This is a genomic window from Acinetobacter sp. Tol 5 (assembly GCF_019702905.1).
Classification (GTDB): Bacteria; Pseudomonadota; Gammaproteobacteria; order Pseudomonadales; family Moraxellaceae; genus Acinetobacter; species Acinetobacter bereziniae.
On the sequence record NZ_AP024708.1, the window covers coordinates 1 to 115,343 of the forward strand.

The 115,343-nt window shown below is 39.6% G+C and carries 89 protein-coding genes, 2 tRNA genes and 3 rRNA genes (1 of these 94 running past the window's edge); 49 read left to right on the top strand and 45 right to left on the bottom strand.

Annotated features, from left to right (window positions below):
• Positions 1-100: 100 nt before the first annotated feature.
• The 4 genes from dnaA to gyrB all read left to right on the top strand — a co-directional run bounded on the left by dnaA (position 101) and on the right by gyrB (position 6,384).
• Positions 101-1,495: a chromosomal replication initiator protein DnaA gene (gene dnaA, locus TOL5_RS00005; protein WP_009584751.1), complete on the top strand. Its 1,395-nt coding sequence runs from the start codon at positions 101-103 to the stop codon at positions 1,493-1,495.
• 110 nt (positions 1,496-1,605) lie between these two features.
• Positions 1,606-2,754, top strand: coding sequence for a DNA polymerase III subunit beta (gene dnaN / locus TOL5_RS00010; RefSeq protein ID WP_004823980.1), 1,149 nt, complete (start codon positions 1,606-1,608; stop codon positions 2,752-2,754).
• A gap of 26 nt (positions 2,755-2,780) precedes the next feature.
• Positions 2,781-3,863, top strand: coding sequence for a DNA replication/repair protein RecF (gene recF, locus TOL5_RS00015; RefSeq protein ID WP_004823978.1), 1,083 nt, complete (start codon positions 2,781-2,783; stop codon positions 3,861-3,863).
• A 52-nt stretch (positions 3,864-3,915) separates the two neighbouring features.
• Positions 3,916-6,384 (top strand): DNA topoisomerase (ATP-hydrolyzing) subunit B, encoded by a 2,469-nt coding sequence (gene gyrB, locus TOL5_RS00020; RefSeq protein ID WP_121774978.1) that lies wholly within the window; start codon positions 3,916-3,918, stop codon positions 6,382-6,384.
• A gap of 162 nt (positions 6,385-6,546) precedes the next feature.
• Here the strand turns inward: gyrB and TOL5_RS00025 are convergent, their stop codons facing one another.
• Both TOL5_RS00025 and TOL5_RS00030 read right to left on the bottom strand, forming a co-directional pair.
• A complete protein-coding gene (locus tag TOL5_RS00025) occupies positions 6,547-7,554 on the bottom strand; it encodes a putative solute-binding protein (protein ID WP_004823975.1) in 1,008 nt (335 codons plus the stop codon).
• Positions 7,555-8,510: 956 nt separating this feature from the next.
• Positions 8,511-10,445, bottom strand: a complete 1,935-nt coding sequence (locus TOL5_RS00030; protein WP_199935068.1) for an ATP-binding cassette domain-containing protein — start codon at positions 10,443-10,445, stop codon at positions 8,511-8,513.
• Between the two features lie 424 nt (positions 10,446-10,869).
• On the opposite strand from TOL5_RS00030, the gene TOL5_RS00035 reads away from it, so the two are divergent.
• The gene (locus TOL5_RS00035) at positions 10,870-11,874 is read left to right on the top strand and encodes a putative solute-binding protein (RefSeq protein WP_042088920.1); all 1,005 of its coding nucleotides are present in this window, start codon (positions 10,870-10,872) and stop codon (positions 11,872-11,874) included.
• Between the two features lie 62 nt (positions 11,875-11,936).
• On the opposite strand, the gene tyrS is transcribed toward TOL5_RS00035, so the two are convergent.
• Complete coding sequence (gene tyrS, locus TOL5_RS00040; RefSeq protein ID WP_004823969.1) at positions 11,937-13,151, bottom strand: tyrosine--tRNA ligase; 1,215 nt, start codon at positions 13,149-13,151, stop codon at positions 11,937-11,939.
• An 82-nt stretch (positions 13,152-13,233) separates the two neighbouring features.
• Here tyrS and TOL5_RS00045 point away from each other — a divergent pair, with 82 nt between their 5' ends.
• Both TOL5_RS00045 and TOL5_RS00050 read left to right on the top strand, forming a co-directional pair.
• A complete protein-coding gene (locus TOL5_RS00045; protein WP_010591402.1) occupies positions 13,234-14,361 on the top strand; it encodes an anhydro-N-acetylmuramic acid kinase in 1,128 nt (375 codons plus the stop codon).
• A gap of 249 nt (positions 14,362-14,610) precedes the next feature.
• Complete coding sequence (locus TOL5_RS00050; protein ID WP_100884262.1) at positions 14,611-15,453, top strand: alpha/beta fold hydrolase; 843 nt, start codon at positions 14,611-14,613, stop codon at positions 15,451-15,453.
• Positions 15,454-15,523: 70 nt separating this feature from the next.
• Here TOL5_RS00050 and erpA read toward each other — a convergent pair whose 3' ends face one another.
• From erpA to TOL5_RS00065, 3 genes are all read right to left on the bottom strand, one after another.
• Entirely contained in the window at positions 15,524-15,859 is a 336-nt protein-coding gene (gene erpA / locus TOL5_RS00055; protein WP_004823963.1) for an iron-sulfur cluster insertion protein ErpA, read from the bottom strand.
• A 129-nt stretch (positions 15,860-15,988) separates the two neighbouring features.
• Entirely contained in the window at positions 15,989-16,993 is a 1,005-nt protein-coding gene (locus tag TOL5_RS00060) for a putative solute-binding protein (protein WP_004823961.1), read from the bottom strand.
• Positions 16,994-17,326: 333 nt separating this feature from the next.
• The gene (locus TOL5_RS00065; protein ID WP_046759645.1) at positions 17,327-17,782 is read right to left on the bottom strand and encodes a hypothetical protein; all 456 of its coding nucleotides are present in this window, start codon (positions 17,780-17,782) and stop codon (positions 17,327-17,329) included.
• 202 nt (positions 17,783-17,984) lie between these two features.
• Here TOL5_RS00065 and TOL5_RS00070 point away from each other — a divergent pair, with 202 nt between their 5' ends.
• From TOL5_RS00070 to TOL5_RS00105, 8 genes are all read left to right on the top strand, one after another.
• Complete coding sequence (locus TOL5_RS00070; RefSeq protein WP_046759646.1) at positions 17,985-19,052, top strand: alpha/beta hydrolase; 1,068 nt, start codon at positions 17,985-17,987, stop codon at positions 19,050-19,052.
• A 292-nt stretch (positions 19,053-19,344) separates the two neighbouring features.
• Complete coding sequence (locus TOL5_RS00075) at positions 19,345-19,911, top strand: peptidylprolyl isomerase (protein ID WP_004823953.1); 567 nt, start codon at positions 19,345-19,347, stop codon at positions 19,909-19,911.
• A gap of 419 nt (positions 19,912-20,330) precedes the next feature.
• A 16S ribosomal RNA gene (locus TOL5_RS00080) occupies positions 20,331-21,869 on the top strand.
• A 59-nt stretch (positions 21,870-21,928) separates the two neighbouring features.
• Positions 21,929-22,005: transfer RNA gene (locus tag TOL5_RS00085), tRNA-Ile, on the top strand.
• 44 nt (positions 22,006-22,049) lie between these two features.
• Positions 22,050-22,125 (top strand) — tRNA-Ala (locus tag TOL5_RS00090).
• Positions 22,126-22,539: 414 nt separating this feature from the next.
• A 23S ribosomal RNA gene (locus TOL5_RS00095) occupies positions 22,540-25,430 on the top strand.
• A 170-nt stretch (positions 25,431-25,600) separates the two neighbouring features.
• Positions 25,601-25,715: ribosomal RNA gene (rrf, locus tag TOL5_RS00100) — 5S ribosomal RNA — on the top strand.
• The 16S, 23S and 5S rRNA genes sit together here with 2 tRNA genes alongside, the layout of an rRNA operon.
• A gap of 215 nt (positions 25,716-25,930) precedes the next feature.
• On the top strand, positions 25,931-26,263 hold the full coding sequence (locus tag TOL5_RS00105) for a hypothetical protein (protein WP_005034910.1): 333 nt from the start codon (positions 25,931-25,933) through the stop codon (positions 26,261-26,263).
• A 110-nt stretch (positions 26,264-26,373) separates the two neighbouring features.
• Here the strand turns inward: TOL5_RS00105 and TOL5_RS00110 are convergent.
• Positions 26,374-27,449 (bottom strand): IS3-like element ISAbe6 family transposase gene (locus tag TOL5_RS00110; RefSeq protein WP_221260633.1). Its coding sequence is split into 2 segments (ribosomal slippage): positions 26,374-27,197 and positions 27,197-27,449, totalling 1,077 coding nucleotides; the frame shifts between segments, so codons are not numbered across the junction.
• Between the two features lie 188 nt (positions 27,450-27,637).
• The gene (locus TOL5_RS00115; RefSeq protein WP_042087966.1) at positions 27,638-28,336 is read right to left on the bottom strand and encodes a TIGR04219 family outer membrane beta-barrel protein; all 699 of its coding nucleotides are present in this window, start codon (positions 28,334-28,336) and stop codon (positions 27,638-27,640) included.
• Between the two features lie 138 nt (positions 28,337-28,474).
• On the opposite strand from TOL5_RS00115, the gene TOL5_RS00120 reads away from it, so the two are divergent.
• The 4 genes from TOL5_RS00120 (at position 28,475) to TOL5_RS00135 (ending at position 32,924) form a co-directional block, all read left to right on the top strand.
• Positions 28,475-29,923 (top strand): aldehyde dehydrogenase family protein, encoded by a 1,449-nt coding sequence (locus tag TOL5_RS00120; protein ID WP_121775841.1) that lies wholly within the window; start codon positions 28,475-28,477, stop codon positions 29,921-29,923.
• 57 nt (positions 29,924-29,980) lie between these two features.
• On the top strand, positions 29,981-30,571 hold the full coding sequence (locus tag TOL5_RS00125) for a DUF1287 domain-containing protein (RefSeq protein WP_042087963.1): 591 nt from the start codon (positions 29,981-29,983) through the stop codon (positions 30,569-30,571).
• Positions 30,572-31,291: 720 nt separating this feature from the next.
• Positions 31,292-32,770 (top strand): sodium-dependent transporter, encoded by a 1,479-nt coding sequence (locus TOL5_RS00130; protein ID WP_046759487.1) that lies wholly within the window; start codon positions 31,292-31,294, stop codon positions 32,768-32,770.
• 10 nt (positions 32,771-32,780) lie between these two features.
• A complete protein-coding gene (locus TOL5_RS00135; protein ID WP_004823942.1) occupies positions 32,781-32,924 on the top strand; it encodes a methionine/alanine import family NSS transporter small subunit in 144 nt (47 codons plus the stop codon).
• A 57-nt stretch (positions 32,925-32,981) separates the two neighbouring features.
• Here TOL5_RS00135 and rsmB read toward each other — a convergent pair whose 3' ends face one another.
• Both rsmB and fmt read right to left on the bottom strand, forming a co-directional pair.
• Positions 32,982-34,289 carry a 16S rRNA (cytosine(967)-C(5))-methyltransferase RsmB gene (rsmB, locus tag TOL5_RS00140; RefSeq protein ID WP_009585560.1) on the bottom strand — a complete coding sequence of 436 codons (1,308 nt, stop codon included), beginning with the start codon at positions 34,287-34,289 and terminating at the stop codon, positions 32,982-32,984.
• Positions 34,286-35,245, bottom strand: a complete 960-nt coding sequence (fmt, locus tag TOL5_RS00145) for a methionyl-tRNA formyltransferase (RefSeq protein WP_121775842.1) — start codon at positions 35,243-35,245, stop codon at positions 34,286-34,288. The genes rsmB and fmt overlap by 4 nt, the downstream gene beginning before the upstream one ends.
• A gap of 790 nt (positions 35,246-36,035) precedes the next feature.
• On the opposite strand from fmt, the gene ataA reads away from it, so the two are divergent.
• The 6 genes from ataA (at position 36,036) to TOL5_RS00200 (ending at position 52,524) form a co-directional block, all read left to right on the top strand.
• Positions 36,036-46,928: a trimeric autotransporter adhesin AtaA gene (ataA, locus tag TOL5_RS22325; protein ID WP_228740304.1), complete on the top strand. Its 10,893-nt coding sequence runs from the start codon at positions 36,036-36,038 to the stop codon at positions 46,926-46,928.
• A 64-nt stretch (positions 46,929-46,992) separates the two neighbouring features.
• Entirely contained in the window at positions 46,993-47,787 is a 795-nt protein-coding gene (gene tpgA / locus TOL5_RS00180; protein ID WP_009585404.1) for a trimeric autotransporter adhesin/peptidogylcan-associated protein TpgA, read from the top strand.
• Between the two features lie 595 nt (positions 47,788-48,382).
• Positions 48,383-50,212, top strand: coding sequence for a dihydroxy-acid dehydratase (ilvD, locus tag TOL5_RS00185; protein WP_004825762.1), 1,830 nt, complete (start codon positions 48,383-48,385; stop codon positions 50,210-50,212).
• A 254-nt stretch (positions 50,213-50,466) separates the two neighbouring features.
• Positions 50,467-51,822 (top strand): hypothetical protein, encoded by a 1,356-nt coding sequence (locus TOL5_RS00190; RefSeq protein ID WP_121774683.1) that lies wholly within the window; start codon positions 50,467-50,469, stop codon positions 51,820-51,822.
• Positions 51,800-52,090: a chorismate mutase gene (locus TOL5_RS00195; protein WP_004825764.1), complete on the top strand. Its 291-nt coding sequence runs from the start codon at positions 51,800-51,802 to the stop codon at positions 52,088-52,090. Before TOL5_RS00190 ends, TOL5_RS00195 begins: the two co-directional genes overlap by 23 nt.
• Positions 52,091-52,146: 56 nt before the next feature.
• Positions 52,147-52,524: a surface-adhesin E family protein gene (locus tag TOL5_RS00200; RefSeq protein ID WP_005034942.1), complete on the top strand. Its 378-nt coding sequence runs from the start codon at positions 52,147-52,149 to the stop codon at positions 52,522-52,524.
• Between the two features lie 137 nt (positions 52,525-52,661).
• Here TOL5_RS00200 and TOL5_RS00205 read toward each other — a convergent pair whose 3' ends face one another.
• Positions 52,662-54,041: a glutamine synthetase family protein gene (locus TOL5_RS00205; RefSeq protein ID WP_046760228.1), complete on the bottom strand. Its 1,380-nt coding sequence runs from the start codon at positions 54,039-54,041 to the stop codon at positions 52,662-52,664.
• Positions 54,042-54,248: 207 nt separating this feature from the next.
• Between TOL5_RS00205 and TOL5_RS00210 the strand changes: the two genes are divergently transcribed.
• The gene (locus tag TOL5_RS00210) at positions 54,249-54,992 is read left to right on the top strand and encodes a sulfite exporter TauE/SafE family protein (RefSeq protein ID WP_004825767.1); all 744 of its coding nucleotides are present in this window, start codon (positions 54,249-54,251) and stop codon (positions 54,990-54,992) included.
• Between the two features lie 54 nt (positions 54,993-55,046).
• Here TOL5_RS00210 and TOL5_RS00215 read toward each other — a convergent pair whose 3' ends face one another.
• Positions 55,047-55,967, bottom strand: coding sequence for a LysR family transcriptional regulator (locus TOL5_RS00215; RefSeq protein ID WP_046760230.1), 921 nt, complete (start codon positions 55,965-55,967; stop codon positions 55,047-55,049).
• A 313-nt stretch (positions 55,968-56,280) separates the two neighbouring features.
• Here TOL5_RS00215 and TOL5_RS00220 point away from each other — a divergent pair, with 313 nt between their 5' ends.
• On the top strand, positions 56,281-56,970 hold the full coding sequence (locus TOL5_RS00220; protein WP_005034947.1) for an aspartate/glutamate racemase family protein: 690 nt from the start codon (positions 56,281-56,283) through the stop codon (positions 56,968-56,970).
• Between the two features lie 72 nt (positions 56,971-57,042).
• Here TOL5_RS00220 and TOL5_RS00225 read toward each other — a convergent pair whose 3' ends face one another.
• The 4 genes from TOL5_RS00225 to ribF form a co-directional block, all read right to left on the bottom strand.
• Positions 57,043-57,528 (bottom strand): FKBP-type peptidyl-prolyl cis-trans isomerase, encoded by a 486-nt coding sequence (locus TOL5_RS00225; RefSeq protein ID WP_100886207.1) that lies wholly within the window; start codon positions 57,526-57,528, stop codon positions 57,043-57,045.
• Positions 57,521-58,060, bottom strand: coding sequence for a signal peptidase II (gene lspA, locus TOL5_RS00230; RefSeq protein ID WP_004825774.1), 540 nt, complete (start codon positions 58,058-58,060; stop codon positions 57,521-57,523). Before lspA ends, TOL5_RS00225 begins: the two co-directional genes overlap by 8 nt.
• Positions 58,053-60,893 carry an isoleucine--tRNA ligase gene (gene ileS, locus TOL5_RS00235; RefSeq protein WP_004825775.1) on the bottom strand — a complete coding sequence of 947 codons (2,841 nt, stop codon included), beginning with the start codon at positions 60,891-60,893 and terminating at the stop codon, positions 58,053-58,055. The genes lspA and ileS overlap by 8 nt, the downstream gene beginning before the upstream one ends.
• Positions 60,894-60,955: 62 nt before the next feature.
• Entirely contained in the window at positions 60,956-61,957 is a 1,002-nt protein-coding gene (gene ribF, locus TOL5_RS00240) for a riboflavin biosynthesis protein RibF (protein WP_009585409.1), read from the bottom strand.
• Positions 61,958-62,165: 208 nt separating this feature from the next.
• Between ribF and TOL5_RS00245 the strand changes: the two genes are divergently transcribed.
• Together TOL5_RS00245 and TOL5_RS00250 are read left to right on the top strand one after the other, a co-directional pair.
• On the top strand, positions 62,166-63,302 hold the full coding sequence (locus tag TOL5_RS00245) for a TDT family transporter (RefSeq protein ID WP_058967408.1): 1,137 nt from the start codon (positions 62,166-62,168) through the stop codon (positions 63,300-63,302).
• Positions 63,303-63,474: 172 nt separating this feature from the next.
• Positions 63,475-64,188, top strand: coding sequence for a nucleotidyltransferase family protein (locus tag TOL5_RS00250; RefSeq protein WP_100886204.1), 714 nt, complete (start codon positions 63,475-63,477; stop codon positions 64,186-64,188).
• A 46-nt stretch (positions 64,189-64,234) separates the two neighbouring features.
• Here the strand turns inward: TOL5_RS00250 and TOL5_RS00255 are convergent, their stop codons facing one another.
• From TOL5_RS00255 to TOL5_RS00265, 3 genes are all read right to left on the bottom strand, one after another.
• A complete protein-coding gene (locus TOL5_RS00255; RefSeq protein WP_004825782.1) occupies positions 64,235-65,539 on the bottom strand; it encodes a solute carrier family 23 protein in 1,305 nt (434 codons plus the stop codon).
• A 334-nt stretch (positions 65,540-65,873) separates the two neighbouring features.
• Positions 65,874-68,564 carry a phosphoenolpyruvate carboxylase gene (ppc, locus tag TOL5_RS00260; RefSeq protein ID WP_046760225.1) on the bottom strand — a complete coding sequence of 897 codons (2,691 nt, stop codon included), beginning with the start codon at positions 68,562-68,564 and terminating at the stop codon, positions 65,874-65,876.
• A 215-nt stretch (positions 68,565-68,779) separates the two neighbouring features.
• Positions 68,780-69,397, bottom strand: a complete 618-nt coding sequence (locus tag TOL5_RS00265) for a TetR/AcrR family transcriptional regulator (RefSeq protein WP_046760224.1) — start codon at positions 69,395-69,397, stop codon at positions 68,780-68,782.
• A gap of 336 nt (positions 69,398-69,733) precedes the next feature.
• Here TOL5_RS00265 and TOL5_RS00270 point away from each other — a divergent pair, with 336 nt between their 5' ends.
• The 4 genes from TOL5_RS00270 to dnaJ all read left to right on the top strand — a co-directional run bounded on the left by TOL5_RS00270 (position 69,734) and on the right by dnaJ (position 75,703).
• On the top strand, positions 69,734-70,834 hold the full coding sequence (locus TOL5_RS00270; protein WP_042087759.1) for an efflux RND transporter periplasmic adaptor subunit: 1,101 nt from the start codon (positions 69,734-69,736) through the stop codon (positions 70,832-70,834).
• Between the two features lie 2 nt (positions 70,835-70,836).
• Positions 70,837-73,983, top strand: coding sequence for an efflux RND transporter permease subunit (locus TOL5_RS00275; RefSeq protein WP_121774684.1), 3,147 nt, complete (start codon positions 70,837-70,839; stop codon positions 73,981-73,983).
• Positions 73,984-74,119: 136 nt separating this feature from the next.
• Positions 74,120-74,497, top strand: a complete 378-nt coding sequence (locus tag TOL5_RS00280; RefSeq protein ID WP_121774685.1) for a hypothetical protein — start codon at positions 74,120-74,122, stop codon at positions 74,495-74,497.
• A 93-nt stretch (positions 74,498-74,590) separates the two neighbouring features.
• Positions 74,591-75,703, top strand: coding sequence for a molecular chaperone DnaJ (gene dnaJ / locus TOL5_RS00285; protein ID WP_004825793.1), 1,113 nt, complete (start codon positions 74,591-74,593; stop codon positions 75,701-75,703).
• A 59-nt stretch (positions 75,704-75,762) separates the two neighbouring features.
• On the opposite strand, the gene TOL5_RS00290 is transcribed toward dnaJ, so the two are convergent.
• Entirely contained in the window at positions 75,763-75,969 is a 207-nt protein-coding gene (locus tag TOL5_RS00290) for a hypothetical protein (protein WP_121774686.1), read from the bottom strand.
• A gap of 396 nt (positions 75,970-76,365) precedes the next feature.
• A complete protein-coding gene (locus TOL5_RS00295; protein ID WP_035300961.1) occupies positions 76,366-76,557 on the bottom strand; it encodes a hypothetical protein in 192 nt (63 codons plus the stop codon).
• Positions 76,558-76,847: 290 nt separating this feature from the next.
• Here TOL5_RS00295 and dapB point away from each other — a divergent pair, with 290 nt between their 5' ends.
• Together dapB and TOL5_RS00305 are read left to right on the top strand one after the other, a co-directional pair.
• Positions 76,848-77,669, top strand: a complete 822-nt coding sequence (gene dapB, locus TOL5_RS00300; RefSeq protein WP_004825798.1) for a 4-hydroxy-tetrahydrodipicolinate reductase — start codon at positions 76,848-76,850, stop codon at positions 77,667-77,669.
• Positions 77,670-77,719: 50 nt separating this feature from the next.
• Complete coding sequence (locus TOL5_RS00305) at positions 77,720-78,370, top strand: START domain-containing protein (RefSeq protein ID WP_121774028.1); 651 nt, start codon at positions 77,720-77,722, stop codon at positions 78,368-78,370.
• A 111-nt stretch (positions 78,371-78,481) separates the two neighbouring features.
• On the opposite strand, the gene TOL5_RS00310 is transcribed toward TOL5_RS00305, so the two are convergent.
• Complete coding sequence (locus TOL5_RS00310; RefSeq protein WP_121774027.1) at positions 78,482-79,648, bottom strand: MFS transporter; 1,167 nt, start codon at positions 79,646-79,648, stop codon at positions 78,482-78,484.
• Positions 79,649-79,901: 253 nt separating this feature from the next.
• Positions 79,902-80,714: a 2,5-didehydrogluconate reductase DkgB gene (gene dkgB, locus TOL5_RS00315; protein WP_121774026.1), complete on the bottom strand. Its 813-nt coding sequence runs from the start codon at positions 80,712-80,714 to the stop codon at positions 79,902-79,904.
• 123 nt (positions 80,715-80,837) lie between these two features.
• On the opposite strand from dkgB, the gene TOL5_RS00320 reads away from it, so the two are divergent.
• Entirely contained in the window at positions 80,838-81,728 is an 891-nt protein-coding gene (locus tag TOL5_RS00320) for a LysR family transcriptional regulator (protein WP_009585422.1), read from the top strand.
• Here the strand turns inward: TOL5_RS00320 and TOL5_RS00325 are convergent.
• Positions 81,688-82,095 (bottom strand): hypothetical protein, encoded by a 408-nt coding sequence (locus TOL5_RS00325; RefSeq protein WP_042087770.1) that lies wholly within the window; start codon positions 82,093-82,095, stop codon positions 81,688-81,690. The genes TOL5_RS00320 and TOL5_RS00325 overlap by 41 nt on opposite strands.
• A 110-nt stretch (positions 82,096-82,205) precedes the next feature.
• Between TOL5_RS00325 and TOL5_RS00330 the strand changes: the two genes are divergently transcribed.
• A complete protein-coding gene (locus tag TOL5_RS00330; protein ID WP_009585411.1) occupies positions 82,206-83,642 on the top strand; it encodes a PLP-dependent aminotransferase family protein in 1,437 nt (478 codons plus the stop codon).
• Positions 83,643-83,897: 255 nt separating this feature from the next.
• On the opposite strand, the gene ahr is transcribed toward TOL5_RS00330, so the two are convergent.
• The 8 genes from ahr to TOL5_RS00370 all read right to left on the bottom strand — a co-directional run bounded on the left by ahr (position 83,898) and on the right by TOL5_RS00370 (position 89,200).
• Positions 83,898-84,920 (bottom strand): NADPH-dependent aldehyde reductase Ahr, encoded by a 1,023-nt coding sequence (gene ahr, locus TOL5_RS00335; protein WP_005034992.1) that lies wholly within the window; start codon positions 84,918-84,920, stop codon positions 83,898-83,900.
• A 29-nt stretch (positions 84,921-84,949) separates the two neighbouring features.
• A complete protein-coding gene (locus tag TOL5_RS00340; protein ID WP_004825818.1) occupies positions 84,950-85,504 on the bottom strand; it encodes a DNA-3-methyladenine glycosylase I in 555 nt (184 codons plus the stop codon).
• A 28-nt stretch (positions 85,505-85,532) separates the two neighbouring features.
• Positions 85,533-85,778, bottom strand: coding sequence for a hypothetical protein (locus tag TOL5_RS00345; protein WP_004825820.1), 246 nt, complete (start codon positions 85,776-85,778; stop codon positions 85,533-85,535).
• Positions 85,779-85,807: 29 nt separating this feature from the next.
• Positions 85,808-86,356 carry a M23 family metallopeptidase gene (locus TOL5_RS00350; protein ID WP_005034996.1) on the bottom strand — a complete coding sequence of 183 codons (549 nt, stop codon included), beginning with the start codon at positions 86,354-86,356 and terminating at the stop codon, positions 85,808-85,810.
• Positions 86,357-86,453: 97 nt separating this feature from the next.
• Positions 86,454-87,488, bottom strand: coding sequence for an A/G-specific adenine glycosylase (gene mutY / locus TOL5_RS00355; RefSeq protein WP_009585369.1), 1,035 nt, complete (start codon positions 87,486-87,488; stop codon positions 86,454-86,456).
• A gap of 202 nt (positions 87,489-87,690) precedes the next feature.
• Positions 87,691-88,059 (bottom strand): HIT family protein, encoded by a 369-nt coding sequence (locus TOL5_RS00360; RefSeq protein ID WP_004825828.1) that lies wholly within the window; start codon positions 88,057-88,059, stop codon positions 87,691-87,693.
• 46 nt (positions 88,060-88,105) lie between these two features.
• On the bottom strand, positions 88,106-88,843 hold the full coding sequence (locus TOL5_RS00365) for a dienelactone hydrolase family protein (RefSeq protein ID WP_046760213.1): 738 nt from the start codon (positions 88,841-88,843) through the stop codon (positions 88,106-88,108).
• Between the two features lie 198 nt (positions 88,844-89,041).
• Positions 89,042-89,200, bottom strand: a complete 159-nt coding sequence (locus tag TOL5_RS00370) for a DUF1328 domain-containing protein (protein WP_004825834.1) — start codon at positions 89,198-89,200, stop codon at positions 89,042-89,044.
• A gap of 190 nt (positions 89,201-89,390) precedes the next feature.
• Between TOL5_RS00370 and TOL5_RS00375 the strand changes: the two genes are divergently transcribed.
• The 4 genes from TOL5_RS00375 to TOL5_RS00390 all read left to right on the top strand — a co-directional run bounded on the left by TOL5_RS00375 (position 89,391) and on the right by TOL5_RS00390 (position 94,682).
• Entirely contained in the window at positions 89,391-89,843 is a 453-nt protein-coding gene (locus TOL5_RS00375; protein ID WP_121774025.1) for a YcgN family cysteine cluster protein, read from the top strand.
• Positions 89,844-89,925: 82 nt separating this feature from the next.
• Positions 89,926-90,855: an alpha/beta hydrolase gene (locus tag TOL5_RS00380; protein WP_004825837.1), complete on the top strand. Its 930-nt coding sequence runs from the start codon at positions 89,926-89,928 to the stop codon at positions 90,853-90,855.
• 70 nt (positions 90,856-90,925) lie between these two features.
• On the top strand, positions 90,926-92,200 hold the full coding sequence (locus TOL5_RS00385) for a replication-associated recombination protein A (protein WP_121774024.1): 1,275 nt from the start codon (positions 90,926-90,928) through the stop codon (positions 92,198-92,200).
• A gap of 130 nt (positions 92,201-92,330) precedes the next feature.
• Entirely contained in the window at positions 92,331-94,682 is a 2,352-nt protein-coding gene (locus tag TOL5_RS00390; protein WP_121774023.1) for a glycerophosphodiester phosphodiesterase family protein, read from the top strand.
• 19 nt (positions 94,683-94,701) lie between these two features.
• Here TOL5_RS00390 and TOL5_RS00395 read toward each other — a convergent pair whose 3' ends face one another.
• From TOL5_RS00395 to TOL5_RS00415, 5 genes are all read right to left on the bottom strand, one after another.
• Positions 94,702-95,184: a hypothetical protein gene (locus TOL5_RS00395; protein WP_227543958.1), complete on the bottom strand. Its 483-nt coding sequence runs from the start codon at positions 95,182-95,184 to the stop codon at positions 94,702-94,704.
• Positions 95,185-95,401: 217 nt separating this feature from the next.
• A complete protein-coding gene (locus tag TOL5_RS00400; RefSeq protein ID WP_199935004.1) occupies positions 95,402-97,804 on the bottom strand; it encodes a TonB-dependent receptor plug domain-containing protein in 2,403 nt (800 codons plus the stop codon).
• Positions 97,805-98,061: 257 nt separating this feature from the next.
• The gene (locus TOL5_RS00405) at positions 98,062-98,250 is read right to left on the bottom strand and encodes a heavy-metal-associated domain-containing protein (RefSeq protein ID WP_004825842.1); all 189 of its coding nucleotides are present in this window, start codon (positions 98,248-98,250) and stop codon (positions 98,062-98,064) included.
• Between the two features lie 83 nt (positions 98,251-98,333).
• Positions 98,334-98,672 carry an ISC system 2Fe-2S type ferredoxin gene (gene fdx / locus TOL5_RS00410; RefSeq protein WP_121774020.1) on the bottom strand — a complete coding sequence of 113 codons (339 nt, stop codon included), beginning with the start codon at positions 98,670-98,672 and terminating at the stop codon, positions 98,334-98,336.
• A gap of 113 nt (positions 98,673-98,785) precedes the next feature.
• Positions 98,786-99,376 (bottom strand): DUF305 domain-containing protein, encoded by a 591-nt coding sequence (locus tag TOL5_RS00415; protein ID WP_046760206.1) that lies wholly within the window; start codon positions 99,374-99,376, stop codon positions 98,786-98,788.
• A 557-nt stretch (positions 99,377-99,933) separates the two neighbouring features.
• Between TOL5_RS00415 and TOL5_RS00420 the strand changes: the two genes are divergently transcribed.
• Positions 99,934-100,488: a DUF4303 domain-containing protein gene (locus TOL5_RS00420; RefSeq protein ID WP_121774019.1), complete on the top strand. Its 555-nt coding sequence runs from the start codon at positions 99,934-99,936 to the stop codon at positions 100,486-100,488.
• Positions 100,489-100,556: 68 nt separating this feature from the next.
• Here the strand turns inward: TOL5_RS00420 and purC are convergent, their stop codons facing one another.
• Genes purC through dapA form a run of 3 tightly spaced genes read right to left on the bottom strand, consistent with a single transcriptional unit; the run spans position 100,557 to position 102,834 of the window.
• Positions 100,557-101,276: a phosphoribosylaminoimidazolesuccinocarboxamide synthase gene (gene purC / locus TOL5_RS00425; RefSeq protein ID WP_004825848.1), complete on the bottom strand. Its 720-nt coding sequence runs from the start codon at positions 101,274-101,276 to the stop codon at positions 100,557-100,559.
• Positions 101,277-101,313: 37 nt separating this feature from the next.
• A complete protein-coding gene (locus tag TOL5_RS00430; RefSeq protein ID WP_009585430.1) occupies positions 101,314-101,922 on the bottom strand; it encodes a hypothetical protein in 609 nt (202 codons plus the stop codon).
• Between the two features lie 15 nt (positions 101,923-101,937).
• Positions 101,938-102,834, bottom strand: a complete 897-nt coding sequence (gene dapA / locus TOL5_RS00435; RefSeq protein WP_004825854.1) for a 4-hydroxy-tetrahydrodipicolinate synthase — start codon at positions 102,832-102,834, stop codon at positions 101,938-101,940.
• A gap of 627 nt (positions 102,835-103,461) precedes the next feature.
• Here dapA and pncA point away from each other — a divergent pair.
• Both pncA and TOL5_RS00445 read left to right on the top strand, forming a co-directional pair.
• Positions 103,462-104,103 carry a bifunctional nicotinamidase/pyrazinamidase gene (gene pncA / locus TOL5_RS00440; RefSeq protein ID WP_042087787.1) on the top strand — a complete coding sequence of 214 codons (642 nt, stop codon included), beginning with the start codon at positions 103,462-103,464 and terminating at the stop codon, positions 104,101-104,103.
• Positions 104,104-104,200: 97 nt separating this feature from the next.
• Complete coding sequence (locus TOL5_RS00445) at positions 104,201-105,154, top strand: bile acid:sodium symporter family protein (protein ID WP_005035029.1); 954 nt, start codon at positions 104,201-104,203, stop codon at positions 105,152-105,154.
• Positions 105,155-105,214: 60 nt separating this feature from the next.
• Here the strand turns inward: TOL5_RS00445 and TOL5_RS00450 are convergent, their stop codons facing one another.
• Complete coding sequence (locus TOL5_RS00450; protein WP_046760202.1) at positions 105,215-105,688, bottom strand: DUF523 domain-containing protein; 474 nt, start codon at positions 105,686-105,688, stop codon at positions 105,215-105,217.
• Complete coding sequence (locus TOL5_RS00455; RefSeq protein ID WP_046760201.1) at positions 105,685-106,203, bottom strand: GNAT family N-acetyltransferase; 519 nt, start codon at positions 106,201-106,203, stop codon at positions 105,685-105,687. Before TOL5_RS00455 ends, TOL5_RS00450 begins: the two co-directional genes overlap by 4 nt.
• A 105-nt stretch (positions 106,204-106,308) precedes the next feature.
• On the opposite strand from TOL5_RS00455, the gene TOL5_RS00460 reads away from it, so the two are divergent.
• The gene (locus TOL5_RS00460) at positions 106,309-106,575 is read left to right on the top strand and encodes a DUF4031 domain-containing protein (RefSeq protein WP_162987662.1); all 267 of its coding nucleotides are present in this window, start codon (positions 106,309-106,311) and stop codon (positions 106,573-106,575) included.
• Positions 106,576-106,624: 49 nt separating this feature from the next.
• Here TOL5_RS00460 and TOL5_RS00465 read toward each other — a convergent pair whose 3' ends face one another.
• Positions 106,625-108,067, bottom strand: coding sequence for a PucR family transcriptional regulator (locus TOL5_RS00465; protein ID WP_009585376.1), 1,443 nt, complete (start codon positions 108,065-108,067; stop codon positions 106,625-106,627).
• Between the two features lie 131 nt (positions 108,068-108,198).
• Between TOL5_RS00465 and TOL5_RS00470 the strand changes: the two genes are divergently transcribed.
• Genes TOL5_RS00470 through TOL5_RS00480 form a run of 3 tightly spaced genes read left to right on the top strand, consistent with a single transcriptional unit; the run spans position 108,199 to position 111,499 of the window.
• A complete protein-coding gene (locus TOL5_RS00470; RefSeq protein ID WP_009585380.1) occupies positions 108,199-109,587 on the top strand; it encodes an NAD(P)/FAD-dependent oxidoreductase in 1,389 nt (462 codons plus the stop codon).
• Between the two features lie 18 nt (positions 109,588-109,605).
• Entirely contained in the window at positions 109,606-109,956 is a 351-nt protein-coding gene (locus TOL5_RS00475; protein ID WP_009585363.1) for a cupin domain-containing protein, read from the top strand.
• A 46-nt stretch (positions 109,957-110,002) separates the two neighbouring features.
• Positions 110,003-111,499, top strand: a complete 1,497-nt coding sequence (locus TOL5_RS00480; RefSeq protein WP_009585367.1) for a CoA-acylating methylmalonate-semialdehyde dehydrogenase — start codon at positions 110,003-110,005, stop codon at positions 111,497-111,499.
• A gap of 608 nt (positions 111,500-112,107) precedes the next feature.
• On the opposite strand, the gene TOL5_RS00485 is transcribed toward TOL5_RS00480, so the two are convergent.
• Positions 112,108-113,511 (bottom strand): amino acid permease, encoded by a 1,404-nt coding sequence (locus TOL5_RS00485; protein WP_058967416.1) that lies wholly within the window; start codon positions 113,509-113,511, stop codon positions 112,108-112,110.
• Positions 113,512-113,801: 290 nt separating this feature from the next.
• On the opposite strand from TOL5_RS00485, the gene TOL5_RS00490 reads away from it, so the two are divergent.
• Positions 113,802-114,122, top strand: a complete 321-nt coding sequence (locus tag TOL5_RS00490) for an ArsR/SmtB family transcription factor (protein WP_004825867.1) — start codon at positions 113,802-113,804, stop codon at positions 114,120-114,122.
• Between the two features lie 568 nt (positions 114,123-114,690).
• Here the strand turns inward: TOL5_RS00490 and TOL5_RS00495 are convergent.
• Positions 114,691-115,343, bottom strand: partial view of a cation diffusion facilitator family transporter gene (locus tag TOL5_RS00495; protein WP_121774016.1) — the 3' portion only. It continues 313 nt past the right edge of the window; 653 of the gene's 966 nt are visible here — the last part of the coding sequence; its start codon lies off the right edge, out of view — the gene reads right to left on this strand; the stop codon is at positions 114,691-114,693.

Consider the following 115,343-nt stretch of genomic DNA (forward strand, 5'->3'; position numbering starts at 1 on the left):
GACAGATGTGGATAACTTGGTTAGAATGGCGACCCCTTTATCTATAGGGTAGGGGGAATGTTGTGTTTTTTGAATTTAAAATGGAATAGAGGGGTTTCACATGCTTTGGACGGACTGCTTAACTCGCTTGCGACAAGAGCTCTCTGATAATGTCTTTGCCATGTGGATTCGTCCGTTGGTTGCAGAAGAAGTCGAAGATACTTTAAAACTGTATGCACCTAATCCATATTGGACACGCTACATTCAAGAACATCATTTAGAATTGATTTCAATCTTGGCAGAGCAATTATCTGAAGGTCGTGTACGTAAAGTTGAAATTTTGGTTGATTCACGTCCAGGTGCAATCCTTTCTGCTGCTGAACAACCAGCAACCACTACTGCTGCTTTAGAACAACATGCCAGCCCAGCTATAGCATCGCCAAAAGTAAAAAAAGACAAAGAGCAAGACGTTGTTTCTGCAAAAAATGTGAAAAAGAGACAACTTAACCCATTGTTTAATTTTGCTTTATTTGTAGAGGGGCGTTCCAACCAAATGGCGGCAGAAACTTGTCGTAAAGTTTTGACTCAATTGGGTGAATCTCAGCATAATCCGCTGTTTCTTTATGGTCCAACAGGTCTCGGTAAAACACATTTAATGCAAGCGGTTGGAAATGCTTTATTACAGGCAAAACCAAATGCGCGCGTGATGTATATGACTGCTGAAAGTTTTGTCCAAGATTTTGTCAGCTCTTTGCAAAAAGGCAAGGTTGAGGAATTTAAAAAGAATTGTCGTTCTTTAGATTTATTATTGGTCGATGATATTCATCTATTGGCGGGTAAAGAAGCCAGTTTGGTTGAATTTTTCTATACATTCAATGCCTTATTAGATGAGTCTAAACAAATTATCTTAACTTCGGATCGCTATCCAAAAGAGTTAACAGAACTTGATCCACGTTTAGTCTCACGCTTTTCTTGGGGTTTGTCTGTTGGTGTAGAACCGCCTGATATCGAAACTCGAATCGAAATTTTACTGAAAAAAGCTGAAAGTAGTGGGATTGATCTTCCCCGAAATTGCGCATTGTTTATTGCTCAACAAGTGGTTGCCAATGTTCGTGAGCTTGAAGGCGCATTGAATAAAGTCGTCGCAATATCCCGTTTTAAAGGTGCTGCGATTGATTTGGAAGTGGTGCGTGAATCACTGAAAGACGTTTTGGCCATTCGTGCGCGGACGATCAGTACAGAAAATATTCAACGCGTGGTGAGTGAGTATTTCCGCATTCCATTGAAAGAATTAGTGGGTCCAAAAAGAACCCGTATTTATGCTCGACCACGCCAATTGGCTATGGGCTTGGCTCGTGAATTAACTGGGGATAGCTTCCCAGAAATTGGTATGGCATTTGGTGGTCGCGATCATAGTACGGTCATGCATGCTTGTGAAAAAGTGCAGAGCTTACGTGATGAAGACCCAATTTTTAATGAGGATTATAAAAACCTCATGCGTCTGTTACAAAGCTAAAATTTGTACAAATTATACGCTTGCAATGCGGCATAAACTGCCGCATAGTACGTCATTAAAAAAATTTATTATCTGTCTTTTCTGTCAAATTTAGTTAGAGGATTTCCACCGTGCGTTTGAAAATCGCGAAAGAGAGCTTACTCAATGTTTTATCCCATGTGGTTGGAGCTGTTGAACGTCGCCATACTTTGAATATTCTTTCAAACGTGAAAATTCAAGCTACAAATCAAGCGCTTACCATTACTGGTTCAGACTTGGAAGTCGAGTTGGTTGCCAGCACAACCTTAGCGGATGGTGCATGTTTACAAGCTGGGGAAACCACTGTTCCTGCGCGTAAATTGGTGGATATCTGCAAATCCTTACCATCAGCAGCATTGATTGATTTACAGATTACTGAAGACCAGCGTTGTATTTTAAAATCAGGAAATAGCCGCTTTGTTTTGGGAACTTTGCCAGCAGAAGATTATCCATTATTGACCAATGAGCATAGTCAAGGTACACAAGTTCAAGTGACTGAACGTGAATTAAAGCGTTTATTTGAAAAAACCTCTTTTGCCATGGCTGTGCAAGATGTGCGTTTTTATCTGACTGGAACTTTATTGGAAATTGATGAAAATCAATTGCGTGCTGTGACGACTGATGGACACCGTTTGGCACTGTGCGAAACCTTAGCATCATCAACTGCAACCCAGTTGGTACAAGCGATTGTTCCACGTAAAGCGGTAGGGGAATTACAACGCCTTCTCAGCATCGAAGATGAACAATTGACCTTATTGATCGGTCGCGAACTGTTGAATGTGACCATTCAAACACCAAGCCGTGATAAAGAGCAAGGTGACATTACTGTACGTTTCACGACAAAATTAATCGATGGTAAGTTCCCAGACTATCGTCGTGTGATTCCGCGTGGTGGCGATAAAGTGGTTCATATCCCGCATGATGTGTTCAAGCAATCATTACAACGTGTTGCGATTTTAAGTAATGAGAAATTACGTGGTGTGTTTTTGAATTTTAATGCAGATTCTTTGCAATTGCGTGCAAACAACCCTGAACAGGATGAGGCGATTGAGGATCTAGCCATTCAATACGCCAATGCACCTATGGAAATGTCATTTAATGCGCAATATATTTTAGATGTATTGAGTGTTTTAGATGGTGATGATGTTGCGATGACCATGTCTGAAGCAAATCAGTCGGTATTGGTTCAAGATCCAACCCAATCCAATCAAACCTATGTTGTCATGCCAATGCGTGTTTAATTGATTTATTTTTTAAATCATTTGTTATGCATATTACGCGTTTAAATATACAACGTGTTCGAAATCTTAAGACGGTTGCTCTCCAAGAGTTGCAACCGTTTAATGTTTTTTATGGACAAAATGGATCTGGAAAAACCTCGATTTTAGAAGCCATTCATCTATTGGCAACAGGACGTTCCTTTCGAACCCATATTCCTAAAAATTACATTCAAAACAATCAAGCTGATGCGATTGTCTTTGCGCAATCTATGACTGAAAAAATCGGTATGCAGAAACTACAGAGTGGTGAGCAACTGATTAAAGTCAATGGCGATACTGTGGCAACACAAGGGCAGCTTGCCAAAATTCTACCTTTGCAACTGATTGATCCTTTAAGTACCGATATTATTGACCATGGCGCAAAGCCACGGCGACAATTGCTTGATTGGTTGATGTTTCACGTGGAACCAGATTTTTATCATGCATGGCAATATTATTCGCGAGCTTTGAAACAACGCAATACGTTGCTGAAATCGCAACGCAACCTGTCTTTGCAAGATTTGGAACCGTGGAACAAAATGCTCAGTGATTATGGTGAAATGTTGCATTCTCAGCGCGTCGAAATAGTCGATCGCTGGAAACAATATTTACAAGAAGATTTGGCGCAATTACTCCCAGATTTAAGTATTGATATGGAGTATAACGCAGGGTTCCATGTGGAACATGGCTTAGCCAATGACCTCATTCAATATCATCAAAAAGATGTTGATCGTCGCTATACTGAATACGGTCCGCACCGTGCTGACATCCGACTAAAAACCTCAATGGGGGATGCTGATGTGGTACTGTCCAGAGGGCAAAAAAAGTTACTCATAATGGCGTTAAAACTCTCACAAATTGCCATGTTACATGCCTGTAATAAGGAAACTGTGGTATTATTAGATGATGTAACAGCAGAATTAGATTTAAGTGCACAACAACGTTTAATTGAGCGATTGAGCCAACTTGGTAGTCAAGTTTTTATTACCACACTAGACCATGAATCAGTAAAAAAACATTTGCATGATTTGTCTATTTCCTACCAGTTATTTCAGGTGGATCAAGGTCAGGTAAGTGTTGTTGCAACATGATTTTAGATTTTAACCAATTTTGGAAAGACCTATTTTTCACTAGGGAGAAACCATGAGTTCAGAAGATCAAATCGCTTCTCAGACAGAACAAACCAATGAAAAGGCTTATGATTCCTCTAGTATCAAAGTATTACGTGGTCTAGATGCAGTTCGTAAACGTCCAGGTATGTATATTGGTGATACTGATGATGGTTCAGGTTTACACCATATGGTTTTCGAAGTCGTCGATAATGCGATTGATGAAGCCTTAGCAGGTCACTGTGATGAAATTTTAGTGACGATTCATGAAGATGAATCTGTCAGTGTTGCAGATAATGGACGTGGTATTCCTACTGATATTCATCCAGAGGAAGGTGTCTCTGCGGCAGAAGTAATTCTGACCATTCTACACGCTGGCGGTAAGTTTGATGATAACAGCTATAAAGTATCAGGTGGTTTGCATGGTGTAGGTGTTTCGGTCGTAAATGCACTATCGAGCAAACTTGAATTAACGATCCACCGTGCTGGGCATATTCACCAACAAGAATACAAACATGGTGATCCTGTATATCCCTTGAAAGTGGTCGGTGATATTGAAACAACAGGAACCACTGTGCGTTTCTGGCCAAGTGCAGAAACCTTCAGTCAAACGATTTTTAATGTGGATATTTTGGCACGTCGTTTACGTGAGCTGTCATTCTTAAATGCTGGTGTACGTATTGTTCTTCGTGACGAACGTGTCGCTTTAGAGCATATCTTCGATTTTGAAGGTGGTTTATCTGAATTTGTAAAATACATCAATCAAGGTAAAACGCATCTGAATGAAATCTTCCATTTTACTACGCAAGCTGAAAATGGAATTGGTGTTGAAGTCGCATTACAGTGGAACGATACTTATCAGGAAAATGTGCGTTGTTTCACCAATAACATTCCACAAAAAGATGGTGGAACGCATTTGGCTGGTTTCCGTGCAGCATTAACACGTGGCTTAAACAGCTACATGGAAAATGAAAACTTACTCAAAAAAGAGAAAGTTGCCGTAACTGGTGATGATGCGCGTGAGGGCTTAACAGCAATCGTTTCAGTGAAAGTGCCTGACCCTAAGTTTTCATCACAAACCAAGGAAAAATTGGTATCAAGTGAAGTAAAACCTGCGGTAGAACAGGCAATGAACAAGGCTTTCTCTGAATACTTGTTGGAGAATCCTCAAGCAGCCAAATCGATTGCAGGAAAAATTATTGATGCTGCACGTGCGCGTGATGCGGCGCGTAAAGCACGTGAAATGACGCGTCGTAAAAGTGCGCTTGATATTGCGGGTTTACCAGGTAAATTGGCAGATTGCCAAGAAAAAGATCCAGCACTTTCTGAATTATACTTGGTCGAGGGTGACTCTGCGGGCGGTTCTGCAAAGCAGGGACGTAATCGTAAGATGCAAGCCATTCTTCCATTAAAGGGTAAAATTCTCAATGTCGAGCGTGCTCGATTCGACAAGATGATTTCATCTCAAGAAGTGGGAACGCTGATTACTGCACTGGGATGTGGTATTGGGCGTGAAGAATATAATCCAGACAAATTACGCTATCATAAAATCATTATCATGACCGATGCGGACGTGGATGGTTCACATATTCGTACCTTGCTGCTGACTTTCTTCTTCCGTCAAATGCCTGAGCTTGTAGAACGTGGTTATATCTACATTGCGCAGCCTCCATTGTATAAGTTGAAGAAAGGTAAACAAGAGCAATACATCAAAGATGATGAAGCGCTTGAAACTTATCTGATTTCCAATGCAATTGATGAGTTAGAGTTGCACGTGAGTGCAGATGCACCTGCTATTCGTGGTGTGGCACTGGAAAAAGTGATCTCAGATTATCAAACTTCACAAAAAAGCTTGAATCGTTTAACGCTACGTTATCCAGCAACTTTGCTGGATGGTTTGTTAAGTTTAGATGCTTATAAACTTGATCAAAATCATGATCAAAATTATGTACAGCAATGGGCGGAAAAGCTTCAATCTGCTATTGGTACAGCTCAACCAAGCCTTCGTCCTGAGTTGAGTTTAGAGGCATTCGATAAAGACAATGCTGACGGAACTAAAACGACAGTTTATTTCCCACGTATTACCGTATATGTACATAACTTACCGCATAGCTATTTATTAGATGCAGGTTTATTGGCATCGAGTGAATATAAACGTTTATTGCAAAATTCTAAGAGCTGGTTCAGTTTGTTGGAAGATGGCGCTTATTTGCAAAAAGGTGAGCGTAAAATCAACGTTTCAACCTTCCACCAAGTGTGGCAACACATCTTAAGTGACTCTCGTCGCGGCATGATGATCCAACGCTATAAAGGTTTGGGTGAAATGAATGCGGAGCAGCTTTGGGAAACCACAATGGATCCTGAAAACCGTAATATGCTTCAAGTGACGATTGATGATGCAATTGAAGCAGATCGTATGTTTGCGTGTTTGATGGGTGATGACGTAGAACCACGTCGTGCTTTCATTGAAGAAAATGCACTCAATGCTGATATTGATGCTTAATTGAAGAAATGCAGTGCAAAAAAAAGGGAATAAACTTTGGTTTGTTCCCTTTTTTTGTGATTAATAATTTAAATATATGATTCTAAATTTAAAAAGAGAGCAATAAAAAACCAGTTTATGAAAACTGGTTTTTTATTGCAAATGTTGAAATACTCAATTGTATTATTCACCGCCAAGGGTACATTCAAAGTTGGCTTTATCTACTGAACAGCGTGCTTTTTTCAGTACTGACATCATACCTGCATCATAAATGCCTTGCTTAGTCAGTTCTAAACGACCGTCACGCATTAACTTTTGATATTTAAGTTTATCTTCAGCCGTTAAATTCATCTTGTATTTTGCAGGAATGGTTGCTTCTAAACGGTTGATCATTGCAAAGCTTTTTGGCAAGTTTTTCACAAAATAATCACGAGATTTTTGACCAAAGCCAGCTGGGAATTTCTCTGGGCGAATGACAAAGTCAGCAGTTACTTGTAGAACTGGGAAGTTAAACATCGCCCCATTTGCACCTAAACCTTTTTGAATTTCAAGTGGTTTATAAGCATATGCAGGCGCACCAACCATATCAACTTGACCATTGTTGAATTTAGCAACAAAGTTAGTGATATCTGATGGCACTGCTTGTGCACCTACGCGCTGTACCAAGATTTTTTGTGCATTATCATAGCTCAATACAGCAAACTTTTTACCAGCAGCTTTTTCGATTGAGTTGATGTTTTTATCACGTACGAAAATAAATGCTGAACCTAATGGTGCGATCCCTGCAACTTCGTATTTTTTACCACCTAGGGTTGTGGTCATTTTTGCTGCATTACGTGCATCTAAAGCAAAAGTAATGGCTTTTTGTGCAATCGCATTACTTGGTACACCACCAATTGAATCGATTGAACCTACAAATTTATTATATTGACGTGCGCGCATTGCGGTCATAAACACGCCATCACATTTACCCGCTTTAAAATCGTTATCAGCAACAGCTTCATCTTGTTTAGGGATAAGATTAATATCTGCACCCCAACTTTTTGCTGTCAATGCCCATTCTTGAGCCATCTGGAACGATTCACCAGATTTACCCAATAAGTCGAATACACAAACATCAATAGCAGCTTGAGATGCTGAGCTCACTCCAAGTAAAGAAGTAGCGGCAATAGCGAATGCAATTTTTTTCATATTTTCGTCCTGATCTATTTGTTCATCTTGAGGAACTTTCCTTAAGCGCAATATTAATCAGCTTTGTTTGAAAAAAATAGAGTATTTACTCCATTTATTTTTATTTTTTTGATAATTATTGTGAACTAGTTGGTTCATTTTATTACATATCATTCATTTTCATAACTAAATCAAATTTTTAAGTAAGTGGTACTGCTTTTATTACAAATTGTTTGTATGTAACAAGATTGTGTAATTTTCATTATTTTTTACTCAATTTAACTTTTTTAAAAATCAGATACACATTAAAAAAGCGACGAATGGACAAATTTTATACTTGAATTGTGACTGATTCTTGATCAAAATGTTGTTGATAAGTCTGTGGGTAATTTTGGATTTCGAACGAATTTTGACTACAGAAAGTAAAAACTTTAATGCTCAAATACCATAAAAATCTTAAAAAATGGACTGTGAAAATTTTTCAACAAACAGTAATTAAATCTTAGTTATCCACAATTGTTTGATCAGAAACGCTTAAATTTGAACAAGATTATCAGGAAAACACTCTATTTCTCAATTTTGTAGTAATTCTAATATGTTCCACGCTTATTTTTTAAATTATAAATAAAAGTTATGTATCTTTTTGAGAGATTGTAGAGGCTTTGACTTAAAAAATTATTCCAAAATGGACTGGGTATTTTCCATATTAAAAATTGATCAGATCTGATCAGAAGCATCAGTTATGTTAAATGTGCATCAAGAACATATTAAAAATGGCTTTGATCGTTGAAAATCAAAAAAAGAATTGTCGTGGGAATAAAAAGGAATGAGATTGGGCGATGTTGCAGTGAACCATGAAGGATTTCATCAAAGGTTTATTGCATGATTAAAATTCTATTTTAAATTATTGATTTACTTGTGTTTTTATAAATAAAACTAGAGGTGGATGCCTCCACCTCTAGCTGATTCAAAAAGCATTATTCGAAAGAACTTTCTAATGTTTCAAGCTCCATCATTAACTCTAGCATTTGCTCTTCAGCTTGTTCTAGCTTTGTTTTGAGTTCAGTTTGTTCATTCATTAATTTGAGCAAATCATCTTTACGATTTGCTTCATAAAGTGCTGAATCTGCTAAAAATTCCTCAATTTCAACAAGTCTAGGCTGAATTTTGCCAATTTGGCTTTCAATTTTCTCTATATTCTTGCGAATCGGGCGGCTCAGTTCACGTTGGCGTGCGGCTTCTTTCCGTTGAGCTTCCTTGTCGACTTTAGAGATGCTGGTTTTTTTAACGACTTGAGACTGAATAGGGGCACTTGGTTTTTGACCATTTTTCATCATATCAATACGTGCTTGGCGTAACCATGCTGCGTAATCTTGTAAATCACCGTCAAATTCTTTGCTTTGACCTGCATGAACCAAGATCAGTTCATCACATACTGACGCAATTAATTGACGTTCGTGTGAAACCAGAACCACAGCACCTTCAAAATCTTGTAGCGCCATAGTTAAAGCATGACGCATATCTAAATCTAAATGGTTGGTTGGTTCATCAAGGATGAGCACATTGGGACGTAACCAAACAATGAGTGCTAACGCCAGACGAGCACGTTCACCACCTGAGAAACTTTCACTAGGAGTGTCCATACGTTCGCCACTGAATCCAAAGCTGCCTAAAAATGAGCGTAAGGTGGCTTCGCTAATTTTCGGGTCTGCGATTCGTGCAAGTTGCAGCATTGGACTTGCATTGCCATCTAAAGCATCCATTTGATGCTGTGCAAAATATCCAATATTTAATAATTCAGAATCTTTGCGGACGCCTTGTATTAGCGCTAAATCACCTACCAGAGATTTAATCAGCGTCGATTTACCCGCACCGTTCATACCTAATAAACCGATACGGCTGGTAGGCGTGATCTGTAAATTAACATTGGTCACAATTAGTTTATCACCATAACCAATATCTGCATGTTCTAATGTAAGTAGCGGAGAACTCATTTTGCTGGGTTCACGGAAACTAAACGTAAATGGATTATCGACATGCGCAGGCGCGAGTTCCTGCATTCGTTCCAGTTGTTTAATCCGGCTTTGAGCTTGTCGCGCTTTGGTGGCTTTGGCTTTAAAACGATCAATAAATTTTTGTAGATGTGCTTTGGCTTCTTGTTGCTTTTCGAAAGCTTGCTGCTGTTGTGCTAAGCGTTCCGCACGCGTAGTTTCAAAAGTAGAGTAATTGCCTGTATATAAGGTCAAGATCTGATTTTCAATATGTAAAATATGATCCGTAATAGCATCTAAGAAATCTCGGTCATGTGAAATTAAAATCAGTGTGCCTTCATATGCTTTTAACCAATCTTCTAACCAAAGAATTGCATCTAAATCTAAATGGTTGGTTGGTTCATCGAGTAAAAGTAAATCTGAACGACTCATCAATGTACGCGCTAAATTTAAGCGCATACGCCATCCACCTGAAAAGCTCGACACTAAAAGTTCAGATTGATGCTCAAAAAAGCCTAGTCCAGCCATCAATTGTGATGCTTTAGAAGATGCTGTATAACCGTGAATTTCTTCAAAACGGCTATATAGGTGTGCGAGCTCATCATTACTTAGGTTTTCTGGATGATTTAATTGATCTTGAATTTGCCAATATTCTTCATCGCCAGACAACACAAAATCGATGGCTTTCATATCGAGCGCTTTGATCTCTTGAGCCATATGGGCAACAGTCCAAATATTTGGGCGAGTCAGACTGCCACTATCAGATTCAATACCACCGAGTAATGCTGAGAAAAGGGTGGATTTACCTGCACCATTGACACCCGTTAAACCAATTTTCCAACCAGGATGAAGTTGCATTGACGCTTTTTGAAATAAAATGCGTCCACCGCGACGAATTGAAAGTTGATCTAACTGAATCATAAGAAGCTGACTGTTGCCTATTGGATGCGATATATTAAAGGATAAATCCCAGAGTTCAAAAAATGTATTGAATAAAACCGAAAACAAATTGGTTTTAGGGTGACAAATCACAAAAAGAGAAGTGAATCTGACAGCATACTTCTTCATGTTGCTTGGATTACAACAGCGGAATGTTAATTTTTTAGTATATTTTAACAATATTAAAATTTTATATATTTGATATTAATAATTGAATTTTAATTCGTTTTATTTTGAAGCTAATGCTATTGCTAACTTTCCGATCAAAAAATGATAAAAATGCTTAAATTTTGTGTAGTATGTATCACATTATTATTTATTAAATGTGTATTAAAGCAATTTATTGTGGGCTGAATTGTTTACATAAATTGCAATTTATCTGTAAATAAATATGGAAGTTTAGATGATGAATAAGGCTAGATATTTACTTCTTATTGTTTCTATTTTTCTGTCACCTTGGGCACAAGCCAAGCAAAATGTTTGTGTCTTCGATTTGTTGGGAAAGGCTGGTGAGTCTTATAAATTGATGGAAGAATGGGCTTTGGCAGCAAAAGCATGGGGTGCAGACGTCAATTTAACGGTATATCAGTCAGAAGAAATGGTGGATAAAAACTTTAAGACCAATAAGTGTGATGCTGCTGCCATGACCACTATGCGCTCACGTGAGTACAATAAATTTGGGGGTTCAATTGATGCTTTAGGTGGAATTCCCAACAATGAAATTGCCAAAAAAGCGATTAATTATGCTTTGGACAAACGCAATGCCAAGCGATTGATATCTGAAAAAAATGGCATTAAATATGAATTGGTCGCGATCACACCTATTGGGATCGCCTATATTTTTGTTCGTGATCGTTCAATCAATACCCTAGAAAAGGGTAAAGGGAAAAAATTTGCTTATCTGCATTACGATATTGCACAAAAGATTGCTGTTGAACGGGTTGGAGCGATTGGTGTGCCTTCTGATATTTTTAATTTTGTTAAAAGATTTAATGATGGTGAAGTAGATGCCATTGCTTCACCAGCTTATGCTTTCAAGCCGTTAGAAATTTATAAGGGTATAGGGGCGAATGGGGCAATGTTTACTTATCCCGTAGTCAATGTGACGGCTGACTTAATTATTAAGTCCGATCAATTTCCTGATGGTTTCGGCATGAAGTCTCGAGAATGGTCAGTTAAACAATTGAACAGTTCTTTTAAAAAAATAGAAAAAATGGAAGCTGAAATTCCTGCAAAATATAAATTAAATGTGAGCAAAGACGATGCACTTCGTTATCAGAAATTGTTACGTGATGGACGTATAGAGCTGACCAAAAGAGGGATTTACGATCCTGTAATGATGTCCGTATTAAAAAGGGCACGTTGTACTGTGGATCGTACCAATTTTGAGTGTTCGCTAGCAGGAGAATAAAAGTTGCTGGAGACAAAAAAGCCATCAATATTGATGGCTTTTCAAAGCAATTTTAACTTTAATTAGTCAATGAAAGTCACTTTGGCAATGGCTTTCTTACTGGCTTGAATCACTAGAGTCACATTTTCTTTCACTGTAAAACTAGCATCGACAACTTGCCAATCTACTTTAACTGCTCCACGTGAAACAGCATCTTTAGATTGAGCTGAATTTTTAGTTAAACCCGCCGCGCGTAAAATGGAAACAATCGAAATTTCTCCACCGTACTCGCCACGTGAAATGGTTACCTCTGGTGTACCTTCAGGTAATTCCCCTTCAGTAATTAAGTTACCTGCACCTTTGTGGGCATGTTCAGCAGCTTCTGCACCATGGAATCGTTCAACCAATTCAAGTGCAAGAATTTTCTTGATTTCTTGAGGATTGCGCCCATCTGCCATTTCTTTGAGAAGAACTTCAATCTCATCCATAGACTTAAAGCTAAGTAACTCAAAATAGCGTTCAATCAAGCTATCAGGCATAGACAGTACTTTTTGGTACATTGCACCTGGCGCATCAAAGACACCAATATAGTTGCCCAAGGATTTAGACATCTTGTTGACGCCATCTAAACCTTCAAGAATAGGCACAGTGATACACACTTGAGCCTCTTGATCATAACGCCCTTGTAAGGTACGACCCATAAGGAGGTTAAATGTTTGGTCTGTTCCACCCAGCTCTACATCAGCTTCAAGTGCGATCGAATCATACCCTTGTACCAATGGGTACAAGAATTCATGAATGGCGATCGGTTGGTGACTGTTATAGCGTTTTGTAAAGTCATCACGCTCTAACATACGTGCAACGGTCTGCTGTGAAGCCAATTGAATCAAATCAGCAGCAGTTTTTGTTGCAAACCATTCAGAGTTAAAACGAACTTTGGTTTTATTTGGATCAAGAATTTTAAATACTTGTTCTTGGTAAGTTTTTGCATTCTCTAAAACTTGCTCACGTGAAAGTGGTGGGCGAGTTGCACTTTTACCTGTTGGATCACCAATCATCGCAGTATAGTCACCAATCAAGAACGTGACATCATGTCCAAGATCTTGAAAAGCTTTTAACTTATTAATTAAAACTGTATGACCCAAATGTAAATCTGGTGCAGTTGGATCAAATCCTGCTTTAATTTTTAAAGGACGATTTTCTTTCAGTTTCTTCAGAAGATCTTCTTCAGAAATAATTTCATGAGTGCCTCGGCGAATGAGGGCAAGTTGTTCTTCAGCCGGCAGGAAATTTGACATTACAAAAACCCAAATACTTCAGTTAGACTATTTGTGCGATATACTAACATTTTTTCAGCATAATGCAGGCGAAGAATATCTCATGACAACAATCTATATTGGCGTAATGACTGGAACCAGCATGGACGGCGTCGATTTTGTTGCAGCTTCATTTGATCCTTTACATGTTCATGCCACACTTACCGTCGCTTTTGATCCTGATTTAAGGGATGAATTGATGGCTTTGACTTTACCCGATGATAATGAAATTGATCGAATGGGTAAGGCAGATGTGGCGCTTGCAACCATGATTGGAAATGGTATTAATCAACTAATACAAGAAAATAACTTAGATAGAAGCCAGATCAAAGCTATTGGCTCACATGGGCAGACAATTCGACATCGTCCAGAACATGGCTTTACCTTACAAATTGGCGATCCGAATATCATCACAGAGATTACCCAGATTCCTGTAATTTCAGATTTTAGACGTCGCGATATGGCAGCAGGTGGGCAAGGTGCACCATTGGTTCCTGCATTTCATCAGGCATTGTTCCAACATGCAACGATTCATCGTGTGATTCTCAACCTAGGTGGAATCGCCAATGTCAGTATGTTGCCTGCGGGGAATGAACAAGGTGTTTATGGGTTCGATACAGGACCTGCCAATATTCTCATGGATGCATGGTGTCATCGTTATACTGGGCAACCTTATGATGAAAATGGCAATTGGGCAGCTTATGGTCAACCGATTCGTTCCTTGTTGGATCGTTTGCAGTCACATGAATATTTTTCCAAAGAACCCCCTAAAAGTACAGGTCGTGAAGACTTCAATTTAGAGTGGTTGGATGAGCAAATTTCCGATTGGCGTAATGATTTAGAATATGATGAATTAGAAGATACGCCTGAAAATGTCCAAGCGACATTAATGAAACTGACCACGCGTGCAATCAAAAAAGCCATCTATCGTTCACCTTTAGATACTGGTGAAGTCTATGTTTGTGGTGGTGGTGCATATAACTCCCATTTGTTAGAACAACTTCGTTGGCGTCTGCGTAAACATAATTGGTCTGTGCAATCGACTTCTGCCTTGGGCTTAGCACCAACATGGGTGGAAGCAACGGCTTTTGCGTGGTTAGCAATGCGTTTTGATCAGCAGTTGAGTGGAAATTTACCTGCAGTGACGGGTGCAAAAGGTTATCGTGTTTTGGGAACGATTACTGCTGTTTAAGGTTTATCATCAGTAAGGTGCGCGTTTCACCTTACTGATATGAGATTTAGATGAAAAAATATAGGTCTGTGACAATGTTTTCAAAAACTAGCCGATAAATTTAAGCATCATTTATCTGTAGTAAAACCCTAAGAACAGAATTTTTGTCGAACAATCATCGACCTGTTTAGCGTCAAGAATGTCCTGTACTGCTGTTAAAAAATCGTGAGTAAACTTTCAAGATCAGTAAAAATAAAATTTGAGATGCGCATGAGCTTAGCAATAGAAAAACAACGTATTGAGTCTTTTCAAAGAGAAGGTTTAACCTTTGATGTGATTGATTCAGGTCCTTTAGATGGACAGATTTTTGTGTTATTACATGGTTTTCCTGAAACCAATAAAAGTTGGACAGAAACCGCTGAGATCTTAAATGAACAAGGCTATCGAACTTTTGCTATTAATCAGCGTGGATATAGTCTTGGGGCGCAACCAGAAAATCGTCGGGACTATCGAAGTGCAGAGTTGGTAGCAGATGTAAATGCTTTATTAGAAATGATCCAGCAACCTGTATATTTGGTCGGACATGACTGGGGTGCTGTCGTGGCTTGGGAGGTTGCCCAGCATTATCCTGAAAAAATTAAACATCTCATTACGGTTTCAGTTCCACATAAAGCCGCATTTATGCGAGCAATGCTGAGCAGTAATCAACTATTAAAATCATATTATATTGGATTATTTCAACTGCCGAAGATTCCCGAGCTGTTGTTTGAAAAAGTCCCAAAATTAGGCTTAGGTCTATTAAAAGATTCAGGAATGACTACGAAACAACTTGAAGATTTTCAACAGGACATGGTGGCTGAACAACGTTTAAGCTATGCATTAAATTGGTATCGAGGACTTCCATTTAGTTCAAACCGCCATCTTACTCAACCGATTCGCGTTCCAACTTTGTTTATTTGGGGCAAACATGATTCAGCAGTAAGTGCAAAAAGTGTCGAATTGAATCATCGTTATATTGCTGCACCTTATAGAGAAATTATTATGGATGCAACACATTGGATCCCTGTTCAAAATGCCAAAGCATTGAGTCAGTATATTTTAGAAACGATTTAATATTGATGTTCTAACCATAAAAATGCCCTCACAAGAAGAGGGCATGATTTGATTCAAAATATGCTTTGAATTAAATGGAGAATGATGAACCACAGCCACATGTGGTTGTTGCATTTGGATTTTCAACAATAAAGCGAGAGCCTTCTAGACCTTCAACATAATCTACTTTTGAGCCAACAAGATATTGGTAACTCAACGAGTCAACTAACATTTTTACATCGCCGTTGATAAATTCTGCGTCATCTTCGTTCATGCTTTCAGCAAAATTAAATCCATAAGAAAAACCAGAACAGCCGCCACCCGTTACATAGACACGTAACATCAAATCTTGATTACCTTCGCTATCACGAAGTTGGCGAACTTTATTTGCAGCATTGTCGGTCAGCTCAAGTGCTTGGGCGGTCATGATATTGTTCCTCATATTTCGAATGGCTTAAACAAAAAGACCATATATTCAGTATAACATACTCAATATATGGTCAGTGAGTGAACTTTAAAGTAAATTCAGACTAAATTTATCGGATTTAATCTAGATTTATTTATAGTTCTCATCTTGTAGGGCACACTCAAAGTTTTTAGGGTCATTTTTACAACGGAATTGCCAAAGAATTTTCATCATTTGCTTATTGTAAACACCTTGCTTGGTTAAGCTGATACGCGACTCACGCATTAACTTTTGATACCCTGGTTTATCGCCTTCAGGCACCTGCATCCAGTATTTAGCAGGAATATCTGCCTTCATCTTACCAATAATACTGTTGGCACGAGGAAGCTGAGTTTTAATCCAATCACGAGACTTTTGGCCATAACCAGCTGGGAATTTATCAGGGCGAATAATAATATTTCCAGTCACTTGTAAAAGTGGATAATTAACAATCGCACCTTTACTGCCTAGACCTTTATGTAACTCTAGTGGTTTAAATACAGCGGCAGGTGCACCAATAATATCAACCTGCCCATTGTTAAACTTACTCCCAAAATTGGTTACATCGGCGCTTACAGCTTGAGCACCAATTTGTTGAACCATAATCTTTTGGGCTTGGTCATAGTCAAGAACTGCAATTTTTTTCCCTGCTGCTTTGGCAACAGTATTGATGTTACGGTCATTGACCATGAGGAAAGCATCACCAACAGGAATTACCCCGACCACTTCATACTTTCCATTGGTCATGTATTTGGCAAAATTTGGACTAGCAAGTCCTTGCATGATTTTTACCGCAAGATTAAGGTCAGGAATCGCACCTATGGCATCTAAAGAGCCTGTAAAGCTATTAAATTGACGACCACGCATTCCCGTAATACTGACAGCATCACATTTACCAGCTTTAAAATCTTCAGCAATGACGGCTTCATTAGAATTTACTTTTAATTCAAGATCTGCACCCCAGTTTTTCGCTGCAAGTTGATAATCTTTCATTAATGTAAAAACGTCGCCATTTTTACCAACCAAATCAAACACACACATGACTTGTTTTGCTTGAGTAGTAGAGACAGCAGCCAAAAGACCTGTAGCAACAATGAGGGCATGAGACCATTTCATTATTTTTTTCCTTTCCATGATCAATATTATTCATGTCCAACCAAACTGGACTTTTTATCAAGAATTTAATTCAGGATATGATTTATTACACAATCAAATATTCCACTCAATTCATCCATTTCCATGGTCATAATTTGAGTGAAAGTATCATTTGACATTAGCCAAATCATTGCCTGAAATGAATGAAATCACAATGACTTAAATGACAAAATTTCAAATCAGAATATAAACCTGATCATTTGGCAAATGGTCTTGTAAAACCTTGATTTTTGTTTTTCAAAGCTTCATTGCATTTGCTAAATTGACAATAGCATTGAGGTGTAGTTTGAACCCTTAGTCTTTATTGTTGTCACGCCCTCGACGATCATCACGTTTTTTATCACGTTGATTTTGGCGGTCATGCTGTTGCCATTGTTTTGGGTCAGCTCTATTGTCCCAGCGACGATCATGATTAGATTTGTTATTCCACTCTTGTCGACGTTGTTCCCAATGCTGTTTTCTCATTTGATCACGTTTTGCTTGTTCATATTGCCAACGTTGTCGATCATGCTGAGCTTGGCGCCGTTCTTGTTCAATCCGCATTTGCTGTATACGATAGGCACGCTCACGTTCCCAACGCTGACGGTCATTATTGCGGTCATATCTTGAATCATAGCGTGGAGCATAGCCATAATCACGATAAACCGGTTGTCCATAACCGCGTGTGTCATAACCTTCATCGGGAAATGCAACACAACCCACAGCAATAATAGATGTTATGAGCGAAACAAATAATGCTTTGATAGCCATAAGTTGTCTCCGTGTAACAATCAAAATAGCAAAAAAAAACTGAGATATAGCAAAATAGTCAATGACAAGTCATTTTAGTCAGATTAGCGTATTTAAAATTTATATTTGTATATCGATGACGAGACTTGTATAAGATTATAGTCAGTCAATTCCTGATCATGTAGAAAATATGAAGAATTTGGACATTTAAGGAAGAAACATAATGGTTGCTTTTCAACGTAATATTCATGAGTTAGTCGAAAAGGGGCAAGGTTCAGCGGGGCGTGCTGTAGATCGTTTACCGACATTTGCACAAGAGTCTTTAAGCAAGTTATTGGGATATCCTTACCAATTCCCTCAATTGGACAGCTTTACCAAATGTTTAATGGCTGCTCAACTCAAGCAAGGTAAAGTAGGCTTTATTGGTGCAAATGTAGAACGCTCTAGAAAGCAGTTTGAATCACAAATGCAATCTATTATCAATAAACCTACCCATGTTCAGTTTGTAGAAGATATTCGTTTACCATTACAAAGTGGTAGTGTTTATGCGCGCCATTATCATCCCGCACCAAATAAAAAATTACCAATGCTTGTTTTTTACCATGGCGGTGGTTTTGTCGTGGGGAGTGTTGATACCCATGATGAAGTGTGTCGATTAATTGCAGCACATGCAAAAGTTCAAGTTTTAAGTATTGAATATCCACTCGCTCCAGAAGTTGGACCTCGCGAATTGATCCAGTCATGTGAAGATGCTCTGGCTTGGGTATATCAAAATCGCCGTCAATTTAAAATCCTAAAAAGTCGAATTGCGGTTGGTGGAGATAGTGCAGGTGGCAATATTAGTGCAGTCGTGGCACAACGAACAGTAAATTCAGTATATGCACCACAAGCTCAATTTTTAATTTATCCTGCAGTTGATTTTAAGAGTCGACATCCGTCCTTCTTTGCTTATAAAGATGGTTTGGTTTTAACAGGTTCTGATATTGATTATGTGACAGACTATTACGTCACACGTTTTAATGTTGCCTTGGATGATCCAATCATTTCACCAACCAATGGTCCTCTCAAGAAACTTGCACCAGCCTTTGTGATCACAGCAGGGCATGATGTATTGCATGATGAAGGTAAAATTTACGCCTACAAACTCAGACAAAATGGTGTCAAAGTTCATTACCATGATTATGAAGATCAAACTCACGGTTTTATCAACCTAACGCCAGTATCACGAAAAGCAAAAAAATACGTCATTGAAATGAGTAAAGAGTTTCGTAAATTTTGGGATAAACAATAAAGTCGATCGCATATTGAGTATCAACAACTATTGTTTCACGTGAAACAATAGTTGTTGATCAAAAAACAATCAAGCTAAGTAGAAAGCAAAATACATAAGATAGCTAAGCTAACTATATATAAAGATACACAATATAAAGATACTGAGACCATTTAAACAATTCGAACTTCAACTTTATCTCAACAGATAAATGTAGGGTATTGGTAAAGGTGGTGAAATGTCATTTTTCAATCATATAAAAGCACACTAATATAAGCGCAAACGTATCAAATCAATTTAAGGAAAAAAGACAATGATTAAGAAAATCGGTATGGGTGTTGCTTTGGGCATTCTCATGCAACCTGTATTTGCCAATACAGATATGCAAATCAAAACCAACTTGGGCAACATCAATATTGAACTATATGATGATCAAGCTCCAATTTCCGTTAAGAATTTTAAGAGCTATGTAAATAGTCAATTCTATAATGGCACCATTTTCCATCGCGTTATTCCTGGCTTTATGATCCAAGGCGGTGGCTTCGATAGTAATATGAAAGAGAAAGTAACGCAGGCGCCGATTCAAAACGAATCGAGTAATGGTTTAAAGAACCTTCGTGGCACTTTAGCAATGGCGAGAACCAATGCACCAAATTCAGCAACCAGCCAATTCTTTATTAACGTTGCAAATAACGACTTTTTAAATAAGTCTGCGGGTAACCCAGGTTACGCCGTGTTTGGTAAAGTTACTCAAGGGCTCGATATCGTAGATAAAATAGTGCAAACCCCTACAGCAACAGTCGGGATGTATCAAGATGTACCTAAACAAGCTGTAAAAATCATCAGTATTCAAACCATAAAGAGCAATGTCAAAAAATAATTAAAAAATAAAGCAGAAATATTCTGGTCATATTTCTGCTTTATTATTAAAAGCTTACGCCATAATAAGTCTAAAAACGAACCAAAATAGTGCGTAAAAATACAACACTCAATAAAACAATCAGTTAAAAGCACTTGCGTGTGTAAGAAATTGCCCTATAATGAGCTCATCCCGACGCGATACAGCAAACGAACTTAGCTTAGAGGGTTAAGTTGTTGAATGTTTATTGCGTCTTATTTATCACTGACGAGGTGGTAAATTGATCATTAAGAGAATATGAAGAACAACTTGTGTGGATTTTTACTGATTGATCGAAATATTATCATTGATTGATTGGTTTAAATTACTCGAAGTTTATTTGAGAGAATTTGTCAGTACATTGATGAGCCAGAATTGTGACCTTAAGTCACTAATGATTTTAACTGAAGAGTTTGATCATGGCTCAGATTGAACGCTGGCGGCAGGCTTAACACATGCAAGTCGAGCGGGGGATGTTGCTTCGGTAACTGACCTAGCGGCGGACGGGTGAGTAATACTTAGGAATCTGCCTATTAATGGGGGGCAACATCTCGAAAGGGATGCTAATACCGCATACGCCCTACGGGGGAAAGCAGGGGATCACTTGTGACCTTGCGTTAATAGATGAGCCTAAGTCGGATTAGCTAGTTGGTGGGGTAAAGGCCTACCAAGGCGACGATCTGTAGCGGGTCTGAGAGGATGATCCGCCACACTGGGACTGAGACACGGCCCAGACTCCTACGGGAGGCAGCAGTGGGGAATATTGGACAATGGGGGGAACCCTGATCCAGCCATGCCGCGTGTGTGAAGAAGGCCTTATGGTTGTAAAGCACTTTAAGCGAGGAGGAGGCTCTTTTGGTTAATACCCAAGATGAGTGGACGTTACTCGCAGAATAAGCACCGGCTAACTCTGTGCCAGCAGCCGCGGTAATACAGAGGGTGCGAGCGTTAATCGGATTTACTGGGCGTAAAGCGTGCGTAGGCGGCTTTTTAAGTCGGATGTGAAATCCCCGAGCTTAACTTGGGAATTGCATTCGATACTGGGAAGCTAGAGTATGGGAGAGGATGGTAGAATTCCAGGTGTAGCGGTGAAATGCGTAGAGATCTGGAGGAATACCGATGGCGAAGGCAGCCATCTGGCCTAATACTGACGCTGAGGTACGAAAGCATGGGGAGCAAACAGGATTAGATACCCTGGTAGTCCATGCCGTAAACGATGTCTACTAGCCGTTGGGGTCTTTGAGACTTTAGTGGCGCAGCTAACGCGATAAGTAGACCGCCTGGGGAGTACGGTCGCAAGACTAAAACTCAAATGAATTGACGGGGGCCCGCACAAGCGGTGGAGCATGTGGTTTAATTCGATGCAACGCGAAGAACCTTACCTGGTCTTGACATAGTAAGAACTTTCCAGAGATGGATTGGTGCCTTCGGGAACTTACATACAGGTGCTGCATGGCTGTCGTCAGCTCGTGTCGTGAGATGTTGGGTTAAGTCCCGCAACGAGCGCAACCCTTTTCCTTACTTGCCAGCATTTCGGATGGGAACTTTAAGGATACTGCCAGTGACAAACTGGAGGAAGGCGGGGACGACGTCAAGTCATCATGGCCCTTACGACCAGGGCTACACACGTGCTACAATGGTCGGTACAAAGGGTTGCTACCTAGCGATAGGATGCTAATCTCAAAAAGCCGATCGTAGTCCGGATTGGAGTCTGCAACTCGACTCCATGAAGTCGGAATCGCTAGTAATCGCGGATCAGAATGCCGCGGTGAATACGTTCCCGGGCCTTGTACACACCGCCCGTCACACCATGGGAGTTTGTTGCACCAGAAGTAGGTAGTCTAACCGTAAGGAGGACGCTTACCACGGTGTGGCCGATGACTGGGGTGAAGTCGTAACAAGGTAGCCGTAGGGGAACCTGCGGCTGGATCACCTCCTTAACGAAAGATTGACGATTGGTAAGAATCCACAACAAGTTGTTCTTCATTGATGTATCTGAGGGTCTGTAGCTCAGTTGGTTAGAGCACACGCTTGATAAGCGTGGGGTCACAAGTTCAAGTCTTGTCAGACCCACCAAGTCTACTGAACACAGAAGAGCAGATATATTAAGATCTTAAGCTGGGGACTTAGCTTAGTTGGTAGAGCGCCTGCTTTGCACGCAGGAGGTCAGGAGTTCGACTCTCCTAGTCTCCACCAAATTTGAGGGAAAACAAAGCAACGCTTTGTCCGAAAATTTAAGCAAGAAGCTGTGCTTCGCGCAGGCATCCATTTGAAAGATGAAATTGATTATAGAAATTAATGAACTGAAGTTTATAGAGTTTATTAACTTCTGTGATTTATCACAGTGAACTACTTGCTGACGAGGCGGTAGAGAATCATTAACAGAATATATTTGAGTTGAAATAATTGTTTAACTCGTTTTATGAAGCTTAACAAGCAATTGTTAATGTGGAGTGAAATGAGAACTAGCGATAAAACTGAATCAAGCGTTTTGGTATATGAATTAAATTGAAGCTGTACAGTGATTAAGTTCACAAGCAACAAATAGAAGTGGTTAAATCCACATTGTTGATCCTCCTTGTAGGGATTAACGACTGTTTGGGGTTGTATAGTCAAGTAATTAAGTGCATGTGGTGGATGCCTTGGCAGTCAGAGGCGAAGAAAGACGTAATAGCCTGCGATAAGCTTCGGGGAGGCGGCAAATATCCTGTGATCCGGAGATTTCTGAATGGGGAAACCCACTTACCATAAGGTAGGTATCGCATGATGAATACATAGTCATGCGAGGCGAACGAGGGGAAGTGAAACATCTCAGTACCCTTAGGAAAAGAAATCAATTGAGATTCCCTCAGTAGCGGCGAGCGAACGGGGATCAGCCCATTAAGTTATATGTGTATTAGCGGAAAGCTCTGGGAAGTGCTACCGTAGAGGGTGATAGTCCCGTACACGAAAGTGCACATATAATGATGACGAGTAGGGCGAGGCACGTGAAACCTTGTCTGAATATGGGGGGACCATCCTCCAAGGCTAAATACTCCTGACTGACCGATAGTGAACCAGTACCGTGAGGGAAAGGCGAAAAGAACCCCTGTGAGGGGAGTGAAATAGATCCTGAAACCGCATGCATACAAGCAGTGGGAGCCAACTTGTTTGGTGACTGCGTACCTTTTGTATAATGGGTCAGCGACTTATATTCAGTAGCAAGGTTAACCGTATAGGGGAGCCGTAGAGAAATCGAGTCTTAATAGGGCGTTTAGTTGCTGGGTATAGACCCGAAACCGGGTGATCTATCCATGAGCAGGTTGAAGGTTGGGTAACACTAACTGGAGGACCGAACCCACTGTCGTTGAAAAGCCAGGGGATGACTTGTGGATAGGGGTGAAAGGCTAATCAAACTCGGTGATAGCTGGTTCTCCCCGAAAGCTATTTAGGTAGCGCCTCGGACGAATACCATAGGGGGTAGAGCACTGTTTCGGCTAGGGGGTCATCCCGACTTACCAAACCGATGCAAACTCCGAATACCTATGAGTACTATCCGGGAGACAGACTGCGGGTGCTAACGTCCGTAGTCAAGAGGAAAACAATCCAGACCGCCAGCTAAGGCCCCAAAATTATAGTTAAGTGGGAAACGATGTGGGAAGGCATAGACAGCTAGGAGGTTGGCTTAGAAGCAGCCACCCTTTAAAGAAAGCGTAATAGCTCACTAGTCGAGTCGGCCTGCGCGGAAGATGTAACGGGGCTAAAACTATATGCCGAAGCTGCGGATGTATACATTGTATACGTGGTAGGGGAGCGTTCTGTAAGCCGATGAAGGTGTGTTGAGAAGCATGCTGGAGGTATCAGAAGTGCGAATGCTGACGTGAGTAACGACAAAACGGGTGAAAAACCCGTTCGCTGAAAGACCAAGGGTTCCAGTCCAACGTTAATCGGGGCTGGGTGAGTCGACCCCTAAGGCGAGGCCGAGAGGCGTAGTCGATGGGAAATTGGTTAATATTCCAATACTTCTGTGTAATGCGATGAGAGGACGGAGAAAGTTAAGTCAGCCTGGCGTTGGTTGTCCAGGTGAAAGGTTGTAGGCATGCATCTTAGGCAAATCCGGGGTGCTCTATGCTGAGAACTGATAGCAAGCGAGTTTACTCGTGAAGTGGCTGATACTATGCTTCCAGGAAAAGTCTCTAAGCTTCAGTTACACAGGAATCGTACCCGAAACCGACACAGGTGGTCAGGTCGAGTAGACCAAAGCGCTTGAGAGAACTCTGCTGAAGGAACTAGGCAAAATGGTACCGTAACTTCGGGAGAAGGTACGCTGCTGACGGTGATAGGACTTGCTCCTTGAGCTATTGGCAGCCACAGAAACCAGGCCCCTGCAACTGTTTATTAAAAACATAGCACTCTGCAAACACGAAAGTGGACGTATAGGGTGTGATGCCTGCCCGGTGCTGGAAGGTTAATTGATGGGGTTAGCGTAAGCGAAGCTCTTGATCGAAGCCCCAGTAAACGGCGGCCGTAACTATAACGGTCCTAAGGTAGCGAAATTCCTTGTCGGGTAAGTTCCGACCTGCACGAATGGCATAATGATGGGGGCGCTGTCTCCAGCAGAGGCTCAGTGAAATCGAAATCGCCGTGAAGATGCGGTGTACCCGCGGCTAGACGGAAAGACCCCGTGAACCTTTACTGCAGCTTGACATTGAACTTTGATCTTACTTGTGTAGGATAGGTGGGAGGCTTAGAAGTAGCGACGCCAGTTGCTATGGAGCCATCCTTGAAATACCACCCTGGTAATATTGAGGTTCTAACTCTGTCCCGTTATCCGGGACGAGGACCATGTCTGGTGGGTAGTTTGACTGGGGCGGTCTCCTCCTAAAGAGTAACGGAGGAGTACGAAGGTGCGCTCAGCGTGGTCGGAAATCACGCGTAGAGTATAAAGGCAAAAGCGCGCTTAACTGCGAGACCCACAAGTCGAGCAGGTACGAAAGTAGGTCTTAGTGATCCGGTGGTTCTGTATGGAAGGGCCATCGCTCAACGGATAAAAGGTACTCTGGGGATAACAGGCTGATACCGCCCAAGAGTTCATATCGACGGCGGTGTTTGGCACCTCGATGTCGGCTCATCTCATCCTGGGGCTGAAGCAGGTCCCAAGGGTATGGCTGTTCGCCATTTAAAGAGGTACGCGAGCTGGGTTTAGAACGTCGTGAGACAGTTCGGTCCCTATCTACCGTGGGCGTTGGAAATTTGAGAGGATCTGCTCCTAGTACGAGAGGACCAGAGTGGACGAACCTCTGGTGTACCGGTTGTGACGCCAGTCGCATCGCCGGGTAGCTATGTTCGGAAGGGATAACCGCTGAAAGCATCTAAGCGGGAAGCCTACCTCAAGATAAGATTTCCCTAGGACTTTATGTCCTCTAAAGAGCCGTTGAAGACTACGACGTTGATAGGTTGGATGTGGAAGTGCGGTGACGCATGAAGCTGACCAATACTAATTGCTCGTGAGGCTTGACTATACAACACCCAAGCAGTTGTATATGAAGCATCATTTGATTCATAAAAGATCAAAGATACTTGATTTAGTTGTAAAGCTAGTTACAATAACCAACTCAAATGTTCTTCTGTTAAACTCATTTGGAACAAAGTAAGGCATACCCATAAGACCCGAAAAAGTCCATAACAGTTTGCTGGCGACAATAGCAAGAGTGAACCACCTGATCCCTTCCCGAACTCAGAAGTGAAACCTCTTAGCGCTGATGGTAGTGTGGGGTTACCCATGTGAGAGTAAGTCATCGCCAGCTTTTAATTCTTAAAACACCCTCAACTAACTGTTGAGGGTGTTTTTTTATGTGTAAAGAAAAGATAGAAACGATGGAAAAGGAAGAAAAAAGCTATATGGCATAATTATTTTAGGATCGCATTTATTGAAATGGATGTAATACATGCATTTTACGCCATTGAGGCACGCTGTACATTGTGTTAAAAAAGAATCACTAATGATGAGAAAATAATCAATATGCTCATTTTCCAATTTTTCTTCACCGATTATGATGGTGATGAAGTTTTACCCGCTCAAACTCAATATGCATCTATAGATGAAATCATAGAACTTATGCAATCGGTTTTAATTCGACCAGAAAATTTTTTAGGAATTGTTGATAAAAATGATCGAACCTTACAGTTTATTGTGAACTCTGATCATTCATTAGATGCAGATATACCTATACCTGATCAAAAAGGCTCTTATACAAAAAGGTTAAGCTTAGAAGAAGCGATTAAGATTGTACAGAAACAGACAGAGTACATTCAACTTGATGAAATTGAAGGCATGACTTTCATGAAGTGGTAGATTTTTAACGGGTAATTCGATTTCGTTCAATTGTTTTAACTAGAAAAATAAAAACCCTGGTAATACTCCCATTTTTAATTGATTTTATAAGTAGAAAGGCAAAGTCCTTATCATTGTTTAAATTTAGGTGGTTTACCATTAACTGACATATGTGGTCGTTCATGATTATAAAAGTGTTGCCATATCGTTGTATAGTCTTCAACTTCTTCAAGCTCTCGAAATAAATATTGATTCAAACATTCATATCTAACCGTCCTGTTGAAGCGTTCAACATAAGCATTCTGTTGTGGATGACCTGGTTGAGTAAACACATGCTCAATTCCATGTTGAGTACACCACGCTTGCATTAAATCACTCACATACTCGGGTCCATTATCACTACGGATCCGCTTTGGCTTACCTCGCCATGCAATTAATTGATCCAATCCCCTCAGCACTCGTTGAGCTGGCAAAGAAAAATCAATCAATATATCCAGTGACTCACGGTTATAATCATCAATAACATTGTGAATTCGGTAACTGCGACCATCACTCAGTTGGTCATGCATAAAGTCCATTGACCACGATTCATTTGGTGTTGATGGTACTGTAAGCGGTTTAGGCTTTATTCGCTGAATGCGTTTGTTTGGTTTAATTCGTAGGTTAAGCTCAAGCTCCTTATAAATTCGATAAACACGTTTGTGGTTCCATGAGTAGCCTTTGACATTACGTAGGTACAAGAAGCAAAGCTGAAAGCCCCAAGTCTTATTCTCATTGGTAAGCTTCAGTAGCCAGTCTGCAATCATCTTATTTTGCTCATCTAATTGAGCTTTATAACGATAACAGGTTTGACTAAGTTGAAAGATGAAGCAAGCTTTACTCACTGAAATCTTGAATTGTTCAACGGCTCGCTGAGCAAGAGATTTACGTTGTACAGGCTTTATAACTTCTTTGACAGTGCATCCTGAAGAATATCTGCTTTAAGACGTTCGTCAGCATACATACGTTTCAGACGAGCATTTTCAGCTTCTAATTCTTTAAGTCGTGTCATCATTGAAATATCCATACCTCCATATTTCGCTTTCCATTTATAAAATGTAGCGGAACTCATACCATGTTCACGGCATAAGTTAGGCACAGGTGTTCCTGATTCAGCTTGTTTTAAAATACTCATGATTAAGCTGTCTGAATATTTAGATGTTTTCATAAAAAATCTCCTTTACAGGATTATTCGATTTTCTACTTTTGAGTTCAATTATTTTGAGGGGGGATTACCCCCTCAGATATCCTTGCCTGAGGGTTATATATTGGTAATATACTAGATATCTAAAAAAATCCTCAGCGTATCTAAGAAAATGCTGAGATCATCGACATTCAAGATAACGGTTTTAATGATTAAAAGTGTGCATTTAAGCCAATATATGGACCTTTAAAATCTAATTTGTACTTTAGATCATCTTTATCAGCATCAATATTCAGATAGCGATAGCCTACTTTAGCGCCAACATCTAACAGTAGACTTTGTACAAAATTATATTGAAGCTCTGCTTGTACATCGGTCATTGTTGTATCTCCGTCACTTCCAACAACAATTTCTCCTTTAGTACTCAAACCTGTAAAAGGTAATTTTCCACCTATAGATGCATAGGCGATAGGTACATTGCCAGAAATAGTGTTATTAACGTACTGAAGTGCATCATATTGCTTAATATCACTATCAACATTTGCGAGACCAAAACCTATATCGGCGCTCACGATATTATCAAGTATTTCATAATACAAAATATAATCTGTATTGGTGAATTTAACTTTATCGGAGTTAGGTGAACTCGTATTGTTCTCCGTTGTACTATCTATATTGGTGTATTTAATTTTGACATTAGGTAAAAGAGGAATAGGGTGTTCAAAAGCTATAGAAGCTTGAATACCATTATCTCGATCAATATCATTCTCACTATTTAAGGGCTTGGTATTTTTAATTTTCCCATCGTAAGACCAGTAACTTACATCACCAGTTAAACCAATAAAATCAGCTTGGGCAAATGAGCTTAAACCTAGTGCTGCAATAAATAATGGCAATTGAATAGCTTTCATATTTCCTTCTTGATGAAATAATTTTTCATCTGATATTTTTGTTACTTAAATAGGATTCAATACAGCAGAAACTGTGGGCATGATATAGAGGTTTATCAAATTTTGCATTATTAAAAAAGATGAAATCGAGGATATAACATGAGTGAGACTATTGACGATACAGTGTTTGAACTACCACTTTATGTCGCAAATAAGGCAGTAAAAACAGGGAAATGGCTCGAGGTCTATGACAAGTTTTCTGGTCAGCTATATGCAAAAGTCGCTTTAGCTGATGCAAAAACCTTAGAAAAATCGATCAGTGCAGCAGTAAACGCTGAAAAGGAAATGGCAGCACTGAAACCCTTTCAAAAGCAAAAAATACTTTTACACTGTGTTGGTCGTTTTAAAGAATTGCGTGAAGAATTAACTCAGCTTTTGATTGTGGAAGGTGGAAAGCCAAAACTTGCTGCCGCAGCAGAAGTTGAGAGATTGATTAATACTTTTCAAATTGCCGCAGATGCCGTATCCACGATGAGTAATGGTCATTTGATGCCTTTAGCAGTGACAGCTGCTGCATCTGCGTACCGAGGAATGGTGCAGCATGTACCAATTGGCGCAATTTCCTTAATTAGTCCTTTTAATTTTCCGCTGAATTTAACTGCACATAAAATAGCACCTGCGATAGCAGCAGGTTGTCCATTTGTACTTAAACCAGCCAGTTTGACACCCATTTCTGCATTAAAAATCGCAGAAATTTTAGCGGAAACAGATTTGCCTAAAGGTGCATTTTCAGTTTTACCCTGTCCGCGTGAACATGCGGATGTGTTGGTGACTGATGATCGTTTTAAATTATTAAGTTTTACTGGCTCGGATCAAGTTGGTTGGGATATGAAAGCGCGAGCAGGACGTAAAAAAGTTACCTTAGAGTTAGGGGGTAATGCTGCTGTGTTGATTGAGCCAGATACAGAGCTCAATGATGCACTGTTTGATCGAGTGATAAGTGGTGCATATAGTCATGCTGGTCAAGTCTGTATCAGTGTGCAACGAATTCTTGTTCATGCCGATAATTATACAGAGTTTAAGAAGAAGTTGGTAGCGAAACTGAAAAAGATACGTGCAGCAGATCCAAGTTTAGAAACCACAATTGTTGGTCCAATGATTAAAGCATCTGAAGCACTCCGATTAAAAAAATGGCTCGATAAAGCAGAGAAAAAAGGCACTAAAATTTTATTGGGTGGTGCTTTATCAGGTGTTTTATTTGAGCCAACGTTGCTAGAAAATGTAGACGAGTCACTTGAGATTTATCAAAATGAAGCGTTTGGTCCGGTGGCAATTTTAGAAAAGTATAAAAACTTTGAAAAAGGGATTGAGATTATTAACACAAGTCGTTTTGGTCTACAGGCAGGGATCTATACACAAAATCTCAATAAAATGCTCTATGCATGGGATCATTTAGAAGTGGGTGGGGTAATTATCAATGATATACCGACTTTTAGAGTGGATAATATGCCTTATGGAGGTGTCAAAGATTCAGGGCTGGGACGTGAAGGTATTCAATTCGCTATTCGTGATATGCAGGAAGAGCGCTTGCTTGTGATTAAACAATAAGCCATATTAAAGGAGCCTCGGCTCCTTGTTTTGTTAATTTTTTGAATAGAGTGAAAAATGATAATAAAAACTTTACCTCAGTGGATTTCATTGGTTTTCCTGTCCTTAGTTAGTGTGCAAATTTGGGCATTTCAGGCTGAAAAACTAGTCAATGACGCGCGATCACAAATCTGGAAAACACTTTATTATGATCCGAGCTATACCCAACTCAAGTATCCAATGGGCGATGTACCTTTGGTCAAAGGTGTATGTACTGATGTGGTGATTCGTGCTTTACGTCATCAACACATTGATTTACAAAAGTTGATTCATGAGGATATGCAACGAAATTTTAAAAAATATCCGCAAAAGTGGGGTTTAAAATCGACTGATAAAAATATTGATCATCGACGGGTACCCAACATCATGACTTATTTTCAACGACAAGGTTATCAAGTCAATGATCAGAAATATCAAGCGGGTGATATTGTCACTTGGGATTTAGGCAAAGGACTTACCCACATTGGCATTATTTCAGATAAGACAACACTTTTATCCAAAACCCCTTTGGTGATTCATAACATTGGTTATGGAACACGTGAAAACGATATTTTATTGAGCTATAAAATTATAGGGCATTATCGTTTACCTAAAAACTCAAGTCCCTAATAGACCATTGATCATAAAAAGATTTTGGACAACTTTTAAATCAAGCAAAGCGATTCATCTTGAAATTCTTAGGATGCTTTAGAAAAAAATCTATGCTTTTAAGTTTGTTAAAGCAGACAACTTTTATGGTTTAAATAGACTCTTTTTTGTAATGCCTTAACTTATTTCTTTTTGTTGTAGGGCATGCAAAATAGTTTTTTTTACTCAAATAAAAAGTTGTTAAAAATATTCTCCCTAGGGAATATGAGGTGTATTTTTCCAAGTGTTGATAAGCAATTGGTGATCGTCTCAGCTCATGATTAAAAGTTGATTTATGGTCGATCAATCAAAAAATAAAAGCATAGAGATCCGTATATATTGCTTATCTTTTTAATTAACACGTCTAAAAAGCTGAAATTAACAGTAAATCAGATCATTATTTCGACAGGGTGAGATAAAAAATAGCCATAAGAGATAAATGGTATAAAAAAACCAAGAAAATTTTCACAATTTACAGATAAATCGATATAAAACAGGTATTGTTAGTCCATTAAACAGTCGTTTTCTATTGAAGCGCTTTAACCAAGCAATCAACACAATGACTGGTTTGGAATAACAACAAAGTGCTCAAAAGGTGCTGTTTTATTCGAACAACAAAATTTTAAAATTGGTACTTCTTTTGCTCGCAGATGACAATGACAAAAAGCGGCATTGGAGGACATCTACAGAATTAGGTGTTTTATGACAGAATCTCGTGAAAACTGGACATCACGATCGGGTTTTATTATTGCAGCTGTTGGATCGGCTGTGGGTTTAGGTAATATTTGGCGTTTTCCTTATGTTGCTTATGAAAATGGTGGTGGTGCATTTTTAATTCCTTATTTAATAGCATTAATTACTGCTGGTTTACCTCTATTATTTTTGGATTATGCAACAGGGCATAAAAGCAATAACTCTCCACCTAAAGCGTATCGTGCTTTATTCAAAGGAGGTGAAACTTTAGGTTGGTGGCAAGTCTGTGTCTGTATCATTATTGGTTTATATTATGCCAGTGTGCTGACTTGGGCAGGCAGTTATGTGTACTTCTCTATTGGTCAGTTATGGGGAAATGATCCTGAAAATTTCTTCTTTAATACCTATCTACAAACATCTAAAGCAACTGGTTTTGATTTCCAATTTGTAGGTCATTTATTTTGGCCTATCGTTGGAATTTGGGCACTTACTCTGATCATTTTATTTGGTGGTGTCAAGAAAGGTGTTGAATTATCGAACAAAATTTTCATGCCATTGTTGTTTATTCTATTCACTATTCTTGTGATTCAGGCATTACGCTTACCAGGTGCAGTGCAAGGTTTGAATGCATTCTTTACCCCAAACTGGGCAGCGATGTGGGACTATAAAGTTTGGCTCGCGGCATTTGGTCATACTTTCTTTTCTCTTTCAGTTGGTTTCGGGATCATGGTGACCTATGCATCTTATCTTAAACCGAAAACCAACTTGACTGGTTCTGGTCTGATTGTTGGTTTTGCCAATGCTTCAACTGAAATCTTGGCAGGTATTGGTATTTTTGCTGCGCTTGGTTTTATGGCATTTGCAGCAGGGAAGCCTGTTGATCAAGTCGTGAGTGGTGGTATCGGTTTGGCATTCATTGCGTTCCCTAAAATCATTTCGAGTTTAGGAGCTGGTGCTGATTTATTTGGTTTATTGTTCTTCTCTTCTTTATTTGTGGCTGGTATTTCTTCAATGGTGAGTATCCTTGAAGTACCCATTGCGGCAATGCAAGACAAGTTAAAGTGGGGACGTAAAAAAGCCGTGACGATCATTGGTGGTGGTAGTGCGATTGTTTCGATCTTCTTATTTTCAAGTGTGAATGCAATTAAACTGGTTGATATTGTCGATCATTTTATCAACAATATTGGTATTATTGGTGGTGCATTATTGTCAATTATTGCAGTGGCATGGTTTAAACGTTCTGCATTGATCGAGTTGCGTGATCATGTGAACCGTATTTCAACTGTTCAATTAGGTAAAGGTTGGGATTTCACATTAACCGTCATCACTTCTTTGATTTTGCTGGTAACTTTATGTATGACCATTTTTAGTTTGATTAAAAATGGATACGATACATATAGTGCAAGTATGTTGATGTTCTTTGGTTGGGGCAGTGTGATTTTCTGTGCTGTGGTGGCTTTAGTACTCAGCAAAATGAAAGATCGATAGGAGCAGCAAAATGAATACATCAGCTATTATTATGATGATTATTTCAATGGTGTTTTTATGGGGAGGATTAATTCTCTCGATCTTACACCTCATGAAAAATCCTGAAGAATTAGACGAGGTTCTTGAAGAAGTTAAAGATCAACATACACTTTGATTTAACTATTCATCTAAAGTCAAAAAAGCAGGCTATATTGCCTGCTTTTTTAGTCTGTTAAGCGAGTTTTTTGATTCGACAATAATAAAAACCATCACCATGATCAGTTTGCGGAAGTAATTGACGACCATGAATTTGTTCAATTCCCCAATCAGCATCAATTTTTATTTCTTCGGCATCTGTATGTTCTGCAAAGAATTCCACCATTTGTTGTTCATTTTCAGCTTTAAGAATTGAACAGGTGATATAAAGCAGGGTTCCACCGACTTTAAGTTGTTGCCACATATGATTCAAAATTTGCTTTTGCAAATCGACCACTTGTTGAATGTCTGTAGACTGTCTGAGTAAGCGAATATCTGGGTGACGACGCATTACACCGATTGCAGAACAAGGTGCATCTAGAATAATGCAATCTACAGGTTGCGTATAAGTCCATGTTGTAGCATCAGCTGTGATGATTTCTACGTCAGCATAGGCATTTAATTCAAGACGTTCCAAATTTTCAGAAACACGTAAGAGGCGTTTAGCATCATGATCAAGCGCAATTAATTTTTGTGGATTAAAGCGCTCTAAAATATGTGCTGTCTTTCCACCAGGCGCTGCACATGCATCGATAATAATTTTATCATCTAAATTTGGTAACAAGGTGGCACAGAGTTGAGCGTGTTCATCTTGAACGGAAAATCCGCCTTCTTCAAAGCCCGGCAAATGGGTAATATTTCCAGTTTGCTCAAGTACAATACCAACATCAGAAAGCATACAAGGTCGAGCATCGATTTGTTCTTCCTCTAAGATATCTAGATATTCATCACGACTAATCTGACGTTCATTGATACGCAAAGTCAGTGGTGCAACTTGTTTTAAGTTTTGACAGATTTCATCAACTTGGTTTGTCCAATCTTTTTTTAGTCGTTTGAACAGCCAACTTGGTAAGCCATGCGTTTGACTCAGCGCAGTTTCAAATTCTGATGTTTCACGTGAAACACGACGAAGGATAGCATTGACCAAGCCGCTCATTGGCTCAAATCCTAGTTGTTTAGCTGCGTTGACTGTTTCTGAAATCGCTGCATGTGCAGGAATACGCGTACATAAGAGTTGGTATAACCCAAGATATAAGCAACTTTCAAGCGCTTCATTGTCCAATGGTTTTGTTAATAGCGGAAGCGTAACGGCTTTTAAGGAATACCATTGACGTAGGCAGCCCAATGTTAGTTCATGGTATAAACCACGATCACGTTCAGAAACAGTGTTGATATGTTGGTTCAACACAGATGCTAAAGATTGACCATTTTGAACAGCAACAAGGGTTTTAATCACTTGGGCACGCAAATTCAAATTTTTTGCAGAGGATTGAATTTGACTCATGCGAATTGATGTCCTACAGATAGTTTATGACCTTGGATGATTTGAACGGGATTAACGGCTTTGCCTCCAGGCCACTGTAAACTGGTGAGACAAACTACGCCTTCACCACAGACCACATGTACGCCTTGCTTGTCCATTTCAATAATCGTTCCGACGTCTTCACCTTTTGCAATTACATCAGAAATTGTTGCATTCCAGATTCGTAGATTATTGCTTTCATCAATTGGAGTAAAGGCAACAGGCCAAGGGTTAAATGCTCGGATAGTGCGGTCAATTTCAATAGCAGATTTGCGCCAATCAATCTGGGCTTCTGCCTTAGTCAGTTTGTGGGCGTAAACGGTGAATTGTTCGTCTTGAACTTCACGTGCTTCTAAGTATTGTTGTAATTTTTGCTCTGATTCAAGCACTGTGCAGATTGCTTGTGCACCTTGAGTTGCAAGTTTTTCATACAAGCTTGCGGAAGTATCCATTGTTGTAATTGGGCAAAGGGTCTTATACAACATGTCCCCTGTATCTAATCCAGCTGCCATTTTCATAATTGTCACCCCAGTTTCAGTATCACCTGTGGCAATTGCACGCTGAATGGGCGCAGCACCACGCCAACGAGGTAATAATGAACCATGAATATTTAAACAACCGTATTTAGGTGTGTCTAAAATACTTTGGGGCAAGATTAAACCATAAGCAGCAACCACCATCACATCAGCACCTAAAGCTGCAAGCTCCTGTTGAGCCGCTAAGCCTTCTTCAGTGGATGCCTTGAAATGCAGGGGTTGATAAACAGGTAAATCATGCGTTAACGCAAGTTGTTTTACTGCTGAAGCTGTCAATTTTTGTCCACGACCTGACTTACGGTCCGGTTGAGTATACACAGCGACGATTTCGTGGTCAGTTTGAATCAGTGCTGCTAATGCTGAAGCTGCAAATTCGGGTGTGCCTGCAAAAATGATCTTCAAAGGTTGTGCTCAGATTAAATTTTAAAGTCAATTATAGCAAACATGGTTCTATGGTGGGATTTTCAAATGAAAATTTGATTTTCTCCAAATGTGAAAATTAATTATATTATTTTGACACAAAGCTATTTATTTATGATTTTGACGTATCTATAGATCTGATATGTTTCTTTTGATTAATGAATTTGATGATATTTTGATCGCAGTATGGGTGATATTAAAAAATAATGTGATTTAAATCACATTTAATAGACTATGTTTTATAAAAATTAGAATCATTTTTCAGAGTATGGTTTCTTACATATTGAAATAATGATCTGTTTTTTTGTGTTTTGTAAAGTTTTTCTAAACAAAATTAATAAATATTACTCAGAAAAACACAAAGTAGTGAAAGATAAAAATAAAAAGCTATTAAGAAAAATTGTAAACACAAAGAATGTAAACTTAATAAAATATAATTTTGAGGAATGAGTCACACTTATTTTTAACAAATGTGACAAAATTTGTCACATAATTAATTAGAAATAATGTGATTTTAGTAAAACTTTACAATACTGAGGATAAATATAACTCTATGTTTTTTAAATGTAAAATATTAAAAATGTAAAATAATATAGCTTAATTTCAAAAAAATTAAACCAATTGGTTTAAAAGTTAAAAAAAGTGAAATATATCTCATTTTTTTGATTGCTTTAATTGTATGTAAATTGTTAAATAAAAAAAATTGTACATTTTATATGCATTGCTAAAGCAGAACCTACTGCCCAAAATGCATCTCCTAAGGAAAAGCGATATGAATAAAATCTACAAAGTGATTTGGAATGCGACTTTGTTGGCATGGGTTGCAGTATCTGAATTGGCAAAAGGGAAAACCAAATCTACGACATCAAAATCCAAAGCTAAATCATTATCTTCATCTGTAATAGTTGGTGGGATAATATTAACAACACCTTTATCTTTAATAGCAGCTACTGTTCAAGTTGGAGGGGGAACTAATTCTGGAACAACTGCTACAGCTTCTACGAATTGTGCAGACTTATATAATTATCAAAATCCTGAGAACTCAGGCTCTGGAGCGGCTGGGAATTATAATGCAGGAAATCCAAGTGTGTGTTCGATCGCTATAGGTGAAAACGCACAAGGTGGTACTTCTGGAACTGGAGGGTCGCCAGGGATAGCGATAGGTGGAAATTCTAAAGCTACGGGTGGTTTATCTGTTGCTATAGGCGGATATGCTCAAGCGACAAATGTTGGAAGTATTGCTTTAGGCACAGCAGCTTTATCAAGTGGTTTTAACAGTTTAGCAATATCCAGACAAGCTGCTGCAACGAATAACTATTCAATAGCTATAGGTACAACTTCAGTTTCGAAAGGAGTTGGATCGATTGCTATGGGGCATTCAACGAATGCTTCTGGAGATCAATCGATAGCAATTGGTAGCTCGGATGCTGTTAATTCAGCAACAGCAACAACAACATACGATGGTACAACAAATACTCAAGCATCAGGTAGTAAATCGATTGCTATAGGTGCAAGCGCAAAGGCATCAACCAATAACAGCATTGCACTAGGTGCAGGATCGGTAACTTCTGCACAATCTGGTAATTCTTATCTTACTGGTGTAGGTGCATCAGCTACAAATGGTGTTGTATCTGTTGGAACTTCAACTGCAACACGTCGTATCCAAAATGTAGCAGATGGTTCAGCCGCTTCAGATGCTGTGACAGTTGCTCAGTTGGATAAAGCTTATGATGATACAAATGGTCGTTTAGCTGCTGCTTTAGGTACAGGTAGTGGTGCTGCCTATAATGCAGCAAACAATACATATACCGCTCCAACGAATATTGGGGGAACAGGTAAAAATACGATTGATGATGCAATTAAAGCAACTCAACGAAGTGTAGTCGCTGGATCAAATATTGTCGTTACCCCGACGACAGCTTCTGATGGTTCAATATCGTATTCGGTTGCTACAAGCGCAACACCGACGTTTACAAGTATAACTGTAAACAATGCACCAACGGCAGGTACAGATGCGACCAACAAGACTTATGTAGACTCAAAAGCAGCAGCATCGAGAACAGAAGTAGCAGCTGGAAGCAATGTATCTGGTGTAGTAAAAACGACAGGCGCAAACGGTCAAGACGTTTATACAGTAAATGCCAATGGTACGACTGCATCAGCAGGTTCTTCAGCAGTTACCGTAACACCAGGCACGAAAGATGCAAATAATGTCACTGACTATAAAGTAGACTTATCAGCGACTACAAAAACCGATATCCAAAAAGGTGTAGATGCAAAAAATGCTGTAGATACCGCAGGTCTAAAATTTAAAGGTGATACAGCAACCACAAGCAATACCAAGAAATTAGGTGACACCGTTTCGATTACGGGTGATACGAACATTAGTACAGTTGCGACAACAGATGGTGTACAGGTTAAGTTAAATCCAAACTTGGATTTAGGAGCAACTGGTAGCGTTAAAACGGGTAATACCACGATTAACAATGCAGGTGTAACAGCTGATCAAGTTACGGTTGGTGGTGTTGTTATTAACAACACATCAGGTATTAATGCTGGTGGTAAAGCGATTACTAATGTAGCAGCACCAACAAATAACACAGATGCTGCTAACAAGAAGTATGTAGATGATGCAGGTACAGCATTAACCAATTTGGGCTTTGGATTAAAAGCACAAGATGGTACGACTGTGAACAAGAAATTAGGTGAAGCAGTTGATATTGTTGGTTCAAACAGCAACATCAGTACAAAAGTAAATGCAGGCAAAGTAGAAGTTGCACTATCCAATACATTGGACTTAGGTACTACAGGTAGCGTTACTACGGGTTCAACTGTAATTAACAATGCTGGTGTTACGGCAACTCAAGTTACCGCAAACAAAGTCACAATAAACAATGCACCAACAGCAGGTACAGATGCGACCAACAAGACTTATGTAGACTCAAAAGCAGCAGCATCAAGAACAGAAGTCGCAGCTGGAAGCAATGTATCTGGTGTAGTAAAAACGACAGGCGCAAACGGTCAAGATATTTATGCAGTAAATGCCAATGGTACGACTGCATCAGCAGGTTCTTCAGCAGTTACCGTAACACCAGGCACGAAAGATGCAAATAATGTCACTGACTATAAAGTAGACTTGTCAGCGACTACAAAAACCGATATTCAAAAAGGTGTAGATGCAAAAAATGCTGTAGATACTGCAGGTCTAAAATTTAAAGGTGATACAGCAACCACAAGCAATACCAAGAAATTAGGTGACACCGTTTCGATTACGGGTGATACGAACATTAGTACAGTTGCAACAACTGATGGTGTACAGGTTAAGTTAAATCCAAACTTAGATTTAGGAGCAACTGGTAGCGTTAAAACGGGTAATACCACGATTAACAATGCAGGTGTAACAGCTGACCAAGTTACGGTTGGTGGTGTTGTTATTAACAACACATCAGGTATTAATGCTGGTGGTAAAGCGATTACCAATGTAGCAGCACCAACAAATAACACAGATGCTGCTAACAAGAAGTATGTAGATGACGCAGGTACAGCATTAACCAATTTGGGCTTTGGATTAAAAGCGCAAGATGGTACGACTGTGAACAAGAAATTAGGTGAAGCAGTTGATATTGTTGGTTCAAACAGCAACATCAGTACAAAAGTAAATGCAGGCAAAGTAGAAGTTGCACTATCCAATACATTGGACTTAGGTACTACAGGTAGCGTTACTACGGGTTCAACTGTAATTAACAATGCTGGTGTTACGGCAACTCAAGTTACCGCAAACAAAGTCACAGTTAATAATGCACCAACAGCAGGTACAGATGCGACCAATAAAACTTATGTAGACTCAAAAGCAGCGGCATCAAGAACAGAAGTCGCAGCTGGAAGCAATGTATCTGGCGTAGTAAAAACGACAGGTGCAAACGGTCAAGACGTTTATACAGTAAATGCCAATGGTACGACTGCATCAGCAGGTTCTTCAGCAGTTACCGTAACACCAGGCACGAAAGATGCAAATAATGTCACTGACTATAAAGTAGACTTGTCAGCGACTACAAAAACCGATATTCAAAAAGGTGTAGATGCAAAAAATGCTGTAGATACCGCAGGTCTAAAATTTAAAGGTGATACAGCAACCACAAGCAATACCAAGAAATTAGGTGACACCGTTTCGATTACGGGTGATACGAACATTAGTACAGTTGCGACAACTGATGGTGTACAGGTTAAGCTAAATCCAAACTTGGATTTAGGAGCAACTGGTAGCGTTAAAACGGGTAATACCACGATTAACAATGCAGGTGTAACAGCTGATCAAGTTACAGTTGGTGGTGTTGTTATTAACAACACATCAGGTATTAATGCTGGTGGTAAAGCGATTACCAATGTAGCAGCACCAACAAATAACACAGATGCTGCTAACAAGAAGTATGTAGATGATGCAGGTACAGCATTAACCAATTTGGGCTTTGGATTAAAAGCGCAAGATGGTACGACTGTGAACAAGAAATTAGGCGAAGCAGTTGAAGTTGTTGGTGCGGACAGTAACATCACCACGAAAGTTGCAGGCGGTCAGGTTGCAATTGAGTTAAATAAAAACCTCAACAACTTAACTGGCATTACCGTGAACGATGGAACCAATGGCACCAATGGTTCAACTGTGATTGGTAAAGATGGTATTTCGGTTAAAGATGGTTCAGGCAATACCATTGCAGGTGTAGATAACACAGCGTTGACAGTTAAAGATGGCAGTGGCAACACAGAAACCAGCATTAACCAAGCGATCAACACGTTAAATGCAGCGCAAGGTGAAACTGATAAGTTTGCAGTGAAGTACGACAAAAATGCTGATGGCAGTGTGAACTACAACAACATCACATTGGCAGGTACGACTGCAAGCAGTACACAAGATGCAACTACAGGCAAGATCACCACAACAGGTGGAACAAGCTTGAACAATGTTGCAAGTGCGGGTGACTACAAAGATGTTGCCAATGCAAGCAAAGGTGTAAACGCAGGTGACTTAAACAATGCAGTTGTTGATGCAACCAATGCAGCAACCAGCAAAGGCTTTGCATTACAAGCAGCAGATGGCGCTAAAGTTCAGAAGAACCTAGGCGAAGCAGTTGAAGTTGTCGGTGCCGACAGCAACATCACCACAAAAGTTGCAGGCGGTCAGGTTGCAATTGAGTTAAATAAAAACCTCAACAACTTAACTGGCATTACCGTGAACGATGGAACCAATGGCACCAATGGTTCAACTGTGATTGGTAAAGATGGTATTTCAGTTAAAGACGGTTCAGGCAATACCATTGCAGGTGTAGATAACACAGCGTTGACAGTTAAAGATGGCAGTGGCAACACAGAAACCAGCATTAACCAAGCGATCAACACGTTAAATGCAGCGCAAGGTGAAACTGATAAGTTTGCAGTGAAGTACGACAAAAATACGGATGGTAGTACCAACTACAACAGTATTACTGCAGGCAATGGTAACGGTACTGCAGCAACGATCGGAACTGACACAGCAGGTAATAGTGTTGTGACCAGTGGCGGAACTAAAATTAGTAATGTTGCGAATGGTGTCAATGCAAGTGATGCAGTAAACAAAGGTCAATTGGATAGCTTAAGTACAGGTCTTACCAATACAGGCTTTGGTTTAAAAGCAGCAGATGGCAACACCGTTAACAAAAAATTAGGCGAAGCAGTAGACGTTGTCGGTGCTGACAGCAACATCACCACGAAAGTTGCAGGCGGTCAGGTTGCGATTGAGTTAAATAAAAACCTCAACAACTTAACTGGCATTACCGTGAACGATGGAACCAATGGCACCAATGGTTCAACTGTGATTGGTAAAGATGGTATTTCGATTAAAGATGGTTCAGGCAATACCATTGCAGGTGTAGATAACACAGCGTTGACAGTTAAAGATGGCAGTGGCAACACAGAAACCAGCATTAACCAAGCGATCAACACGTTAAATGCAGCGCAAGGTGAAACTGACAAGTTTGCAGTGAAGTACGACAAGAATGCTGATGGCAGTGCAAACTACAACAACATCACATTGGCAGGTACGACTGCAAGTAGCACGCAAGATGCAACAACAGGCAAGATCACCACAACAGGTGGAACAAGCTTGAACAACGTTGCAAGTGCAGGTGACTACAAAGATGTTGCCAATGCAAGCAAAGGTGTAAACGCAGGTGACTTGAACAATGCAGTTGTTGATGCAACCAATGCAGCAACCAGCAAAGGCTTTGCATTACAAGCAGCAGATGGCGCTAAAGTTCAGAAGAACCTAGGCGAAGCAGTTGAAGTTGTCGGTGCGGACAGCAACATCACCACAAAAGTAGTGGGTGGACAAGTTGCGATTGAGTTAAATAAAAACCTCAACAACTTAACTGGCATTACCGTGAACGATGGAACCAATGGCACAAATGGTTCAACTGTGATTGGTAAAGATGGTATTTCGGTTAAAGATGGTTCAGGTAATACCATTGCAGGTGTAGATAACACAGCGTTGACAGTTAAAGATGGCAGTGGCAACACAGAAACCAGCATTAACCAAGCGATCAACACGTTAAATGCAGCGCAAGGTGAAACTGATAAGTTTGCAGTGAAGTACGACAAAAATGCTGATGGCAGTGTGAACTACAACAACATCACATTGGCAGGTACGACTGCAAGCAGTACACAAGATGCAACTACAGGCAAGATCACCACAACAGGTGGAACAAGCTTGAACAATGTTGCAAGTGCGGGTGACTACAAAGATGTTGCCAATGCAAGCAAAGGTGTAAACGCAGGTGACTTAAACAATGCAGTTGTTGATGCAACCAATGCAGCAACCAGCAAAGGCTTTGCATTACAAGCAGCAGATGGCGCTAAAGTTCAGAAGAACCTAGGCGAAGCAGTTGAAGTTGTCGGTGCCGACAGCAACATCACCACAAAAGTTGCAGGCGGTCAGGTTGCAATTGAGTTAAATAAAAACCTCAACAACTTAACTGGCATTACCGTGAACGATGGAACCAATGGCACCAATGGTTCAACTGTGATTGGTAAAGATGGTATTTCAGTTAAAGACGGTTCAGGCAATACCATTGCAGGTGTAGATAACACAGCGTTGACAGTTAAAGATGGCAGTGGCAACACAGAAACCAGCATTAACCAAGCGATCAACACGTTAAATGCAGCGCAAGGTGAAACTGATAAGTTTGCAGTGAAGTACGACAAAAATGCTGATGGCAGTGTGAACTACAACAACATCACATTGGCAGGTACGACTGCAAGCAGTACACAAGATGCAACTACAGGCAAGATCACCACAACAGGTGGTACAAGCTTGAACAATGTTGCAAGTGCGGGTGACTACAAAGATGTTGCCAATGCAAGCAAAGGTGTAAACGCAGGTGACTTGAACAATGCAGTTGTTGATGCAACCAATGCAGCGACCAGCAAAGGCTTTGCATTACAAGCAGCAGATGGCGCTAAAGTTCAGAAGAACCTAGGCGAAGCAGTTGAAGTTGTTGGTGCGGACAGTAACATCACCACGAAAGTTGCAGGCGGTCAGGTTGCAATTGAGTTAAATAAAAACCTCAACAACTTAACTGGCATTACCGTGAACGATGGAACCAATGGCACCAATGGTTCAACTGTGATTGGTAAAGATGGTATTTCGGTTAAAGATGGTTCAGGCAATACCATTGCAGGTGTAGATAACACAGCGTTGACAGTTAAAGATGGCAGTGGCAACACAGAAACCAGCATTAACCAAGCGATCAACACGTTAAATGCAGCGCAAGGTGAAACTGATAAGTTTGCAGTGAAGTACGACAAAAATGCTGATGGCAGTGCAAACTATAACAATGTCACTTTAGCTGGTACAAATGGCACAATAATCAGCAATGTTAAAGCGGGTGCTGTGACCTCAACATCTACTGATGCGATCAATGGTAGCCAATTATATGGTGTTGCAAACAGCGTGAAGAATGCAATTGGTGGTTCAACCACAATTGATGCAACGACTGGTGCAATCACGACGACCAATATTGGTGGTACAGGTTCAAATACGATTGATGGTGCAATCAGCAGTATTAAAGATTCAGCGACTAAAGCGAAAACCACGGTAAGTGCTGGGGATAATGTTGTCGTTACATCGGGTACCAATGCAGATGGCTCAACAAACTATGAAGTTGCGACAGCGAAAGACGTTAACTTTGACAAAGTGACTGTAGGTAGTGTTGTTGTAGATAAATCAAGCAATACAATCAAAGGATTAAGTAATACCACTTGGAACGGAACAGCAGTATCAGGTCAAGCGGCGACAGAAGACCAGTTAAAAACGGTCAGCGATGCGCAAGGTGAAACTGATAAGTTTGCAGTGAAGTACGACAAAAATGCTGATGGCAGTGCGAACTACAACAGTATTACTGCAGGCAATGGTAACGGTACTGCAGCAACGATCGGAACTGACACAGCAGGTAATAGTGTTGTGACCAGTGGCGGAACTAAAATTAGTAATGTTGCGAATGGTGTCAATGCAAGTGATGCAGTAAACAAAGGTCAATTGGATAGCTTAAGTACAGGTCTTACCAATACAGGCTTTGGTTTAAAAGCAGCAGATGGCAACACCGTTAACAAAAAATTAGGCGAAGCAGTAGACGTTGTCGGTGCTGACAGCAACATCACCACGAAAGTTGCAGGCGGTCAGGTTGCGATTGAGTTAAATAAAAACCTCAACAACTTAACTGGCATTACCGTGAACGATGGAACCAATGGCACCAATGGTTCAACTGTGATTGGTAAAGATGGTATTTCGATTAAAGATGGTTCAGGCAATACCATTGCAGGTGTAGATAACACAGCGTTGACGGTTAAAGATAGCAGTGGCAACACAGAAACCAGCATTAACCAAGCGATCAACACGTTAAATGCAGCGCAAGGTGAAACTGATAAGTTTGCAGTGAAGTACGATAAGAATGCTGATGGCAGTGTGAACTATAACAATGTCACTTTAGCAGGTACAAATGGCACAATAATCAGAAATGTTAAAGCGGGTGCTGTGACCTCAACATCTACTGATGCGATCAATGGTAGCCAATTATACGATATTGCAAACAGCGTGAAGAATGCAATTGGTGGTTCAACCACAAGAGATGTAACGACTGGTGCAATCACAACGACCAATATTGGTGGTACAGGTTCAAACACGATTGATGGTGCAATCAGCAGTATTAAAGATTCAGCGACTAAAGCGAAAACCACGATAAGTGCTGGGGATAATGTTGTCGTTACATCGGGTACCAATGCAGATGGCTCAACAAACTATGAAGTTGCGACAGCGAAAGACGTTAACTTTGACAAAGTAACTGTAGGTAATGTTGTTGTTGATAAGGCAAATGACACGATCCAAGGTTTGAGCAATAAAGATCTAAATTCAACTGATTTTGCGACCAAAGGTAGAGCTGCGACTGAAGAACAGTTAAAAGCAGTGATTACCAGTAATATCACGGAAGTTGTGGATGGTAATGGCAACAAGGTGAATATTATTGACCAAGTTGTAAATACCAAACCTGACAATAAGAACCAAGATTCATTGTTCTTAACGTATGACAAACAAGGTCAAGAAACCACAGATCGCCTAACGATTGGTCAAACGGTACAGAAGATGAATACTGATGGTATTAAATTCTTCCATACCAATGCCGATACATCAAAAGGTGATTTGGGTACAACAAATGACTCAAGTGCAGGTGGTTTAAACTCTACAGCAATTGGTGTAAATGCGATTGTTGCGAATGGTGCAGATAGTTCAGTTGCTTTAGGTCATAACACCAAAGTCAATGGTAAACAATCAATTGCAATTGGTTCTGGTGCAGAAGCTTTAGGCAATCAATCGATCAGTATTGGTACAGGCAATAAAGTCACTGGTGATCATTCGGGTGCGATTGGTGATCCAACTATTGTAAATGGTGCAAACAGCTACTCTGTGGGTAATAACAACCAAGTACTTACAGATGACACTTTCGTACTTGGAAACAATGTCACCAAAACTATTGCTGGTTCAGTAGTATTGGGTAACGGTTCAGCTGCAACGACAGGTGCTGGTGAGGCAGGCTATGCCTTATCTGTAGCAACAAATGCAGATAAAGCCGCGATCACTAAAACTACGTCAAGCACTGGTGCTGTTGCAGTTGGTGATGCGTCGAGCGGTATTTATCGTCAAATTACCGGTGTTGCTGCGGGTAGCGTAGATTCAGATGCTGTGAACGTTGCACAGTTAAAAGCGGTGGGTAACCAAGTTGTAACGACTCAAACTACATTGGTGAACAGTTTGGGTGGTAACGCTAAAGTAAATGCAGACGGTACGATTACAGGACCAACTTATAATGTTGCTCAAGGTAATCAGACCAATGTTGGTGATGCATTAACTGCGCTTGATAACGCAATTAATACTGCGGCAACAACATCTAAATCGACTGTTTCTAATGGTCAGAATATTGTTGTCAGCAAGAGCAAAAATGCAGATGGTTCAGACAACTATGAAGTATCAACAGCAAAAGACTTGACAGTTGATTCTGTCAAAGCGGGTGATACGGTTCTGAATAATGCAGGTATTACAATTGGCAATAACGCAGTTGTATTGAACAACACTGGATTAACCATTAGTGGTGGACCAAGTGTTACCTTGGCAGGCATCGATGCAGGCAATAAAACCATTCAAAATGTTGCGAATGCAGTAAATGCAACAGATGCAGTCAACAAAGGGCAATTGGACAGCGCAATTAACAATGTGAATAACAATGTAAATGAGCTTGCCAACAACGCTGTTAAATATGACGATGCATCAAAAGATAAGATCACACTTGGTGGTGGGGCAACTGGTACAACAATCACCAATGTGAAAGATGGTACTGTTGCGCAAGGTTCTAAAGATGCTGTGAATGGCGGTCAATTGTGGAATGTTCAACAACAAGTTGATCAGAACACAACTGATATTAGCAATATCAAAAATGATATTAACAACGGTACTGTTGGTTTGGTTCAACAAGCAGGTAAAGATGCACCAGTGACGGTTGCAAAAGATACTGGCGGTACAACGGTGAATGTCGCTGGAACAGATGGCAACCGAGTAGTGACAGGTGTTAAGGAAGGTGCAGTGAATGCAACATCTAAAGATGCTGTCAATGGTAGTCAATTGAATACAACCAACCAAGCGGTAGTCAATTATCTTGGTGGTGGGGCAGGTTATGACAACATTACAGGTAGCTTCACAGCGCCAAGTTATACGGTAGGTGACTCGAAATACAACAATGTTGGTGGCGCAATTGATGCATTGAATCAAGCAGATCAAGCATTGAATAGCAAAATTGACAATGTCAGTAACAAGTTGGATAACGCATTCCGTATTACCAACAACCGTATTGATGATGTAGAGAAAAAAGCCAATGCTGGTATTGCCGCTGCGATGGCTCTGGAATCAGCACCATATGTCCCAGGTAAATATACCTATGCAGCAGGCGCAGCTTACCACGGTGGTGAAAATGCGGTAGGTGTGACTTTACGTAAAACTGCAGACAATGGTCGTTGGTCGATTACAGGCGGTGTAGCTGCAGCGTCTCAAGGCGATGCAAGTGTTCGTATCGGTATCAGCGGTGTGATTGACTAATTCACTCGACAGGGAAGATCTTCGGGTCTTCCTTTTTCTTCGAAAATTTTTTAAGAGAGAAAAAATGAAAGCATTTAACAAAAAAATTATGTTTGGTGTATTCAGCGGTCTTGTGATGTCATTGAGCCATGCTGCTGAAGTCGAAAGTGCAAATACGCAAGAAATCCATTTTCCTGAAATCAAAGACAGCTATTTAAAACAAGTGAACCGTTATGAATATGACGATGTCGCACGTTTAGACAAGGGATTAACCAAAGATCAGATTCGCCATATTTTGGGAAATCCTCAATTCTCTGAAGGTCTTTTTGCGGTTAAGACATGGAATTATGTATTGGATATTCGTGAGCCTAACTCAAACCAATATAAGCGTTGCCAATTACGCATAGATTTTGATAAGCAATACCGTTCAGACAATCTATATTGGAAAGGTGAACAATGCCAAGGCTTAATGGCTTGGGGGATTAATAATCAGTCTGAGACTGAGCAAACGACTCTAGCACCTGGTGGGCAGTCTGCAAGTGTTTTGTTTTATTTTGATCATGCGGATAAAAATGGTGTAAAGAACGCTGAAGTGATTCGTAAAATCGCAGATCAGATTAAACAATCTGATGCGAATAGCCCTGTTTTTGTGGCTGGATATACTGATCGTTTAGGATCATTTCAGTATAACCAACGTTTATCTGCCCAAAGAGCGAATACAGTCGTTGAACTCTTGAAGCAACAAGGCATTCGTGGCGAGCAAATTCAGTACAGTGCTGAAAATAAAACAGATGTGTACCAAAAGTGCGCAGGGATCAATAAAAAGATCCAACTGGTTGAATGTCTAGCACCTAACCGTCGTGTGAATATCACGTGGTAAGTCTTATTTATTCAATCTAATTTTGGATAATCCAAACAAAAAACGATATGTGTTCCACATTATCGTTTTTTGTTTTTTGAGCAGGTGTTGATTAAAAAATCAAGGAGCTGATGAGATTGCAAAAATTTCCAATTAATTTAAAACAATAAAGTACGCAAATGATGAAAAAACAGTTGTGTTAATGATTGGCTTGGGGTTTACCTTTCTGGCACAAGCATTTGATAAAAAAGTAATGATATTTCGATTATCAATATTTGAGCTTCTATGAATAGAGATCTTTTATAAAATTAAATTTAGTGATTATTGTTAAATGATAAATATTATTTATTAAAAAATAAAAAATTATTCATAGAAGTTTTGTGTCTAATCTGGCGTGTTAGCGTTATATTAAATATCAATATTCATTTATCTCTAAACCCTGTTGAAATATAAGTAAACACGTCTTGTTTAAAAAAAGATCATACTCAAGGTCATTGGTTCTACGTTAACTTATAGTATGATGTGTACATATTTCGACTGATTTATTGCTATATCAGTTTTATTTAGCCAGAGTGAATCTGATTCATTTCAAGCTCAAACAATGTTGGAAATACAAATGCCTGACTATCGTTCAAAAACATCGACACATGGAAGAAATATGGCTGGTGCACGTGGCTTATGGCGTGCAACAGGAATGAAAGATGAAGATTTCGGTAAGCCGATTATTGCGGTAGTCAACTCATTTACCCAGTTTGTGCCTGGTCATGTCCACCTTAAAGATTTAGGTCAACTGGTTGCGGAACAAATCCAAGCAGCTGGTGGTGTGGCAAAAGAATTTAATACCATTGCCGTGGATGATGGTATCGCAATGGGGCATGATGGCATGCTGTATTCATTGCCTTCACGTGATTTGATTGCAGACTCTGTCGAATATATGGTCAATGCACACTGCGCAGATGCCATGGTGTGTATTTCAAACTGTGACAAAATTACCCCAGGGATGTTAATGGCAGCGATGCGCTTAAACATTCCAGTGGTGTTTGTGTCGGGTGGACCAATGGAAGCGGGTAAAGTTAAAATCCGTGGTACAGAACGTGCAATTGACTTAGTTGATGCGATGGTGGTTGCAGCCGATGATAATTTTACAGATGAAGAAGTAAAAGAATACGAGCGTTCAGCATGCCCAACATGTGGTTCATGTTCAGGTATGTTCACAGCAAATTCGATGAACTGTTTGACAGAAGCATTGGGGTTGTCGTTACCAGGAAATGGTTCAACATTAGCAACGCATGCTAACCGTAAGAAACTATTCGAAAAAGCAGGTCAATTGGTTGTTGAATTGGCAAAACGCCATTATGAACAAGATGATTACACGGTATTACCACGTTCGATCGCAACCAAAGCATCTTATGAAAATGCCATGACGCTCGATATTGCGATGGGTGGTTCAACCAATACCGTATTGCATTTATTGGCTGCTGCCAGTGAAGCAGGTGTTGACTTTACCATGGATGACATTGATCGTTTATCGCGTAAAGTGCCTGTATTATGTAAAGTTGCTCCTGCAAAGCAGGATGTGCATATGGAAGATGTGCATCGTGCCGGTGGCATCATGTCCATTCTCGGTGAATTGGATCGTGCAGGTTTATTAGATACATCGGTACACACTGTGCATGAGCACACCTTAAAAGATGCATTGGATAAATGGGATATTATTCGTACAGAAGACCCAGTGGTATATGAGTTCTTCCGCTCAGCGCCAGGTGGTGTTCCAACTCAAACAGCATTCTCACAAAATCGCTATTACCAGACTTTGGATGGCAATCGTGAAACAGGTGTGATTCGTAATGCTGAACATGCTTTCTCTAAAGATGGTGGCTTGGCAGTATTGTATGGCAACATTGCTGTAGATGGGTGTATTGTTAAAACAGCAGGTGTTGATGATTCAATTTTAAAATTTAATGGAACTGCACGAGTATTTGAAAGCCAAGATGCTGCAGTAGATTCAATTTTAGGACATGAAATTAAGGCTGGTGATGTGGTTGTGATCCGTTATGAAGGACCACGTGGTGGACCGGGTATGCAGGAAATGCTTTATCCGACCAGTTATTTAAAATCAAAAGGCTTAGGTAAAGAATGTGCTTTACTGACAGATGGACGTTTCTCTGGAGGTTCTTCTGGCCTTTCAATTGGTCATGTATCACCTGAAGCTGCTGAAGGTGGTGTGATTGGATTGGTTGAAGATGGTGATTTGATTGAAATTGATATTCCAAATCGTACCATCAATCTTGCTGTGGATGAGGCGACCTTAGCTGCTCGACGTAAGCTTCAAGATGAAAAAGGGTGGCAGCCTGCTGAGCAACGTCCGCGCAAGATTTCAAAAGCCTTGAAAGCTTATGCTATGCATACCACCAGCGCTTCAAAAGGTGCAGTGCGTGAAATCTAAGCGCTAAAATAAAATAGATCATTAGTTTGAGCTAAAAAGCATCCATAAATGGGTGCTTTTTTATTGGATTGACCTAATGGTTTAAATTTTATCAGGTTTTGGGATATTGATCATTCAGAACCGAATTGTTATAAATTTGCTTATGACTGATCAGCATCAATTTTTTCAGCATCTTCATTGAATGAATGGTATGCTTGAGCGAGTTTCAGTCAGTTTTCTCTCATTTATTTAGTGCTTATTTTGAGGCTCTTCCCATGTCACTGCTACGCCGTTGGTTTGATCCAATCCGATCGAGTTGGTTTTACCAAAAACCGGTTCGCCAAGAGGTGTTATCTACGGAACAAGGGCTGAGTATCTATCTGCGTTTAGATGATGTGTATAGTTATCTTGCGGTACAACAATTAACGCAATTGGATGATATTTTAGCTGATGATTTAAAACCCTTGAAGGTGATTATTTCCAATACATCGGCAGAACCCCCCAATGGGATGACGGTAGAAGAATGGCGCAATTATTGTTTAGAAGATGCCAAAATCTTAGCCAACCAACACCGTTTTAGTTATGATGATGAAAAACCAGAACAACCCTCTCCAGAAGCATTAAAACAAGCAGAAATCATTCTGAGAAATACACCGCTTACAGGTCAGAACTTTCTTTATTTACTCGAAGACGTCTTTCATATGCTGTGGCAACAACAGTATGGAAAATTACGAACGTTGTTTGTTATGGCGAGTCAGCACCAAAAACCACAAAATTTCCCTGAACGCATTTTTAGTCATACCCCTATTTTAGAAAGCTATTTTGAATTTGGTGGGCGAAAGTATCATGCGGTGGATGATTTATTGCGTTTGACTCGCCGTCTAAAACAACAAAAATTATTGACGGGTAATCCGATTTTCTTAATCAATCACATCGAATGGCGTGAGCATTTGATGAGTGATGCAGAAGAGCTTGCTGAAATCCAGTCCATGCACCCAGAACTCGATTTATATATTGCTTTAGAAGACCCAATCAGCTGGTTATTGCTGGCTTATATTAAAGAAGAACTTGCTAATTATTATAATATTCAATTGAATTTGTATCCGTTGAGCTATCACGGTCGAGATGCTTTTGACTGGAGTTTGGCAACACGTCTTTCCAAGCGTTCTGAAGTGAAATTTACACCATTTTGTCGTCCAACGGCTGAAAGCACTTTAAATATGGCACGGCTATATTACAGTGTGCCCGAAGAACAGCGCGTAGATGTCATGTATGACATATTGCAAGCTGTGTGGACCAAAGGGCGTGATTTGTCCTTTAAACCTCACTTGCAGCAAATCCAGCAAGACTTAGCAATCGAAAAATTAACAGAGATTGACGTTGAAGCTTTATTAAAAGTGAATGATCAGCAATGCGCTGAAAAGCATCAGCCCGATTTTCCAGTTTTAGAATTGCGTATTGAAGGAAAGCGTTACGTATTTAATAGTCTATATCGCGTTTGGATGATTGAAAGTATTTTTAGTAATGTGTTAGAACATAAATATAAAACTGAAAATGCGTTAGAACGAGCTCAACACATGAGCGAAGCACAGGATGTAGAAAAAACCAATGATCAAAAAAGAGAAGTGTGAATCTTTAGAACAAGTCCGTGATCGAATTGATCACTTGGATCAAGAATTGATTGAATTAATTGCAGCACGCCAATATTATGTGGATCAAGCGGTTCGATTTAAACGTACAGCGGAAGATGTACAGTCACCAGAACGTGTACAGCAGGTGATTAATAAAGTACGTCAAAAAGCCATTGATGTTGGAACGAATCCTGATTTGATCGAAATGCTTTATCGGGAAATGATTCAGCATTTTATTCAGCGAGAATTAAAAGAAATTCGCCCATAATTGTGCAAGAATTTTAAGTTTTATATTTCATCATTTATTTTACTTTAGAGAACGGTATGAAAAAAATTATTTTAATCTGCATAACAACAATGTTGAGTCAGTATGCACTTGCGGAAAATTGGAAATTAATTATTAAAGATCCAGATGGAAGCTTTTATTTAGATACGGATCGCCTCGTGAAAAAAGGCAAAACAGTCGATTATTGGGCAAAGTTTGTTGCTGATGCCGATAATGAAGAGCTCGAAATGAAAAAAGGTGACTATACTTTATCGCATAATTTAGACCATTGTGTAGAGCGCACGACCAGCATTAGTTTAGTCGAAGATTACTTAAAAAATGGTGAATTGATTAACCGAGATGATCAAGCTTCTGATCCTAGCACGGTGGATGATGATGAAATCAATTTGGCTTTCTTTCAATCAGTCTGTAAATAATCATAGAAAATCTGGATTCATTTTAACTTTTCAGTATATTTGAAAAAAATCCCTTTTTTAAAAAGGGATTTTTTTATGAATCAATATCCAAAAAAATTAATGGATCTAAGCAAGGCAATATTCTTTAGAGTGTGTAATTAAATTCCCCAATCTAGCTCTGTTTGGGTAATTTTATTGATCACGGTTTGATATTCAAATCTTTTACATGCACACCACAACTGCATGAACTCTGTACCAAAATATTGTTTAAAAACAGCATTTTTTTCGAACAACTGCAATGCTTCAAGCTGATGGGTCGGTAAGAAATGTGGTGTATCGATGCCCTGCAATTGTGGGCTAGGTTTGGGTAAGTCGAGTGGGGTATGTAGCCCATGGAGTATACCGACCAATAGGGTTGCGACACAAAGATATGGATTGACATCTGCCCCTGCAACACGATATTCAAGCCGTTGATTGTCTTGATCTGCACAGGGGATGCGAATGGCAACATTACGATTATTCAATCCCCAATTTGCTTGTAGCGGTACATGATGCCCAAATTGGAATCTTCGAAAGGAATTGACATTGGGTGCCAAAATCGCCATGGATGCAGGCATCAAATCAATTAAACCTGCAATGACTTTTTGCATGATCAGGTTCGGTTTTTTAGCTGCATCTAATTGAAAGATATTTTCTTGCCATTGGTTGAGTAGACTCATATGAAAGTGCATACCACTGCCTGCTTTGGACATATTCGGTTTTGCCATAAAACTGGCTTGCAAATGGTGCTCTACAGCAATTTGTCGAATCATGCGTTTAATTGCCATGATCTCATCACAGAGTTTTAAAATATTGTGGCTATGCTGAATATTCAGTTCAAATTGTCCAGAAGCACTTTCAGCCACAATTGCGGTGAGCTCGATATTTTGGCGCTTTGCTTCAAGCTCAATGTGTTGAAGAATACGATGAAAATCATGTGGTGTATCTACATCGAAACATTGGGTTTGATGGGCTTGATTATCTTGTTGTTGATTTGATAAATAAAACTCGATTTCACCTGCCATGACAGGAAAGTAATGCATTTGGTGCAGTGTAGTTAAGATTTTTTTGAGTAGATTACGCGGTTCTAACATACAGTCTGAGCCATCATCCGACTGCATACTTAATAACAGTTGAGCATGTTGGGTGGGCTGATCTGCACAAGGTTTTAAACTGCCTAAAACGGGTATACATAAGCGGTCAGGCTCTCCGATATATTTGCCTAAACCGCTTTCTTCCACCACCTGACCATTTAAATTCATTGCATAAATCGACAGTGGGAAATAACAACCTTTGTACAGTGAGTGGAGTGCATTCACCTCAATACGTTTCCCACGAATATGCCCATTCAAATCATGTAAGCAAATATCAATAAAACGTGTTTCTGGATAACTTTCTAAGTATCGTTGCGTTTCGAGATAAAAATCATTGTTGTCCTGATGCTCACATAATAATGCTGTGGGGAAAATTTTTGTAGAACTGGCAATCGGCATATTCATGGTCAATACATCCAAAATGGGATGGAAAAAGTATAGAAAGCTTGGGTTGAGCAGTAACGTAAAATGATCGTAAATTCTTTGTCTGAGAAAAAGTCTGTCCGTGAGGATAGAGCCTCAATATTTAATTGAGGCTCTATCCTAAAAACAGTGATATTTCAAATCTACAGATTGGCGTAGCATGACCTCAGCATAGAGAGGTATAGCGACATGATGGGATTTGTCATAGGTGTGTTTGCAATTGCAGGGATGATTAAGGGAACGATTGGGCTAGGTTTACCTGCGGTATCGATGGGTTTATTGAGTTTAGTCATCAGCCCATTCCAAGCTGCGACACTGCTGATTATTCCTTCAATGGTCACCAATTTTTGGCAATTATTTGCTGAGGGCAATGTGTGGCGATTGGTGTGTCGTTTTTATCCTTTGTTATTGGGGATTATTGTTGGCTCGATCTGGAGCATTTTCCCGACCTTAGGGCATTCTCATGGTAGCTTTCATAGTGAGGCACTGTTAGGCGCAATGTTGGCTTTGTATGGGCTTTACGGCTTATTTGCCAAGCGAATGCCAAATCTTGCTCCACATGAAAAATGGCTTTCTCCAATCATTGGATATTTAGGCGGTGCTTTGACTGTTGCAACAGGTGTTGTAGTGATTCCAGTTGTACCTTATTTGCAATCTTTGCATTTAAAGCGTGATGATTTGGTACAGTCTTTAGGTTTAGCTTTTACTGTTTCAACAATATGCCTTGCCGTTTTCCTACATCAGAATCCTGTTGAAGATACCCCGATTGACTATAAATTATCACTGATTGCGTTGATTCCATCATTACTCGGCATGTGGGTGGGGACAAAAATTCGTCATCGAATTCCAGAGCAAAAATTCCGTAAAGTTTTCTTTTGTGGTTTGGTGATTTTTGGATTGTATTCTGTATTACATCAATTTGGCGTGCTGTAAGTGTCTTTTCCAATGACTTTTTGAGCTGCCGAGCTCAACATGCACTCGTTCAATTTAAGGCTGAGGCATCTCATCCAAAATCAGTTTAGTTTTTTGTGAAATTAAAAATTGCACAAAATGTTGGTAGGCTGTAGGAAGCTCATCAAAATTTTGTGCAGCCAATTGTAATTGGCGCTTTGCCCATTCGCCCACCAATTCGATTTGATGAAATGGATAATGCTGATTTAACCGGATTGCAGCACGCTTTGGCATAATTGCAATCCCGACGCCGTTAGCGACCACCTGAGCAATTGCGGCAAAATTTGGTAATCTCAAACGATACTGAATGGCACAATTAAGTAATTTTGCTTGATTTTCAATAGATTGTTGGAGTGAGTGATATTGCATTAAACCCACAAATGGATAATTCATCGCATCAATCAACTTGAGTTGTTGCTGTTGCCCAAGCTCATGATTGGCTGGACAAATCAGCACCAATGGATCATCTGAAAACTCGAGTGTTTGCAACTGATGGTGATTAAAAAAGCTTGAAATTAAGCCTAATTTCGCATTACCTTTTTCAATTGTTTGAATAATTTCATTGCTTTCTGCTTCTCGTAGATCAATCTGGATCTGTGGATTTTCAACTAAATATTGAGGTAAAAGTAGCGGTAAATATTCACTTTGCGCAGACGAATTACACCATAAGGTCATATGGTTACTGAGTCCCTGTGTATAGGGTGACATGGCTTGTTCAAGCTGTTTAGCTTGTTGGATCAACCTTAAAGCTTGTTCTGCAAAAGTTTGCCCTGCGATGGTCAGTTTGACACCTGAGGCGTGGCGAGTAAAAAGGCGAGTTGTATAGTGTTGTTCAAGTTTTTTAATGCGTTCACTTGCTGCTTGCAATGAAATAGACGAACGTTCAGCACCTTTGGTCAGGCTTCCTGTGTCCACGATATTGATAAAGAGTTGCAAATCGAAGAAGTCTAGGCGCATGCGAATCATGAAAGGCTGAAATAAGATGAAAGTATAGCTGAATCATCATACAAATATACGCTATCGTAGCGATTGTTTCTGGAATCAATCAGGCGAGATTTTAATTGAAACAATGATAGCGTGATCACGATCGTATTGGATGAGAGTGTCGAGATATTTTAAATGATTGTCATGGTGAATACAGGTGCTTTAAGACCTCCATTGAATTATATTGATCATTATTTTATTTGCTCTGTCCTCGCCCAAAACGCAATCCATTGATGAAATATCAACAGACCTTAGAATAGATAAAAAATCTTAGAGAGCAAAAACAGTGAAAACGATTGGTTTATTGGGTGGGATGAGTTGGGAGTCTACAGATTTATACTACCAACAGTTGAATAAAAGCGTGCAACAAAAATTAGGAAAATTACACTCTGCGAAAGTCGTTTTAATCAGTGTTGATTTTGCTGAAATCGAAATATTACAGCGCCAAGGCTTATGGGAGGATGCAGGAATATATTTAAAAGAGAAGGCCGTTCAGTTGGAGCAAGCAGGGGCAGAGGGCATTTTACTGTGTACCAATACCATGCATAAAGTTGCGTCCTATATTGAGCACTCGATTTCTATTCCTTTCATTCACATTGCGGATGCGACAGCGAAAGAAATTTTAAATCAGAACATTCGCAAAGTCGGTTTGTTAGGTACTCGATTTACCATGGAACAAGATTTCTATAAGCAGCGGTTGGAACAGCAAGGCATCAATGTACTCATACCTCACCAAGCGCATCGAAAGATTGTTCACGATATTATTTATGATGAATTGTGTTTAGGCGTGATTAATGAACTATCTCGTCAGAAATATATCCAAATTGTTGAGCAACTCATATTAGAGGGTGCAGAAGGAATTATTTTGGGGTGTACAGAAATTTGTATGCTGATTGGAGACACTCCGTTTTCTGTTCCACTATTTGATACAACATCGATCCATACACAAGCTGCTGTGGATTTTGCTTTGTCGTGAGCTTTTAAAACGCAGTATGGGTATCAATAAAAAAGCTCCAGATGGAGCTTTAATATTGCTATCAGCAAAGGCTTACATGATTTTCACACCTTGCTGACCCGCAGGGGTAACTTTGAAGATTTCAACTTCAAAGGTAATATTTTTACCTGCAAGTGGATGGTTAAAATCGACTTCGGTGATGTCTTCACCTACAGTTTTAACCACACCAAATAGGCTTTGTTTGGCTTTATCTTCAAACTCAATCATATGTCCTTCTACAGGACGCTGTTCGAATTTTACCGTATCAAACTTTTGTACGTTTTCAGGATTCCACGGACCGAAAGCATCTTCAGGAGGTAAGCTGACAGTACGACGGTCACCAGCACGCAGACCAAATAAGGCTTTTTCAAACCCCGGTAATAAGCTGCCATCACCTATAACTAAACTGACAGGTTCTTCACGGCTACGGGTATTATCAATTTCAACACCACTTTCAATCGCAACAGAAAAGTGCAGTTCTACTTTTGATCCATCCGCAATACGTGTTTCGTCATTGGGATTAATAATTTGTTCAGTCATTTTGCGCTTCCGCACGTTGAATACGATGCTTTTCTAAAAAGAAGGTATCAATTAACAATAAAATGGTACCGAGGGTAATCGCACTGTCTGCAATATTGAATGCAGGAAAACTACTTCCTTGATAATGCAAATGAATAAAATCAACCACATAACCCAGTGTCATACGATCAATCAAATTGCCTAATGCACCACCAAGAATCAATGCGATTGCAGCAGGTAAAATCAGTGTTGTTTTTGGCATACGCATCAGCCAAAAAATAAAGACGATAGAGACGATACCCGCCAGTCCCGTAAATAAATAATGTTGCCATCCACCTGCATCGGACAAGAAGCTAAATGCTGCGCCGTAATTATGCAGTAATGTCCAGTTCAAAAAAGGCAGTACAGGTACAGGCTGAGCATAAGTCAAATGTGTACTTGCAATGTTTTTTGTCCATTGGTCAATGATAATGGCAAGGACAGACAGTCCAAGCCACATCAAATTATGAGGATAAAACTGGAATAAGCCCTTTTTATTTTGCGGATTAGGCATATTTTCTCTCTTCGCCTTGACCTGTAGGAAGGTTGATAATACAACGAGAACATAGACCTGGATGTTCAAGATGTGTATTTACATCTGGAAGTACATGCCAGCAACGTGCACATTTCTCACCTTCAGCCGCCGAAACCTTAACTCGTAAGCCTTCAATATCCGTTGCTTCACCTTGTTCAGCATAATCATAAACAATGGCTTGTGAGGTAATTAAGACAAAACGAAGTTCATCACCCAATTGGTTCAATACTTTTTGTAGATCCGCATTTGCCCAAAGTTCAACCTTAGCTGACAGGTTACTACCAATCAGTTTCACATTACGCGCAGCTTCAATCTGTTTATTGACCGCAGATTTAACTTCAATCAAAGTCTGCCAATCCGCTTCAGAGATCAAGTTGCTATTGGATGCAACTGGAATATCATACCAATTTGCAGTAAATACATATTTTTCAGTTTGTTCTGGAATCAACGGCCAAGCTTCTTGTGCAGTAAAGCTCAAGATAGGGCTCATCCAACGAACAAAGGCTTGAACCAAATGATACAACGCAGTTTGTGCTGAATGGCGAGCTGCTGAATCAGCCTTGGTGGTGTATTGACGGTCTTTGATGATGTCTAAATAGAATCCACCCAAGTCATTGATACAGAAATTCGTCAAAGCATTGGTCACGACATGGAAATTCATATCTTCATAAGCTTGTTGAATGGTTTTCTGTACATCAGCTGCACGTTGTAAGATGTATTGATCAAGGGCAATCAATTGATCAACTGGCAAGGCATCTGTTGATGGTTTAAACCCATTTAAGTTTGCCAACAAGAAACGCAAAGTATTACGAATACGACGATAGCTATCACTTACACGGCTAAAGATTTCATTACTTGCCGCAATTTCATAACGATAGTCACTTGAAGCAACATATAGACGTAAGCCATCTGCACCTAACTGTTTGATGATGTCTTCAAGCGGGATAAAGTTACCCAATGATTTTGATAATTTACGACCTTTTTCGTCTACTGTGAAACCATGGGTCAACAACGCTTTATAAGGCGCACGTTTATGAATCGCAATCGACGTTAACAATGAAGACTGGAACCAACCACGATGTTGATCTGAGCCTTCAAGGTATAGATCTGCTGGGTCTTCAAGTTCTGCACGTTCACGTAACACAGCATAATGGGTTGTGCCTGAGTCGAACCAGACATCCAAAGTATCACGGACTGCATTGTACTGTTCAGCATCATCACCGATAAATTCTTTGGCTTCACGGTTATACCAACCATCAATCCCTTCTTTTTCAATCAGTTTTGCAACTTCTTCAATTAATTCAGGAGTACGAGGGTGTAATTCATTGGTATCTTTGTGTACAAAGAATGGGATTGGCACACCCCAAGTACGCTGACGAGAAATACACCAGTCTGGGCGACCTTCGATCATAGATTTGATCCGGTTTTTACCCCAATCAGGGACAAAACCGATGTCATTTTCGATGGCATTTAAAGCATCTTGACGTAGACCATTTGCATCCATGCTGATAAACCATTGAGGCGTTGCACGGAAGATAATCGGTGTTTTATGACGCCAGCAATGTGGGTAGCTGTGCTTAATTGGCAGATGCGCCCATAATTTACCGATACTTGATAAAGTCTCGATGATTTTTGGATTTGCCTTATAGATGTGTTCACCAGCAAAAAGCGGTGAGGTTGGTAAGTAGACACCATTTCCACCTACAGGGTTTTCTACTTTTAAGTTATAGCTTAGACCTACTTTATAGTCGTCTACACCATGTCCAGGCGCTGTATGTACAGCACCAGTACCACTGGTCGCAATAACATGCTCGCCTAAGATGACAGGCACTTGGCGATCAGTAATCAATGGATGTTGTAGTTGTAAATTCTCAAGTTTTGCACCAACAAAATCAGCCAATACTTTTGGATTTTCAAGCTTGTAACGTTCACATGCAGACTCAACCAAATCTTTGGCTAAGATGAGGTTTTGAGTACCACGTTCAGATTGTACTTCAACCAATTGATAGTCGATTTCAGCATGCAGTGCCACCGCCTGGTTGGCAGGCAATGTCCAAGGTGTTGTGGTCCAGATCACGATATCGGTTGGATGAGTAACAGTCAGTCCAATTTTTTCAGATAAGTCAGTCAGGCTGACCACACCAAAGCCGACATCAATTGCATCCGATTTTTTATCTTCGTATTCAACTTCTGCTTCAGCCAGTGAAGAACCACAGTCCATACACCAGTTCACAGGTTTTAAACCCGGTTCAATATGACCTGCTTTGGCGATTTCACCCAAGGCACGGACAATGTCGGCTTCTTGCTTAAAATTCATGGTGAGGTATGGATTATCCCAGTCACCAAACACACCCATACGGATGAAGTCTTTTTTCTGTAATTCGACTTGAGTATAAGCGTATTCACGACAAGCTTTACGGAAGGTTGAAGCATCAACTTTCACGCCCACTTTGCCGACTTTTTCTTCAACTTTTAATTCGATTGGCAAACCATGACAGTCCCAGCCCGGAACATAGGGTGCATCCATACCATCTAAAGTACGGCTTTTTACAATAATATCTTTTAAGACTTTATTGACCACATGACCTAAATGCAATGAACCATTTGCATACGGAGGACCATCATGCAAAATATATTTTTTCTTACCAATACGCGAAGCACGAATCTGCTGATAAATGTTGTCGGCATACCACTCTTCTAACCATTTTGCTTCACGTACTGCGAGATTTGCTTTCATTGCAAATTCAGTACCTGGTAGGTTTAGCGTGGCTTTATAATCCACTGCATTTTCAGAAGTTTGCTTATCGCTCATGCAAGTTGTCATCCAATATTATCAGCACCATTGCTGACGCGTTTTACAATAAAAAATTAAGTTTAAAAAGGAAATTTGGGGGTGTTTTTACGAAACTCAAGCAATCGTTCGACATCATCATCAATCCCCGCCTGAAGCGCTTCAAGAGATGGGTAATTTAATTCACCATGTAAATAGTCGAGGAAAGTGACTCGCATCAACAGACCATACAGATTAGCAGAAACATCAGGAAAATGTACTTCTAATCGCCATTCTGGGTGCTCTTGCTTAATTGCAGGGCGTGTGCCTACATGACCCGCACCATATAAAGCATCGGTGTGATAGCCAAGGATGCCTTTTTTATCTGGGGATTCCGCTTTAACCTTTTCTGTTAAAGAGGTCGTTTCACAAATCACTTCTACGCCATAGATACCACTTAAACAAGGTCTATGACGCCCAACACGGACATTAATGGTGGGGAAGTTTAAGGTGCGACCAATTTGATCACCGTATTGCACACGGCCAATCATGCTATAGGGACGACCCAATAATTTTGCAGCAAGTGAGAGATCACCTGCATGAAGCACTTGGCGAATACGAGTTGAACTCACGCGTTCACCATTAAACTCAACCGTTTTTAAATTCGTGACATCAAAACCGTATTGTTTTAAAAATTCGCTATTTCCTTGACGGTCTTTACCAAAATGAAAGTCGTCACCCAAGATCAAGCTTTGAGCATTGAGTTTGTTTTTTAATAAATCAGCGAAGTTTTCGGCACTTAAACTGCGAAATTGATTATCAAATTTGGCAATCGCAATATAGTCGACACCCAACTCAGTGAGATATTCGACTTTTTCTCTCAGTGAAGAGATGCGAGAGGGCGCTTCATAACCTTTGAAAAACTCTAAAGGTTGAGGCTCAAAGATCATCACCAAGGTTTTTAAGTTGTGTGTTTTTGCAACGTCTTTCAGTTGCGAAACCATGGCTTGATGTCCCAAATGGACACCATCAAAATTGCCAATCGTCACTGCGGTTTGGGGCAATTGGAAATTTGGTGCTAAGGCATTTAGACGTAACAGCTGCATGGTTTCAAAATAAGCTTAAAATTTGAAAGGACTATATATTGCCATAATCTCACAGTTTCGTCTTGTTGTTGTGTTTTTATCCAGAAAAAAAATATTGAGAATAATTTTTTATATCAGTTAAATTGATTCATTTTATGAAAATAAATCAATTTTATTTATTAAAAAGTGCTTTTATAATCAATTTATCTGCTGAAATGAGGATGAAGCGATGAAAAAGCCATTTTACCAACTCGAACAAACCCGAGATGTGATCCGACAGTTTACGCCAAATTGGTTCACCATGACCATGGGGACAGGCGTTGTGGCACTCATTTTACCTGAATTTCCATTTGCTCAAGATTTTTTGTGGCAATTGGCAACCTTGCTGTGGCAATTTAACATACTGGTATTTATCACATTTATGACGCTCTATGTTCTGCGCTGGCTGATTTATCCTCAAGAAGCGAAGCAGATCTTTTCCCATCCTGCGATGGCACTTTTTTTAGGTGCAATTCCAATGGGTTTGGCAACGATTTTAAATGGCTTTTTAAAATATGGCATTGCAATATACGGTGATGCTGCAATCCAAATCGCACAACTGTTATGGTTTGTTGATGTCATTTTGGCGGTAGGGATTGGGATTCTTGTACCATTTTGTATGTTCCATAAACAAGAGCATCAATTGCACACAATGACTGCAATGTGGTTGTTGCCGATTGTCGCCTGTGAGGTTGCAGCAACCTCAGGTGGTTTGTTGTTAGCGCATATGGAAGCGAGTCAGCAGGCTATCGGTATTTTATTCGCCAGTTATATGCTGTGGGGGATGTCTGTATTGCCAGCGTTTGGGATCCTGACGATTTTGATGTTGCGTCTGGCATTACATAAATTACCAAGCAAAGAATTGGCAATCACAGGTTGGTTGGCTTTAGGACCAATTGGTACTGGCGCATTGGCACTCTTGGTTTTAGGTGCTCAAGCACCTCAAGTTTTGACTTTGATCCACTTAGAAAGCCTCGGTGTGTTCTTTCAAAACGCAGGTATTGTCGCAAGTTTTATGTTACTGGGTTTTGGTGTGTGGTGGTTTGCAATAGCTGTTTTAACCACATTGAAGCACGCTGCGACAGAATTACCTTTTAACTTAGGTTGGTGGGGATTAACCTTTCCATTGGGCGTCTTTACTTTAGCGATATTGAATGTAGGGCATCAGTTACAGGTTAATTTTATTGTCGATACAGGTTTAGCATTTGCTGCAATTCTCATGATGCTTTGGCTAATGGTTATGGTCAAAACCTTACAAGGTATTTATCAAGGCAATTTGTTTTTTTCACCTTGTTTAAAAGCATGGTTGGAGCGAGAGCAAGCTTAAAAATGATGAGTTGACATAGACATAGCAATAGATAAAAAAATTAGATTTTTTTAGCAAAACCAAGCCGTACAGGATATAAAAAAACAGTACGGCTTTTTTAATGCTAAGCCGTTTGATATAAATCAGATCTTATGATTTTCTATTCAATCACTCCGTTATATCGACATCTCTCATGATTCAATCTGAATTTGAACCTGTTTTAATGCAAGTGATAAACGTCTTTTGCACCGAATTTCCGACTGAACTGCATAGTGTGTATGTCTATGGAAGTGTGGCAAAGGGCACAGCTGTTATTGGACAGTCTGATCTCGATTTATGTGTGGTCTTTGTTCAGCCAGTCGATGATGTAGAACGAAAAATTTCGCAGATTAAGTCGGATATTATGGCTTTAACCAGCTTTTTTTCTAAAGTTGATGTTGATATTGGCGTATTACAAGATGTTTTAAACGAAAACAATCGAAAAAGTTGGGGAGCATGGATCAAATTCTTTTGCCATCCTCTTTATGGAGAGAATTTATCCAGACAGTTTGAAAATGTTGAAATTGATCGAAGTGTGATTCTCGCGATCAATCAGGGATATGATCAAGAGATACAACATTATTTCGAGATGTTGGCGACTACGCGGCTCGACTTACAAGACAGCGTCAATTTAAAAAAATCTGTATTGAAAAGAATCATTCGCTTATTGCCACTGACATGGCTTGAGATCGAACAATGGCCTGTAAATTTAGAAAATACTGTACTGCAAGCTCTCCAGAAATATCCAGAACAAAAGCCAATGTTTGAATATCTGTTAAAAGAACTGGAAAATCCTGATGTACTCAGTCGTGATTGTTTGGATCAAGTGCAAGAAATTTATTTTTGGGTCTGTCGTCATATAAAATAGAAATAAAAAAAGCAGCCTTTCGACTGCTTTAAATATCTTCAATTAATTATTCTGATTTATCGTTTAAACTAAAGAACCAGTTGAGAATCAGTGCCGCAAAGGTTGCAGTACCAATACCACCGAGATTGAAATCACCAAATTGAAGGGCAAAGTCACCTGTACCCAAAATAATGGTCACAGCAGCCACCATCAGATTTTTATTTTTGGAAAAATCGACTTTGTTTTCAATCCAGATTTTTGCGCCCGCAATGGTAATTAAACCAAACACCACAATCGAAGCACCGGTTAAAATCGCAGTTGGGATAGTATGGATAATTGCACCAAACTTTGGTGAAAAGCCTAAGAAAATGGCAAAAACACCCGCAATGACAAAAATAATGGTCGAATAAACACGGGTGACCGCCATCACACCAATATTTTCGCCGTAAGTGGTCATGCCCGGAGCACCCACACCACCTGAAAGTGTGGTTGCAATACCATCAGCAACAAACGCTTTACCAATTTGAGGGTCTAAATTTTCTCCAGTCATGGCACTAACAGCTTTGATATGACCTAAGTTTTCTGCAACAAGAATTAAAGCGATCGGAGCAATGATCAACATGGCATTGATATCAAAAACAGGCGAGTGGAATGTGGGAGTACCAAACCAAGCTGCTTGTTGAATTGGGGTAAAATTGATTGGTGTACCATTCCCCATCACATTGGCAACAATGAAATAGATCAAATAAGCCAACAATAAACCAACCAATAGCAGTAAACGTTGTAATAAACCTTTTGTGAATACAGCAATTGAGCCCATACAAAGTACAGTCACCAACGCCATCCACATATTAAAGTCATTGCCTGCAACCCCTTTTACTGTAACTGGTGCAAGGTTTAAACCGATAATCATGACAACAGCACCTGTAACCACAGGAGGCATCAGCTTTTCTATCCATTTGGTCCCTGTTGCCATCACAATCAAACCAAAGATTGCATACAACACGCCACACGCCATAATACCGCCTGCTGCATGAGCAATATTTAAATTTGGTGTACCCGTGCCAGAAGCAGCATAACCTGTTGCAGCGATGACGACACCAATAAAGGCGAAGCTTGAACCCAAGTAACTTGGGACACGACCACCCGTTACAATAAAAAATAGGATCGTACAGATCCCTGACATCAAAATAGCCAGGTTCGGGTCAAAGCCCATTAAGAAAGGTGCAAGTACAGTTGCACCAAACATTGCAAAAGCATGTTGAATCCCTAAAACAATGCTTTGTGCAGGAGGTAAATACTCATTGGTACCGACAGGTCTTGCATCAATGCTGCCAGAATACGGACGCCATTTGGGGAACCAGTTGGACATAAATTGAGCACTCGAAAGACAAATTGGACACATCATACGCTTTCTTTTCGAGAGTTTTAATCATTTTAGTCAAACTAAACGCTTGCATTTATTAGGGAAAAAGATTGTTTTGTACCATTTGGTCAAATAATTAAGCGATGTTACTGCGTAAAATCAAAGTATTAAAAAAATTTAGTATTAAAAAAAATAAAAAATTAGATGCTTTTTGATTGATTAAAAAAAGTGATTGGTCACTTAAAATATTTGAATCAGTTGGCATTTTTATAAAACTTAGGAGAATGACAAATGTCATTCTCCTAAGCGGGATGTAACAAGCAATGAGATGTTCAGTAAATTAACCTGTGTTTCGTAAACCCGCCGCAATTCCAGCAATACTCACCATGAGTGCATGATCTACAGGGGTATGTTCAGCTTGAAATTCAGCCAAATAAGCACGACGACGTTTCATGAGTTCAGCTTGCAATAAGTGTAAAGGCAACAGATATGGTTTGCGTACTTTCATTGCTTGATCAAGCACTTCATTGGAACTGAGAAGCGCTGACTCGCCTTTCATGGCTAAAAGTGTTTGAACAGCATCATGGAGACGTTGACGTAATTCAGCACCGAGCACTTTTAAATCTTCATCATCTGTTAAATGAGATTCGTAATACAGGGCAATATTTGAGTCCGCTTTAGACAGCACCATTTCCAGCATATCAATTAAGGTTTGGAAATAAGGCCATTCAGACAGCATTTCATCCAAAACAGCTTTCTGACCTTGATCAATCACTTGATTGATGGCTGCCCCTGTACCCAACCAAGCCGGAAGCATCAAACGAATTTGTGTCCAAGCGAAAACCCAAGGAATAGCACGTAAGGATTCAATTCCTCCACTGACTTTACGCTTCGCAGGGCGTGAGCCAAGCGGCAACATTTGTAACTCAAGTTCTGGGGTAACGGTACGTAAATATTTTACAAAATGAGGATTTTCACGCACGGTCTGACGATACACTTGAACAGACAAGTCGGTCATGTTGTGCATCAAATCTCGCCATGCTTGTTTGGGTACAGGTGGCGGTAATAAGGTTGCCTCTAATGTCGCAGCAGCATAAATTTCTAAATTTTGTAAGGCGATTTCTTCCAAACCAAATTTAAAGCGAATCATTTCACCTTGTTCAGTTACTCGGATTGCACCAGAAATTGAGCCAGGTGGTTGAGAAAATAGTGCCTGTTGAGTAGGCGCACCACCACGACTGATGGAGCCGCCACGACCATGGAACAAGGTCAATTGTACGCCGTGTTGTTTTGCAATCGCAGTTAACTCTTCTTGGGCACGATACTGAGCCCAATTTGCCGACATAAAGCCTGCATCTTTGGCAGAGTCAGAGTAACCAATCATCACCTCATGTTTGCCTTGAATATGCTGTTTATACCAATGCATATTGAATAAGGTTGTCATGGTACTTGCAGCACCATCTAAATCCTTCAAGGTTTCAAATAATGGCACTACACGTAAGGGATGTTCAATTCCCGCTTCTTTTTGAAGTAACAGTACCGCCAATACATCACTCGGATATTCAGCCATCGAAATGATATAAGCACCTAAACTTTCTTTAGGCTGCTCTGCCAAAGTACGCATCGTAGCAAAGACTTCTTGAACATCAGGATGTTCAATCAGGCTATTGGCTGGCTCGTTTAAGTGTTTTGGTAATAATGGGCGCTTACTTTGTAATTCTTGCAATAAGAAGTTTTGGCGAGCTTGTTCAGTCCATGTCTCAAAATTACCCAAACCAAGATATTCGGTAATTGCGGAGATGGCTTGACGGTGACGACCTGATTCTTGACGAATGTCCAGCTTTAATAATTCAATTCCAAAACAATTGACACGATAGATAAAGTCGAGCAATTTCCCATTGGCAATTTCTGGCAAATTACATGCCATGAGCGAACGATAGCAAAGCAATAGTGGCTGTAATAATTCATCTTTATGACGAATGATTAAACTGCGGTCAACGTCCGAGTGCTGTCCACGTAATTTATCTGCCAACCACTGACGGGTAGCTTTCAAGCGCTCACGTGTTGCACGTAAATATTCACGATATGGCTCTGGATGGCTATAGCCTAAAGCTTGATGTAATTCATTGGAATACGCCTCAATTGAAAGCTCCCAACGCAAATCTTCTATATCACGAAGATATAAATCAGCGGCTTTCCAGCGAGATAACCATAAAACTTCTTGTGTAATATTATGTGTGACATTCGGGTTTCCATCACGGTCGCCTCCCATCCACGATGCAAAGCGAATTGGTGAAATGTCCAAAGGTAAGGCTTGAGCACAGTTGCCTTGAACAAGGTCATCCAACTCACGGATAAATTTGGGTACTGCATTCCACAGCGTTTGCTCAATGGTGGTGAAGCCCCACTTTGCTTCATCAATCGGCGTAGGACGATGTTGACGAATCTCATCCGTTTGCCATGCTGAACAAATCAGTTGTTTTAAATCAGTCAACACCTCAGCACGTTGTTTAGGCGTGAGTTTTTGCTGATCAAATGTTGAAAGACAGTGATTAATCCCATCATATTTTTGAATTAAAGTACGACGACTGACCTCAGTTGGATGTGCGGTGAGTACCAATTCGATTTTCAATTCACAGATTTGCTGATAAAGCGTTTCAGCCGAAATTTGCTGATCTTTAAACTTGCTAAATAAATGATCGAGAACATTGGGTGATGGGGCATGTTCATCACATTCACTTTGGCGACGACTACGCACCACATGATATTGTTCTGCGATATTGGCAAAATTTAGAAAGTGTGAGAATGCACGGGTCAGAGGCAGAATTTCATCATCTTTTAAATTTAAAAATAATTGTTCAAGTTGTTTTTCTGCTTCAATTTGACCATCACGGGCGCCTTTGCCTAAAGCGCGAATCTGTTCAATTTGATTAAACAAATCTTGTCCTGCATGTTCTTTTAAGGTTTCACCTAAAAGATTTCCGAGTAAGCGTACATCTTCACGCAGTGGAGCATCAATTTGTTGAACCATTTGTCACTCTCCAGTTCTTGTTATCTTGAATATAACGTGATTCCATCACAATCCAAGGGACTCCCTACAAAAGTATGTAAGTGACTGTGCAAGAAGTCGACTTTGATTTGTTTTTCGTTCGGTTGTATTGACACTTTTTGGGTCAATTTGCCTATGACACCTTCGAGTATGCCTGAAACAGCAATTGCACATTATTTAGTTTTTTAATAACACCATCACGGTTTATATTTCAGCATAAATAAATCAATGCTTTCTTTGATGATTTGCTGCTTTTCTTGGTCTGTTGGCGTTGGGCGAATTCCCAACAAGACCTCATGATGACGAACACCAAGCAATAATGACAAAATTAAATTGGTCTGTTTTTCGATCTGGTCTGCTTGAATGAATTGTAGGTTCGTGGCTTGTTGAAAAAAGTCTTGCCATACCGAACACATTCTCTGATGAGACGAATTATAGAATTGTAGCGCTAAAGGGTTCTTTTCTGCGGCAAGTTCCAATAGTAAATGATCTAATTTAATAGCTTCAGGCAAATTAATCACATTCATAGCCAATTCACAGGCTTGAAAAAAATGTGCATAAAAATCACTTTCAGCATTGAGACGCAATGGTCGGGCATTAATTGACTGTTCGCAAGTTTCTTCAATGGCACAGCTAAATAAAGTTTCTTTATCTTGAAAATGGTTATATACGGTCAGTTTTGTCACACCTGCTTCTTTGGCAATCTGGTTCATACTGGAACCGTGATAGCCAAGCTTTAGAAACAGTTTTTTTGCTGCTTCTACAATGTGTTTACGTTTTTCTAAGTCCTTTGGACGGCCAACTGTTGTTTGCACAATAATTCCCAAAAAAACAAAATTAGGTCAATTACTCAAAACATGATTCACAATTATTGTACCATGCAGTATATTAATTAAAAAATGAGCAACAAACGGGCTTTTGACATTTCATCAATGACTTGTGTCGTTCAGTAAAACTAAGCGGGCAAAGCGTGAAACCTAGAAAATTACTTTTTCAGTTTCGGCATGCTGGCTAAGATTATTTTAACGCCAACCTGCGCAAGAACAAAGTATGGTTTTGTTTGTTTTGCAAGGTGCTAGATGAATCGTCACATGGTCTCAATATCTCATTCTCATTTACCTGAAAAGAGCATTTAAATAAGAGCCTTGCCTATGCGTAGTATAAAGTTAGTGATCACGAGCCTATTGGTATCGTGTAGTGTCATTCTGGTGGGATGTAGTAAGCCAGCGCCTGAAGTGGAACAGATTCCCTTGGTGATGGTTGCCCAACCGCTGACTTCCCAAGAAGATCAGAAAAGCTATGCAGGCGATGTACAGGCACGGCAGCAAACTGCGTTAGCCTTTCGAGTTGCTGGACAGATCACTGCACGTTATGTCGAGGTTGGCGACCGCGTTAAAGTTGGGCAGGTTTTGGCCAAGCTAGATGTCAAAGATGCCGAATTACAATTGAACTCTGCAAAAGCACAACTTGAAAGTGCTCAATCCGCTGCGAAAGTTGCAGCAGATGAGTTTAAACGTTTTCAACAATTATTACCCATCAATGCCGTCAGTCGTTCCCAATACGATAGTGTTAAAAATCAATATGACGCAGCACAGGCAAGCCTTAAACAAGCACAATCCAACTATGATGTCAGTGCCAATCAGACAGGTTATAACCAACTGATTGCCAATAAAAATGGGGTCATTACCCAACGTAATATTGAAATTGGACAAGTGGTTTCGGCTGGGCAAGCGATTTATCAATTGGCGATTGATGGTGATCGTGAGGTGGTTATCGGGGTTCCTGAACAGGCGATTTCTGAAATTAAAGTTGGACAAAGCGCATGGATTACCTTGTGGTCAAAGCCTGAAGATAAATTTGCAGCCTATGTCCGTGAGATTTCTCCTGCCGCAGATCAATCGCGGACATTTACAGTGAAAGTGGCTTTAAAAGAAGCACAGTCGGTCATTCAACTGGGGCAAAGCGCACGTGTGTTTTTCAATCAAAATGTTCAAAATATTTTGAGTGTACCGCTGAGCAGTGTCTCAGCCAATAATAATCAAGCATATATTTGGGTGGTTAATCCTGATCAGACTATTCGTAAAGTCTCTGTGACTTTAGGACCTTACGGGCGTGACAATGTCACGGTATTGAGTGGTTTAAATGCGGGGCAATGGGTGGTGGTCGGCGGTGTTCACTTACTCCGTGACAAGCAAAAAATTAAACCAATAGATCGTGAAAATCGTGCTGTAACTATCCAAAAAGGGGCATGATCATGAGTCTATTTAACTCCTTTAATTTGTCAGAATGGGCGCTCAAAAATAAAGGCTTAGTGCTTTATTTTATGATTTTGCTGGGGATTGTCGGGTTATTTTCTTATTCCAAACTGTCTCAAAGTGAAGATCCTCCTTTTTCCTTTAAAGTGATGGTGGTGCAAACCTACTGGCCGGGTGCAACAGCACAGGAAGTCTCTTTGCAAATCACCGATAAAGTTGAAAAGGAGCTCATGAGTACAGGGCTCTATGACAAGATTATGGCGTACTCTCGTCCTGGAGAGTCCATGGTCATGTTTATGGCAAAAGATTCGTTAGTATCCAATGAACTTCCAAATGTTTGGTACCAAGTACGTAAAAAAGTCGGTGACATCAAAACACAGTTGCCTTCTGGTGTTCAGGGTCCATTCTTTAATGATGAGTTTGGCGATACATTCGGGAATATTTATGTTTTAACAGGCAAAGACTTCAATTATGCCACACTCAAAGAATATGCCGATCGACTACAACTTCGCTTACAGCGAGTAAAAGATGTCAGCAAAGTCAATTTGGTTGGATTACAAGATCAAAAGATTTGGATTGAGATTTCCAATACTAAAGCAGTGCAGATGGGTGTGCCTGTTACAGCAATCCAAGAAGCTTTGGCAAAACAAAATAGTGTGACCAGTGCAGGTTTCTTTGAAACAGGTACAGACCGTATTCAAGTCCGTGTCAGTGGCGCATTAAAAAGCGTAGACGATCTGAAAAAAATGCCGCTGCTGGTGGGAAATAAAACTATTCAACTGAGCGATGTGGCTGAGGTTTATCGTGGTTTTAGTGAGCCTGCTCAACCGCGTATGCGCTTTATGGGAGAAAATGGTATTGGTCTTGCTGTATCCATGCGTAAAGGTGGGGACATCATTGCATTGGGTAAAAATCTAGAGACTGAATTTCAAACCCTACAAAAGACTTTACCTTTGGGCATGGAACTGAAAAAAGTTTCAGATCAGCCAGTTGCAGTACAACGTAGTATTCATGAATTCGTCAAAGTATTGGCTGAGGCTGTGATCATTGTTTTACTGGTCAGTTTCTTCTCATTGGGGTTCCGAACAGGATTAGTGGTTGCCTTCTCGATTCCGTTGGTGCTTGCCATGACCTTTGCAGGGATGAATCTGTTTGATGTTGGCTTGCATAAGATTTCTTTAGGCGCATTGATCCTCGCATTAGGACTTTTGGTCGATGATGCCATTATCGCGGTCGAAATGATGGCGATCAAAATGGAGCAAGGCTATAGTCGAATGAAAGCCGCAGGATTTGCTTGGACCAGTACCGCATTTCCAATGCTAACAGGTACATTAATTACCGCTGCGGGATTTTTACCGATTGCGACCGCTGCATCAAGTACAGGTGAATATACCCGTTCAATTTTCCAAGTGGTTACCATTGCTTTAGTTGTGTCATGGTTTGCCGCGGTGATTTTTGTACCTTATTTGGGTGATAAATTACTGCCTGATTTTAGTAAAGAAGCGCAAAAAGCGCCGTGGTATCAGCGTCTTTATGCAAGATTGCGTAAACAACCAGAACCGCAACCTGTGATTCATCATGCTGGTGAGCATTTTGATCCCTACCAATCGAAATTTTATCAAAGCTTTAGAAAGTTGGTGAATTGGTGTGTGACCTATCGAAAAACGGTGATTTCAATCACTGTGGGGATATTTGTACTGTCGGTGGTGATGTTTAAGTTTGTACCACAACAGTTTTTTCCACCGTCAAACCGTGCCGAAATTCTGGTCGATTTAAAATTGGAAGAAGGCGCTTCACTCACCGCAACTGAAAATGCTGTGAAAAAAGTGGAAGCATTCTTATCCAAACAAGACGGTATTGATAATTATGTCGCTTATGTTGGCACAGGCTCGCCACGTTTTTACTTGCCACTTGATCAACAAATGCCACAAGCCAGTTTTGCACAGTTTGTGGTGTTGGCGTCATCACTTGACGATCGCGATGAAATTCGTAAATCCTTAGATACTCAAATTCGCCAATTATTGCCACAAGTTCGAACCCGTGTCTCATTGTTGGAAAATGGTCCTCCTGTGGGCTATCCGTTGCAGTATCGTGTATCTGGTGAAGACGTTGCTGTAGTCCGTCAGGAAGCCCAGAAAGTTGCTCAACTGCTGAGTGAAAATCCCAATACTGGCAATGTGCATTTGGATTGGGGTGAGCAAAGTAAAATCATTTCTTTGCTGATCGACCAAGATCGTGCGCGTCAAATGGGCGTGAGTTCGGAAGATTTGGCGAATTTCTTAAACAGTTCGATTTCAGGTGCAATCATCAATCAGTATCGTGAAAAGCGTGAATTGATCGATGTGCGTATCCGTGGAGATCAGGCTGAACGGATAAATGTTGAAGCATTATCAAGTTTGGCTGTACCGACCAGCAATGGCACTACAGTACCATTGGCACAAATCGCGAAACTACAGTATAAGTTTGAAGACGGTCTAATCTGGCACCGCAATCGTTTACCAACCATTACAGTACGTGCAGATATTCGGAGCAAGTTACAACCCGCAACTGTTGTAAATCAAATGGCAGAGAAAATGGATCAGCTTCGCGCAACATTACCAAGTGGTTATTTGGTTGAAGTGGGCGGAACAGTAGAGGAGTCTGCCAAAGGACAAAGCTCTGTGAATGCAGGTATGCCTCTATTCCTAGCAGTGGTATTTACGCTCCTGATGATTCAGCTGAAAAGTATTTCACGTTCTTTCATTGTGTTTTTGACTGCGCCATTGGGTTTAATCGGTGTGGTTTTATTCCTGTTGTTATTTAATAAACCGTTTGGCTTTGTGGCAATGCTCGGTACGATTGCATTATCTGGTATGATTATGCGAAATTCTTTAATTCTGATCGATCAGATTGAGCAGGATATTCGAGCTGGGCATAATCAATGGGATGCAATTTTGGACGCAACAGTACGCCGTTTCCGTCCAATTATTCTTACTGCATTGGCTGCTGTTTTGGCGATGATACCGCTGTCACGTAGTATTTTCTTTGGTCCGATGGCTGTTGCGATTATGGGTGGATTAATTATCGCTACACTTTTGACCCTATTTTTCTTACCTGCGCTATATGCGACTTGGTTTAAGATTAAAAAAACTACAGAAAATACATAATTTGTTGTGAATATTAGGTGCGAAAAATTGAAAACTTCAATATAGTAGCACTTAATCTTTAACAGAAAATAACATAGGAAATTTCATTGCATAATAAGTCAATCAGTATGCAATGAATTTGAGGTCAAAAACACCCATGGGGCAAACAAATCCGGAACAGCATCGTAAGTTCATTACGAGCTCTTATTTGTTTATGTTTCTTGCATTATTTACGGTAATTACAGCAGTGCTCGCATATTGGTTAGCGCGCAAGGTAGCAGTAGCAAATGATGCAGAGGTATGGATACATGCACAAGCATTGTGGATTATGCGCAATGCTGTCATTTTTTTGATTTTAGCGGCTTTTGCTGCATTGTGGTTTATTCCTTTAATGTTTTTCTATTGGGACAGTTTCATCTGGGTAAAAGCATGTACGGTGGCAGGTGTCGTATTTAGTGCGATTGCATGGCTATATTTACTCAATGTTTGGCTTAAAGGTTTTACAAAATATTTACAGAAAAAAGCAGTTTTTTAAAAAAAACTAGATTTCAAACTTGTAAAAAATAACATCGCCCCCAATTTACTCTGCATAGAAGTATTATCAAATTTTTGTGGAGCATCGCCAATCATGGCTAAACGTGATTATTATGAGGTTTTAGGTATCGCTAAAACCGCTAGTGATGATGAAATTAAAAAAGCCTACCGTAAGTTGGCGATGAAGTATCATCCAGATCGCAACCCTGACAACGCAGAAGCTGAAGAAAAGTTCAAAGAATGTGCAGAAGCCTACGAAGTGCTTTCTGACAGTGAAAAACGCAGCATGTATGACCGTATGGGGCACAATGCCTTTGAAGGTGGTATGGGCGGTGGCGGCTTCGGCGGTGGGTTCAGTGCCGAAGATATTTTCAGCCAGTTTGGTGATATTTTCGGTGGTGCTTTTGGCGGCGGTGGTCGTGGTCAACAACGTGCACGTCGTGGCTCAGATCTCCGTTATGTCATGGAATTAACGCTTGAAGAAGCTGTGAAAGGGGTGAAAAAAACCATTACTTTCACTGCACCAGCACCTTGCGATGCCTGTGATGGAAAAGGTTCAAAAAATCCGAATGATGTTGAAACGTGTAAGACTTGTCATGGTGCAGGTCAGGTGCGTATGCAACAAGGGTTTTTCTCAGTCCAACAGACTTGTAGCACTTGTCGCGGACAGGGCAAAATCATTAAAAACCCATGTAATAAGTGTCATGGTTCTGGGGTTTCAGATCGTCAACAAACGCTTGAAGTGACCATTCCAGCAGGTGTGGACAATGGTGATCGCGTACGCTTAACCGGTAAAGGTGAAGCAATTCGTGATGGTCAGTCTGGTGACCTATACGTTGAAGTGGTTGTACGTGAACATGACATCTTCCAACGTGATGGTGCAGACCTATACATGGATGTGCCTGTGAGCATTGCTGATGCTGCCTTAGGTAAGGAACTTGAAATTCCGACTTTAGATGGTCGTGTCAGTTTGAAAGTGCCTGAAGGTACACAAACGGGTAAAATGTTCCGTTTACGTGGTAAAGGGGTAAAACCTGTGCGTAGTAGCATGCAAGGTGATTTACTTTGCCGTATCGTAGTAGAAACACCAGTGAATTTGACAAGTCGCCAACGTGAGCTGTTGAAAGAACTTCAAGCGACCATGGAAAGCGATGACAATAAATCTTCGCCGAAGAAAAAATCTTTCTTTGATCGTTTATTCGACTAATTAATCTGAACGATTAAAGCAATAAAAATGGAGCAACAGTGAGCTGTTGCTCCATTTTTTTATTTTGTCGGTTGATCCGATGGTGATAGATCAAATTCATGATCATCTGATGCAGCATCGATTGAATTGTCATCTTGTGGAAGAATCACTGCCGGAGTGGATGAGGATGCTGTCTGCGGTTCAGCGGGGACGGCAGATTCTTGTGCCCAACTGAGCGAAACAGTTGTGATCATCATTAGTCCTAAAATCATGGTTTTGACTTGCATTATATTTCCTTGAATCTCTCTATTATTTGTATGACTTCCACGCTTTAGAATATTCATTTATTAAGCTTAAATTTTATTTAAAATTGTTTCGTTATTTTAGGGTTTGTGGGCAATTCGTCTATGTTTGCGACTAGGTGTGTTTTTTAGGCGATTCTAGGCGCGAAATACGAAATTTAGTCATTCTAAATGAGTCCTAATTGCAGCTTCAAAATATAATTTCTTTTGATCAATTAATTTGATGTTATGAAAATATTGTTGAATGAGATAAAACTTTCATTGCCACAGTTTACATCTAAAGTTTCAATAGATTAGCGTAGATCATATTGTGAATCTGTGCAGTGATTTCAAGATTAGAGGATATAACCCCATATCCTCTAATACAAAAACAAACCAAAATTATTCAAGAATCGGAGCGTCAATATCTTCGACACGAACTTCAGTTTGTGTTTCTGAAGGCGTAGTTGCGTTGCCTTGAGAGACCGTTTTTTCTTCAGTAAGTGTAGCGGCTGGAGTTGGTGTAGATTCAGCCCAAGCACTGGTCATCATTGTTGCTAATACAAATGCAAAAACCATTTTATTCGAATGCATATTGATCTGCTTATAATCCATATTGTTTTCATTCGTGGCAGTAGTCTGCTGTGTGATTCTTGCACTTTGATGAAATAGATTGAGCAATATTTTAAATTTTTTCAAAGTTTTACCGATATATTTTTTAGTCTTAATCTATTTTTTCGTTGAGTCTACTTTTTTGACCTTAATTGCCGAAGACTTAAAAGAAATCAGAAAGTTCGCAGTATTTTTTAAATGGAATCGTGGTCTTGGAACTGAGTTTTGTTATAGTAGAGCCAAATTTTCAAATTCAGATTTAGGAAGATCGTATGTCAGCAGCTCCACGTATTGGTATTTTAGGTGCAGGCGGTCGTATGGGCCGTACATTGATTCAAGCGGTACAACAAGCAGGTTATCAGCTTGCGGCAGCGGTAGAGCGTCCAGAAAGTACGTTGATTGGAGCAGATGCAGGGGAACTTGCTGGAATTGGTGCTGTAGGTATCAAAGTCGTGGGCAGTTTGGAAGACATTTTAAAAGATGTTGATGTGGTGATTGATTTCACTGCCCCAGTTGCAACAGAAAGCCATCTAAAATTATGCCGTGATGCTGGTGTTGCCATGGTGATTGGAACAACAGGTTTTTCAGATGAGCAAAAAACCTTGTTAAATCAATCTGCGACACAAACCCCCATTGTTTATGCCGCAAACTACTCAGTGGGTGTCAATGTTTCAATTAAATTGCTCGAGCTGGCTGCCAAAGTTTTTGGTGATACAGTGGATATTGAGATTATCGAGGCACACCATCGTCACAAAGTAGATGCACCATCTGGAACTGCTTTGATGATGGGGGAAGCGGTTGCGGAAACTTTAGGGCGTGATTTGAAGAAAGTGGCGGTTTATGGTCGTGAAGGTCATACAGGTCCACGTGAACGTGAAACGATCGGTTTTGAAACGATTCGTGGTGGTGATATCGTCGGTGAGCATACTGTGATGTTCATAGGCGAGGGTGAGCGTGTCGAAGTGACACATAAAGCGACCAATCGTATGAACTTTGCAGCAGGCGCTGTACGTGCAGCAGCTTGGGTTGTCGGAAAAGATGCAAAAAAATACGATATGAAGGACGTTTTAGGCTTAAATGATATTCAAGCTTGAAACATGTTGCGCTAAAATTATAACAATGAGTCAAATTTTGAACATAAAAAATGAAAAAAATAGTGATATTACTTACTTGTGTAGTCAGTGCTTTTAGCCTGACTGCACAAGCAGCTTTACCGAGCAATGCCAAATTGAGTCTGAACAAAAACAACATTAAGGTTTGGACTTATAAAGATACCAATAACCCTGTTCTGTCCTATAAAGCAGAAACAACAATAGACGTACCGATCGAACGGGCTGTTGCTCTAGTTCTGGATGTCAATAATTCACCTAAATGGGTACCTAATGTTGCTAAAGCAGAAGTGCTGTCTCGAGATGATAAAAAGGGTGAATTCAGTATTTATATGGTTTTAGACTTTCCATTTCCTCTAAAAGATCGTGACATGGTGGTGAAAGGAACGATGTCTAAAGACGCGAGTGGCACGATTTATATTAAAAACTCTGCGGTACAACAAGGCAAAGCACTGAACTCAGATTATATTCGTTTAAAAGATTATGCGGGAGATTGGACATTTCAAAAACTTGGTCCCAATAAAGTGAAAGTGATCACTTCTGGACATGCCAATCCTGAAGGTTCAATCCCAGCAAGTGTGACCAATATGCTGGTTGAACAGCAACCTTATCAAATGCTGCAAAAGATGAAATCTGAATTGGCAAAGAATACCAAGCTTGCTGCCTTACCTGAAATTTTAAAATAATCATGGATTCAGGATGCGTTATTTATTGCTATTTTGAACCTGCACCCTATGAAGGTGCAGGGAAATAAACAATATAATCAATTCAGACGCAGATGATTGGGTAAGTTAACATTAGCTGAATTGATGCACGGGTTCTTTGCTCATTTTCATTTGGATAAATACCAAGAGCAATCCAAATGCGGTAAGTACTGCGCCTGCAATTGAAACGGCTGAATAACTCATATCCATACTGAGAACTACACCACCTACGGTTGCGCCTAAAGCATTACCTAAATTAAATGCACCAATATTCACTGAAGAGGCTAGTCCTGGTGCTTCATGCGCAACAGACATCACCCGCATTTGGAGTGGAGGCACAACGGCAAAGGCTGCAGCTCCCCAAACAACAAGTGCCAAAGCTGCACCAAGCGGTGTTTGTGCCAAGATCGGGAACAGTAACATGGACAGCATTAATAACACTAAAAAGCCTGTCAATGTCTTATTCAGTGATCGATCTGCGAATTTCCCACCGAGATGATTCCCAATTGAAAAACCGATTCCGATTAAGACCAACATCAGTGTGATAAAGATTGGGCTGGCATGGGTGATATTTTGCAAGCTCGGTGCAATATAGGTGTAGAGCGTAAACATTGCTCCTGCACTCATCACAGTCGTCAATAAAGCAAAAACCACAGGCAAGCGAGTCAAAACTTTCAGTTCAGCTTTTACATTTGGACGCGGACCTGCCGCATCTACAGGCAAGGCTTTCCATAATGCCAACATGGTGATGACACCTAAGATCGCGATTGCGGCAAAGGACATACGCCAACCAATATTTTGTCCAACCCATGTTGCTAGAGGTACACCCCCAATATTGGCAATTGTGAGTCCCATAAACATCATGGCAACAGCACTCGCCTGTTTGTCTTTAGGCACAACACTGGTGGCAACAATTGAGCCAATCCCGAAAAATACACCATGATTAAGACTGGTAATTATTCGAGCTCCCATCAGCCCCCAATAGTTCGGTGCAATGGCTGCAAGAATATTGCCCACAGTGAAAATACTCATGGCAAATATCAGTGCTTTACGTCGTGAAAAATGTCCAAACCACAATGTCATAATCGGAGCACCGATCATTACACCTAGTGCATAAGCCGTAATGAGCATCCCCGCAGTGGGAATCGAAATGTTGAGGTTTTCTGCAATTTGAGGTAGAAAACCCATTGGAGAAAATTCAGTTGTTCCTATTGCAAAAGCGCCTATGGCTAGTGCAAGTAAGGGAAAATTTAATTTCATGAGAGATCTCAAATATACAGAAGATTGAAAAAAGACCGAGTACAGTGGTGCAATCATCAGACCAATATCACAAGCACAATTTTTTGATGTTGATTTCAACAAAAGCTTTTAGATCGCATTTTGTTTGAGTCAAACACACATCAAAGCTTCGCAACAAAAGATATTGCGAAGCAATTGATGCCTTTCAATCGATCAGAAATGAACAGTGAAAATCTGAGAATAGATTTAGCTGTGATTAAACTGAGCAGCTAAATTAAATATCCCATTTCGGTGCTAAATTTTCTGGATCAACTTCACGACCATTGCGCTCCAGTTTTGCAATCATGTGCATTTCTTCAGTAGAGAGTTGAATCTCTTGGGCTTTTAAGTTCGCCATTAAGTTTTCACGTTTGGTTGATGATGGAATAACCGCAAAACCTTTTTGCAATGCCCATGCCAACGCAATTTGTGCTGTTGAAGCTTGATGGTGTTGAGCGATTTCAGCCAATACAGGGTCATTTAAAACCTTGCCATAAGCTAAAGTCATGTATGACGTCACATCAATATGTTGTGATTGTAAGAAATCTACTAACTTTGAGTTTTGTAAATAAGGGCTGAGCTCAATTTGGTTTGTCGCAATATTTTCAAGTCCAACAGCATCAATCGCTTGTTGTGACAAATCAATATTGAAGTTTGAAATACCAATATGTTCAGTTAAGCCAAGTTTTTTAGCTTCTAAAAGGTTATGCATCATTTCAGCAACAGAAATACCTAAACTTGGTGCAGGCCAATGGATCAAAGTCAGATTGACAGCATCAGTGCGCAGTTTTTGCAGGCTTTCTTTCAAACTTGGAATGAGTTTGTCTGCTTGATAATTGTCTGTCCATATCTTTGTCGTGATAAACAATTCATCAGGATGAATATGACTTTCAGCAATCGCCTGACCGACTTCGGCTTCATTGCCATAGATTTGTGCTGTATCTACAGCACGATAACCCACATCTAGCGCATTTTTAACTGAATCTATTACGGTTTGACCTGATAAACGGAAAGTACCAACGCCAAATTGAGGAACGATATTTGTCATGATGAGTTTCACTTTGTTTTCTGAGATTAGGGCTATTTTGCTATTTTAATTGTTGCGGAAAAATAGAGGAATATGCAAAATATTATTGACTATTAATCAATAATAAATCGTGATATTGCAGAGATGAAATCGACCTTAGAAGAGTTACAGGCATTTATCAATATTGTGGACAGTGGTTCGATTGTTGCTGCTGCAACACATCTTGAACAAACGACTTCGGGCGTGAGCCGAGCTTTGCAACGGCTTGAGTCTAAATTGAATGTGACTTTACTGGAGCGAACTACGCGGAAGCTTAAGTTAACTCAAGAGGGGCAATTATTTTTAGAAAAAGCCCGTAAAATTGTACATGATCTGAATGAAGCTGAAGATGCTTTATTGAAGTCGGACAGCGATACTTCTGGGTTGATTCGTGTCGATTCGGCGACGCCTTTTGTGTTACATGTGATTGCACCCTTAATGCAAGAGTTTTCTCAGCTTTATCCAGACATTGAAATTGAATTAAACAGTAATGATCAAATCATTGATTTATTGGAACATAAAACGGATGTCGCAATACGTTTTGGAGAATTAAATGACTCCAGCCTACATGCGAGATTGCTGTGTAAAAGTCGTTTATACATTGTTGCCAGCCCTGAGTATTTAGCACGAAATGGTTATCCTGCAACCCCACTCGATATCCTCAATCATGTTCAAATCGGATTTAGTAAGGTCAGTCATCTCAATACTTGGCCCATCCGTGTGAATGGTGAAAAATTGACTGTACAGCCTAAAATCAAAGCATCTAGCGGTGAAACAGTACGTCAACTTTGTCTACGTGGGCATGGTATTGCCAGACTTTCAGCATTTGAGGTGCTTAAAGATCTCAGAGCGGGAAGGTTGATCGCGCTATTTGAAGATCAAATAGAAATTTACGAGCAACACATCCATGCAGTTTATTATCAACAAGAACATTTACCTAAACGTGTACGTCTATTTATTGAGTTTTTAGCGCAAAAGCTGTCAAGGTTTCGATAGTCTTTTGTGGTGGTAGATCTAGACTCAATAATGGGGCAGTGTTGGGCTGTTGCGGTGTCACCAAATGAATTTCAAAATGCTCGGCGGAGGTTTGTTGGCATTGGAATTCCAAATTTTTTTGAACAGGCATATTTATTTTAACAGCCTGATCTCCACTGGCACGATAGTGATAATGTCTGACCGCGACAGCCTGATGCAAGGTTGGCTGTAGATGATCAAGCTGATAATTACCCAAACGTTGTGTCTTCAAAAAACCTTCAATCAAAGATTTGCATACAAAATGTTGTTGCTGAGCTGCTTTATTGACTTGTTGAGGCTGGCAGGCGCTGAGTACCAAAGCAAGGCTGATTAGGGCGATGATTCTCATTATTTTCTCCTTTCAAATCAATTATGTTTTAAAAACTGGCTGTAAAAGAAGCATAAATCTGTTAGATTTACAGATACAGATACAACAAATATTAAAATTTGGGTACAGATATGGCTTTCCAATATCAGATCTTGGCACAGCAGATCGCGCAAAAAATTTATTGTGGAGAGCTCGCAGTCGGGCAACGACTGAGTTCTTTGCGTCAATTTGCTGAACTACAAAAAGTGAGTTTGAATACGGCAAAGAGTTGTTATGAATTGCTTGAAGCTCAAGGCTTGATTTTTGTCAAAGAAAAGTCAGGTTATTTTGTACAAGCTTTGCCAAATTCCCCGCAGATTGCTGTACCTGACCATCCAGATTTTCAGTCTAGACCACGGGAAGTTTCTAATCTGGAATTGCAAATTCAAATTCATGAGGCTGCGATCAATAATAAATTGATTCATCTCGGTTCGATTCAATTGTCACCTAATCTGGTTCCTATCGAAGCCTTACGTCGTTCAATCCAACGTGCTTTAAAGCACAGTAAACCGGAAGATTTTTTATATAACGATCGTCAAGGACATCTGCAATTGAGGGAGGCTTTGTCAGCACACTGGGCTGAAGATGGTTTTTATATTGCAAAAGAAGATATTTATATCAGTAATGGCTGTATGCCTGCACTGTCGATCATGATTCAGAGCCTTACACAAGTTGGTGATAGCGTGATTGTGCCGACACCAAACTATAATGGGCAGTTGCAGTTATTGGCTTTGTTGAAGCGAAAAATTATCGAAATCCCAGCCAATACAGAAGGTTTTGATCTAGATCGTTTAGAGCAAGAAATGCAAAGTCCAGGGGTAAAAATCTGCTTATTGACGGCTAATTTTCAAAATCCTCTGGGTTTTTGCCTCAGCAATGCTGAGAAAGAACGTATTGCACAACTTGCGGCGAAATATCAATGCTATGTGATTGAAGATGATATTTATGCAGAATGTAGTTTTAATGCCAAACGTCCTTTACCTATTAAATATTGGGATCAACAGGGTTATGTGGTGTATTGCAGCTCAGTCTCAAAATCTCTATCGACCTCTTATCGTGTAGGCTGGTTTTGCTTACCGCAGCGCTTACAACATTTACATGCAAGAATCATTTTACAGAATGTTTCGGTGAATACGCCTTTGCAATTGGGGCTTGCTGATATGATTTATAGCAGAGCCTATCGTCAACATCTGAGTGAATTACGTCCTAAACTGATGGCACAGGTTGAGCAGTATCGACAATTTATTCAACAGGCTTTTCATGGCGTGAGTATCCGTTTGAATCAACCGCAGGGGAGTTATGCGCTTTGGCTGCAATTCCCTGAACAAGTAGATAGTTTGGCGTTGTATTACTATGCGCAGCAATACAGTATCAATATTGTTCCGGGTATTATTTTTGGTGAAGATCATCGTTATAACAATTGTATTCGTTTAAATGCAGGACATGAATTGTCTCAGGAGGTTCAGGATGCCATCATGTTATTGGCAGATTGGGTCAGAGGCGAATTGTCAACCAAGAGTGTGGCATAAGCTCACTCAACATGATGACATTCATATCGCCTCACGTTAGAAAAAAACAGTGATGATCCAAAAAATTAAAAATAAATGAATGCCCAAGATCTTCTAACAAATTCTATAAAAACATAAATTTAATCAGATATGCGTGATTGAAATCAAAGCACTAGTCCGAAGAATCCGGCAGTTTGACTAAGGTTTACAAACGGCATGATCCATTGCCCCATTGACGATGATGAATGTCAACGTAAATGGGGTATATTGCATAGATTAAAAATCAGCTTTTAACACAATACGATAACGTGCTTTTCCTGAATGGAGGCGTTCCAAAGCATCATTAATTTTTGACATTGGATACACTTCAATTTGAGGAGCAATATTTTTACGCGCTGCGAATTGCAATAATTGACGTAATGCAAAAGGGGAGCCTGTTGGAGAGCCAGTTACTGATTTTGCACCACTGATCAATGTACCTGCAGGAATGGGCATAGGTTCAAGCACCATGCCTAACATATGAATAGTGCCATTGGGTGCAAGTGTATTCAGATAAGCTTTCCAGTCTAAGCTCACATTCACCGTACAGAGTAACAAATCAAATTTACCACGTTGTGCTTTTAAATCATTTGCATCACGGCTATTGACGATATGGTCTGCGCCCATCGCTCGCAGCTCATCTGACTTATCTAAATTAGAGGTGAATGCGGTAATTTCACAGCCCCACGCTTTGAGTAATTTAATTGCCATATGACCTAAACCACCAATCCCAATGACACCTACATGATGAACAGCTTGAATTTGGTGTTTTAAAATCGGATCAAAAACAGTGATTCCCCCACATAATAGTGGACCTGCACTTTCAGGGTCTAAGTTTTCAGGAAGTGGAATAATCCATTGCCAACCAGCACGAACCTTATCTGCAAAACCGCCAGCATGACCAACGATGGTGGCTTTTTTTTCGCCAGTGCAAAGCACTTGTTGTCCACTGACACATGGGTCACAGTGCTGACAACTTTCTGCTGTCCAACCGATACCAACACGTTGTCCAACTTTTAAACCTTTTGCTTCTGAACCCAACTGAGTGATTGTTCCAATAATTTCATGACCACCCACTACAGGGAAAACTGCATTTCCCCATTCATTGTTAATCACGGAAACATCAGAGTGGCATAAACCGCAATATTCAACTTTAACTTCAACTTGATGTGGCGCTAAATCGCCAGCATCAAATTGATAGGGTACAAGTTCAGCGCCTGCTTCTAGGGCTGCATAGGATTGAATGATATTGGCTGACATATGAATCCTTCCTGTTTTTTGAGCGAAATTTAGCGCGACATACAATCATTTTCATGGTCATTGACCATTCCAACCGCCTGCATGAATGCGTAGCATGTTGTTGGACCGACAAACTTAAAGCCGTTTTTCTTCAAAGTTTTAGACAACTTTAGGCTGGCTTCAGTTTGCGCAGGTGCTTGTCGATAATCAGGAACATCATTCAGCTGTACCTGTTGATCAACAAAATCCCAAAGCCAATCTACCATATCAATATTTTTCGCTTTCATGTTTTGCCATGCAATGGCATTGTCACGAATAGCGGTAAGTTTACCAATATGACGAATGAGCCCAGTATCTTGGCATTTCAATGCCAAATCTTGTTCAGTCAAGTCAGCAATGGTTTGAATTGAATGATTAAAAAAATGTGTGCGATAAGATTCACGCTTTTTTAAAACAGTAATCCAAGATAATCCTGCTTGTTGCCCTTCGAGACACAACATTTCAAATAAATGTTGCTCATTGCGATTTGGTTTACCCCATTCATGATCATGGTATTCGATATAAATTGGATCATCCGAACACCAGCCACAGCGTTTATTGGTCATGAAAGATGCTCCATTTTTTTTGATGTAATTAGAGTTTAAATTCGACCCATTGATCTTGTTTGTTATCCCAATATGAAAGTTGGGCAGTTTCTAGGTCAGTAAAATTTATCCAAATATCTTTACCCGCTTTATCTGCAAAGCCAGTACTGATCATGAGGGACTCATTGGTGATTTCCATAATCCAGCCTTGATGGCTTTGCCCTTTGAGGACAATTTTTTGTTGATTGCCTGATTCTGCAAATTCAACTAAACGCTCAAGCAATGCTTCTGACATGGAATATTCCTAAATATCTAATTTAAAATTTAACGTAAATACGGATAAGGATTCACTGCACCTTGTCCCTTACCTCTTAAGTATAGTCCATAGTGTAAATGAGGTGCAGTATGTCGTGCATTTCCTGTATTGCCGACATAACCAATTAATTCACCTTTTTTAACGTAGTCTCCTTCTTTTAAACCACGTCGGTGATCATTCAAATGTGCGTAATAATGATAAGCACCACCAGGTCCCATTAACCAAATTACATTACCGCCTAAGTTGTTACTTTTTAAACTGGTAATCACTCCTTCAGTATTACTGTACACTTTGGTTCCACGTGAAGCCATGATGTCAATGCCCTCATGCGCACGTCCAGCACTTCGGGACGCCCCCCACGTATCGGTGAGATTTTGTGGTTTGACACCATCGACAGGGATCGCCAACCGTGTTGGAAGCGGCATTGCTTTTAATCGGTTAATTTGAGCTTGCGGAAGATGCGGTCTTGTACCACTGGGCTTTTTGGGTGCGGTGGTACATGCGCTCAATATGATTGTAAACAGGGCAATCACACAATATTGGATACGATGCGGCACGAGACATCCTTTTTTCTAGTTTCAAATTTCAGCTTTGAGGTTTAAAAAGGGTAAATTAAAATTGAAAAAATGATCAGAATACCCGTGCCTGACTATGTCATATTTTGATTGCTGAGATCAATTTTTTCATGGCTGTTGGTATACCCATTTGTGTAGCTTTTTGTGGCGTGAGCCATTCACCGCCCAGTTCAGCTTGGAGATATTCAGCTTGGTCTTTTTCAACATGAATGATGTGTGCGGTCAATATCCAAGTAAAATGAGTGAAACTATGCGAAATTTGCACAGATTCAACGTTTGAAACCAGCTTTAAACGTTCACAGATCTGTTGCAGTTCAGCCTCACTTTCAAAAATTGGTAAACTCCATAGTCCACCCCATAAACCACTATTAGGACGTTGCTCCCACAACCATTGCCCTTGAGACTCAATGAGCAAGACTTTGCCAGTTTTCACTGGAACAGGTTTTTTTGGCTTTTTATAAGGGAGTTCCGTTTCTAACCCTTGCTGATGGGCTTGGCAATGTTGCTGCATTGGGCAATATAAACATAATGGTTTTTTTGGGGTGCAGACGGTTGCACCTAAATCCATAATCGCCTGAGTATAGTCATGATTGCGTTCAGTGGGGCACAAACTTTCAGCCAATTTCCACATTTCCCGTTCATGTACAGGTTTACTGAGATCATCTTCAATGGCAAAAAATCGCGATAAAACACGTTTTACATTGCCATCCATAATGACACCATATTGGCGTAATCCAAGTGACATAAGTGCACCTGCAGTAGAACGTCCAATACCTGAGAGCTCCATCCATTGCTCCAGAGTGTTTGGAAAATGTCCTTGTTGACTGACAACCGTCGCAGCTTTATGTAAGTTTCTGGCGCGTGCGTAATAGCCCAAGCCTGCCCAATAAGGTGCAACATCATCCCATGACGCTTGACCCAAATCATCAACGGTAGGGAAGCGTTGAATAAATTTGTCAAAATATTGCAGTACTGTTTTGACTTGAGTTTGTTGCAACATAATTTCAGAGACCCAAACTTTATAGGGATCATCTGCCACTTGCCAAGGCAGATCATGGCGTCCGTGTTGATCAAACCAAGTCAATAATGCGTCTGAAAATGAAAATTGCGACATATCAATCTAGGGCAAAAATAGGTGGCTCAGTATAACCAAATTCGAATCGATTACAGAAAATTATCTGAATACTGTGCATGAGATTTGTGTGAGTTAAGCTATTTCGAATAGTCAGAATTTAATTTTAAAGTCACGTTGAATGAAGCAACATAGTGAACTAAAAAAGACGCACTAGCGTCTTTTTTAGTTCACTGGCAAAGGATTAATTTTCGTTGATGATACCCCAACGCTGATCCAGTTTAAGCGGTTCATTTTTATAGCGTGGAATGATATGAATATGAAAGTGTTTATTCTGTTCTTGACCAAAAACATCACCATCATTAAAGGCAATGTGAAAGCCTTCTGGTTGATGACGGAGCTTGAGTTCATTACGTGCCAACTCTAACAACGAAGAAAGACTTTTACGCTCTTTTTCTGAAACCTCAAAAAAGGAATCGATATGGCGCAATGGGATAATGACTGAATGCCCTTTAGACAAAGGATTTTGTTCAGGCAAAATTGCACCAAATTCATTTTTATCAATGATGTCAAATTCTTCAAATTCACAATAAGGGCATTTTATCTCAGTCATTTTAAACTCCTTGTTTACTGGTTGAGTTCATACATCAGGTTTAAAATCAAACCAATGTACGATTTAACAACTGATACATAGCAGTTAATCCTGCGCTTTCAGCTTCTGCGTTATAACCTAGATCTACACCATTGGCTTTGGCACGTTCATCTGCTTGTGGGTTACTAAAGCCATGTTTGGCATCTTTAAGGATGATCACTTCAGATTTTACTTGGGCATGATTCATTTCTTGTTTGAAGGATTCAACATCTGCCAAAGACACCATTGAGTCTTTTTCACCATGTAAAACTAAAACCTCAGCTTTAAATTTTCCTGATTGTGCTGGGTTTTGTGCGGACAGGTTGGCGTGGAAAGTAACGACTGCTTTTAAGTCAGCACCAGAACGAGCTAAATCGAGCATGACTTTTCCGCCATAGCAAAAGCCAATAGCAGCTAAACGATCTCCATCCACCTCAGGTTGAGCAGCAAGTGTAGCAAGTGCAGCAGAGGTACGATCTACAATGGTATCGGTATCTTGAAAAGTTTGCATCATCCATTCATTGGCTTGTGTCGCAACGGTTGTCACTTTTTTATCGCCATACATGTCGATTGCTAAAGCAGCAAAGCCATGTTCTGCAAGCTCTCTAGCGCGTTGCTCAGTATATTCATTGCGTCCCCACCATTCAGGACCCACGATGACACCTGCAACAGGTTGTGTAGATTCAGGGGCAGCAAAATAACCGATTAAAGTTGTTCCATCTTTTGCTTGGTATTGAATTTCACGAGTTTTAATTGCAACAGCCATCTGTTCAATCCTTTTATATTTTTGAGAGCGACATTGATTAAAGCATAAATATAAAGGATTCAAATGGCTAATTTAGGAATATTGAGTATAGAAATGTGAGAAATTATGAATGATGGAATGGGTGCAGAAATGAAAAAAGAAGGACCTAGGACCTTCTTGATCATAAACAGAGACTGTCATAAAAATGTTGAGAAAAGCTTAAACTTTCCCTCTGGAAATAAATCCGACAATTGCAAGAATAACGGCAACAACAAGAAGAATTACTGCAAAGTCTTTAGACATTCCTGCGACACCGCCAAAACCAAATAAACTTGCAACTAACGCGATCACAGCGAAAATTATTGCCCAACGGAACATGATATCCACCTCCATATTGTTTTTATGCAGTTTCAGTATAAGGAGAAAAACGGCGCGGTCTTGTGAAGTTATGTTTGAAAAGTGTGATAAATAAAGCATCATGTAACTGATTTGTGATGTTTTTTTATTCTCTAGTTCATGTTCTTATGCTGATATAATAACAACATCTCATATGACTTCACTTTATATCATGAGCCTCGAAATACGCCCCCAATTTTGGAAAAACTATCATTTGTCCGAACTCAATCAGGCGGAATGGGAGGCCTTATGTGATGGTTGTGGTTTGTGCTGCTTGGTTAAACTCGAAGATGATGAAACACATGAAATCGCTTATACCAAGGTGTCTTGTAAACTACTGGACTGTCAAACAGCACAATGTTCAGACTATGCTAATCGCTTGAACTATGTCCCAGATTGTATTCAATTGCGTCCTGAAAAATTAGCGCAAATAAATTGGTTGCCTTCAAGTTGTGCCTATCGGCGTGTCAATGAAGGTAAAAACCTTCCGTCTTGGCACTATTTAATTACAGGCTCCAGACAAAATGTGATTAAAGCCAGAAAATCTGCAGCAGGGCGCTGCATCTCAGAGACAGAAGTTGATGAGGAAGAAATTGACGAATATATTGTGCGTTGGGTACGTTAGAAAATGACCATAATTTTGAATTGATAATCATTATCAAATAGTAATATGATAAAGATGCTTTCATGATGTGATCTCATTTAAAATGTCTGGTTTATTTACACGATTGAAAAAAATTACAATGTGCCTATGTGCGATCAGTCTAAGCTTTGCTGCGTATTCCCTTGCTTATGCCAAGCCTGATCTAGAGCCCTTAGGACCGAATATTGCAGATCATGGTTCAAGTTATTATCAGTTTCAAGTTCACAGCTTTCAGTCATCCGATCAGCAACGACATTATAAAGTTTGGTTAGGTATACCTAAACAGATCAATAAAAATCAGCCCCGTCCCGCTATTTTTATGCTGGATGGTAATTCAGTCATGGCGCGTTTAGATGAAGCATTATTAAAGCAATTATCAGAACAAGATAGCCCCGTTTTAGTGGCGATTGGCTATCAAACTCAGTTGCCGTTTGAATCTGCTTCACGTTCCGTGGACTATACGCCAGCAGATGAGTCTGGAAAAATATCAGCTGATCCCCGAAATCCTGAGCGCATGTCAGGAGGAAGTCCGCAATTTAGACAAATGATTTTTGAAAAAATCATGCCTTGGGTTTACTCGCAGGTGAAATTGGATGCTCAGCGCACTGCATTGTGGGGACATTCTTATGGGGGCTTATTTGTATTAGATACATTATTGAATCGCCAGCAACATGAGCAGAAATTTTCGCATTATTTTGCTGCAAGCCCATCTTTAACTTGGGCAGATTCCCGGTTATTGAAAGCAGTTGAGCAGGTAAAACCTGAATCAGTTAAAGATCAAAAGCTATTGGTGATGGAAGGTGATCTTGTTCCATCTAGCACAGCGAAAATCAGCCCGAATGCTGATCGGGACATGAACCAAAACAATCGAAAATTGGTTCTAGACTTAGCCAGTAAAGGCGCAAATACCAAGCTTTTATTGTATCCACATCTCAGTCATGGTGAAGTGTTTCAGGCTTCACTGATGGATATTTTACAGAATCGATTATTTTAAAATTGAAAGTACAATATTGAATGCTTTCCATAGTAGACTAAGCTCAGCATTCATCAATTAAAAAAGCAGTATGTCAGACACTCAAACTCCACTTCCAGAACGTTTACGTCCACGTGATTTGTCTGAAATTATTGGACAAGATCATTTGCTTGGCGCTGACGCCCCATTACGTCAAATGATTGATCAAGGGCATTTGCCTTCGATTATTTTCTGGGGACCACCTGGTGTTGGAAAAACCACAATTGCATTATTATTGGCACAGGCTGTGGATCGTCCATTTGTCAGTTTATCTGCATTAAACACAGGTGTGAAAGAACTGCGCGAAGTGATTGCTGAAAGTGGTGATTTACTAACACCAGTGGTATTTATTGATGAAATTCATCGTTTCAATAAGTCACAACAAGACGCACTTTTGAATGCTGTTGAAAAAGGTAAAATTACCTTGATTGGGGCAACAACAGAGAATCCCTCTTTTGAAGTCAACAGTGCATTACTATCACGTTGTCAGGTATATACGCTGAATGCGCTCAGTAATGAAGCAATTCAAGAACTGATTCTTCGGGCGATTCAACAGGATAAGTTTTTACAAGAGCGTCATATTCAGATTGAAGAATTTGATGCCTTAATTCAATTCGCCGCAGGTGATGCACGTAAAGCATTGAATTTAATTGATCTCATTGCCAGCACTTTTGATTCAGATATTGAAAATATTGTGACCAATGCGATCGTCGTTAAAGTTGCCCAACAAAATATCGCACGCTATGACAAGTCAGGTGAACAACATTATGATCTTGTGTCTGCGTTTATTAAGTCGATTCGTGGGAGTGATCCAGATGCAGCGTTATATTGGATGGCACGAATGCTAAAAGGTGGAGAAGATCCAGTTTTTATCGCTCGACGTATGCTGATTGCTGCCTCAGAAGATATTGGCAATTCAAATCCTAATGCATTGTTGTTGGCAGGAGAGTGTTTCCGCTCGGTTCAAGCCATTGGGATGCCTGAATGCAGAATTATTTTAGGGCAATGTGCCGTTTATTTGGCAACCAGTGCCAAAAGTAACAGTACCTACTTAGCCATCAATAAGGCATTAGAGTTGGCTGAGAAAACCTCGAATCTACCTGTACCTCTACATTTACGTAATGCACCAACCAAATTGATGAAACAACAGGGCTACGGGGTAGATTATCTCTATCCACACAATTATCCAGAACATTTTGTGTTGCAAGACTATTTGCCACCTGAGTTAAAAGGGACAAAATTGTATGAGTCTGCGAGAAATAAACGTGAGGTAGAGGGCGAACGTTTACAACAACGCCGTTGGCAACAGGAACAGCAGCAACAATAATGTGAATGCTTGCTTTAAAGTAGCTGATCTATGACAGATAAAGGTTTAAAATATCGGCAAAATTTAAATCAGGCTGATGCCTTTAAAATGTAGCTTACTCAAAATACGTTTTAAATGCGCTAGAAATTTTATGAAACTTTCTGTTTTGTCTTATGCAATTTTAATTGCTTTACCTGTGACCAGTTATGCTGAACTGGCAACAAAGATTTCGACACAAACTCAGCCTAAAACGGCAATACAACAATTTAAAAAGCTTTATCAGCAAAATTTTGTTCAACAAAACAACATTCCCCAAGGATGGCGTATTCCCGGAAACAATCCAGGTCATATTTTTGTTGAACACGGTGTACTAAATATTGATGGGCGGGCAAATGCAATGAGCCCTACATCGATTTTATTGCCACAAAATCTTGAAAAGTATAAAAACTATAGGATTGATCTCGAATTTACTTTAGATCAGCCAATCAATGCCTCTCGCTGGGGAAGTGTGATTTATGATGTCACTGAGGCACAGGGCGTAATTCCAAGCAGTTATTATCAATTTACCATCAGAGCGGATGCGAAAGCGAAGAATGGTACTGAATTTGGGCGCCATAAAACCAATGCACAGTGGGAAGTGAGTGAGACCAAAGACTTTTCTGAAAATATCAAAGCAAATCAATGGTACAAAGCCAGTGTGGTGGTCTCAGGACAACGGGTTCAACACTATTTAAACCATCAGTTAATGCAGGATGTAGAACTTGACCAAGAATCTACAAAAGGCGGCATTGGCTTTTCTGCCTCAGGTGCTATTTTAAAAATTAAAAATATCCAAGTCTCTGAGCAGCTCACTGCCTTACCTGATCTCACCCATAATAAAGTTATACAGGTACAAGAAATTCAAACTCATGTAGCTTTAGCCCCAACCATTATTCAAAAAATAAAACATCCAAATATTGCATTAAATTCAAGTAATCAACAATATTATCAATTGGATGCAAATTTAAATTTGCTTGATCAAACTGGTCAGGTAGTCGAAACCTTAGGACACTATCTTTCCAATCCGCATCGTAACAGCATTCCTGTGTTAGAGATCAAAGATCCAAAAAGTATAGAAGCATTAAAATTGCTGTCTAAATCTCAGGATATTAGTGATATTACTGTGTTGTCGAAAAGTGATGACCTGCTTAAATCTGCACATCAAATTATACCGATGGTTCGAACAGCATTGGATTTAAGTCGAGAAAATCTTCAAGATCGTCATCAAGATCTGGTTGAAATTATCCGCCGTAGCAATCAAGCTTATGCACGAATTGTCGTGGTTCCTCAAAGCCTGAGAGAGAAAGCATCGATCAGTTTTATTCAACGTCATCTGATGACAGTTTGGGTGGATACATCTGCTGTTGAAGCTCAGGATGTAGCGCGCGTGTTGACCACAGGTGTAAATGGGGTGATCACCACGCAAAGTACGATTTTTTCCAGTATATTAAAACAATTTCCAAAAAATACTTTATTGCGTAAACCTTTTATTATTGGGCATCGGGGTGTACCCAGCTTAGAGGATGAAAATACTTTAGAAAGTGCCAAACATGCAGTCGCTTTGGGTGCAGACATTGTTGAAAATGATATTTATTTGACTAAAGATCAGCATCTTGTGGTGATGCATGATGCAACCGTTGATCGTACAACGCGTTCAACTGGAAAAATTGAAGAGATGAATCTTGCGCAGGTTCAACAATTACAATCTAAGCATAAAGCTTATAAAATACCGACCCTTGCAGAGTATTTTAACTTTTTAAAACAGCATCCAAATGTTGTACTGATGATTGAAATGAAAAGTGCCAATCCAGCGTTGGTGGCAAAAATGCAGGATGAGATTAAAAAGTATCAAATGGAAAGCCAAGTGGTCACGACATCATTTAATACCGATCAAATTGTACGTGCACAAACTCAAATGACTGAGATTCCTCGAGGTTTGTTGGTAGGGAATATGCCAAACAGTCGTAACAATTTGGTCAATACTAAACAAATCAATAGCGATGTCCAAAAGTATAACTCTAGTTATAACCCTGCTTATCGGTCTGATTTGATCAATATTTTAGAAGCCTCAAAACATCGTGGCATCAGTTTCTGGCCTTGGGCTTTGAGTGATGATACATTTAACAAGTTGTATGTGGCAGGAACCAATGGGATCACCACCAATTCAGCACAGCTTTATTCTAAATATATCGTGGATATACAAGCACCGAAAAATATCAAAGCCAAAGTAGGACAGGCTGTTTTAATTGATGCTCAAACGACTCAACAAGACGGAGAAAAAGCCAAATTGCAAGTCAACAATTTTGTGGTTTTAGCTGGTTCTCCAAAGCATGAGCTAAAAAATGGGCAGTTGCGTTTTGTTGAACAAGGAACAGCTTATGTTTTGGCGGGCTACAAATATCAGATTGACCCGCAAAATGACTATCAAATCTTTTCAGCACCTATCAAGGTGGTGGTGAAATAACTTATCGGGTTGTATGGGGTTAAAAAGGTACTTTGACATTTTTAGGGAAATTGGGAAAAAGAATAAAAAGCATTTTAGGATTTTTCTGTAGTCCTGAACCGTCTAAGTAAGTCCATTGATGTGAATGCTGTGAGCGGATCGCGACCATAAAAGAAGGCGGTGCTTTGACTGTTTTGCCTGCCACTTTCATCGTGATGGTTTTTGGCACAAAACAAATTTCTTCTTGGTCGACGATATAGCTGTAGAGAGGTGGATTGGACTCAACCTTTTGAATTTCTAGTTTGGATTCTGCAAACATATTTTGGGCATATTTGAGCAACTTTTGGTAGTTTTCAGGACCACCGACATAATTGATCAGTGAAGGATGGGTTTTTTGTTGCATAAAACTATAATCATTATTCTTTAAATCTTGCCCTAAGCGCTGTAGGTCAGGTGCAATGATTTTAGGGTAGTCCTGTTGGCAACTTAATTGTTGTGCGTGGGCAGGGGCTAAAATGGTCAAGAATAGAATGCACGCATAAATTATTTTTATCATGTTGGATTAAATCCGCATATGTGTTGTTTTGAGTATATAAGTTTGTTAAAAAAAGTTCATCAATCATCCAGACTTAATGATACTTACCTATAGCATATCTAGATTTTGATGGTTATCACTAAGACAATAAACATCAAACCGAGTTGTTTAACTCGGTTTGATGCGCTTTAACAGGCTTTAGAGCTTACCACTTATAATTAATTTTGCCGTAATAGAATGCGCCATTAAAGCCAAAAGGTGAGAACTGACTGTACTGTAGGCTTCCACCCGTTGGTTTGTTGATGTCATAAACATCTTTATCTGGATAAACATTGGTAATGTTGTCACCGCCAAGGGTAAATTTCCAAGCTTTCAATTGATAGCTGAGGGCTAAGTCCAAAAGCCATTTTGCCGAGAATTTCTGATCGCTGGTTGAACCAGCGTTACTAAAAGTTTTGAAGCTGCCATAACGCGTGATATTGGTGTTAATACCAAAATTTCCAATTTTATAATCATTGGATAAACTGAATTTATGTTCAGGTGTACTGCCTGCCAGTAAACCATATTGTTCACGACGGTCTAAGCGTGTCAAATTGACACCCAATGCATTTAAAATGTCAGGATTTTTATCCACATTGGTGACTTCATTGCGATTAAAGTTATAAGCTAAAGATGTGGTTAACTCTCCATAAGGTAGATTCTGCCATTGGTAGTTTGCAACCAAATCCACGCCACGTGTACGTGTATCACTGGCATTATTGAAGAAACGTACACTGCTAAAGTTGGTATTGGTGATGCCTTTTGAGATCAGATAATCACGTACAGCAGGGCTGCTGGCATTGATATTTGAAGACAAGCTAATACGATCATCAATATCGATTTGATAGGCATCTAAAGTCACATACAGATTTGAAGTTGGGGTAAACACAAAGCCAAGACTGTAGTTTTTGGATTTTTCAGCTTTTAAATCCTCAGCACCGAGTAATTGCGCAACTTGAGATGAGCTTGGGAATGTACCTGCTTCAACGAATTGCCCATTGACCAGTTGAGAGGAAGTTTGGGTAAAATACTGTTGTGCTAGACTTGGCGCTCGAAACCCTGTAGAAACTGAACCACGTACAGCAACTTGCGGTAAAAGTTTATAACGTAAGGACAGTGAAGCATTATTGGTATCCCCAAAATCATCATATTTCTCATAACGATATGCGCTAGAAGCAGAAAGCTTTTGGGTAATATCCGTTTCTAAATCTAGATATCCTGCATAACTGTCTCGCGTCCATTTGCCTGTATCAGCTTGACGAAAACCAGATAAACCCGAAGATCCGCTTTTATAATAAGAATCTGGATCTCCTGCTTTAATTTGATATTGTTGGTTTAAATACTGGGCACCAAATGCAATATTCAAAGGGCTTGCAAATGCAGATATGTCATATTCTTTAGAAAGATCAATATTAAAAACAGACTGGCTATTTTTCAGCTTGCCATTATGAAATGAATTGGGTGTTGCCCCTGTGTCTTTGTACAGATCAACATTAATGGTTCGGGTATTTACATCATATTGGTTCAAACCATAATTTGCAGAAACATCATAACGCCAATCCGCGGCTTCTCCTCGTAGACCTGCAACAGCACTAAAGTCATCTAATTGACCTCGGATCAGAGGTAAGTAGCCATTCGGAAACAATGCTGGAACATTGTTTGAGGCATTGCTTAAACGATAAAATCCAGCAGTTTCAGCATTTCGATGGCTATAGGTAGAGAAACCATATAATTCGACGGTATCACTAAGGTCAAAGCCAGCATTGAAAGCAGCTTTTACTTCGTCTGATTTTGGGTCACCGAATCGAAATGTCCTTTGCCCATATGTGGTTGCATTTGGGTCACGTAAGTCTAAGCCAGCACGATTAGTTGCTTGATTGTCCTGCCATTCACCTGAAAAAATGGCATAACCATAATCGCCAAGTCGAGTTCCGCCTGAAACATAGGACTGCTTTTGCTCACCATCACCTTTATCATAAATACCGTAGCGTATACCCGCTTCACCCGTCCTAGGGTCAGACTTTAAGATGATATTGACGACACCTGCAATTGCATCTGAACCATAACGTGCAGAAGCACCTTCTCTGAGGACTTCAATACGGCTAATTGCGGAAACAGGTATTGCATTTAAGTCGGTGGGTGCTGAACCACGACCAATTGTTCCGCCCAAGTTAATAAAAGCACCAGTATGGCGACGTTTACCATTCACCAAAACCAAGACTTGATCTGGGGAGAGTCCTTTCAGTTGTACAGGACGAACCAGTTCCGTCCCATCAACGACAGTCGGGCGGGGAAAATTAATGGAAGGAATAATTTTACTCAGTGCTGTGCCTAGCTCACTGGAACCTGTTCGTTCAGTAAGTTCCTGTGCACTAATCACGTCAATCGGTTGTAGAGAATCAGTCTTAGAACGCTTTAATGAGCGTGTCCCAGTCACCACAATCGTATCTAATGTTTTAATTTCGGGAGATGTATTCAGTTGTTCTTCAGCATGTGCTTGTGGGTACAGTAAGGCTAAGATCAAACTTGCTGTGAGACTGAATGAATATTGTTTTGATAATTTACGCATAACTCTATTTTGAAGCTCTTTTTGTAACTATTTGTAGTGATCATAGTGAGCTTGAGCGGATTTAGAAAACAACTTATAAAAATATCAATAGAACAAAATCTGCAAAGTGTCTTGTTATTTAAAGCTTTCTATTGATGACTAAAGCCAATTTTATCAGTCGTGTAGATTGATCACTGGGGCTTGTTTTAGCGTGGGACTGTAGAGGTGTAAAAAAGGCTGTCATCATGACAGCCTCCAGCAAAAGAATTTTGCACCCTTTAACGTGGTGGAAACCCTGCTTCGGTTAAGGCATCTGCAACTTGTTGCTGTGTTGCTGATGTTTCAACTTGGACACTGCGATTTGGTGGATCAGCAATGACTTTTGCATTTGCATCTACAGATTGGACTGCTTTGGTGACACCACGTGCACACCCGCCACAGGTCATATTTTCAATATAAAATTCCATATCTCACCTGTTTGAAGAAGATTTAAAACCAATATAAACCTTACCACAATTGTAAGGTCAAGCTTTAATAGTTGAACTTTCTCTTAATGCTTTTCAGAAACATAGTTTATGGTGTACTTGGGTATTTCTATTTCTAATGATTCTTCTGGAACCTTTACCTGACAAGAGAGTCTGGATTCGGGGGTAAGCCCCCATGCGCGATCTAATAAATCTGCTTCAATATCATCCATTTCATTTAATTGATCAAAGCCTTGCTTTATCACTACATGACAGGTTGTGCATGCGCCAGATAAATCACATGCATGTTCGATGGGTATGCCGTGATCTAATAAGCTTTGGCATAAATTACTCCCACTTTCCACTTCTAAGGTTGCACCATCTGGGCAAATTTTTTCATGGGGAAGTACTTTAATTTTTGGCATACATAACATCCTGAAATAAACCAATAGCTTGAAAATAAGGTGTTTAGCCACCTTATTTTCACTATTGTGAGCAGAAAAATGATAAGTGGAAACGCAATATTTTTACTGAATTTTTACTGATGATGACTGAGCCAGTTGAGCATCATATTAATTTCAGCCTCTTGTGCAAGAACTACATTCTCAGCAAGTTTGCGCACTTCAGGATAATGACCGTATTGCAATTCTATTTTCGCCATATCAATTGCACCTTGGTGGTGGGGAATCATACCGCGCATAAAATCAATATCTGCATCTCCCGAAAATGAAATCATCATATCCGCATGCATCTTGTCATTTGTTTGACGAAAAGCATCTATAGCAGCTTGAACATGGTTAAGTTCAGAAAGCTGAGCATTGTTTTCTAACCATCTTTGCATGACTTCGATTTCTACCTCTTGGTCGGCAACAATATTTTCAGCTAAGCGCCGTAATTTGGCATCAGCGCCATATTGTAGAACAACTTTTGCCATATCAATGGCACCCTGATGATGCGGAATCATCCCTTTCATGAAATCCATATCTACATTTCCAGTGAAATCAATTTGCATTTGTGTATGCATACGGTGGTTCACGACCATATAGGCATTGATAGAAGCTTGATTCGGCAGATTTGATCCATTCATATCCTGGCGTTGAGAATGGTTTGTGTGGTTATTATTACTCATTGAAGTTCCCTTTAAGTTTTAGATAAAATTTTGCATATTAAAAATCACTGTATCTATCACACTTTTTAGAACAGAAATTTTATGGAGATCAATACTTACCGCAATGATGGAAGTTACTGCTTATTCCATGAACGGTCTATGGACTCTAAATAATTTAGAGTTCCTTAATATTTAATCATTCTAATCTTTACAATCATGTGAAGGTCAAGCACAAAATAATTTGTTTTAAATGTCGCAACAGCGTTTTTTATAAAGTGATGCTTTTAGATAATTGGCAAAGCACTTTATACCGAATAAATCATGAAACTTATCCAATACCTGAGCAATGAATTGACCTGTTTTTAAAAGATTGCAATAGCACACTTTATTTTGAATATTGCAAGTTTGGTCTAAGCTTAGCTTGATTGTATAGAGATAAAACCTCATACAATTGATCAATACTTAATTTTTGGAGCAACTTTATTAAAGTCAGTCTTGATTCAACCAAAGCAGATATACAAAATTTGAGCATTGATAGTAAACTCTGATCTTAAACTTTAGCGCATAAGAACAGGACCATGAGAGAAGATCATTTATATTCAGTTATTTATCAAGATATTCAAGAGGCTTTGGCTGAAATTCAACAATTAACACAAGATCAGCATCTATGCGCCCTTGGTTTGGGAATGGTTGAAGATTTATGTGGTTTCTTTTATGTGGGATGCACCATAGAAAACCTTAAATCTTTTGAAGATGTGTACGAAGCATGGTGGATTTCAGAATGGCAATATTCTAGTACTGCCAATAATCATACACATGATGCGATCATGGCACTCTATGAAGCATTGGGTAAACAATGTACTGATGAACAATATGTTGCTTTGAGAGAGCATTATCAAAATACCATCATCCAAGCATTACAAGATTTAAGAGATGCAGGAAAATTAAAAAATAAGCAGGGCGAAGAAATCATGGTGATTATTCAGTATGCTGATTCATTTGATGAGGACTTTGAGGAGAGTAGCTTCGCTCAGATCAATCCTGAGTTTTTGGTACCACTCTTTAAAAATCGCTTTAAACAAAAATCAGGTGAAAATCTATATGATTATCTGTTGCAAAAAATAGCAGTTTAAACACATTTAAAGCGCAATAAAAAAGCTGAGTTCAACAACTCAGCTTTTTTATTGCGACATGATTGATCTTAAAGATCTGAAAGATCAACACCAATACGTGCAGCAACTTCTTCATAAGCTTCAACCACACCACCTAAGCCTTGGCGGAAACGGTCTTTATCGAGTTTTTTCTTAGTGTCTTTATCCCATAGACGGCAACCGTCTGGAGAGAACTCATCACCTAAAACAATACGGTCATGGAACACACCAAATTCAAGTTTGAAATCAACAAGAAGCATGTTGCCTTGAGCAAATAAGTCTTTAAGTACCACATTCACTTTTTGAGTCAATTCTTTCATTTGAGCAAGCTGTTCCGCATTTGCCCAACCTAAAGCAATTGCTTGAGACTCATTCACCATAGGATCGCCTAAAGCGTCATCCTTAAAGAACAATTCAAAAGTTGGTGGAACAAGTTCTAAACCTTCTTCAACACCTAGACGACGGCATAATGAACCTGCTGCATAGTTACGCATGACGCACTCTACAGGAATCATTTGCAATTTTTTAACCAAAACTTCAGTTGGAGAAAGAAGTTTTTCAAAATGAGTTTCGATACCCGCCGCTGCCAATTTTTCCATGATAAAGGCATTAAAACGGTTGTTCACCTTACCTTTACGATCTAGTTGCTCTATTTTTTCGCCATTGAATGCAGATGCATCATCACGGAAAACTAGAATTAGATGATCCGCGCTATCTGTTTCATAAACAGATTTCGCTTTACCAGTATAGAGCAAGGTTTGTTTTAACATGGGGGAACCTTTTGCAAAAAAAAATTGCCTAGAACGACTAGGCTGGCCAGTTTTGGTAAATCTGGGTCAATAATCCTGCAGCTTTTTCTTTATCTGCAAAACTATTGTCTGCGTTAAACACAGCAAGTGTGTTGCTTGAACCTACTGAGCTAAGTCTGAGTATATAAGTTGAATTATCGATTTTCACAGTTGCCTCATTGGCATTTTTGCTTTGACCGATTAGCTTATAATTTAGACTACTGAGGGTTGCAAGTGTGTACTGCCAAATTGTAGCAGAATTTCCATCAATTTTGATCAATGGATTGCCATTTCCGTCAGTTAAAATTTGAGGTCTGCCCACAGTTTCAGTGCTTGTTGCACTTTCATCTGTTGATGTGTTGACTTGAGCAACTTCTGGGCGAGGCACGTCATAACGATTGCCTTTTTTATTTTCAAATTTAGGTGCATGCTGAAGCGCCAGCGGGTCAACAATAGGAGCTGGATACATAGGCGTTGCAGGTCTAACTGTTGAACCTTCAGGGTACTTAAGCGGCTCTACTGTGGTCGTATTTTTATAATCTAAAGAACCATTATTGATTCCAAGGGAACTACAACCCGCCAAACTTAAAGCTGAAATGGCAAGAGTTAAACCTAAACGTAATTGCATAATACTAAGCTCTTATTAAATGAGACCTACTGCTTTGAGTTCTTCACGCAGAGGCGCACGGTATTTTTCTGCAAGTGGAGTTAACGGTAAGCGAATACCTGTACCAATCAATTCCATTTCATGAAGTGCCCATTTCACTGGAATTGGGTTCGATTCGCAAAATAGAATATTGTTTAATTTTGCAACTTGGTCATCTTTAACCTTTGCAGTACTTGCATCACCAGCAAGTGCAGCTGCACAAAGTTCACTCATGATTTTAGGAGCAATATTGGCAGTCACAGAGATATTGCCTTTTGCGCCTAACTGCATCAGTTCATTTGCTGTAGCATCATCACCAGAATACACCAACATGTTTTTGCCTTGTAAACCATCAATCAATTGTTTACCACGTGGTACATCGCCTGTTGCATCTTTAATTCCAACGATTTGAGGAATATCTGCTAAACGAATGGCGGTATCATTGTGTAAATCAACGCCTGTGCGACCTGGAACATTGTAAAGAATGATAGGTAAATCAACAGCTTCTGCAACTGCTTTATAATGTTGGAATAAGCCTTCTTGTGTTGGCTTGTTATAATAAGGGGTCACTAAAAGTGCGGCATCTGCGCCGAGCTGTTTAGCTTCTTTGGTGAGTTCGATCGCTTCGTGTGTCGAGTTTGCACCAGTACCGGCAATAATTGGAATACGTTTATTGGCTACACGGATAATTTCTTTAATTACTTCTGTGTGTTCTGCCATGCTAAGAGTAGATGCTTCACCAGTTGTACCGACAGCAACAATACTATTAGTGCCTTGTTCTATGTGCCACTCAACGAGCTTCTCGAGACCCTTCCAATCTACGCTGCCATCTTCAAACATAGGGGTGACGATTGCGACAATTGAGCCTTGAATGGTCTGTGCTTGCTGAGTCATTTTAAAAAAATATCCTATTTTTCCATCCGCATGCGTTTGAGTAAACAAGGATTGGGATGGTTGCAGTATTTTGATTTGAGCGAAAAGCAATCATTCGAAAGATTGCATAATGCTTACCCAAATTATGACTGATTCAGCGAGACAGAACAATATGCTTTAGTCAAAGCTTGGAAATTCTTTAAAAAAAGCAACAATTCACTCACATTTCAGTTGAATAAATTTTATTTTTAGATTTTTTATGCTGAAAATACAGGTGATTTTTTGCATATATACTTGCATGAAATTTATACCAGCCTAAGTTTCAAAAATAAAACCCTAAGACATTCTATAGACTGTTTTGTATTCGGTTGTTGGGTTATTGAGAGTTTATTATCGAGTATTGAAATTGTCTTATCAGATTATTAACACACTGGGCATACTTTGAAGCTGAGTTTGCTGTGGTGATAGATGCAATGATGGTGTAAATACTTCACCATTTTGAGATCATTTGATCAAGCTGCAAAACTGAATCCTTGATTTTGATAAGAAGCTCGCAAAAGTGAGCTTTTTTATTGTATGTTAGGTCATCAACGCGTGTCATATTGATCATTAGAATAGCTGAGATTTAGCCAGTATAAGGATAGGGAAATGTTGCAAACTGAGCGTAGCGCCTTAATTGTTGTCGATGTGCAAAATGGTTTTACTTCAGGGGGAAACCTAGCGGTTGCCCAAGCAGAAAGAATCATACCGACCATCAATCAATTGGCAGATCATTTTGACAATATTGTACTGACACAAGACTGGCATCCTGCAAACCATATTTCTTTTGTTGAACAACATCCTCAACATAAAGCTTATGATGTCATTCAACTGGACTATGGTCCACAAGTGCTGTGGCCCTCTCATTGTGTGCAAGACACAGAGGATGCTGAATTCCATCCTGATTTAAATATTCCTACTGCGCAATTGATTATTCGTAAAGGTTTTCATTCGCACATTGACAGTTACTCAGCCTTTATGGAAGCAGATCATAAAACCACAACAGGTTTGGCAGGGTATTTGCGAGAACGTCAGATCGACACTGTATATATTGTTGGCATTGCGACAGACTTTTGCGTCGCGTGGACTGCAATGGACGCGGCTAGATTAGGTTTTAAGACCTTTGTGATTTCTGATGCGACCAAAGCAATTGATCTGCACGGCTCATTACAACATGCATGGCAAGAAATGCTGGCTGCTGGCGTAAAGCGTATGGTTTCAAAAGATATTCTTGATTACCCTCAATCATAAATGACTGCATAAATTTGAGCATTTGAGAAAAGTGATACTGATTTAAACGACATGCTTTAAGATAAGCCTTGATTTTAAACCTATTTGGGTAGGGACAATGTCAGCAATTTTACGCTTTAGTCAGTTTGTGCAAAAAACTTTTGCACTTTGGGTCGTTGTATTTGCATTCATCGCATTATGCTTTCCCGATGCATTTGTATGGATGAAAGCTTATATTCCATGGGTTCTTGGCATCATTATGCTAGGGATGGGAATGACCATGACAGTCGATGAGTTTAAAAATGTATTGTCCAATCCAAAAGCAGTGGTGATCGGTGTGGTGGCTCATTTTGTGGTGATGCCAAGCGTAGCATTTTTTCTCTGTAAGATTTTTAATTTACCGCCGGAAATCGCTGTAGGGGTGATCCTCGTTGGATGTTGCCCAGGAGGGACTGCTTCCAATGTGATTACTTATATGGCAAAGGGCAATACCGCTTTATCTGTCACATGTACTTCTGTTTCAACATTTTTAGCGCCTATTTTAACACCTGCTATTTTCTATGTTTTGGCAAGCCAATGGATTCCGATTGATGCAGGTTCAATGTTTATAGATATTCTTAAAGTGGTGATCTTCCCGATCATCTTGGGTGTGATCTTAAGAAGTGTGTTCAAACAAAAGACTGAGCAGTATATCCAAGTGATGCCATTGGTCTCTGTAATTGCGATTGTCGTCATCGTCGCAGCAATTATTGCTGCCAGTAAGGCATCTATTTTGCAATCAGGTTTGCTGATTCTTGGTGTGGTTATTCTACATAACGGACTAGGTTTTTTACTGGGCTATTGGGCAAGTCGTTTATTCAATTTATCTTACCCAGATTCCAAAGCTGTAGCGATTGAGGTGGGTATGCAAAACTCAGGCTTAGGGGTAACCTTGGCTGCGCTTCATTTTGCTGCGTCTCCTGTGACTGCTGTTCCCAGCGCAATTTTCAGTTTATGGCATAATATTTCGGGTCCAATCTTAGCCACATACTGGGCAGCGAAAGCGGATAAAATGTCGGAAAATAAACCCTAGTACCGTACAACTTTAGCGCTCATTTAGAGCGCTGAATTTTAGTTTTTTATTTACAGTGATTTATTCACTATCAAGTTGTTTTAAAAACTCATCTTCAGTCAGTACAACAAATCCATGTTGTTCCAAGAGGGCAGTCGTGACACCTTTGCCTTGCACTTTTTGCCCAGAGAATGAACCATCATAAATCATATTTGAACCGCAAGAAGGGCTATTGGCTTTTAAAATAATGTGTGTAACCTGATGTTGTTGTGCAAGTTTAAGTGTTTTTTCTGCACCCTGAATAAATGCTGAAGAAACATCGTCACCATTGGCATCTTGTACTCTAGCTTGTCCCAATAAAACAGAATAACCATCACCACCCACAATTTCAGCAGATGGTCGAGGTGTACTTAAACCACCTGAAACTTCAGGGCAAATCACAACAGCTTGTTGATTGTCGAGCAACTGTTTAAGTTTATCGTGTAAACAGTTTTGAGCATCATAACGGACATTTTCACCAACAAGACATGCGCTGATCAGGTATTTTGGGATCATCTTGAGTTTAATTCGAGCTGCATTAAATCCATGCCAATATCATATAAATCAGTTTTAAAGTCGAGACTTAATTGTTCTGTAAAGGCAAATTTTTGATAGAATTTTTTTGCACGCGCATTGGTTTTTAACACTTCTAAGAAGATATAGGCTTGATGATGTTGATTTGCAATCTCAATCATATATTGCATTAAATGTGCGGCTATATGTTTTCCAATGACATCTTTGAGTAAATAAATTTTCTGTAATTCAGCACCCATACGCGCTAAATTGGGCTGGTATTGATTAAGGTTGAGTTTGGCGTAGCCGATCAGTTGAGCATGCTCATTTTCAGCCAATATCCAAATTTGTTGCGGGTCCGCTAGAGATTTCGATAAGTTTTCAAGACTAAAATCTTGGTTGAGAAAATTTTGTAATCCTTGTTCTGTCCAAATATCACTAAAATGTTGGCGATATGTTGTGTTGCCTAGTGCATAAAGTTGATTTGCATGGAGAATCGTGGCTTGGTAAATTTTCATGATGTTTTATCTTAAAATGATGGCTTATTATGATTTGATGCGATGTTCAATCATTGATGATTTTCATGTGATAATCAATCTGAAATATGGGAAATGAATGTTGCTATGAGCGTTTATGTGGATCGTGCAAAAGTACCGTTTAAAGGCAAAGAATGGTGTCATCTCATGGCAGATACACTAGAGGAATTACACCATTTTGCAAACACGTTAGGCATAGATTCGCGTTTATTTCATCGTTCTGCATCTTATCCTCATTATGATATTACTCTGCAAATGCGGGTCATCGCCATTGCGCATGGGGCAATTGATGCTGATCGGAAAACCATTATTGCTTGTGGAAAGCAGCTTAAACTTCAATTAAATCAATCTTGATAAATGTTGTGTGAATAGTCATAAAATAATTTATATCAAATGGTTAATATTAATAATCTTTTAAAATGCCAATAATTTTTGCTGCTTCTAAAGCTATCCAAAAACGAGTAATACCTAAGCTTGTTGTGGGCTTTATGCCTGTTAATTCTTCTATAACTTTCAATCTATAGACTAGTGTTTGCCGATGAATATCTAATTTAGAAGCGGTTACCTTCCAATTGCCATCATATTTTAAAAATACGGCTAAGGTTTTGAGCAATGGTAGGGAGTTAGTTTGTTCATATTCTAAAATACGACCAAAATAATGACCAACAACAGCTCTTGCTTCTGCAACAGTCTTAGGACCTAAGGCTAGTTCTAAATCTAGATGGTTGTAGTGAATTAAATCGGTTTGGCTTTCTTTGATTCTTCCTAAAGCTAAACATGACTGGAAAATACTTTCTTTGAAACCAAGCATTGCTGTAATTGGGCTACTTATGCCTATTTTTGTCCCCTTTCCAAAACAATTAATAAGCGCATTTAATAAATTACTATCGTCAGGAAGTACTGCAAATATTCTATTTTCATCACGAGAAAATAATGGATAAATTTTATAAAATTCAGGTATATGATGGATATTTGTGTATTGGCGAGATCCTTTATTTGAGGGAATAATTGCAATAGTAACTAATTTACCTAGTAAGCCACGTCTTTCTAACATAATTTTTGCAGCACCAAACTCAATTTCCCCATTTAACAAGTCATCAAATAAAGCTTCACCTTCTTCTCGAATTCCATCACGGTCTATCATTTCACGTTCTAGCTCAATACTCAGTAAGCCAGCTAATATGCGTGGTAAAAATGTCTCATCAAAAAAACGTGACTCTTTATTAATAATATTTAAAGTGGTTTGGGTTCTACCCGGTATTTTTACACTATATGTAATATTATCTTTTGGTACTGGAAAATTAAAATTAAAAATAGGAGTGAGAGTTTCATTATCTAAGATTTGTAAATTTAAAGATAACTTTTGTTCGATAATCTGTAGTCGTTCATCTAATTGTGAACTTTCCCATAACGCATCAGTATAGACTTGAAATAACTTATTTCCTGCATCAAAACGGTCTCTCTGAGCTTGTAAAACGCTTTCAATGACCAAACGCGCTAATCTTAAAAACTCTAAATCAAAACTAGCTCCTAATATTGGAAATCCCAAATCACTTGCTTCATCAAGCATCTCCTGAGTAATAGAAGGTGAAAAATCTCTAGGGGCAATAACAATGGCACTCGCTTGAGCTTCAGCGAGCTGACGTAACCATTCTATCTGTTCAATTGGTTCAATTGGTAAACCACCACCAGTGGTCATCACGAGGGTGCCAGGAGATATCCAATGCCAAGGATCTGGTAAATCTACAGCATGAGCCCATTTTACTATTCGTTTGCCGCCTGATCTACCAGATTTAAAAGTTAGACCTAAATTATTGTTTTTTACCAATTCATCAATAGTAATCATAAGCATCCTACTTTTTTCATCATACATTTGTATAAAAGATAGCAGTTTTTATACTTATCTTACCAATAGAATCGTGCTCAACATGGGCTTAACATCCTCAATCAATACTAAAAATGTTTGAGGAATAACAAATGAATGAAGCACTTAGGGATGAGCTCATCAAATTACCAAATATTCCATATTGGTATAAAAAAACTGATGAAAGACCATCGTTAAATACTGAAGTTGATGCTGATATAGTCATTATTGGAGCTGGTTACACAGGCTTATGGACTGCGTATTATTTACTTAGAGCATTACCTTCTCTTAGCGTTGTAATTTTAGAGCGTGAACATGCTGGATTTGGAGCATCAGGTCGTAATGGCGGTTGGGCTTCTGCCATATTTCCAATTTCACTGTCTAAAGTAGCAAAAAATTCATCTCATCAAAGTGCACTGTTTTTACAGCAAATTATGAATGAGACAGTAGATGAAATTGGTCAAGTTCTTCAATTAGAAGGTATTGATGCAAATTATTCTAAAGACGGATTTTTATCAATTGCTCGAACACAGGCCCAACTACAGCGTGCAAAATCTTCAGTTAAGGCTTCGAAAGATTTTGGTTTACCTGACCAATGGTATTTCCTTGATGCTAAAGCAACAAGATCAAAGATTAATGTTTCTAATGCATTGGGGGCAATTTATACGCCACATTGTGCTGTAATTCATCCAGGTAAGCTTGTTAGAGGTTTGGCTAAAACTGTAGAAAAATTAGGTGCTAAAATTTATGAGAAAAGTGCTGTAACACATATAAATTCTGGGCAAGTTACGACTCTAACAGGCAAAGTTAAAGCGCCTATTATTGTAAAAGCTACAGAAAGTTATTCATGCCAATTAGATGGATATAAACGATCAATTATTCCTTTGTATTCATTAGTACTGGCCACCGAACCAATTCCTGCATCTGTAAGAAATGATCTGAAGTTAAACCATAGGTTAGCTTTTAATGATATGAGGCATTTGCGTGTCTATGCACAAATGACTGCTGATGGACGGTTGATTTTTGGTGGGCGTGGCGCACCTTATCACTATGGTTCAACAATTTCACCTGAATTTGATCTTGTTGATAACGTTCATGAAAGTATCCGTAGCACTATTAATGATTTTTTCCCAACTTTAAGCAGTTTAAAAATAACTCATCGATGGGGCGGAGCACTTGGGGTTGCCCGCGATTGGTCACCATCTGTAGGTTTTGATCAGAATACTGGTATTGCTTGGGGTGGCCATTATGTTGGGGATGGCGTCGCGATGAGTAACCTTTCAGGACGAATTCTTAAGAACTTAATTTTGAATATTTCAGAACCAATTAATAAGCTGCCAATCGTAAATCATGCTTCTCCTTTATGGGAACCTGAGCCTTTACGATGGATGGGGATTAATTTTGGTTTATCTGCAACGGCGTTTGCCGATAAAGAAGAAAACATGACTAACCGTCCTTCTACAGTTGCATCTGCACTAGAAGCATTGACTGGCGCTCATTAATTCTAAAGGAGTAACTATATGACAAGTATGACTATTGTTAAGCGCGATGAAATTGAAAACGGTAACTTACCTGCTGCAGGTTTACGTGCTGGCGCTGATAGTGGAAACCCTCAATTAGGAGTTCAAACTCTTGCACCTAATGCTCAAGGGAATTTAGGGATTTGGGAGTGTCAACCAGGAGGATGGCCTGTTATCGACAGAAAGGATACCGAGTTTTGCTACATTATTTCAGGTAAAGCAACTCTAACTGATGACAAGACAGGTGAGGCCATTTCTGTAAGTGAAGGCGATTTAATAATTCTACCTGTTGGCTGGACAGGTCGTTGGGATGTTACTGAAACAGTTCGAAAAATATTCACAATTTATTAATTCAATCATTTCCTTAAGGAAAATATCTAAAGTTAAGGAGAATCAAATGAGCCAAATCGTTGGACATTTTATCAATGGCGAAGTAGTTGTAGATGAAAGCAATACTCAACCAGTATTCAATCCATCAACAGGTGAGATCAGTAAGCAAGTAAGTTTAGGTGGAGCTAAAACAATCGATGAAGCAGTCGCTTCAGCTAAAGCAGCATTTCCATCATGGAGTAAAACACCTCCACTAAAACGTGCTCGCATCATGTTTAAATTTAAAGAATTACTAGAGCAAAATAGTGCTGAAATTTGTCGTTTAATTGGCGAAGAGCATGGGAAAATTATTCATGATGCAGCTGGAGAATTACAGCGTGGTATTGAGAATGTCGAATATGCATGTGGTGCGCCTGAATTATTGAAAGGCGAACATAGTCGTAATGTTGGTCCAAATATTGATTCGTGGAGTGAATTTCATCCACTAGGTGTGGTTGCGGGTATTACACCATTCAATTTTCCTGTAATGGTTCCGCTATGGATGTTCCCAATGGCAATTGTATGTGGAAATACTTTTGTCCTAAAACCTTCTGAACGGGATCCTAGTGCGACTTTATATATTGCTCAGTTGTTAAAAGAAGCTGGTTTACCTGATGGTGTACTTAACGTAGTAAATGGTGGCAAAGAAGCTGTAGATGCTATTTTGGTTAATAAAGACATTCAGGCAGTAAGTTTTGTGGGGTCTACTCCAATTGCTGAATATATTTATAGAACTGCTACCGCCAATGGTAAGCGTTGCCAAGCTCTTGGCGGTGCGAAGAATCACGCAATTGTTTTGCCTGATGCAGATTTAGATAATGTCGTGAATTCCTTATTAGGAGCTGCTTTTGGTTCTTCTGGCGAGCGATGTATGGCTCTATCTGTTGCGGTTGCAGTTGGTGATGAAATTGCTGACAAAATGATTGCAGCTTTAAAAGATGCGATGGCAGGTTTAAAAGTAGGTATTCATTCAGATAAACAAAATGATTTTGGACCTGTAATTACCGTAGAACATAAAACCAAAGTTATTGGACATATTAAGAGTGCTGAGCAGCAAGGAGCTACTATTTGTGTAGATGGTTCAGATCTCGTTCATTCAGATTACGAAAATGGTTTTTATGTCGGGGCTACATTGATCGATGGGGTTACCAAAGACATGAGTAGTTATCAGGCAGAGATCTTCGGCCCAGTACTTCAGGTTATGCGTGTTAAGACAATGCAGGAAGCAATGGAATTAATCAATGAACATGAGTATGGGAATGGTACCTGTATTTATACTAGAGATGGAGAAGCTGCTCGTTATTTTGCAGATAACATTCAAGTTGGTATGGTTGGTATTAATATTCCACTGCCTGTGCCAGTAGCTTATCAAAGTTTCGGTGGCTGGAAGCGTTCATTATTTGGTGATTTATTTATGTATGGTCCAGACGGCGTACGTTTCTTCACTCGCCGCAAGACGATCACTCAGCGTTGGCCAACTGCACAAATACGAGAAGGTGCTCAATTTTCAATGCCTACCTTATAGTTTGAATAATAATACAAAATAGTTGAATGGCTTAAACCTCTTGATGTTTAAGCCATTTTTCTTGAATTAAGTAAACATTTTCTGCTTTCCCATTAATGAGAGAATTCTAAACTTGAGCTTTCCAGTTCTTTTCTAAAAACTGTAGTGAGTAAATTATCTTACCTCTAATGTGGTCGCTGCTCATTATTATACAAACGTTATAACTACACTATTTCTCTAACCTATGTCAGGTTTTCAAATAAATAAGTATCGAGAACGCCCTTCCTGAATGAATCATTCAATAAAACATTTTTGTAGCTTCCTTGATTATATGTACGATTCTTATACTTTTATCTTTACACAACTCTAGCAATTTGGATGAGGTCAACTCAGGATTATTATCAACATGAGGTAGCTTTGGAAAAGTCACATTAATATCCAAGTAGTTCTAGTCATTAAGTAATACGTTCAACCAGCAAAAATGTGTCTACTTCGATATTAGGGGAAGGGGACAATCGCTGTCATAAAGCTTTTATATATAAGTATAGTTTTAATTATTGATTTGGAAATTAAAATCTCGGTATTGGTATACCGAGATTTATTCACTCAACAATACAAGAGGATTCTAATTATTTAGTGTGTCTTACAGAATTAATTTGTTGGACCTGTGATGCCTTATTGGGGCTAACAATTTTCATAGCGAAGTATGCAATAACAATAACAAAGATTGCAATTATGGACTGTAATAAGCTAAGTCGTGTAGCTGGATTGATCCCCATACTAACTAAAACAGCGATGATGCATAGAGTTACAAATAACGGTAACCAAGGATGCAACCACATCTTAAACGTTAAAGTTCCTTCCTGTATCCATTTTTTTCGTAATTTTAACTGTGATAAGCAAATCACTAAATATATAAATAGAAATAGAGCACCAGATGAATCAAGTAAAAACTGGAATGCAGTGTCTGGCCACAATGCCGCAATTACAACACATCCATATCCCACTAAAGTAGAGGTGAGGACCCCCAAAACTGGTACACCGCGCTTATTTTTTCTTGCTAACCAGCTTGGAGCTTCATTATTTGAACTTAACACATGTAATAAACGAGAAGCAGTGTATAAACCTGCGTTTAGCACAGATAAAACAGCAACTAGTATAACGATTGTCAATATTGTACCAGCACCAGGAATGCCGATTTTTTCAAGTGTAGCGACAAATGGGGATTTGCCAGGAATAATACTAGTCCAAGGTTGAGCAACAACAATGAATAGTGTAGATAACACAAAAAAGACTAAGATACGCGCCATCACAGTATTTACAGCACGACGTATATTTTTAGTGGGATTATCGGATTCTGCAGCAGCGATTGTAGCAACTTCTACCCCACTCATTGAGAATATTACTGAAACAACTCCAGAAAATAGTGCTAATGTGCCATGTGGCAAGAAACCGCCATGCTGAGTCAAATTAGAAAAAGAAGCTGTTGAATTTGGCCATACTTTAAATACATATGCACCGACTATAACTAAGAATACAATAATTGCTGCTACTTTAATTCCAGCAAACCAGTACTCTGCCTCACCAAATGAACTTACTGATAATAAGTTAAGAGAAGTCATAAGTATTAACAGCGCTAGCGAGATAATCCAAACTGGAATATGTGGCAACCATTGATTAATAATTTGTCCACCAACAACTGCTTCAAAGCCAACGACAACAACCCAGAAATACCAATAAAGCCATCCTGTTGAGAATCCTGCAAGATTACCAAAGGCTAATCGGGAAAAATCCACAAACGAGCCTTTGGAAGGGTGAGCTGCTGCCATTTCGCCAAGCATTCTCATAATCAGCCCAACCATTATTCCTGTGATAGCATAGCAGATGAAAGCTGCTGGACCTGCTGCAGCTATTACTGAACTAGAACCGACAAACAAGCCAGCCCCAATTACACCTCCAAGGGCTAGCATGCTAATGTGGCGTGTTTTAAGTACTGATTTTAACCGGGGATCATGTTCCGTATGAATAGGCATTTTTAGTTCCTCTATGATTATACTTTTAACTCCATGTATGCAAATAATAAGCATGGTAAGAAACCATTTCCTATATGAAAAAAAGATGAATTTGCCTGTGGCTTTCATATAAATGTATGAAGAGGGATTAAGTTTGGCATCATTCATTTTAAGTTAAGGGGTATAGTTGATTAATGGTGATTAAATTCACGTCCACAGAAAGATTTCTTTCTCGATATTAAGTCTTGTTCTGATGAGGAGCGCAAGGGTAGAATCTTTGACGACGATCAATGATGAACAATGACAGAAATATGAGTGTTAAAGAAGGTCCAACAGAAATATCACAGGACGACATTATTATTCTGGCTGAAACTTTTCGGCTTTTAGGTGATGCGTCACGTCTGAGAATTCTTATGTTCTGTATGCGTGGACCTAGCCCTGTAGGTGATATTTGTGAGGCACTGGACTTGTCTCAATCCTTAGTCAGCCACCATTTACGGTTATTGCGTTCAGCGCGCTTAGTTAAAAGTGAACGTCAGGCGAAGCAAGTCTTGTATGAAATTGCCGATACACATGTGAGCCATGTTTTGTCTGATATGGCAAAACATATTGCAGAAGAGCAGTGTGGTTAATTTCGGTATTCTAGTCTTTAGAAAATTATACCAATCAATATGATTCACTTAACATGAGTTCATCCTAATTTAAATGAAAAGGGCATTGCTTTTTTCATCAGTAAATTTTACCAGACATCGCTATTGCGGTTGGTGGCATGGTTGCCGCCGTCGGTTAAGTGCGATATGAGCAAAAACAAAGCACTGCTTTGTTTGCAGCGCAAGATCCCTGTCAAACAAAGGATTTTTGTTATCTTTTCATCTGTGAAAAGTAAAGCATCGCTTACGCAAATCGATTCAAACTTTAGAAGCATAGGGTGGTATTGCAAGCTTTATACCGTCAAATAATATGTATCATATTGATTTTATTTACCTAAAGTTTATATTTACTGTATGATTTTTGAATTGATTGACTATGTTATACTAGTTTTCTTGATTTGAATCTTTATTTTTATTCATATTTTTGAGTTGGATTTAAACACGAAGAATAAACAAAGACGCTTCAAAACATAGATCCTAAGTTTGAACGTTAACGCCACATGGTTAATATAACTCCCTTGTGGCGTTTTGTGGTTGATTGATGCAGAACTTAGTGACTATGCCCAGCATGAGGATCAATTTTGACAGGCTTTTCAAGGCTGCATGAGCTATCGCCTTGCCAATCAATGGCAACAGTGGGATGTTCAATATCAAATTTGGTTTTTAATTCATGTTCAATTTGTTCGGTGAGGGTCTTGATATCTACACCCGCTTTAGGTTGGACGTGTAATGTTGCCATTGCTCTTCCAGATGTGATCATCCACACATGAATATGGCTAATTTTCTGAATGCCTTGAACAGATTTTAATAAGTGCGTGGTGATATCTGTAGTATTGGCATTTGCAGGAGCACCTTCTAATAGGATATGAATGGTTTGTTTAAACAATGCCCATGCGCTACGTAATACCAGTAATGAGACAAGAACAGACAAAATAGGATCAATAGGGGTCCAACCTGTGTACCAGATCACAATCGCCGCGATAATTGCAGCAACAGAACCCAATAAATCACCCATCACATGGAGAATTGCACCCTTAACATTCACATGATCTGTGTCATTACGTGTCAGATACCATAATACAAAGATATTTACCAACATTCCGATAATAGCCACAATGAACATGGGTCCCGCAAGAACGGGTTGAGGTGATTGAAAGCGTACAACAGCTTCATAAACGATCCAACCCACAATCCCAAACAAAG

Excerpts from the sequence above, each read along its gene's own strand:
- ilvD (WP_004825762.1), top strand. The coding sequence starts at position 48,383 with ATGCCTGACTATCGTTCAAAAACATCGACACATGGAAGAAATATGGCT.
- TOL5_RS00205 (WP_046760228.1), bottom strand. The coding sequence starts at position 54,041 with ATGAATATGCCGATTGCCAGTTCTACAAAAATTTTCCCCACAGCATTA.
- ppc (WP_046760225.1), bottom strand. The coding sequence starts at position 68,564 with ATGGTTCAACAAATTGATGCTCCACTGCGTGAAGATGTACGCTTACTC.
- ribF (WP_009585409.1), bottom strand. The coding sequence starts at position 61,957 with ATGCAGCTGTTACGTCTAAATGCCTTAGCACCAAATTTCCAATTGCCC.
- TOL5_RS00290 (WP_121774686.1), bottom strand. The coding sequence starts at position 75,969 with ATGCAAGTCAAAACCATGATTTTAGGACTAATGATGATCACAACTGTT.
- TOL5_RS00400 (WP_199935004.1), bottom strand. The coding sequence starts at position 97,804 with ATGCGTAAATTATCAAAACAATATTCATTCAGTCTCACAGCAAGTTTG.
- dapA (WP_004825854.1), bottom strand. The coding sequence starts at position 102,834 with ATGACTCAGCAAGCACAGACCATTCAAGGCTCAATTGTCGCAATCGTC.
- rsmB (WP_009585560.1), bottom strand. The coding sequence starts at position 34,289 with ATGAGTCAAATTCAATCCTCTGCAAAAAATTTGAATTTGCGTGCCCAA.
- TOL5_RS00365 (WP_046760213.1), bottom strand. The coding sequence starts at position 88,843 with ATGGCTGTTGCAATTAAAACTCGTGAAATTCAATACCAAGCAAAAGAT.
- TOL5_RS00390 (WP_121774023.1), top strand. The coding sequence starts at position 92,331 with ATGAAACTTTCTGTTTTGTCTTATGCAATTTTAATTGCTTTACCTGTG.
- TOL5_RS00375 (WP_121774025.1), top strand. The coding sequence starts at position 89,391 with ATGAGCCTCGAAATACGCCCCCAATTTTGGAAAAACTATCATTTGTCC.
- TOL5_RS00305 (WP_121774028.1), top strand. The coding sequence starts at position 77,720 with ATGAAAAAAATAGTGATATTACTTACTTGTGTAGTCAGTGCTTTTAGC.
- TOL5_RS00420 (WP_121774019.1), top strand. The coding sequence starts at position 99,934 with ATGAGAGAAGATCATTTATATTCAGTTATTTATCAAGATATTCAAGAG.
- dapB (WP_004825798.1), top strand. The coding sequence starts at position 76,848 with ATGTCAGCAGCTCCACGTATTGGTATTTTAGGTGCAGGCGGTCGTATG.
- TOL5_RS00360 (WP_004825828.1), bottom strand. The coding sequence starts at position 88,059 with ATGACTGAGATAAAATGCCCTTATTGTGAATTTGAAGAATTTGACATC.
- TOL5_RS00325 (WP_042087770.1), bottom strand. The coding sequence starts at position 82,095 with ATGAGAATCATCGCCCTAATCAGCCTTGCTTTGGTACTCAGCGCCTGC.
- TOL5_RS00215 (WP_046760230.1), bottom strand. The coding sequence starts at position 55,967 with ATGCGCCTAGACTTCTTCGATTTGCAACTCTTTATCAATATCGTGGAC.
- TOL5_RS00485 (WP_058967416.1), bottom strand. The coding sequence starts at position 113,511 with ATGCCTATTCATACGGAACATGATCCCCGGTTAAAATCAGTACTTAAA.
- TOL5_RS00385 (WP_121774024.1), top strand. The coding sequence starts at position 90,926 with ATGTCAGACACTCAAACTCCACTTCCAGAACGTTTACGTCCACGTGAT.
- gyrB (WP_121774978.1), top strand. The coding sequence starts at position 3,916 with ATGAGTTCAGAAGATCAAATCGCTTCTCAGACAGAACAAACCAATGAA.
- TOL5_RS00470 (WP_009585380.1), top strand. The coding sequence starts at position 108,199 with ATGAATGAAGCACTTAGGGATGAGCTCATCAAATTACCAAATATTCCA.
- TOL5_RS00225 (WP_100886207.1), bottom strand. The coding sequence starts at position 57,528 with ATGACTGAACAAATTATTAATCCCAATGACGAAACACGTATTGCGGAT.
- TOL5_RS00125 (WP_042087963.1), top strand. The coding sequence starts at position 29,981 with ATGATAATAAAAACTTTACCTCAGTGGATTTCATTGGTTTTCCTGTCC.
- fdx (WP_121774020.1), bottom strand. The coding sequence starts at position 98,672 with ATGCCAAAAATTAAAGTACTTCCCCATGAAAAAATTTGCCCAGATGGT.
- purC (WP_004825848.1), bottom strand. The coding sequence starts at position 101,276 with ATGTTAAAACAAACCTTGCTCTATACTGGTAAAGCGAAATCTGTTTAT.
- TOL5_RS00195 (WP_004825764.1), top strand. The coding sequence starts at position 51,800 with ATGATCAAAAAAGAGAAGTGTGAATCTTTAGAACAAGTCCGTGATCGA.
- dnaJ (WP_004825793.1), top strand. The coding sequence starts at position 74,591 with ATGGCTAAACGTGATTATTATGAGGTTTTAGGTATCGCTAAAACCGCT.
- pncA (WP_042087787.1), top strand. The coding sequence starts at position 103,462 with ATGTTGCAAACTGAGCGTAGCGCCTTAATTGTTGTCGATGTGCAAAAT.
- TOL5_RS00430 (WP_009585430.1), bottom strand. The coding sequence starts at position 101,922 with ATGCAATTACGTTTAGGTTTAACTCTTGCCATTTCAGCTTTAAGTTTG.
- TOL5_RS00280 (WP_121774685.1), top strand. The coding sequence starts at position 74,120 with ATGGGGCAAACAAATCCGGAACAGCATCGTAAGTTCATTACGAGCTCT.
- TOL5_RS00405 (WP_004825842.1), bottom strand. The coding sequence starts at position 98,250 with ATGGAATTTTATATTGAAAATATGACCTGTGGCGGGTGTGCACGTGGT.
- TOL5_RS00210 (WP_004825767.1), top strand. The coding sequence starts at position 54,249 with ATGATGGGATTTGTCATAGGTGTGTTTGCAATTGCAGGGATGATTAAG.
- TOL5_RS00455 (WP_046760201.1), bottom strand. The coding sequence starts at position 106,203 with ATGAAAATTTACCAAGCCACGATTCTCCATGCAAATCAACTTTATGCA.
- TOL5_RS00445 (WP_005035029.1), top strand. The coding sequence starts at position 104,201 with ATGTCAGCAATTTTACGCTTTAGTCAGTTTGTGCAAAAAACTTTTGCA.
- lspA (WP_004825774.1), bottom strand. The coding sequence starts at position 58,060 with ATGCCTAATCCGCAAAATAAAAAGGGCTTATTCCAGTTTTATCCTCAT.
- TOL5_RS00200 (WP_005034942.1), top strand. The coding sequence starts at position 52,147 with ATGAAAAAAATTATTTTAATCTGCATAACAACAATGTTGAGTCAGTAT.
- TOL5_RS00275 (WP_121774684.1), top strand. The coding sequence starts at position 70,837 with ATGAGTCTATTTAACTCCTTTAATTTGTCAGAATGGGCGCTCAAAAAT.
- TOL5_RS00060 (WP_004823961.1), bottom strand. The coding sequence starts at position 16,993 with ATGAAATGGTCTCATGCCCTCATTGTTGCTACAGGTCTTTTGGCTGCT.
- TOL5_RS00380 (WP_004825837.1), top strand. The coding sequence starts at position 89,926 with ATGTCTGGTTTATTTACACGATTGAAAAAAATTACAATGTGCCTATGT.
- tpgA (WP_009585404.1), top strand. The coding sequence starts at position 46,993 with ATGAAAGCATTTAACAAAAAAATTATGTTTGGTGTATTCAGCGGTCTT.
- TOL5_RS00310 (WP_121774027.1), bottom strand. The coding sequence starts at position 79,648 with ATGAAATTAAATTTTCCCTTACTTGCACTAGCCATAGGCGCTTTTGCA.
- TOL5_RS00130 (WP_046759487.1), top strand. The coding sequence starts at position 31,292 with ATGACAGAATCTCGTGAAAACTGGACATCACGATCGGGTTTTATTATT.
- TOL5_RS00135 (WP_004823942.1), top strand. The coding sequence starts at position 32,781 with ATGAATACATCAGCTATTATTATGATGATTATTTCAATGGTGTTTTTA.
- TOL5_RS00330 (WP_009585411.1), top strand. The coding sequence starts at position 82,206 with ATGGCTTTCCAATATCAGATCTTGGCACAGCAGATCGCGCAAAAAATT.
- TOL5_RS00295 (WP_035300961.1), bottom strand. The coding sequence starts at position 76,557 with ATGCATTCGAATAAAATGGTTTTTGCATTTGTATTAGCAACAATGATG.
- TOL5_RS00035 (WP_042088920.1), top strand. The coding sequence starts at position 10,870 with ATGAATAAGGCTAGATATTTACTTCTTATTGTTTCTATTTTTCTGTCA.
- TOL5_RS00460 (WP_162987662.1), top strand. The coding sequence starts at position 106,309 with ATGAGCGTTTATGTGGATCGTGCAAAAGTACCGTTTAAAGGCAAAGAA.
- TOL5_RS00190 (WP_121774683.1), top strand. The coding sequence starts at position 50,467 with ATGTCACTGCTACGCCGTTGGTTTGATCCAATCCGATCGAGTTGGTTT.
- TOL5_RS00490 (WP_004825867.1), top strand. The coding sequence starts at position 113,802 with ATGAGTGTTAAAGAAGGTCCAACAGAAATATCACAGGACGACATTATT.
- TOL5_RS00050 (WP_100884262.1), top strand. The coding sequence starts at position 14,611 with ATGAGCTTAGCAATAGAAAAACAACGTATTGAGTCTTTTCAAAGAGAA.
- TOL5_RS00340 (WP_004825818.1), bottom strand. The coding sequence starts at position 85,504 with ATGACCAATAAACGCTGTGGCTGGTGTTCGGATGATCCAATTTATATC.
- TOL5_RS00255 (WP_004825782.1), bottom strand. The coding sequence starts at position 65,539 with ATGTCCAACTGGTTCCCCAAATGGCGTCCGTATTCTGGCAGCATTGAT.
- ileS (WP_004825775.1), bottom strand. The coding sequence starts at position 60,893 with ATGAGCGATAAGCAAACTTCTGAAAATGCAGTGGATTATAAAGCCACG.
- TOL5_RS00480 (WP_009585367.1), top strand. The coding sequence starts at position 110,003 with ATGAGCCAAATCGTTGGACATTTTATCAATGGCGAAGTAGTTGTAGAT.
- recF (WP_004823978.1), top strand. The coding sequence starts at position 2,781 with ATGCATATTACGCGTTTAAATATACAACGTGTTCGAAATCTTAAGACG.
- ahr (WP_005034992.1), bottom strand. The coding sequence starts at position 84,920 with ATGTCAGCCAATATCATTCAATCCTATGCAGCCCTAGAAGCAGGCGCT.
- TOL5_RS00415 (WP_046760206.1), bottom strand. The coding sequence starts at position 99,376 with ATGAGTAATAATAACCACACAAACCATTCTCAACGCCAGGATATGAAT.
- TOL5_RS00120 (WP_121775841.1), top strand. The coding sequence starts at position 28,475 with ATGAGTGAGACTATTGACGATACAGTGTTTGAACTACCACTTTATGTC.
- TOL5_RS00105 (WP_005034910.1), top strand. The coding sequence starts at position 25,931 with ATGCTCATTTTCCAATTTTTCTTCACCGATTATGATGGTGATGAAGTT.
- TOL5_RS00345 (WP_004825820.1), bottom strand. The coding sequence starts at position 85,778 with ATGTCAGAAGCATTGCTTGAGCGTTTAGTTGAATTTGCAGAATCAGGC.
- TOL5_RS00270 (WP_042087759.1), top strand. The coding sequence starts at position 69,734 with ATGCGTAGTATAAAGTTAGTGATCACGAGCCTATTGGTATCGTGTAGT.
- TOL5_RS00320 (WP_009585422.1), top strand. The coding sequence starts at position 80,838 with ATGAAATCGACCTTAGAAGAGTTACAGGCATTTATCAATATTGTGGAC.
- TOL5_RS00245 (WP_058967408.1), top strand. The coding sequence starts at position 62,166 with ATGAAAAAGCCATTTTACCAACTCGAACAAACCCGAGATGTGATCCGA.
- TOL5_RS00075 (WP_004823953.1), top strand. The coding sequence starts at position 19,345 with ATGATTAAGAAAATCGGTATGGGTGTTGCTTTGGGCATTCTCATGCAA.
- TOL5_RS00065 (WP_046759645.1), bottom strand. The coding sequence starts at position 17,782 with ATGGCTATCAAAGCATTATTTGTTTCGCTCATAACATCTATTATTGCT.
- erpA (WP_004823963.1), bottom strand. The coding sequence starts at position 15,859 with ATGACCGCCCAAGCACTTGAGCTGACCGACAATGCTGCAAATAAAGTT.
- TOL5_RS00025 (WP_004823975.1), bottom strand. The coding sequence starts at position 7,554 with ATGAAAAAAATTGCATTCGCTATTGCCGCTACTTCTTTACTTGGAGTG.
- TOL5_RS00115 (WP_042087966.1), bottom strand. The coding sequence starts at position 28,336 with ATGAAAGCTATTCAATTGCCATTATTTATTGCAGCACTAGGTTTAAGC.
- TOL5_RS00030 (WP_199935068.1), bottom strand. The coding sequence starts at position 10,445 with ATGATTCAGTTAGATCAACTTTCAATTCGTCGCGGTGGACGCATTTTA.
- TOL5_RS00070 (WP_046759646.1), top strand. The coding sequence starts at position 17,985 with ATGGTTGCTTTTCAACGTAATATTCATGAGTTAGTCGAAAAGGGGCAA.
- TOL5_RS00250 (WP_100886204.1), top strand. The coding sequence starts at position 63,475 with ATGATTCAATCTGAATTTGAACCTGTTTTAATGCAAGTGATAAACGTC.
- tyrS (WP_004823969.1), bottom strand. The coding sequence starts at position 13,151 with ATGTCAAATTTCCTGCCGGCTGAAGAACAACTTGCCCTCATTCGCCGA.
- TOL5_RS00045 (WP_010591402.1), top strand. The coding sequence starts at position 13,234 with ATGACAACAATCTATATTGGCGTAATGACTGGAACCAGCATGGACGGC.
- dnaA (WP_009584751.1), top strand. The coding sequence starts at position 101 with ATGCTTTGGACGGACTGCTTAACTCGCTTGCGACAAGAGCTCTCTGAT.
- ataA (WP_228740304.1), top strand. The coding sequence starts at position 36,036 with ATGAATAAAATCTACAAAGTGATTTGGAATGCGACTTTGTTGGCATGG.
- mutY (WP_009585369.1), bottom strand. The coding sequence starts at position 87,488 with ATGTCGCAATTTTCATTTTCAGACGCATTATTGACTTGGTTTGATCAA.
- TOL5_RS00475 (WP_009585363.1), top strand. The coding sequence starts at position 109,606 with ATGACAAGTATGACTATTGTTAAGCGCGATGAAATTGAAAACGGTAAC.
- TOL5_RS00370 (WP_004825834.1), bottom strand. The coding sequence starts at position 89,200 with ATGTTCCGTTGGGCAATAATTTTCGCTGTGATCGCGTTAGTTGCAAGT.
- TOL5_RS00450 (WP_046760202.1), bottom strand. The coding sequence starts at position 105,688 with ATGATCCCAAAATACCTGATCAGCGCATGTCTTGTTGGTGAAAATGTC.
- dkgB (WP_121774026.1), bottom strand. The coding sequence starts at position 80,714 with ATGACAAATATCGTTCCTCAATTTGGCGTTGGTACTTTCCGTTTATCA.
- TOL5_RS00465 (WP_009585376.1), bottom strand. The coding sequence starts at position 108,067 with ATGATTACTATTGATGAATTGGTAAAAAACAATAATTTAGGTCTAACT.